At 65.0% G+C, this 84,215-nt stretch carries 69 protein-coding genes and 1 tRNA gene; 33 read left to right on the top strand and 37 right to left on the bottom strand.

Annotation, left to right across the window (positions count from 1 at the left end):
* The first annotated feature begins 5 nt into the window (after positions 1–5).
* The gene (locus IX761_RS16590) at positions 6–287 is read left to right on the top strand and encodes a hypothetical protein (protein WP_194790653.1); all 282 of its coding nucleotides are present in this window, start codon (positions 6–8) and stop codon (positions 285–287) included.
* 106 nt (positions 288–393) lie between these two features.
* Positions 394–1,371, top strand: coding sequence for a L,D-transpeptidase family protein (locus IX761_RS16585; RefSeq protein WP_194790648.1), 978 nt, complete (start codon positions 394–396; stop codon positions 1,369–1,371).
* Positions 1,372–1,498: 127 nt separating this feature from the next.
* On the opposite strand, the gene IX761_RS16580 is transcribed toward IX761_RS16585, so the two are convergent.
* Positions 1,499–1,750, bottom strand: coding sequence for an Lpp/OprI family alanine-zipper lipoprotein (locus IX761_RS16580; protein WP_003250288.1), 252 nt, complete (start codon positions 1,748–1,750; stop codon positions 1,499–1,501).
* 499 nt (positions 1,751–2,249) lie between these two features.
* Between IX761_RS16580 and IX761_RS16575 the strand changes: the two genes are divergently transcribed.
* A complete protein-coding gene (locus IX761_RS16575; protein ID WP_194790647.1) occupies positions 2,250–2,528 on the top strand; it encodes a GNAT family N-acetyltransferase in 279 nt (92 codons plus the stop codon).
* Between the two features lie 57 nt (positions 2,529–2,585).
* Here IX761_RS16575 and IX761_RS16570 read toward each other — a convergent pair whose 3' ends face one another.
* Together IX761_RS16570 and IX761_RS16565 are read right to left on the bottom strand one after the other, a co-directional pair.
* Positions 2,586–3,662, bottom strand: a complete 1,077-nt coding sequence (locus IX761_RS16570; RefSeq protein WP_194790646.1) for a 3-deoxy-7-phosphoheptulonate synthase — start codon at positions 3,660–3,662, stop codon at positions 2,586–2,588.
* Positions 3,663–3,823: 161 nt separating this feature from the next.
* Positions 3,824–4,255, bottom strand: coding sequence for a PilZ domain-containing protein (locus tag IX761_RS16565; RefSeq protein ID WP_194790645.1), 432 nt, complete (start codon positions 4,253–4,255; stop codon positions 3,824–3,826).
* 115 nt (positions 4,256–4,370) lie between these two features.
* Here IX761_RS16565 and IX761_RS16560 point away from each other — a divergent pair, with 115 nt between their 5' ends.
* The 3 genes from IX761_RS16560 to cysB all read left to right on the top strand — a co-directional run bounded on the left by IX761_RS16560 (position 4,371) and on the right by cysB (position 7,012).
* Entirely contained in the window at positions 4,371–5,318 is a 948-nt protein-coding gene (locus tag IX761_RS16560; protein WP_194790644.1) for a putative 2-dehydropantoate 2-reductase, read from the top strand.
* Positions 5,319–5,413: 95 nt separating this feature from the next.
* The gene (locus tag IX761_RS16555; RefSeq protein WP_194790643.1) at positions 5,414–5,917 is read left to right on the top strand and encodes a universal stress protein; all 504 of its coding nucleotides are present in this window, start codon (positions 5,414–5,416) and stop codon (positions 5,915–5,917) included.
* Between the two features lie 120 nt (positions 5,918–6,037).
* Positions 6,038–7,012, top strand: coding sequence for an HTH-type transcriptional regulator CysB (gene cysB / locus IX761_RS16550; RefSeq protein WP_011533140.1), 975 nt, complete (start codon positions 6,038–6,040; stop codon positions 7,010–7,012).
* Between the two features lie 38 nt (positions 7,013–7,050).
* Here cysB and IX761_RS16545 read toward each other — a convergent pair whose 3' ends face one another.
* From IX761_RS16545 to IX761_RS16525, 5 genes are all read right to left on the bottom strand, one after another.
* Positions 7,051–7,785: a phosphoadenylyl-sulfate reductase gene (locus tag IX761_RS16545; protein WP_194790642.1), complete on the bottom strand. Its 735-nt coding sequence runs from the start codon at positions 7,783–7,785 to the stop codon at positions 7,051–7,053.
* Between the two features lie 159 nt (positions 7,786–7,944).
* Complete coding sequence (gene pabB / locus IX761_RS16540) at positions 7,945–9,288, bottom strand: aminodeoxychorismate synthase component I (protein ID WP_194790641.1); 1,344 nt, start codon at positions 9,286–9,288, stop codon at positions 7,945–7,947.
* Between the two features lie 184 nt (positions 9,289–9,472).
* Positions 9,473–10,453: an alpha-L-glutamate ligase-like protein gene (locus tag IX761_RS16535; protein WP_194790640.1), complete on the bottom strand. Its 981-nt coding sequence runs from the start codon at positions 10,451–10,453 to the stop codon at positions 9,473–9,475.
* Positions 10,453–11,988 carry an inactive transglutaminase family protein gene (locus tag IX761_RS16530; protein ID WP_194790639.1) on the bottom strand — a complete coding sequence of 512 codons (1,536 nt, stop codon included), beginning with the start codon at positions 11,986–11,988 and terminating at the stop codon, positions 10,453–10,455. The genes IX761_RS16535 and IX761_RS16530 overlap by 1 nt, the downstream gene beginning before the upstream one ends.
* Positions 11,989–11,993: 5 nt before the next feature.
* Complete coding sequence (locus IX761_RS16525; RefSeq protein ID WP_194790638.1) at positions 11,994–12,530, bottom strand: ATP-dependent zinc protease; 537 nt, start codon at positions 12,528–12,530, stop codon at positions 11,994–11,996.
* Positions 12,531–12,817: 287 nt separating this feature from the next.
* On the opposite strand from IX761_RS16525, the gene IX761_RS16520 reads away from it, so the two are divergent.
* The 6 genes from IX761_RS16520 (at position 12,818) to prpD (ending at position 21,370) form a co-directional block, all read left to right on the top strand.
* Entirely contained in the window at positions 12,818–13,534 is a 717-nt protein-coding gene (locus IX761_RS16520) for a GntR family transcriptional regulator (protein WP_194790637.1), read from the top strand.
* Positions 13,531–14,421 carry a methylisocitrate lyase gene (prpB, locus tag IX761_RS16515; RefSeq protein WP_194790636.1) on the top strand — a complete coding sequence of 297 codons (891 nt, stop codon included), beginning with the start codon at positions 13,531–13,533 and terminating at the stop codon, positions 14,419–14,421. The genes IX761_RS16520 and prpB overlap by 4 nt, the downstream gene beginning before the upstream one ends.
* A 112-nt stretch (positions 14,422–14,533) precedes the next feature.
* The gene (prpC, locus tag IX761_RS16510; protein WP_194790635.1) at positions 14,534–15,661 is read left to right on the top strand and encodes a 2-methylcitrate synthase; all 1,128 of its coding nucleotides are present in this window, start codon (positions 14,534–14,536) and stop codon (positions 15,659–15,661) included.
* A gap of 145 nt (positions 15,662–15,806) precedes the next feature.
* Positions 15,807–18,395, top strand: a complete 2,589-nt coding sequence (gene acnD, locus IX761_RS16505) for a Fe/S-dependent 2-methylisocitrate dehydratase AcnD (RefSeq protein ID WP_194790634.1) — start codon at positions 15,807–15,809, stop codon at positions 18,393–18,395.
* A gap of 151 nt (positions 18,396–18,546) precedes the next feature.
* The gene (prpF, locus tag IX761_RS16500; protein WP_194790633.1) at positions 18,547–19,737 is read left to right on the top strand and encodes a 2-methylaconitate cis-trans isomerase PrpF; all 1,191 of its coding nucleotides are present in this window, start codon (positions 18,547–18,549) and stop codon (positions 19,735–19,737) included.
* Between the two features lie 148 nt (positions 19,738–19,885).
* Positions 19,886–21,370 carry a 2-methylcitrate dehydratase gene (gene prpD, locus IX761_RS16495; protein ID WP_194790632.1) on the top strand — a complete coding sequence of 495 codons (1,485 nt, stop codon included), beginning with the start codon at positions 19,886–19,888 and terminating at the stop codon, positions 21,368–21,370.
* A 985-nt stretch (positions 21,371–22,355) separates the two neighbouring features.
* Here the strand turns inward: prpD and acnB are convergent.
* A complete protein-coding gene (gene acnB / locus IX761_RS16490; RefSeq protein ID WP_194790652.1) occupies positions 22,356–24,965 on the bottom strand; it encodes a bifunctional aconitate hydratase 2/2-methylisocitrate dehydratase in 2,610 nt (869 codons plus the stop codon).
* Positions 24,966–25,371: 406 nt separating this feature from the next.
* Between acnB and IX761_RS16485 the strand changes: the two genes are divergently transcribed.
* Entirely contained in the window at positions 25,372–25,839 is a 468-nt protein-coding gene (locus IX761_RS16485; protein WP_194790631.1) for a DUF1289 domain-containing protein, read from the top strand.
* A gap of 77 nt (positions 25,840–25,916) precedes the next feature.
* Here the strand turns inward: IX761_RS16485 and queD are convergent, their stop codons facing one another.
* Complete coding sequence (gene queD / locus IX761_RS16480) at positions 25,917–26,273, bottom strand: 6-carboxytetrahydropterin synthase QueD (RefSeq protein WP_011533154.1); 357 nt, start codon at positions 26,271–26,273, stop codon at positions 25,917–25,919.
* Between the two features lie 53 nt (positions 26,274–26,326).
* Positions 26,327–27,406: a patatin-like phospholipase family protein gene (locus tag IX761_RS16475; protein ID WP_194790630.1), complete on the bottom strand. Its 1,080-nt coding sequence runs from the start codon at positions 27,404–27,406 to the stop codon at positions 26,327–26,329.
* Between the two features lie 172 nt (positions 27,407–27,578).
* Between IX761_RS16475 and IX761_RS16470 the strand changes: the two genes are divergently transcribed.
* The 5 genes from IX761_RS16470 (at position 27,579) to IX761_RS16450 (ending at position 31,694) form a co-directional block, all read left to right on the top strand.
* Positions 27,579–27,887 carry a PepSY domain-containing protein gene (locus tag IX761_RS16470; RefSeq protein ID WP_194790629.1) on the top strand — a complete coding sequence of 103 codons (309 nt, stop codon included), beginning with the start codon at positions 27,579–27,581 and terminating at the stop codon, positions 27,885–27,887.
* The gene (locus IX761_RS16465) at positions 27,887–28,201 is read left to right on the top strand and encodes a PepSY domain-containing protein (RefSeq protein WP_194790628.1); all 315 of its coding nucleotides are present in this window, start codon (positions 27,887–27,889) and stop codon (positions 28,199–28,201) included. The genes IX761_RS16470 and IX761_RS16465 overlap by 1 nt, the downstream gene beginning before the upstream one ends.
* Positions 28,202–28,870 (top strand): response regulator transcription factor, encoded by a 669-nt coding sequence (locus tag IX761_RS16460; protein WP_194790627.1) that lies wholly within the window; start codon positions 28,202–28,204, stop codon positions 28,868–28,870.
* Positions 28,867–30,186 (top strand): sensor histidine kinase, encoded by a 1,320-nt coding sequence (locus IX761_RS16455; RefSeq protein WP_194790626.1) that lies wholly within the window; start codon positions 28,867–28,869, stop codon positions 30,184–30,186. Before IX761_RS16460 ends, IX761_RS16455 begins: the two co-directional genes overlap by 4 nt.
* A gap of 350 nt (positions 30,187–30,536) precedes the next feature.
* Positions 30,537–31,694, top strand: a complete 1,158-nt coding sequence (locus IX761_RS16450) for an HPP family protein (RefSeq protein ID WP_194790625.1) — start codon at positions 30,537–30,539, stop codon at positions 31,692–31,694.
* On the opposite strand, the gene IX761_RS16445 is transcribed toward IX761_RS16450, so the two are convergent.
* Both IX761_RS16445 and IX761_RS16440 read right to left on the bottom strand, forming a co-directional pair.
* Entirely contained in the window at positions 31,668–32,534 is an 867-nt protein-coding gene (locus IX761_RS16445) for a LysR family transcriptional regulator (RefSeq protein ID WP_194790624.1), read from the bottom strand. The genes IX761_RS16450 and IX761_RS16445 overlap by 27 nt on opposite strands.
* A gap of 33 nt (positions 32,535–32,567) precedes the next feature.
* The gene (locus IX761_RS16440; protein ID WP_194790623.1) at positions 32,568–33,857 is read right to left on the bottom strand and encodes a leucine-rich repeat-containing protein kinase family protein; all 1,290 of its coding nucleotides are present in this window, start codon (positions 33,855–33,857) and stop codon (positions 32,568–32,570) included.
* Between the two features lie 153 nt (positions 33,858–34,010).
* Here IX761_RS16440 and IX761_RS16435 point away from each other — a divergent pair, with 153 nt between their 5' ends.
* Positions 34,011–35,900, top strand: coding sequence for a propionyl-CoA synthetase (locus tag IX761_RS16435; protein ID WP_194790622.1), 1,890 nt, complete (start codon positions 34,011–34,013; stop codon positions 35,898–35,900).
* Positions 35,901–36,151: 251 nt separating this feature from the next.
* On the opposite strand, the gene zapE is transcribed toward IX761_RS16435, so the two are convergent.
* Positions 36,152–37,213, bottom strand: coding sequence for a cell division protein ZapE (zapE, locus tag IX761_RS16430; RefSeq protein WP_194790621.1), 1,062 nt, complete (start codon positions 37,211–37,213; stop codon positions 36,152–36,154).
* Positions 37,214–37,354: 141 nt separating this feature from the next.
* On the opposite strand from zapE, the gene IX761_RS16425 reads away from it, so the two are divergent.
* A complete protein-coding gene (locus IX761_RS16425; protein WP_194790620.1) occupies positions 37,355–37,780 on the top strand; it encodes a DUF1810 domain-containing protein in 426 nt (141 codons plus the stop codon).
* Positions 37,781–37,786: 6 nt separating this feature from the next.
* Here the strand turns inward: IX761_RS16425 and IX761_RS16420 are convergent, their stop codons facing one another.
* The gene (locus tag IX761_RS16420) at positions 37,787–38,029 is read right to left on the bottom strand and encodes a hypothetical protein (RefSeq protein WP_194790619.1); all 243 of its coding nucleotides are present in this window, start codon (positions 38,027–38,029) and stop codon (positions 37,787–37,789) included.
* Between the two features lie 468 nt (positions 38,030–38,497).
* Here IX761_RS16420 and IX761_RS16415 point away from each other — a divergent pair.
* A tRNA-Gln gene (locus IX761_RS16415) sits at positions 38,498–38,572 on the top strand.
* Between the two features lie 49 nt (positions 38,573–38,621).
* Here the strand turns inward: IX761_RS16415 and IX761_RS16410 are convergent.
* The 3 genes from IX761_RS16410 to IX761_RS16400 are packed head-to-tail and all read right to left on the bottom strand — an operon-like array spanning position 38,622 to position 43,743.
* The gene (locus tag IX761_RS16410) at positions 38,622–41,015 is read right to left on the bottom strand and encodes a hybrid sensor histidine kinase/response regulator (protein ID WP_194790618.1); all 2,394 of its coding nucleotides are present in this window, start codon (positions 41,013–41,015) and stop codon (positions 38,622–38,624) included.
* Between the two features lie 10 nt (positions 41,016–41,025).
* The gene (locus IX761_RS16405) at positions 41,026–41,487 is read right to left on the bottom strand and encodes a response regulator (protein ID WP_194790617.1); all 462 of its coding nucleotides are present in this window, start codon (positions 41,485–41,487) and stop codon (positions 41,026–41,028) included.
* A 9-nt stretch (positions 41,488–41,496) separates the two neighbouring features.
* Entirely contained in the window at positions 41,497–43,743 is a 2,247-nt protein-coding gene (locus IX761_RS16400; RefSeq protein WP_194790616.1) for an ATP-binding protein, read from the bottom strand.
* A 286-nt stretch (positions 43,744–44,029) separates the two neighbouring features.
* Here IX761_RS16400 and IX761_RS16395 point away from each other — a divergent pair, with 286 nt between their 5' ends.
* From IX761_RS16395 to IX761_RS16365, 7 genes are all read left to right on the top strand, one after another.
* Positions 44,030–44,554, top strand: coding sequence for a spore coat U domain-containing protein (locus IX761_RS16395; protein WP_228533625.1), 525 nt, complete (start codon positions 44,030–44,032; stop codon positions 44,552–44,554).
* A gap of 28 nt (positions 44,555–44,582) precedes the next feature.
* Entirely contained in the window at positions 44,583–45,116 is a 534-nt protein-coding gene (locus IX761_RS16390; RefSeq protein WP_194790650.1) for a spore coat U domain-containing protein, read from the top strand.
* Between the two features lie 17 nt (positions 45,117–45,133).
* Positions 45,134–45,667 (top strand): spore coat U domain-containing protein, encoded by a 534-nt coding sequence (locus tag IX761_RS16385; protein WP_194790615.1) that lies wholly within the window; start codon positions 45,134–45,136, stop codon positions 45,665–45,667.
* Between the two features lie 3 nt (positions 45,668–45,670).
* Entirely contained in the window at positions 45,671–46,168 is a 498-nt protein-coding gene (locus IX761_RS16380; protein ID WP_194790614.1) for a spore coat U domain-containing protein, read from the top strand.
* 39 nt (positions 46,169–46,207) lie between these two features.
* Positions 46,208–46,984 carry a molecular chaperone gene (locus IX761_RS16375; RefSeq protein ID WP_194790613.1) on the top strand — a complete coding sequence of 259 codons (777 nt, stop codon included), beginning with the start codon at positions 46,208–46,210 and terminating at the stop codon, positions 46,982–46,984.
* 68 nt (positions 46,985–47,052) lie between these two features.
* On the top strand, positions 47,053–49,386 hold the full coding sequence (locus tag IX761_RS16370) for a fimbria/pilus outer membrane usher protein (RefSeq protein WP_323744578.1): 2,334 nt from the start codon (positions 47,053–47,055) through the stop codon (positions 49,384–49,386).
* Positions 49,383–50,348, top strand: coding sequence for a spore coat U domain-containing protein (locus IX761_RS16365; RefSeq protein WP_194790611.1), 966 nt, complete (start codon positions 49,383–49,385; stop codon positions 50,346–50,348). Before IX761_RS16370 ends, IX761_RS16365 begins: the two co-directional genes overlap by 4 nt.
* Before the next feature lie 105 nt (positions 50,349–50,453).
* Here IX761_RS16365 and IX761_RS16360 read toward each other — a convergent pair whose 3' ends face one another.
* The 4 genes from IX761_RS16360 to IX761_RS16345 all read right to left on the bottom strand — a co-directional run bounded on the left by IX761_RS16360 (position 50,454) and on the right by IX761_RS16345 (position 53,092).
* Positions 50,454–51,602 (bottom strand): M14-type cytosolic carboxypeptidase, encoded by a 1,149-nt coding sequence (locus tag IX761_RS16360; protein WP_194790610.1) that lies wholly within the window; start codon positions 51,600–51,602, stop codon positions 50,454–50,456.
* Between the two features lie 228 nt (positions 51,603–51,830).
* Positions 51,831–52,346: a DUF4880 domain-containing protein gene (locus IX761_RS16355; protein WP_194790609.1), complete on the bottom strand. Its 516-nt coding sequence runs from the start codon at positions 52,344–52,346 to the stop codon at positions 51,831–51,833.
* On the bottom strand, positions 52,321–52,767 hold the full coding sequence (locus tag IX761_RS16350) for a hypothetical protein (protein WP_194790608.1): 447 nt from the start codon (positions 52,765–52,767) through the stop codon (positions 52,321–52,323). Before IX761_RS16350 ends, IX761_RS16355 begins: the two co-directional genes overlap by 26 nt.
* A 10-nt stretch (positions 52,768–52,777) precedes the next feature.
* Complete coding sequence (locus IX761_RS16345; RefSeq protein ID WP_194790607.1) at positions 52,778–53,092, bottom strand: DUF6124 family protein; 315 nt, start codon at positions 53,090–53,092, stop codon at positions 52,778–52,780.
* An 89-nt stretch (positions 53,093–53,181) separates the two neighbouring features.
* On the opposite strand from IX761_RS16345, the gene IX761_RS16340 reads away from it, so the two are divergent.
* Positions 53,182–53,886, top strand: a complete 705-nt coding sequence (locus IX761_RS16340; RefSeq protein WP_194790649.1) for a S24 family peptidase — start codon at positions 53,182–53,184, stop codon at positions 53,884–53,886.
* 352 nt (positions 53,887–54,238) lie between these two features.
* Here the strand turns inward: IX761_RS16340 and IX761_RS16335 are convergent, their stop codons facing one another.
* From IX761_RS16335 to IX761_RS16320, 4 genes are read right to left on the bottom strand one after another with little or no spacing between them, the layout of a single operon-like run.
* Positions 54,239–56,194: an acetyl/propionyl/methylcrotonyl-CoA carboxylase subunit alpha gene (locus tag IX761_RS16335; RefSeq protein WP_194790606.1), complete on the bottom strand. Its 1,956-nt coding sequence runs from the start codon at positions 56,192–56,194 to the stop codon at positions 54,239–54,241.
* A complete protein-coding gene (locus IX761_RS16330; RefSeq protein ID WP_194790605.1) occupies positions 56,191–57,006 on the bottom strand; it encodes a gamma-carboxygeranoyl-CoA hydratase in 816 nt (271 codons plus the stop codon). The genes IX761_RS16335 and IX761_RS16330 overlap by 4 nt, the downstream gene beginning before the upstream one ends.
* Before the next feature lie 3 nt (positions 57,007–57,009).
* Positions 57,010–58,617, bottom strand: coding sequence for a carboxyl transferase domain-containing protein (locus tag IX761_RS16325; RefSeq protein ID WP_194790604.1), 1,608 nt, complete (start codon positions 58,615–58,617; stop codon positions 57,010–57,012).
* A 19-nt stretch (positions 58,618–58,636) separates the two neighbouring features.
* Positions 58,637–59,800, bottom strand: coding sequence for an isovaleryl-CoA dehydrogenase (locus IX761_RS16320; RefSeq protein ID WP_153786539.1), 1,164 nt, complete (start codon positions 59,798–59,800; stop codon positions 58,637–58,639).
* A 318-nt stretch (positions 59,801–60,118) separates the two neighbouring features.
* On the opposite strand from IX761_RS16320, the gene IX761_RS16315 reads away from it, so the two are divergent.
* Positions 60,119–61,789 (top strand): AMP-binding protein, encoded by a 1,671-nt coding sequence (locus IX761_RS16315; RefSeq protein WP_194790603.1) that lies wholly within the window; start codon positions 60,119–60,121, stop codon positions 61,787–61,789.
* A 55-nt stretch (positions 61,790–61,844) separates the two neighbouring features.
* Here IX761_RS16315 and IX761_RS16310 read toward each other — a convergent pair whose 3' ends face one another.
* The 3 genes from IX761_RS16310 to IX761_RS16300 all read right to left on the bottom strand — a co-directional run bounded on the left by IX761_RS16310 (position 61,845) and on the right by IX761_RS16300 (position 62,835).
* Positions 61,845–62,078: an acyl carrier protein gene (locus tag IX761_RS16310; protein ID WP_194790602.1), complete on the bottom strand. Its 234-nt coding sequence runs from the start codon at positions 62,076–62,078 to the stop codon at positions 61,845–61,847.
* A 103-nt stretch (positions 62,079–62,181) separates the two neighbouring features.
* On the bottom strand, positions 62,182–62,448 hold the full coding sequence (locus IX761_RS16305; RefSeq protein ID WP_228533623.1) for an acyl carrier protein: 267 nt from the start codon (positions 62,446–62,448) through the stop codon (positions 62,182–62,184).
* 219 nt (positions 62,449–62,667) lie between these two features.
* Entirely contained in the window at positions 62,668–62,835 is a 168-nt protein-coding gene (locus IX761_RS16300; RefSeq protein ID WP_194790600.1) for a hypothetical protein, read from the bottom strand.
* A gap of 140 nt (positions 62,836–62,975) precedes the next feature.
* On the opposite strand from IX761_RS16300, the gene IX761_RS16295 reads away from it, so the two are divergent.
* The 3 genes from IX761_RS16295 to glgB all read left to right on the top strand — a co-directional run bounded on the left by IX761_RS16295 (position 62,976) and on the right by glgB (position 70,878).
* A complete protein-coding gene (locus IX761_RS16295) occupies positions 62,976–64,994 on the top strand; it encodes an alpha-1,4-glucan--maltose-1-phosphate maltosyltransferase (protein ID WP_194790599.1) in 2,019 nt (672 codons plus the stop codon).
* Between the two features lie 172 nt (positions 64,995–65,166).
* A complete protein-coding gene (gene treS, locus IX761_RS16290) occupies positions 65,167–68,484 on the top strand; it encodes a maltose alpha-D-glucosyltransferase (protein WP_194790598.1) in 3,318 nt (1,105 codons plus the stop codon).
* 183 nt (positions 68,485–68,667) lie between these two features.
* A complete protein-coding gene (gene glgB / locus IX761_RS16285; RefSeq protein ID WP_194790597.1) occupies positions 68,668–70,878 on the top strand; it encodes a 1,4-alpha-glucan branching protein GlgB in 2,211 nt (736 codons plus the stop codon).
* A 99-nt stretch (positions 70,879–70,977) separates the two neighbouring features.
* On the opposite strand, the gene IX761_RS16280 is transcribed toward glgB, so the two are convergent.
* From IX761_RS16280 to glgA, 8 genes are all read right to left on the bottom strand, one after another.
* Positions 70,978–72,054, bottom strand: coding sequence for an autotransporter outer membrane beta-barrel domain-containing protein (locus IX761_RS16280; RefSeq protein WP_194790596.1), 1,077 nt, complete (start codon positions 72,052–72,054; stop codon positions 70,978–70,980).
* 329 nt (positions 72,055–72,383) lie between these two features.
* Positions 72,384–73,178, bottom strand: a complete 795-nt coding sequence (locus IX761_RS16275) for an endonuclease/exonuclease/phosphatase family protein (RefSeq protein WP_194790595.1) — start codon at positions 73,176–73,178, stop codon at positions 72,384–72,386.
* A 144-nt stretch (positions 73,179–73,322) separates the two neighbouring features.
* Positions 73,323–75,476, bottom strand: a complete 2,154-nt coding sequence (glgX, locus tag IX761_RS16270; protein WP_194790594.1) for a glycogen debranching protein GlgX — start codon at positions 75,474–75,476, stop codon at positions 73,323–73,325.
* A gap of 143 nt (positions 75,477–75,619) precedes the next feature.
* A complete protein-coding gene (locus IX761_RS16265; protein ID WP_194790593.1) occupies positions 75,620–75,862 on the bottom strand; it encodes a DUF2934 domain-containing protein in 243 nt (80 codons plus the stop codon).
* Positions 75,863–75,882: 20 nt separating this feature from the next.
* Entirely contained in the window at positions 75,883–78,657 is a 2,775-nt protein-coding gene (locus tag IX761_RS16260; protein WP_194790592.1) for a malto-oligosyltrehalose synthase, read from the bottom strand.
* Positions 78,654–80,723, bottom strand: a complete 2,070-nt coding sequence (gene malQ / locus IX761_RS16255; RefSeq protein ID WP_194790591.1) for a 4-alpha-glucanotransferase — start codon at positions 80,721–80,723, stop codon at positions 78,654–78,656. Before malQ ends, IX761_RS16260 begins: the two co-directional genes overlap by 4 nt.
* Positions 80,720–82,462: a malto-oligosyltrehalose trehalohydrolase gene (treZ, locus tag IX761_RS16250; protein WP_194790590.1), complete on the bottom strand. Its 1,743-nt coding sequence runs from the start codon at positions 82,460–82,462 to the stop codon at positions 80,720–80,722. The genes malQ and treZ overlap by 4 nt, the downstream gene beginning before the upstream one ends.
* Before the next feature lie 14 nt (positions 82,463–82,476).
* Complete coding sequence (glgA, locus tag IX761_RS16245) at positions 82,477–84,036, bottom strand: glycogen synthase GlgA (RefSeq protein WP_194790589.1); 1,560 nt, start codon at positions 84,034–84,036, stop codon at positions 82,477–82,479.
* Between the last annotated feature and the right edge of the window lie 179 nt (positions 84,037–84,215).

Here is an 84,215-nt window from a genome sequence, read left to right as displayed (position 1 = left end):
CCCCGATGCCCCGCCCCGCCTGGTCCCTGTATGCCTACCAACTGATCGAGCCCGATGAGCAGCTCGACCTGTTTGCCTGCCAGGAAATCCGCATCCACCTGGCAGCTCGCCAGCTCGAACTGGGTGTGCCGGTCGACCGCACGCTATGCGGTGGCCTGCTGCCGGCGCAACCGCGTTGGTCGGGGGTGGAGCGTTCGATCTATCGCGACGAGCGCCTCTGCGCTTTGTGCAAGGCTATCCTCGATGCCCAGCGGCGCGGCATGCGCCCGATATGGCCGGAACTCTGAACGCCTTTCATCATCTGAAACGCATGCATCCCGCCAACGCCTCCCGCTTGTTCGACTGCGGGTGTACAATCGACACCCTTGACTGACCTTTCGAAGGATTTACCGGATGTTGCCGCGCTTTCCTGCCGTCACCCGTAGCCTCTCCCTGGCCGCCGTCCTGGTGGCCGGTCCTGCTGTTGCGCTGGAACTGCCGTTGCCACCGCCCGGTGAAGATGTCATCGGCCAGGTTCAAGTGATCAAGGCCAAATACGAAGACACCTTCGCCGACATTGGTACCGCCAACGACCTGGGCTATCTCGAAATGATCGCCGCCAACCCGGGCGTTGACCCGTGGCTGCCGGGTGCGGGCACCGAGATCATCCTGCCCACGCGCTATGTGCTGCCGCCAGGGCCGCGCGAAGGTATCGTCATCAACCTCGCCGAGTACCGTCTGTACTACTTCCCGAAAGGGCAGAACGTGGTGCACACCTTCCCGCTGGGGATCGGCCGCGAAGGCTGGGGGTCACCGATCGCCAACACCAAGATCACCGCCAAGACTCCGAACCCGACCTGGACGCCGCCGGCCTCGATCCGCAAGGAGCACGCTGCCGATGGCGATATCCTGCCGGCGGTGGTGCCCGCAGGGCCGGACAACCCGCTGGGTCCGTTCAAGTTCACGCTTGGCGTGCCTGGCTACCTGATCCACGGTTCGAACAAGAAGTTCGGCATTGGCATGCGCACCAGCCACGGCTGCTTCCGCATGCTCAACAACAACGTGCTGGAGCTGTCGAAGATGGTGCCGGTCGGTACGCCGGTGCGCATCATCAACGAGCCTTACAAGTTCGGTATCAGTGGTGGCAAGGTCTATCTCGAGGCCCATACGCCGCTCGACGACCATGGCAACCCATCGGTGGTCGACAAGCACACGGCGGTCATCAATGCGTTGCTCAAGCGTGAAGACTTGGCCAACAACTTGCGCATGAACTGGGACATGGTGCGTGATGTGGTTGCTGCCGAAGATGGCATGCCGGTCGAGATTGCCGTACCCGTCAACGGCCTTGGCACGGCGCCGGTGGTTTCGAGCATTCCGCCCGAGCTGCAGTAAAGTCTCTGCTACTTGTCTGAAGGCCTGCCTTAGTGCAGGCCTTTTCGTATCTGCGGCTTGTTGCTCGACAGGCAATAAAAAAGCCGACCCACAAGTGGGTCGGCTCCATAACAATCCGTGAGGATTATTACTTGCGGCTGGCTTTGTCCAGCATACGCAGAGCGCGCTCGTTGGCTTCGTCAGCGGTCTGCTGAGCCTTCTGAGCAGCTGCCATAGCGTCGTCAGCTTTGCGGTAGGCTTCGTCTGCACGAGCCTGGGCGCGAGCTGCTGCGTCTTCGGTAGCAGTCAGGCGAGCTTCGGTTTCTTTGGATACGCTGCTGCAACCGGTAGCCAGAACTGCGGCCAGAGCCAGAGCAGAGAATTTCAGAACGTTGTTCATCGTGTTCCCCTTCAAGGACTTTCAATTAAATAGCCATCTCTCGGAAAAGAGAAACTGGCCGGCGTACATAGTACCCATTACTTGTAGTAAGTAAACTGATTGAGCGCAAGAACTGCAAAAAAAATGCGGCCAGCGGTGCGGGGTGACGGGGATTGTAGGTAAAGTGTGAAAATCCTGTGCGGCACACGCAAGCGATTGTAAGACCGGAACTTTTTCGTTGAACTAACGGTGACTTCAACTGTCTTCGAGCGTCTTAGCCCATGGAACATCCGGCTGCCAGCGTCAACGCGTGCGCAGATAAACGTCGCGTTTGCATTTTCATCCCGGGCGCTTGAGCATTCCCGCTTGCGGCGCCTACTATTTGTAGGTGCTCGGTGGCTCAGAACGATCAAGGTCGTGATAGGGTCCAAGGGGTTGGAAGTGGCGCAGAGGTCTCAGGGCCGGACAAACACACATCGGTAAGGTATGGGTCTGCCGACAAGACCTGCTAGGAGTAGAAATGAGCGAGATGCTGACCATCCACCATGACCAGGCCGGTCATCAGTTCGAGACCAATGTGGACGGTCACCGGGCCTACCTGACCTACATGGACCTGGGCAAGCAGACGCTGGATATCTACCGTACCTTCGTGCCCAATGCCCTGCGTGGGCGCGGCATCGCCGCCGCATTGACCGAAAAGGCCCTGGAGTACGCTGAGCAGATGGGCTACACCGTGATCCCATCGTGCTCCTATGTCGAACGCTACATGGAGCGCCAGCAGCGCCATTCCAAGGCCTGAACGGATAGCTGAAATGAAAACGCCGGGCTTAGCCCGGCGTTTTCATTTGCGCAAGCCTCAGCCGCGCTGGCGCTGTGGCAGCACGTCCTTGAGTTTGGCGTGCATGCTGCGCAGGGTCTTCTCGGTGGCCGCCCAGTCGATGCAGGCATCGGTCACGGAAACACCGTATTGCAGCTCGTCCAGGTTCTTCGGAATGGCCTGGCAGCCCCAGTTCAGGTGGCTTTCGACCATCAGGCCGATGATCGACTGGTTACCCTCGAGAATCTGGTTGGCCACGTTCTCCATGACCAGCGGCTGCAGGGCCGGGTCCTTGTTGGAGTTGGCATGGCTGCAATCGACCATGATGTTGGCCTTGATCTTGGCCTTGGCCAGGTCCTGCTCGCACAGGGCGACGCTGACCGAGTCGTAGTTGGGCTTGCCGTTGCCGCCGCGCAACACCACGTGGCCGTAAGCGTTGCCCTTGGTGGTGACGATCGACACGCCGCCTTCCTGGTTGATGCCGAGGAAACGGTGTGGCTTGGACACTGACTGCAGGGCGTTGATCGCCACGGTCAGGCCACCGTCGGTGCCGTTCTTGAAGCCGACCGCCGAGGACAGGCCCGAGGCCATCTCGCGGTGGGTTTGCGACTCGGTGGTGCGGGCGCCGATGGCCGACCAGCTGATCAGGTCCTGCAGGTACTGCGGAGAGATCGGGTCGAGCGCTTCGGTGGCGGTGGGCAGGCCCATCTCGGCAAGGTCGAGCAGCAACTGGCGGCCGATGTGCAGACCGTCCTGGATCTTGAACGAGTCATCGAGGTAAGGGTCGTTGATCAGGCCTTTCCAGCCCACGGTGGTGCGCGGCTTCTCGAAGTACACGCGCATGACCAGGTACAGGGTGTCGGACACTTCCGCAGCCAATACTTTCAGGCGCTCGGCGTATTCGTGGGCGGCCTTGATGTCATGGATGGAGCAGGGCCCGACCACCACGAACAGGCGATGGTCCTTGCCGTCGAGGATATTGCGCACCACTTCGCGGCCGGCAGTCACGGTCTGCAGGGCGGTGGCGCTGAGGGGGATTTCCTTCTTGAGCTGATCAGGGGTGATCAAGGTCTCGTTGGAGGCAACGTTCAAGTCATCGATCGGTAAATCAGCCATCGTGTTACTCGTCAGGTCACGGGTGCCGGCCGCCAGCAATCCCCGTGCGGCCCAGCAGCAGATTGTTCGCAACGGGGAGGCCGAACCTTAACGCGTTAGCGGGGGCGCGACAATGGGCTGGAGCCCGTCGATACAGGCTTTTTGCGGGGGTGGAGGGTATTTCAGGTGCTGATTGAGCGCAGGCTGGCTTCGGAAAAGGCGTCGGCATGCAGGCTTACCCATTGTTCGGCCAACTGCTGTACATCGTCGCCAGCCTCGTCGGTCTTGCCGTGTTGCTGGCAGTAGTGCTGAATCTGGCAGACCTGCTCACCCATGCGTGCGCCGAACAGGGCCTGACTGTCGGTGAAGGCCACGCCCACCCGATACCCCTGGTCGAGGCGCTGGCACCAGGCGATGTAGCCGGGGTAACGTGCATCGGCTCCCAGTGATGGGATCAGTACTTCCACTGCGGTACCACGGCGATAGGCGCGCGGCTGTATGCAGGCAATACCGCCAAGGCCCTGGGTGTGCAGGTGACGGCGAAACAGGCTGGAGGTTGGGCGAAAGGTGAGTTCGACCGGGATGTCGTCGGGGTGGGGCAGGTATCCGCACATGATCGACTCCGTGTCGATTATTTGACCTTCTACGGCCCAGTATAGTGAGGGATCGAAAACCGGCTGATTTGCGTGTAGAAAAACTGACGAACTACAACCAGGCAGGAGTGAGCGCATGCAGGCACGCAACATACGCATCGGCATCATCGGCAGCGGTGCCATTGGTGGTTTCTACGGGTTGATGCTGGCGCGTGCCGGTTTCGATGTGCATTTTCTGTTGCGCAGCGAATACAGCGTGGTCCGTGAGCATGGGCTCAAGCTCGACAGCGCCGTGCACGGACAAATGCATCAATCGGTCCAGGCCTATGCCAGTGCTGCCGACATGCCGCCCTGCGATTGGTTGCTGGTCGGCGCCAAAGCTACCAGCAACGCTGAGCTGGCGCCGTTGATCGTTCAGGCCGCGTCACCCGGTGCCAAGGTAGTGCTGCTGCAGAATGGCCTGGGTGTGGAAGAGCAGCTGCGCCCGGCATTGCGTCCGGACCTGCACCTGCTGGGCGGCCTGTGCTTCATCTGCGTCAATCGCCAGGGGCCGGGCGAGATCCGTCACCAGGCGTTGGGCGCGGTCAACCTCGGTTATCACAGCGGGCCGGCGCAGGACGCCGGAGCGGCGGTGGTGGCCGAAGGCGCCGGGCTGTTCCATGCGGCCGGTATCGACTCCCAGGCCATGACTGACCTCAATCAGGCGCGTTGGCAGAAGCTGGTGTGGAACGTGCCGTACAACGGCCTGTCGGTGCTGCTGAAGGCCAGCACCACGCCGTTGATGACCGACCCCGACAGCCGCGAGCTGATCCAGGCGCTGATGGCTGAAGTGGTGGAGGGCGCGCGCGCCTGCGGGCATGGGTTGCCGGAGGGTTATGCCGAGCACCTGTTTCGGGTTACCGAACAGATGCCGGACTACTGGCCGAGCATGTATCACGACCATGCACAGCAGCGGCCGCTCGAGCTGCAAGCCATATACGCCGAACCGCTGGCGCGCGCCCGGGCAGCCGGTTGCCGGCTGCCGCGCATGGAGGCATTGCATCAGGCGCTGTGCTTCATCGATCGGCGCAATCAGCAGCCCTGAATGCCACGCAGGCCGCACGCTGGACGGCAAGGCGGCGCCCCATGGCGCTGCTAAGCTGAACCTTGCTCTGCCGCAACGGCAGTCGAGGAGGCCGAATGATTCGTTCCATGCTGTACGCCACCGACCTCGGGGTGTACGCGCCTTTTGTCATGCAGCACGCCCTGGCCCTGGCGCGCACTTTCAATGCAGAGCTTTACGTGATCCACGCCGTCGAGCCCATGGGGCAGTTCGCCGAATCCCTGCTGCAGAGCTACCTCGATGAGCAGACCCTCGATGAGCTGCACAGCGAGGGGGTGAATACGGTGATGGCCAATATCGAACAGCGGGTCCTGGAGAACTTTCGTGACGAGCTGGGGGGCGATGCCGACCTGGCCTTGATCCGCGCCGTGCGGGTGCGCCAGGGTGACCCAGCCCAGGTGATACTCGAGCAGGCCCAGCGCCTGGCGGTCGACCTGTTGATCTTCGGTAGCCATAGTGCGGGCGCAGGGGTGGATGTACCCATCGGTCGCACAGCGGTGCGGCTGTTGCAGCTGTCGCCGGTGCCGGTCTACATGGTGCCGTTGGCCCAGCATCTGGGACGTAGGAAAACCGGAAGTTGAGGGTAGGGCGTTTCGCCGCGGCGTAACAAAATAGTTCTAGATTTATTTCCCAAGCCACTAATATAGTTATAACTCGTCGCTGCCAGCGCGCCGGTGGCCTACCGTCTTTGAGGGATATCTATGAAGCTTCAGCAACTGCGCTACATCTGGGAAGTGGCGCACCATGACCTCAACGTTTCCGCGACGGCGCAAAGCCTCTACACCTCCCAACCCGGGATCAGCAAGCAGATCCGCCTGCTCGAGGACGAGCTGGGCGTCGAGGTATTCGCCCGCAGCGGCAAGCACCTCACCCGCGTCACGCCAGCGGGCGAGCGCATCATCAACACCGCTGGCGAAATCCTGCGCAAGGTCGAGAGCATCAAGCAGATCGCCCAGGAGTTCTCCAACGAGAAGAAAGGCACCCTGTCCATCGCCACCACCCACACCCAGGCGCGCTATGCGCTGCCGCCGGTGATCAGCAACTTCATCAAGCAGTACCCGGAAGTCGCCCTGCACATGCATCAGGGCTCGCCGATGCAGATCGCCGAGATGGCCGCCGACGGCACCGTCGATTTCGCCATCGCCACTGAAGCGCTGGAACTGTTCGGCGACCTGATCATGATGCCGTGCTACAAGTGGAACCGTTGCGTGGTGGTCCCACAAGGGCACCCGCTGACCAAGCTGCCGAAACTGACCCTCGAGGCGGTGGCCGAATACCCGATCGTCACTTATGTGTTTGGCTTCACCGGCCGCTCCAAGCTGGACGAGGCGTTCAACCACCGTGGCCTGACGCCGAAGGTGGTGTTCACCGCTGCCGACGCCGACGTGATCAAGACCTATGTGCGCCTGGGCCTCGGCGTGGGCATCGTGGCCAAGATGGCGGTCGACCCCAAGCTCGACAGCGACCTGGTGTGCCTGGATGCCAGCGAACTGTTCGAAGCCAGCATCACCAAGATCGGCTTCCGCCGCGGCACTTTCCTGCGTGGCTTCATGTGCGACTTCATCGAGAAGTTCGCCCCGCACCTGACCCGCGAAGTGATGGCCAAGGCCATCCAGTGCCACAACAAGCAGGAGCTCGAAGAGCTGTTCGAGGGCGTCGAGCTGCCGGTGCACTGATCCGGATAGCATGGGGCCGCTTTGCGGCCCCTATGCGCTTATGCCTTGCTGATGAGGTTGCCGGCGTGCAGCCCGCACTCTTTCTGCGTCGACTCTTCCCACCACCAGCGCCCCTCGCGCTCGTGCTGGTTCGGCAATACCGGGCGGGTGCAGGGCTCGCAGCCGATGCTGATGAACCCACGCTCATGCAGGCTGTTGTACGGCAGCTCGAGCATGCGGATGTAGCCCCAGACTTCCTCGCTGGTCATCTGCGCCAGCGGGTTGAACTTGTACAGGGTGCGCTCAGGCGTGGAGAAGGCGCTGTCGATCTCCAGCGCCGCCACCTGGCTGCGGGTGCCTGGGCTCTGGTCGCGGCGCTGGCCGGTGGCCCAGGCACTGACAGTGGAGAGTTTGCGGCGCAGTGGCTCGATCTTGCGGATGCCGCAGCACTCGCCGTGCCCGTCCTTGTAGAAGCTGAACAGCCCTTTCTCTTTGACGAACGGATCGAGTTTGTCACGGTCCGGGCTGAGGATTTCGATCGGCAGGTTGTACTGTTCGCGCACCTGGTCGATGAAGCGGTAGGTTTCCGGGTGCAGGCGCCCGGTGTCGAGGCTGAACACCTTGACCTGCTTGTTCAGCTTCCAGGCCATGTCCACCAGCACCACGTCCTCGGCACCGCTGAAGGAGATCCACAAATCATCGCCGAAGTGTTCGAAGGCGAGCTTGAGGATCTCCTGCGGGGACTTGCTGGCATAGGTCGCGGCCAGGGCGGCGACGTCGAAGGGTTGGCTCATCAGGCGGTTTCCATCGGGTGATTGGCGCTGTGCGCTCGTAATGCGCAGATGGTAACAAAAAATGGCGGGGTAGACCTGTCGCGCCGCCATCGCGGGGCAAGCCCGCTCCCACGCATGCCTTGCATGAGCCTTGTGGGAGCGGGCTTGCTCCGCGATGGCTCAAAGGCCCTGCAGGGTCTCCATCAACACCCGCACCTTGGCGATCGATTCCTCGTACTCGGCTTGCCAATTCGAATCGGCCACCACCGCGCCACCGCCCCAGCAACTGACCTGGCCATCCTTGACCAGCAGGCTGCGAATGGCGATGGAGCTGTCCATCTCGCCGCGCACGTCGATGTACAGCAGCGAGCCGCAGTAAAGCGCCCGGCGCGCGGGTTCCAGTTCGTCGATGATCTGCATGGCGCGGATCTTCGGTGCGCCGGTGATCGAGCCGCCAGGGAAGCTGCCGCCGATCAGGTCCAGGGCATCCCGGTCTACGGCCAGGCGACCGGTGACGCTGCTGACCAGGTGGTGGACGTTGGGATAGCTCTCCAGGCTGAACAGCTCCGGCACCTTCACCGAGCCGATCTCGCACGTGCGGCCGATATCGTTGCGCAGCAAGTCGACGATCATCAGGTTTTCCGAGCGGTCCTTGGGGCTGGCCAGCAGCTCGGTGGCGTTGCGGGCGTCTTCCACGGGATCAGGGGAGCGCGGGCGGGTACCCTTGATCGGGCGCGTTTCCACCTCGCCCTGGCTGATGCGGATGAAGCGCTCCGGGGAGAAACTCAGCAGCGCTGTGCCGGCATCCAGTTGCTGGTAGCCGGAAAACGGCGTCGGGCAGGCCGCGCGCAGGGCCTGGTAGGCGCGCCAAGGGTCGCCCTGGCAGGGGGCGCGGAAGCGCTGGGTGAGGTTGATCTGGTAGCAGTCGCCGGCCTGGATGTAGCGCTGGACCTGGTCGAACGCTGCCTGGTACTGGTCTGGGGACAGGTCGCCAGCCATTGGTGCCAACAGCCGAAAGTCGCCCGGCGCAGCTTGCCCTGGGTTTTCGAACAGTTGGACCAGGCGTTGCCGCTCGGCTTCGCCCAGCACTGGGTGGAGCACCAGCTGGCTGGTGCGCAACTGATGGTCCGACACCAGTGCCCAGGCGTACAGGCCAAGGCGGGCGTCGGGTAGCCCGAGGTCATCCATGGCCAGCGAGGGCAGTTGCTCCAGGCGACGACCGAAGTCGTAGCTCAGGTAGCCGATCAGGCCGCCGGCAAACGGCAGTTCCACACCAGCAGGCAATTGCGCAGTGCCCAGTTCGGCCAACGCCTGGCGCAGGCGTTGCAGGTAGGTTTGGCCGTCTTCCGCGGGTTGCGCCTGCAACTGCGCCAGGGGCCAGGCGCTGAGCAGGTCGAAGCGGCCACGCTCGGCCACGGGGCGGGCACTGTCGAGCAGGATCGCGCCGGGCGCGCTGCGCAGGCGTGCGAAGTAGAAGGCGGGGTCGGGCTGGTAGGGCAGGGGGTGGAGCGTACAGGTCGGCATCAGAATGGACGGCGATGAAAAAGCGAGGAGGGCGATTGTAGACCTGTGTAGGAAATGCGCCTAGCGCTGGCGGCGACATTCACATGTTGTGACGAGTCGTTTGATTGCCTCGAGGGAGCGGGCTTGCCCCGCGATTGGGGCCTGGCCTGGCTACGCTATCGCGGGGCAAGCCCGCTCCCACGGGTTACTGCGGATGCACGTGCCCGAACAGGCCTTGTGCCACTTTTACCCGTTGATCGGCATCTTCGCTGCGGCCTTCTTTGGCCAACGCCTCCAGGTGCGCCTCGATGGCATGGGTGCGTTGGGTGAGGCCGCAGTCGTTGGCGATCTGGATGTTCAGGCCAGGGCGGGCATTGAGCTCGAGGATCAGTGGCCCCTTGTCCTGGTCCAGCACCATGTCCACGCCGATATAGCCCAGGCCGCACAGTTCGTAGCAGCTGGCGGCGAGTTTCATGAAGCCGTCCCAGTTGGGCAGCTGCACGCCGTCCACCGCGTTGGTGGTGTCCGGGTGCTTGCTGATGATCTTGTTCAACCAGGTGCCGCGCAGCGTGAGGCCGGTGGCCAGGTCAACGCCCACGCCGATGGCGCCCTGGTGCAGGTTGGCCTTGCCGCCGGACTGCCGGGTCGGCAGGCGCAGCATGGCCATCACCGGGTAGCCCATCAGCACGATGATGCGGATGTCCGGCACGCCTTCGTAGCTGATGCTCTTGAAGATCTGGTCCGGGGTGACCCGGTACTCGATCAGCGCGCGGTCACGGTGTCCGCCGAGCGAGTACAGCCCGGTGAGGATGCTGGAGATCTGGTGCTCGATCTCCTCGTGGCTGATGATCTTGCCCGACACGGTGCGGTAGCGGTCCTCGAAGCGGTCGGCGATGACCAGGATGCCGTCACCGCCTGCCCCTTGTGCAGGCTTGATGACGAAATCGTTGCGCTCGCCGATGATCTGGTCGAGCTTCTCGATCTGCTTCTCGGTCTCGATGATGCCGTACATCTCCGGCACATGGATGCCGGCCGCCAGCGCGCGTTCCTTGGTGATGATCTTGTCGTCGACGATCGGGTACAAGTGGCGTTTGTTGTACTTCAACACGTAGTCCGCGTTGCGCCGGTTGATACCCATGATGCCCCGGGCCTCCAGGGCTTTCCAGGTCTTGATCAGGCCAAACATCAGGCGTCAGCCTTCTTCAGGAATGCCTTGAAGCGCACCAGCTCGGTCAGGCGGTAGCCGCGGTAGCGACCCATCGCCAGCATGAAGCCCACCAGGACCAGCAGTACCGCCGGGAAGGTGAAGACGAAGTACACCGCTTCCGGCACGGTCATCAGCAGGTGCGCGATGGAGGCGGCGAACAGGGTGCCGATCGCCACTTTCATGGCATGGCCACCGCCACGCTCTTCCCAGGTGATCGACAGGCGTTCGATGGTCATGGTGAGGATGACCATCGGGAACAGCGCCACCGACAGCCCGCGCTCCAGGCCCAGCTTGTGGCTGAACAGGCTGATGGCGGCGATCAGCACCACCACGAAGGTCAATACCACCGACAGGCGCGGCAGCATCTGCAGCTTGAGGTGTTCCAGATACGAGCGCAGCGACAGGCCCAGCGCGGTGATTACCGTGAACAGCATGATGCCGAAGCCCAGTTGCGTCTCGCGGAAGGCCAGGGCGATCAGCACCGGGGTGAAGGTACCCAGGGTCTGGATGCCGATCAGGTTGCGCAGCACAAGAATGACCAGCACGCCGATCGGGATCATCACCATGATCATGAAGGTCTGTTGCGTTTGCAGCGGCAGGCCGTACAGCGAGTACTCGAGGAAGTCGGCGTCGGTGTTCTCGTCGGTCAGCTTGGCCAGGCGGATGGCGTTCATTTCGCTGTTGTTCATGCTGAAGGTGACGTTGGCCTTCTTGCCGCCATCGACGGTGATCAGGTTCTCATCGCCGGTCCACCACAGCAGGCGGTCGGCGGGCAGGCCCTGTTCGCCGGTGTCCGGGTTGAAGTACAGCCAGTCGTTGCCGTTGAAGCTGCGCAGCCACAGTTCAGGGGTCTGCGGGGTGTCGGCCACCAGGCGGATGGTGTGCACCTTCTCCAGTGGCACGTGGGCGATCGACAGCAGCAGGTCGATGACCTGGGCCTTCTTCAGCGACGAGGTGTCGCCGGCCAGCAGCAGCTTGACGTTGTCGTCGTTGAGGTTGTTGACCCGCTTGATGGTCTCGCCGACGAAGGTCTCGACATCGGCGGAGTGCTGGCGGATCGGCGCCATCAGCGCTTCGGCGGCCAGCTTCTCGGGGCCTTCGATGGCCATGCTGTCGCGGAAGGTCGGGCCCTTGATCTTGGTCTTTTCGTTGCTGTAGCGCTTGGTCAGCACCAGGCGGTAGTACAGGGTCTGGTTGCCATTGGCGCGGCGTGCCGACCAGGTGACCTTGCGGTTGCCGTCGGCGCGGTTGACGCTCACCCCATAGTTGTTGGAGATGAAGCTCTCGTTGAGGCTGACGTAGTCGCGGTTCAGCGGTGGCACGAACATCTGCACCTTGACCGGGTCCTTGGAACTGGCGACGAACTCGACCTTGGCGTCGATGTTCCACAGGTCGTCGGTTTCATCCTCGGTCACCGGGATGCCCAGGGCGAAGATCTGATAGGCCGTGATCGCCACGCCCAGCAGCACCAGGACGGTGATCAAGACTTTCAGGTGGAGGGTAAGAGAGCGCATCGGGGTTACTCTGCTTTGGTAGCTTCGGTGGCACAGGCAGGTTTGCCGGCCGCGTATTTAAGGCTTGGGTCGACCAGCGCACCGAAGTGCTTGAGGGCCTCGGAACCTATCAGCAGCGGGAACTGGAAGGCGCTGCGGTCGGTGAGGTTGACCTCGATGGTGCGTTGCGTCTGGCCCATGCAGATCGCGAGTTCGATGACCGGTCGGGCAGTGTAGGCCTTGCCGGATTCGGCGTCATAGTCCCCGGCGCGGCGCTTGATCTTGCTGACACGGGCCAGGGGGCGTTCGATGGGGTGTTGGTGGGCGGCGTCGATGGCCAGGTAGAAGCGTACCCAGCTTTCGCCGTCGCGCTTGAAGCGCTTGATGTCGCGGGCGCTGAGCGAGGCGGTCTTGGCGCCGGTGTCGAGCTTGGCCGCCACTTCCAGGTCCAGGCCGCCCAGGCGAGCGTACTCGTTCAGGCCATAGACGGTTCTTTCCGCGGCCGGCGCCAGGGCCGGTAGCAGAGTCAGGCAGAGCAGCAGTGATGCGGGTATGAGTCTCATAATCCTGGCGCGGTGCTGTGCGGGGTTCAGGGCAAGGCGACTGGCCAAGCGTCCTTCGATGATCTGTCGACAGCATGAACTGATGACAGGCAGACGATCCATGCTCGCTAACGGAGCGCGGCATTCTATCACGCCGATGTGTTGACGCCAGCGCGCCCGCGATCAGACCGCATGACGGCAAGGTAAGTTCGTTATTAGACGATTGTCGACAATATTCTTTTTGTCTTTGACTCCGCTCCTCTATTTGGCTAGTTTTGCCGACATTGAATTTGAAGGTGTCGACAATCATGCTGGGCACAGCTTCAGTCACTCCAATGCTGCAGGATGAGACCGAGACGCTCTCGGAAAACGTCTTCCGGCGCATCCAGGCGGCCATCGTCAAGGGCGAGATCGCCCCCGGCAGCAAGATCTCCGAGCCGGAGCTGGCGCGCACCTACGGTATCAGCCGCGGCCCGCTGCGCGAGGCGATCCACCGCCTCGAAGGCCAGCGCCTGCTGGTGCGCGTGCCCCATGTCGGCGCCCGGGTGGTGTCGCTGAGTCACGCCGAACTGATCGAGCTGTACGAAATCCGCGAATCGCTGGAGGGCATGGCCTGCCGCCTGGCCGCCGAACGCATGAGCCAGGCCGCCATCGACGAGCTGCGCCATGTGCTCGACACCCATGAGCGCGATGCCGCGTTCCAGGCCGGGCAGGGCTACTACCAGCAGGAAGGCGACTATGACTTCCACTACCGGATCATCCAGGGCAGCGGCAACCAGACTCTCTACAAGATGCTCTGCGGCGAGCTGTACCAGCTGGTGCGCATGTACCGCATCCAGTTCTCCACCACGCCCAACCGGCCGCGCCAGGCCTTCGCCGAGCACCACCGCATCCTCGATGCCATCGAAGCCCGCGACGGCGAGCTCGCAGAACTCCTGATGCGCCGCCACATCGGCGCGTCCAAACGCAATATCGAGCGTCACTACCAAGGCGCCGACAACAATAGCCCACGAGGTGAGTCATGACAGTGAAGAGCACGCCCGGCCAGCGTTTCCGTGACGCGGTTGCCGCCGAACATCCGCTGCAGGTGGTCGGGGCCATCAACGCCAACCACGCCCTGCTGGCCAAGCGCGCCGGTTTCAAGGCCATCTACCTGTCCGGTGGCGGTGTCGCCGCCGGTTCCCTGGGCCTGCCAGACCTGGGGATCAGCAACCTGGACGACGTGCTCACCGACGTGCGCCGCATCACCGACGTGTGCGACCTGCCGCTGCTGGTGGATGTCGACACCGGTTTTGGTGCCTCGGCGTTCAACGTGGCGCGCACCGTCAAGTCGATGAGCAAGTTCGGCGCCGCCGCCATCCACATCGAGGACCAGGTCGGTGCCAAGCGCTGCGGCCACCGCCCGAACAAGGAAATCGTCACGCAGCAGGAGATGGTCGACCGCATCAAGGCGGCGGTGGATGCCCGCACCGACGACAGCTTCGTGATCATGGCGCGCACCGACGCCCTGGCGGTGGAAGGCCTGAACGCCGCGTTGGACCGTGCCGCCGCCTGTATAGAAGCCGGCGCCGACATGATTTTCCCGGAAGCCATCACCGAGCTTTCGATGTACAAGACCTTCGCCGACCGGGTCAAAGCCCCGATCCTGGCCAACATCACCGAATTCGGCGCCACGCCGCTGTACACCACTGAAGAGCTGGCCTCGGTCGACGTGTCGCTGGTGCTGTACCCGCTGTCGGCGTTCCGCGCCATGAACAAGGCCGCCGAGAACGTCTACACCGCGCTGCGCCGCGACGGCACCCAGAAGAACGTGATCGACACCATGCAGACCCGCATGGAGCTCTACGATGCCATCGGTTACCACGCCTTCGAGCAAAGCCTCGATGCGCTGTTCGCGCAGAAGAAAGGATAGAAAGGCCTGGCGCTGTACCTGTAGGAGCGGGCTTGCCCCGCGAAGCGCCGGTACAGCCACCCATGAATAGCCAGAAAGACTTCGATAACAAATTCAAGAAAGGAGCAACACCATGGCCGAAGCAAAAGTACTCAGTGGCGCTGGCCTGCGTGGCCAGGTGGCCGGGCAGACCGCACTTTCCACCGTCGGCCAGGCCGGTGCCGGCCTGACCTACCGCGGCTATGACGTGCGCGACCTGGCCGCCGGTGCCGAGTTCGAGGAAGTCGCCTACCTGCTGCTGTACGGCGAGCTGCCGAGCAAGGCCGAGCTTGCCGACTACAAGCGCAAGCTCAAGGGCCTGCGCGACCTGCCGCAAGCGTTGAAGGAAGTGCTCGAGCGCATTCCGCGTGACGCCCACCCGATGGATGTGATGCGCACCGGCTGCTCGGTCCTCGGCACCCTGGAACCGGAACTGACCTTCGACGCCCAGCACGACAAGACCGACCGCCTGCTGGCGCTGTTCCCGGCGGTGATGTGCTACTGGTACCGCTTCACCCACCACGGTGTGCGCATCGACTGCAGCAGCGACGAAGACACCATTGGCGGCCACTTCCTGCACCTGCTGCACGGCAAGAAACCGAGCGAACTGCACGTCAAGGTGATGAACGTCTCGCTGATCCTGTACGCCGAGCACGAATTCAACGCCTCGACCTTCACCGCCCGCGTCTGTGCCTCGACCCTGTCCGACCTGTACTCGTGCATCACCGCCGCCATCGGCTCGCTGCGCGGCCCGCTGCACGGTGGCGCCAACGAGGCGGCGATGGAGCTGATCGAGCGCTTCCAGAGCCCGCAGGAAGCGACCGCCGAGCTGCTGCGCATGCTCGAGCGCAAAGACAAGATCATGGGCTTCGGCCACGCCATCTACAAAGAGTCCGACCCGCGCAACGAGGTGATCAAGGGCTGGTCGAAACAGCTGGCCGACGAGGTGGGCGACACCGTGCTGTACCCGGTTTCCGAAGCCATCGACAAGACCATGTGGGAGCAGAAGCGCCTGTTCCCCAACGCCGACTTCTACCATGCCTCGGCGTACCACTTCATGGGCATCCCGACCAAGCTGTTCACCCCGATCTTCGTCTGCTCGCGCCTGACCGGCTGGGCCGCGCACGTGTTCGAGCAGCGCGCCAACAACCGCATCATCCGCCCAAGCGCCGAATACACAGGCGTCGAGCAGCGCCAGTTCGTGCCAATCGAGCAGCGCTGAACAAGAAATAGAGAGGCAACCCGCCCCCTGTGGGAGCGGGCTTGCCCGCGAATGCGGTGTCGCGTTCACCGACGCTTTCGCGGGCGAGCCCGCTCCCACAGGGGCGGTGGATTCTTCCGATTACTGTGACCGAGCCTGATTCTCTATGAACACCGAATTCCGCAAGCCCCTGCCAGGCACCGCCCTGGACTACTTTGATGCCCGTGCCGCAGTCGAGGCGATCCAGCCCGGCGCCTACGCTGGCCTGCCGTACACCTCCCGCGTGCTGGCCGAAAACCTCGTTCGCCGCTGTGACCCCGCCACCCTCAACGCCTCGCTGGAACAGCTGATCGAGCGCAAGCGCGACCTCGACTTCCCCTGGTTCCCCGCCCGTGTGGTGTGCCATGACATCCTCGGCCAGACCGCCCTGGTGGACCTGGCCGGCCTGCGCGACGCCATCGCCGACAAAGGGGGCGACCCGGCCGCGGTCAACCCGGTGGTGCCGGTGCAGTTGATCGTCGACCACTCGCTGGCGGTGGAGTGTGGCGGCTTCGACCCGCAGGCGTTCGAGAAGAACCGCGCCATCGAAGACCGGCGCAACGAAGACCGCTTCCATTTCATCAACTGGACCAAGCAGGCGTTCAAGAACGTCGACGTGATCCAGCCGGGCAACGGCATCATGCACCAGATCAACCTGGAGAAGATGTCGCCGGTGATCCACAACGACCGCGGCGTGGCCTACCCGGACACCTGCGTCGGCACCGACAGCCACACCCCACACGTCGATGCCCTGGGCGTGATCGCTATCGGTGTCGGCGGTCTGGAAGCCGAGAACGTCATGCTCGGCCGCGCCTCGTGGATGCGCCTGCCGGAGATCGTCGGTGTCGAGCTGACCGGCCGCCTGGCGCCGAACATCACCGCCACCGACCTGGTGCTGGCGCTCACCGAGTTCCTGCGCAAGCAGAAGGTGGTCGGCGCCTACCTGGAGTTCCATGGTGCCGGTGCCAGCGCACTGACGCTGGGCGACCGCGCCACCATCTCCAACATGGCCCCGGAGTACGGCGCCACCGCGGCGATGTTCGCCATCGACCAGCAGACCATCGACTACCTCAAGCTCACCGGTCGTGATGACCAGCAGGTGCAGTTGGTCGAAACCTATGCCAAGGCCACCGGCCTGTGGGCCGACAGTCTGGCCAATGCCGAATACGAGCGCACCCTGAGCTTCGACCTGTCCAGTGTGGTGCGTAACATGGCTGGCCCATCCAACCCGCACGCCCGCGTGGCCACCAGTGACCTGGCAGCCAAGGGCATTGCCGGGCAGTGGGAAGAAGTGCCGGGGCAGATGCCGGACGGCGCAGTGATCATCGCCGCCATCACCAGCTGCACCAACACCAGCAACCCGCGCAACGTGATCGCCGCTGGCCTGTTGGCGCGTAACGCCAACAAGCTCGGCCTGGCCCGCAAACCGTGGGTCAAGTCGTCGCTGGCGCCGGGCTCCAAGACCGTGCAGCTCTACCTGAAAGAAGCTGGGCTCGAGCAGGAACTGGAGCAACTGGGCTTCGGCGTCGTCGCTTTCGCCTGCACCACCTGCAACGGCATGTCCGGTGCGTTGGACCCGGTGATTCAGCAAGAGATCATCGACCGTGACCTGTACGCCACCGCCGTGCTGTCGGGTAACCGTAACTTCGACGGGCGTATCCACCCCTACGCCAAGCAGGCCTTCCTCGCATCGCCGCCACTGGTGGTGGCCTACGCCATCGCTGGCACCATCCGCTTCGACATCGAGAAAGATGTGCTGGGGGTGGTGGATGGCAAGGAGATCCGCCTGAAGGATATCTGGCCCAGCGACGAGGAGATCGATGCGGTGGTGCGTGCTTCGGTCAAGCCGGAGCAGTTCCGCCAGGTGTACATCCCGATGTTCACCATCGAAGAAGACAAGGGGCCTAAGGTCGCGCCGCTGTATGCGTGGCGCGAGATGAGTACCTACATTCGCCGCCCGCCGTACTGGGAAGGTGCCCTGGCCGGTGAGCGCACCCTGCGTGGCATGCGCCCGCTGGCAGTGCTGCCGGACAACATCACCACCGACCACCTGTCGCCGTCCAACGCCATCATGCTCGACAGCGCCGCCGGTGAGTACCTGGCGAAGATGGGCCTGCCGGAAGAGGACTTCAACTCCTACGCCACCCACCGTGGCGATCACCTGACCGCCCAGCGCGCCACCTTCGCCAACCCCAAGCTGTTCAACGAGATGGTGCGCAAGGAAGACGGCAGCGTGAAGCAGGGTTCGCTGGCGCGTATCGAGCCGGAAGGCAAGGTGACCCGCATGTGGGAGGCCATCGAAACCTACATGCAGCGCAAGCAGCCGCTGATCATCGTTGCCGGTGCCGACTACGGCCAGGGTTCGTCCCGTGACTGGGCAGCCAAGGGCGTGCGCCTGGCGGGGGTCGAGGCGATCGTTGCCGAAGGCTTCGAGCGCATCCACCGCACCAACCTGGTGGGCATGGGCGTGCTGCCGCTGGAGTTCAAACCGGGCACCGACCGCAAGACCCTGGCACTGGATGGCAGCGAGACCTATGACGTGCTGGGTGCGCGCAAGCCGCGTGCGACCTTGACCCTGGTGGTCACGCGGCGCAATGGCGAGCGTGTCGAGGTGCCGGTGACCTGCCGCCTGGATACCGCCGAAGAGGTGTCGATCTACGAGGCGGGCGGGGTGCTGCAGCGCTTTGCCCAGGACTTCCTGGAAGGCACGGCCTGAGTGAAGCGGGGGCCGCCTTGCGGCCCTTTCGCGGCGCAAGGCCGCTCCTACAGGAAAGCGCGGTGCCCTGTAGGAGCGGCCTTGTATCGCGAAAGGGCTGCGCAGCAGCCCCAGGATTTCCGCCGGAACACAAAAATCAGGAAGCATGACAATGGCCCGCGTACCCCAAATCAAAATCCCCGCCACCTACATGCGCGGTGGCACCAGCAAAGGCGTGTTCTTCCGTCTACAAGACCTGCCCGAACAGGCGCAGGTCCCAGGCCCCGCCCGCGATGCCCTGCTGTTGCGGGTAATCGGCAGCCCCGACCCGTACGGCAAGCAGATCGACGGCATGGGCGGAGCCACCTCCAGCACCAGCAAGACGGTCATCCTGTCACCGAGCATCAAGCCCGAGCACGACGTCGACTACCTGTTCGGCCAGGTGTCGATCGATACGGCCTTCGTCGACTGGAGCGGCAACTGCGGCAACCTCTCTGCCGCAGTAGGCTCGTTCGCCATCGCCAGTGGCTTGGTCGATGCCGCGCGGGTGCCACGCAACGGCATTGCCACCGTGCGCATCTGGCAGGCCAATATCGGCAAGACCATCATCGCCCATGTACCGATCACCGACGGTGAAGTGCAGGAGACGGGCGACTTCGAACTCGATGGCGTGACCTTCCCGGCTGCCGAAGTGCAGCTGGAATTTCTCGATCCGGCCGCCGACGAAGACGGCGACGGCGGGGCGATGTTCCCTACCGGCAACCTGGTCGATGACCTGGAGGTGCCGGGTGTCGGCACCTTCAAGGCGACCCTGATCAACGCCGGCATCCCGACCATCTTTGTCAACGCTGCCGACATCGGCTATAGCGGCACCGAGTTGCAGGATGCGATCAACGGTGATGCTGCCGCGCTGGCGCGTTTCGAGACGATCCGTGCCCATGGCGCGGTGCGCATGGGGCTGATCGAGCATGTCGACCAGGCCGCCGGGCGTCAGCACACGCCGAAAGTGGCCTTCGTCGCGGCGCCGGTCTCCTACACTGCCTCCAGTGGCAAGGCGGTCAATGCCGAGGACGTCGACCTGCTGGTGCGTGCACTGTCCATGGGCAAGCTGCACCACGCGATGATGGGCACCGCCGCGGTGGCCATCGGCACGGCGGCGGCGATCCCTGGGACGCTGGTCAATCTGGCAGCCGGTGGTGGCGAGCGCAGTGCCGTACGTTTCGGTCATCCGTCCGGGACGTTGCGTGTCGGTGCCGAGGCCCGTCAGGTAGGCGGGCAATGGACCGTGACCAAGGCAATCATGAGCCGCAGTGCTCGGGTGCTGATGGAGGGCTGGGTGCGCGTGCCTGGCGATAGCTTCTAACGCACTGATGGCGCTCGGCTTTCGTTGAGTGGGGCCGCGTTGCGGCCCATCGCCGGCAAGCCGGCTCCCACAGAGACCGCATTCTCTTGTGGGAGCCGGCTTGCCGGCGATGGGCTGCAAAGCAGCCCCAGTTGCAAAGGAGCCGAAAATGAGCGCCAACGCTGATCTGAACACCCGCCCCGACTACGACCAGGTCCTGCAGACCCTCGCCGACTACGTGCTCGGCTACCGCGTCGACTCCCCCGAAGCCCTGGATACCGCCCGCCATTGCCTGATGGATACCCTCGGCTGTGGCCTGCTGGCGCTGCGTTTTCCCGAATGCACCAAGCTGCTCGGCCCACTGGTCGAGGGCACCGTCGTTCCCCACGGCGCCCGGGTGCCCGGTACCGCCTATCGCCTGGACCCGGTCAAGGCCGCCTGGGACATTGGTTGCATCGTGCGCTGGCTGGATTACAACGACACCTGGCTGGCTGCCGAGTGGGCGCATCCCTCTGACAATCTCGGCGGCATCCTTGCGGTCACCGATCACCTGTCGCAGAAGCGCGTGGCGGGTGGCGAGCCACCGCTGACCATGCGTGACGTGCTCGACGCCATGGTCATGGCGCACGAAATCCAAGGGGTGCTGGCGCTGGAAAATGCCTTCAATCGGGTCGGTCTGGACCACGTGCTGCTGGTCAAGGTTGCCTCGACGGCGGTGTGTGCCAAGTTGATGGGGGCCAATCGCGAGCAGCTGTTGTCGGCGCTTTCCCATGCCTTCGTCGATGGCCAGGCCCTGCGCACTTACCGCCATGCGCCGAATGCCGGTTCGCGCAAATCATGGGCGGCAGGGGACGCCTCCAGCCGGGGCGTGCGCCTGGCCGATATCGCACTGCGCGGTGAGATGGGCATCCCTGGTGTGCTCAGCGCTGCGCAGTGGGGGTTCTACGACGTGTCGTTCAGCCACAGCAACAAGGACCTGGCGCTCAAGCCCGAAGGCCAGCGCGAACTGCGCGTGCCGCAGGCCTTCGGCAGCTATGTGATGGAGAACATCCTGTTCAAGGTCAGTTTCCCCGCCGAGTTCCATGCCCAGACGGCCTGTGAGGCGGCGGTGATGCTGCATCGGCAGGTGCGCAATCGTCTGCATGAAATCGATCGCATCGTCATTGCCACCAACGAGTCGGCGATCCGCATCATCTCCAAGGAAGGCCCTTTGGCCAATGCTGCAGACCGCGATCACTGCCTGCAGTACATGACTGCGGTGCCGCTGATCTTCGGTGACCTGGTGGCTGAGCATTACGAGGATGCCTTCCATGCTGCGCACCCGAGCATCGACCGTTTGCGCGAGAAGATGGAGGTGGTCGAGGAGCCGCGCTTCAGCCGCGAATACCTGGAGGCCGACAAGCGCTCGATTGCCAATGCCGTGCAGGTGTTTTTCAAGGATGGGACGTATACCGAGCAGGTGGTGGTGGAGTATCCGATTGGGCATCGGCGGCGGAGGGGGGAGGGGTTGCCGCTGTTGGAGGCTAAGTTCAGGGCTAACCTGGCGACGCGGTTTGTGCGGCAGCGGTGTGATGCGATTCTTGCGGTTTGCTTGGATCAGGGGTGTCTGGAGGGGATGGCGGTGCACAGGTTTATGGATTTATTTGTGGTTTGATATTGGAAGTGTATAACTTGTTTTTCGTGGGTTGTTCTCATGCTGCGGTTAATTAGTTAATTAGTTAATTAATTAATTGGCTGATTGGTTTTAAGGTTGTGTGAATATCCATTTGCTTTGGTGACGCTTATTCACCTTTCCGCCCTTACGGCGGCTTACTTTTTTCTTGGAAAAAGTAAGCAAAACCGCTCGCTCCCATCATACGGCCCCTGCGCTGCGCTCCGGGGTTCCCTCACTCCGGTCTTGCTCCCGGGAGTACGCACCGAAGGGCCATCCATGGCCCATCGGTGCTCGACGGGCATCCATGCCCGTCGCCTCCCTCCGCAAGCCCTCCGATCGGCCTCCTGAAGTCGCGAAGTTAGGGGCGGCGCCTACATTGGCGCAGCTGTCGCTGGTTGTTTGTTGTGTTGGATATCAAATGCATTCGCCGGCAAGCCGGCTCCTACGGTGTACGAACTTTTAATTGCACACTCCGTCCGTAGGAGCCGGCTTGCCGGCGAACAGGCCATTACCAACAACACATCAATAACAATTGAACACTCGCTGCTCTTGCTCTTGCTCTTGCTCTTGCTCTTGCTCTTGCTTCTAAGCGCGCGATAGTCCAGTCACCGCCAAACGCGACTTCAGGAGGCCGATCGGAGGACTTGCGGAGCGGGGCGATGGGCATGGATGCCCATCGAGCACTGACCGGGCCATGGATGGCCCGTCAGTGCGTCCACGCGGGAGCAAGGCCGGAGTGAGGGAACCCCGAAGCGAAGCGTAGGGGCCGGATGATGGAGCAGGCGGTTTTGCCTACTTTTTCCAAGAAAAAAGTAGGCCGCCGTAAGGGCGGAAAGGTGACGAAAAGTCCCTATCGTGAATGGATATGCACCGAAATCTAAAAACCAGCGCACTAATCCCGAACCCGAACCCGAACCCGAACCCGGATCCAAAAAAAAGCCCCAGCATCACTGCCAGGGCTTCTCTTCACAATCTACAACTCAGCTTACGCCTGAACCACCGGAATCTTGGCGTTAGCCGCCGCTTCACGGAACTCGGCGATCTGGTCGAAGCTCAGGTAGCGGTAGACGTCGGCAGCCATGCTGTCGATATCCTTCGCGTACTGCATGTACTCCTCGACAGTCGGCAGCTTGCCGATGATCGAAGCAACTGCAGCCAGCTCGGCCGAGGCCAGGTACACGTTGGTGGCGTCGCCCAGACGGTTCGGGAAGTTACGGGTCGAGGTGGAAACCACGGTCGAACCGGTCTGCACACGTGCCTGGTTACCCATGCACAGCGAGCAGCCTGGCATCTCCATGCGCGCACCGGCCTTGCCGTAGATGCCGTAGTAGCCTTCTTCGGTCAGCTGGTGAGCGTCCATCTTGGTTGGCGGAGCCAGCCACAGACGGGTCGGGATACCGCCCTTGACCTTGTCCAGCAGCTTGCCGGCAGCGCGGAAGTGGCCGATGTTGGTCATGCACGAACCGATGAACACTTCGTCGATCTTCTCGCCCTGTACCGACGACAGCAGGCGAGCATCGTCCGGGTCGTTCGGCGCGCAGAGCACAGGCTCTTTCACGTCGGCCAGGTCGATCTCGATGATCTCGGCGTACTCGGCGTCAGAGTCGGCCGACAGCAGCTCAGGCTTGGCCAGCCAGGCTTCCATGGCCTGGGCGCGGCGCTCCAGGGTGCGGGCATCGCCGTAGCCTTCGCCGATCATCCAGCGCAGCAGGGTGATGTTGGACTGCAGGTACTCGGCGATAGCCTTTTCCGGCAGCTTGATGGTGCAGCCAGCAGCGGAACGCTCGGCCGAGGCGTCGGACAGTTCGAACGCTTGCTCGACGGTCAGGTCGTTCAGGCCTTCGATTTCCAGGATGCGGCCGGAGAAGGCGTTGATCTTGCCCTTCTTCTCGACGGTCAGCAGGCCCTTCTGGATGGCGTAGTAAGGGATGGCATGGACCAGGTCACGCAGGGTGATGCCAGGCTGCAGCTTGCCCTTGAAGCGCACCAGGATCGACTCTGGCATGTCCAGCGGCATGACGCCGGTGGCAGCGGCGAAGGCCACCAGGCCCGAGCCGGCCGGGAACGAGATGCCGATCGGGAAGCGGGTGTGCGAGTCGCCACCGGTACCCACGGTGTCAGGCATCAGCATGCGGTTCAGCCAGCTGTGGATGATGCCGTCGCCCGGGCGCAGCGACACGCCGCCACGGGTGCGGATGAAGTCTGGCAGGGTGTGGTGGGTGGTGACGTCGATCGGCTTCGGATACGCGGCGGTGTGGCAGAACGACTGCATCACCAGGTCGGCGGAGAAGCCCAGGCACGCCAGGTCTTTCAGCTCGTCGCGGGTCATCGGGCCAGTGGTGTCCTGGGAACCGACGGTGGTCATCTTCGGCTCGCAGTAGGCACCTGGGCGCACGCCCTGGCCTTCCGGCAGGCCGCAGGCACGGCCGACCATCTTCTGCGCCAGGGTGAAGCCCTTGGTCGAAGCGGCAGGCTGCTCGGGTTTCTTGAACAGGTCGGATGGACCCTGGCCCAGCTCGGCACGGGCTTTCTCGGTCAGGCCACGGCCGACGATCAGCGGGATACGGCCGCCAGCGCGGACTTCATCCAGCAGCACTTCGGTTTTCAGTTCGAAGCTGGTGACCAGCTCGTCGCTGCCGTTGCGGCGCACTTCACCCTTGAACGGGTAGACGTCGATGACGTCGCCCATGGCCAGGTTGGTGCAGTCGAATTCGATCGGCAGGGCGCCGGCGTCTTCCATGGTGTTGTAGAAGATCGGGGCGATCTTGGTGCCGAAGCAGAAACCGCCAGCGCGCTTGTTCGGCACGTACGGGATGTCGTCGCCGAAGAACCACAGCACCGAGTTGGTGGCGGATTTACGCGAAGAGCCGGTACCGACCACGTCACCGACGTAGGCAACAGGATGGCCTTTGGCCTTGACCGCTTCGATCTGGGCCAGCGGGCCGACCGAACCCGGCTGCGAAGGCTCGATGCCGTCGCGAGCCATTTTCAGCATGGCCAGGGCGTGCAGCGGGATGTCAGGGCGCGACCAGGCGTCTGGGGCAGGGGACAGGTCGTCGGTGTTGGTTTCGCCAGGCACCTTGAACACGGTCAGGGTGTACTTGTCGGCGATGGCCGGGCGGCTGGTGAACCACTCGCCGGCGGCCCAGGATTCCAGCACGGCCTTGGCGTGGGCGTTGCCAGCCTTGGCTTTTTCGGCCACGTCGTGGAAGGCGTCGAACATCAGCAGGGTGTGCTTGAGCTGTTCGGCCGCGACGGCGCCCAGTTCGGCGTCATCCAGCAGCGCGACCAGCGTCTCGATGTTGTAGCCGCCCTGCATGGTGCCCAGCAGCTCGGTGGCGTGCTTGCGGTCGATCAGCGGCGATTTCGCCTCGCCCTTGGCGATGGCGGAGAGGAAAGCGGCCTTGACGTAGGCGGCTTCGTCCACCCCTGGTGGTACGCGGTTGGTGATCAGGTCTACGAGGAAGGCTTCTTCGCCGGCCGGCGGGTTTTTCAGCAGCTCGACCAGGCCTGCGGTTTGTTCGGCGTTCAGCGGCTGGGGCACGATACCCAGAGCGGCACGCTCTTCGATGTGTTTGCGGTAGGCTTCAAGCACAGTTATTACCCTCATCAGTGGTCCCTAAAGGGAGTCCGGGACGCTCATCCAGCATTCAATGCACCCATGCGCAATGACGACTTTTTGAGTCGCGCTGCCAGGGTCGCAAAGAATCCTTACAGAAGCTGCTTTCAAAGTTTTACGCCTGTAGAACGGGAGGCTGATGAGGGCTGGCACGGGCATGCGAGGGGTGCATGGCCCGGGCCAACGCCGTTCTACCGGATCAACTGTGCTCGTGACGCTTTGAAAACAGCTTCCAACGGACATTGTTGCCTTGAAAAGGCGGAGTGATTCTACGGCAAAAAATCGGCGAAGGTAAGGCGGCGAAGATGACTTTAACGAGTGCTTGCGGTTAGACAAAGGGCTAACATGACCGGGTGTTCCACCGCCAAGCCGTTGTTTTCCAATGTCCAACCAATCCATCAAGACCCCTTGCGTCGGCCTCTGCTCCACGGTCTATGGCGACCTGGTGTGCCGTGGCTGCAAGCGTTTTCACCACGAAGTGATCCACTGGAACGGCTACGACGACGAGCAGAAGCGCGCCGTGTGGCTGCGCCTGGAGCAACTGCTGGTGCAGGTGATGATGGCCAAGCTGGAAGTGTTCGACAAAGACCTGCTGCGCCAGCAGCTGGAGCAGCGCTCGATCCGCTTTGTCGTGCAGCAGTCGGAGTATTGCTGGGCCTACCAGCTGATCGCCCGGGGCGCGCGGATGATCCGCGATGTCGAGGCCTACGGGATGGCGTTGCTGCCGGAGTTCCGCGATTGGGACCTGCCGCAGTTGCGCGATGCCATCGATCGCGAGTTCTTTTTGCTGTCCGAGGCGCATTACCAGCGCTACATCGCCCCGAGCTTCTTGCGTGATGCCATAGGTTAAATCATCGCGGGGCAAGCCCGCTCCCACGAAGACTTGTGGGAGCGGGCTTGCCCCGCGATGTGGATCAGACTGCCCGATCAGTCGCCGGTGTATTCGCACCCACTGGTGCAAGTCTCATGAATACGCACCTTCGACAGCTCCGGCAGCAGCGGCTTGACCTGTTCCCAGATCCACTTGGCGATCACTTCGCTGGTGGGGTTTTCCAGGCCGGGGATGTCGTTCAGGTAGTTGTGGTCCAATTGCTCGTAGATCGGCTTGAAGATCGCCTTGATCTCCGAGAAATCGCGGATCCAGCCGGTGTGCGGGTCGAGCGGGCCGGTCAGGTGCAGGGCGACCTTGAACGAATGGCCATGCAGGCGGCCGCACTTGTGCCCGGCGGGGACGTTGGGCAGGCGGTGGGCCGATTCGAATGTAAATTCCTTGAAGATTTCCACGCTGTCAGGACTCTGTGTGTATCGATAATGCGCGCAGTCTACCAGCATGGCCGCTACAAGGCTTGCAAGCGATCCTGCAACTGCCCGGTGGCAATCAGCTCCAGCAGCTCGTCGCCTAGTCGTCGGCTTTCGGCGATGGCCTTGTACCAGTAGCGCTTGCGCGCTGGCGCGTCACCCATGAAGCGCTTGAAGTCGTTGCGGTCGGGCAGCTTGCCGTAGGGCAGGGCGGCCAGGTACTGCGGCGAGGGGGTCATCAACAGCACATTCTTCAGACGCGTGGCGTCGCCCTTGCGCCACGGCAGGGCCTTGTCGAACCAGCCGGGCACCACCTTGTCGGTGAAGTGCGGGTACAGCACCAGGTCGTCGCCCTGGTAGGGCAGGTCCAGGTGATAGTCGAGCAGGCCGCCATCGCGGTAGCTGCCGGCACCGGCGCCGGGGATGTCGCGCACGGCTTCCATGACCATCGGGATCGAGCCCGAGGCGAGCAGGGCATGGCGCAGGTTGGCCAGGTCCAGAGGCAGGTATCGCGAAGGGAAGTCGGTCAGCGCGTCGAGCGGCGGGGCAGCGCGGCTATCGTGCAGGATCACCCGTTCGAAATGTCGCCCCAGGCGTGCCCGCCCTAGCAGGTTGCTGGCAACCACCGAGCCCAGCCCAAGCCCCAGGCGGGCGCGGTGGTCATGGGCGAGATGGCCGTGGCTCTTCACCACGAGAATGTTCAGGCGGTAGTGCGGGTTGCCGAGGATCTGCCCATCGCGACCCTGCAGCAGCTCGTCGAGCATGCGCTGGCTGCTCTGGCTGATCTCCCTGGGCGTCACCCCTTTTGCGAAGTCCTGTTCGGTGTACAGCTCGCCCAGGCGACGGATGCCGGCGACCGGGTCTTCGAGGCAGGCACTGGCGAATCGCCACGAGCCGATCGAGGCGCCGATCAGGGCGCGCTGGCGTGGTGCCGAGGGCAGCCATTCACCGAACAACGCCAGGTCCAGGCCCTGGATGCCCAAAGGCTTGGGGCCGCCAGCGGCGCCGGGCAGCACACCGACATCAGCCGCTTGCAGGCCGCGCTCGCGGATCTGCCGCAGGGCACGCTGGCCTGCCTTGAAGGTCAGGGCGGGGTATTTGATGTGGATGGCGGTCATCGGGGTTCTCTAGCCGGGGCAGGCCGGCAGTATAAGCCTTATCGCGGGGAGCGCTCGCTCCCTCGAAAGTCGACCTGCGCTATCATGCGGCCAGCCGTATTCAGGTTGGATTAAGGACCCCCGGTTAGTCTTGTTTGCGTAGACAACTTGCTCATCCCCAAGGAGAGACCCCATGAAAACCCTGACTGCCCTGTTCACCGCCGCCGCCCTCGCTTTCGGTGCCAACGCCGCCTTCGCCAAGGACGTACAACCCGATGAAGTGGTCAAGCTGGTGAACGCCAAGACTATCAAGTCGCTGGATGAACTCAAGGCCGCTGCCGTGGCCAAACACCCCGGTGCCACCGTCACCGACTCTGAACTCGAAGATGAATACGGCCGCTACATCTACAAGGTCGAGCTGCGCGATGCCCAGAACATCGAATGGGACGTCGACCTGGATGCCAAGACCGGTGAAGTGCTCAAGGACGTGCAAGATAAGTGATGAGCCCGTTACCACGAGTGGCGCGCTACCTGGCCTTGGCCCTGCTGGCCGCCTGCTCGCTGGCCAGCGCCCGCGACCTGGATCAGGACGAAGCCCTGGCCCTGCGTCAGCAGGGCTTCATCCTGCCGCTGGAGCAACTGCTCGATGCCGCCCTGGGGCGTTACCCCGGGGCGCGTCTGCTGGAGGCGGAGCTGGAAGAAAAGCACGGCCGCTATGAATACGAAGTCGAGCTGCTGACCCCGCAGGGCGTGGTGCGCGAGATCAAGCTCGACGCCCGCTCCGGCGAACTGCTCAAAGACGAGGAAGACGACTGAATGCGCCTGTTGCTGGTCGAAGACAATGTGCCCCTGGCTGACGAGCTCACTGCCATTCTGCAACGCCAGGGTTACGCCGTGGACTGGCTGGCCGATGGTCGCGATGCGGTGTACCAGGGCCAGAGCGAGCCCTATGACCTGATCATCCTCGACCTCGGCCTGCCCGGGTTGCCCGGGCTGGATGTGCTGGGCCAGTGGCGCGCGGCAGGGCTTGCCACGCCGGTGCTGATTCTTACCGCGCGTGGCTCCTGGGCCGAGCGTATCGAAGGGCTGAAGGCGGGTGCCGACGACTACTTGAGCAAACCGTTTCATCCGGAAGAGCTGCAACTGCGAATCCAGGCCCTGCTGCGCCGTGCCAAGGGTTTGGCCAATCAGCCGAAGCTGGAGGCCGCCGGCCTGCACCTGGACGAGTCGCGTCAGTGCGTCAGCCGTGAGGGTGTCGACGTGCAACTGACCGCTGCCGAGTTCCGCCTGTTGCGCTACTTCATGCTCCATCCTGGGCAGGTGCTCTCCAAAAGCCATCTGGCCGAACACTTGTACGACGGTGAGACCGAGCGCGATTCCAATGTCCTCGAAGTGCACGTCAACCACCTGCGGCGCAAGCTTGGGCGCAGCGTGATCGAGACCCGACGTGGCCAGGGTTACGTCTATGCCGGGAGCGCGGCGTGAAGTCGATCCAGGCACGCCTGAGCCTGGGCCTGGTGGCCGTGCTGGTGGTGGTGGGTGTGGGCCTGGCCCAGCTCACGCTGTGGCTGTTCGAGGCCGGCCTGCAGCGCTACCTGGAAACCGGCCTGCGCAAGGAAAGCGAGAACCTGCTGGTGGCGCTGGTGCGCGGACCTTCAGGTTTGCAGCTGGACGAGCGGCGATTATCGGCGGCGTACCAGCAGCCGTTTTCGGGTTACTACTTTCGCATCGACTTCGACCAGGGCACCTGGCGCTCGCGCTCGCTGTGGGACCTGGACATGCCCAAGCCGGCCCAGCCCGGCCTGGACGCTGGCCACGAACTAGGCCCGGAGGGCCAGCAGTTGTTGGCGTACCGCGGCGACTACCGGCGCCTGGGCCAGAACATCTCGATCAGCGTGGCGCAGGACTATTCGCCGGTGCGCGAGGGCTTCCGGCGCCTGCAACAGATCGGCCTGGGCATGGGCCTGGTGGCCTTGCTGCTGGTGCTGGTCCTGCAACGGATCACCGTGACCCGCTCACTGCGTCCTCTGGAGCGGGCACGCCAGCAGATCGCCCAGTTACAGCAAGGGCAACGCTCGCAACTGGATGCCGAAGTTCCCAGCGAGCTCAAGCCCTTGGTGGACCAGATCAACCACTTGCTGGCCCACACCGAGGACAGCCTGCGCCGTTCACGGACCGCCCTGGGCAACCTGGGCCATGCCCTGAAGACGCCGCTGGCGGTGTTGCTCAGCCTGGCTGCCAGCGAGCGCTTGCAAGCTGTGCCCGAAGTGCGCGCGCAACTGCGCGAGCAACTGGAGCAGATCCAACAGCGCCTGAGCCGTGAGCTCAACCGTGCGCGCCTGGCGGGGGATGCGTTGCCCGGCGCGCAGTTCGATTGCGACGCTGAGCTGCCGGGGCTGTTGTCGACCCTGGGGATGATCCATGGCGAAGGGTTGCTGCTCGAGCGCGATGTGCCGCCTGGCCTGCTGTTGCCGTGGGATCGCGAAGACCTGCTGGAGCTGCTTGGCAACCTGTTGGACAACGCCTGCAAATGGGCTGACAGCGAGGTACGCCTGGGCATTGCGCCAACCGGCGAGGGCTACCAGCTGTGGGTCGACGACGACGGCCCCGGCATTCCCGAATCGCAGCGTTTGCAGGTGCTCGAGCGCGGCTCGCGGCTGGACGAGCAGGTCGACGGGCATGGCCTGGGGCTGGGCATCGTGCGCGATATCGTTGACGCCTGGGATGGGCGTATCACCCTGCTGGAAAGCCCGTTGGGCGGTTTGCGGGTGAGCATCGAATTGCCGCGCAAGGGGCATTGAACAACGCCGTCTGTAGGAGCGGCCTCGCGCCGCGAAAGGGCCGCAAGGCGGCCCCAGCAATCTATGCGGTGAAGCCAAAGCCTGGGGCCGCTTCGCGCCCCTTTCGCGGCACAAGGCCGCTCCTACAGGCAAGCGAGCGCATCAACCCTGCAAAAAAATTGCAGTACAGCCGCAGTTTTTTGAATTGGCCGCACCAGGCCTGCGCCCGGCACAATCCCCCTCGCGAAACCATCTGGTTTCCATCTCTCCATGGACGGAGCCCCTTGCGCTATTGCCTTCGCAATACCGGGCCCAGAAGCATTTGCGCTGGGCTTTCTTTTAAATCAAAAAACACGATCCTGATTACTTCGATGCCTGCCTCTCGTTCCGATAGTCGTCTGCAACGCCTGCTCCCGCCCGCCCTCAACATCCCCCCCAGAGAATGGCTGCGTGCAGGCCTTGGTGCGCTGCTTGGCCTGTTCCTCGCCGGCTACCTGTGCAGCCTGGCCTATGGCCCGTCGATCGCCCTGCACCTGCTCGGCCCGCTGGCGGCCTCGGCGGTGCTGGTGTTCGCCGTACACTCCGGGCCCCTGGCCCAGCCCTGGCCGGTGCTGGGCAGCTATGCCCTGGCCGGGGCCGTGGGCCTGGCCATGCGCCATGGCTTCGGTGATGGCCTGTGGGTCGCCGCTGCTGCGTTGGGGATTGCCGTCCTGGTGATGTGCCTGCTGCGTTGCCTGCATCCGCCTGGGGGGGGCGTGGCCGTCAGCGCGGTGCTGGCCGACCCAGGGCTGGTGGCGATGGGCGACCATATGCTCGAGCCGGTGCTGCTCAACGCGCTGATCCTGGTCGCGGTCGCGGTGGTCTATAACCGCCTCACAGGTGTGCGCTACCCCAAGGGCGTGGCGCCGCGCAAAGACTTGCACCATACCCACGACCCGCTGCCCGGCGAGCGGGTGGGCATCAACGCCGAGGACCTGGACCAGGCCCTGGAAGACATCGGCGAATTCGTCGACGTGACCCGCGAGGAGCTTGCGCGGATCATCCTCGCCACCGAGCAGCATGCACTGCAACGCAGCCTGGGGGGGATTACCGCCGGCTCGGTGATGTCGCGCGACGTGCAGTCGGCAACGCCCCAGACCACGCTCGAACAAGCCTGGAAGATGCTCGAAAGCCATCACCTGAAAACCCTGCCAGTGCTGGAAGGCGGCCGCCTGGTGGGCATCGTCAGCCTCAGCGACCTGGTCGGCCCGGCCATGGCGCGCGGGCGTTTCAGCTGGCGCGGTGTGTTCCGGCGCACCACCGTGCGCCTGGAACAGGTGATGAGCCGTCGGGTCGTCAGTGTCGGCAGCGAACACCCGCTGGAGCGCCTGCTGCCCCTGCTCAGCGAGCAGGGCTTGCACTGCCTGCCGGTACTCGATGGCGACACGCTGGTGGGGGTGATCACCCAGACCGACCTGATCGCCGGCCTCAAGCGGCATCTGCTCACTGCTGCGGCGCGGGCTTCAGATAACCGGGTCCCAGCGCTGTGACCAGTCGCTTTCGCCGGCCGCCACCAGCCGGCGCAGCACCTCGAACGACTGCTGCAACGCCTCGCTGTCGCGCTTGCGGGCATACACCAGGAACGTCGGGTAGGTGAACTCAGGCGCCTCAGGCACCCGTTCGAATACCCCACTCTGCAGATAGGCCTGTACGACGCGGGTTCGGAAATAGCCACTGCCGCCCTGGTCGAGGATGAACTGCAGGGCCAGCGGCCCCAGGTTGAAGCTCAGCGCCGGGCGTGCCAGGTCGGGCAGCGCGGCGTCGTGCTGGCGACGGAAGGCTTCACCCCAGTCGATGTAGACATATGGCTCGGGCCGGTCCACCCGGCGCACGCGGATCAGCTTCTCCTCCATCAGTTGCTCCACTTGCAGGCCCGGGCCATAGGTCGGCTGGTACACCAGTGCGGCGTCGAGCAGGCCCATCTCCACCTTGCGCAGCAGCGACTCGCCATCGCTGACCTCGCTGCGCACCGCATGGCTGGGCAGCTCCCGGTACAGGGCGCTGACCCAGTCGAGCAGCATTGGGTTACCCAGGCTCACTTCACCGCCCACATGCAGCACTTGCTGGCAGCCTTGGGGTAGCGGCAGGTCGCGGCGTGCGGCTTCCCAGGTCTGCACCAGCTGGTTGGCGTAGGTCACGAAGGCTTCGCCGTCGCTGGTCAAGCTGGCGCCCGTGCGGCTACGCACGAACAGCTGGCAGCCCAGCTGCTGCTCCAGGCGCTGCACCCGCGCGGTGATCGCCGTCTGCGACACGAACAGGCGCTCGGCGGCGGCGACCAGGCTGCCGCAACGCACGATTTCCAGGAAGGTTCGGGCCTGATCGATGTCCATGCTGATGCTCGTTGACAAAGGGAGTGGAGGTGTTCAGCCTGGCAGGCGTTCGACCAGTTCATTGAAGCACGGGCGCGCTGCCACGTCGGGGTGCTGGCAGCGCCTGGCCAATTGGTGCAGCGGCGGGTCGCTCTCCTGGCACTGAGCCAGCAATTCTTCGACGAGGATGCCGAAAGCGCGCACTTCCAGTCGTTCGAGGGCCTGCGCGTGGGGGCTGGTATCGCGCGGGTGGAACGAGGCCGCGCCGAAGTCACCCAGCAGGCATTGGCCGTCGTCGGCGAACAGGATGTTGTGCCCGTACAGGTCGCCATGGCTCAGGCCGCGTGCATGCAGGTGCGCGCACACCGAGGCGATGCCGGCGGCCAGGCGGCGCACGACCGGCAGCGTCAGCCGGCGCCCCTCGGGGTGGCGGTCACGGGTGCAGCTGTCGAGGCTGGGTGGGCCGGCGAGGTTGCGCCAGGTCGGGTCGATCAACTGCATCACTAGCGCCGGCAGTTGTTGCGGGTGGTCGTCGACTCGACCGGCCAGGCCCACCAGCTGAGGGTGCTCACCGGCCGCGATGCAGGCGCGCATTTCCGCCAGGGGCGAGCCGTCACTGGTGATCGCGCCCTTGTACAGCTTGACCGCCACCGGGCGCTCCTGGCCCTGGCAGTGGGCGCGATGGATCAGCCCGGAAGCGCCGCGCCCCAGTTCTTCTGCGAGCTGCACTTCCTGCCAGCGAATGCTCGGGCAATGGCCATCCGCTTCGGGTGGGATGAAACCCTGCGCCAGCGGGTTGTCGGCATAGGCCAGCCAGGCCAGGCTGGGCAGGCGCAACAGCCAATCCGGCAGGGCGCTCAGGCGGTTGCTGGCAATGCGCAGCAGCTCGAGCTTTTCGCAACGGGCCAGGCCCTCGGGCAGGCAGGTGAGGCGGTTGCCGGCGAGCATCAGTTTTTGCAGGTGCAGGCAGTCACCCAAGGCATCGGGCAGCTGTTCCACGCGGTTGTCGGTGAGCACCAGCGAGCGCAGGCGCGGTGGCAGTGCCTGGGCATCGACCTGCGCGATGTGGTTGCTCTTGAACCCCACGGTTTCCAGCGCCTGGCAGCGGCCGATGGCGTGGGGCACCTGGGTAAAACGGTTGTTGGCGCAGAACAGTACTTTCAGCCGGGTCAGCCGATGCAGGTCGTCGGGCAGCTCGGACAGCGCGTTGTCACTGAGGTCGAGCACTTCCAGGCTGTCGGCCAGGTCGAAGATCTCGCGGGGGAATTGGCCCAGGCCCTGGTTCAGGTTCAGCCGGGTGATGCCGCGCAGGCGGCCGGCGCGCAGGTCGTCGAGGGTGTGCATGGAGGGCTCTGCTTTCAAGGGGCGGTCATTCTACGGGCTTACCCCGTGCAAATCTGCATATGGGTTGCGACTTAAGTCCGATGGCGCACGCACGGTCCCGGTCCATACTCGAAGCTCGCCCTTCAATAACAACAAGTACCGGGTTGTGAACCAATGACCTATCAGCACAGCTACGCCCATTCCATCGCCGACCCCGCGGCCTTCTGGCAGGCCCAGGCCGACCAACTGGCCTGGCAGCGCAAGCCCAGCCTCACCCTGCAACAGAACCCCGACGGCACTCACCGCTGGTTTGCCGACGGCCGCCTGAACAGCTGCCACCTGGCCCTCGATCACCAGATCGAACAGGGCAGGGGCGAGCAACTGGCGCTGATCTACGACTCCCCCGTGACCGGCGTGCAGCAGACCTTCACCTACCACCAGCTGCGCGACGAAGTGGCGCGTCTGGCCGGCCTGATGCGCGCACTGGGCGTGGGCAAGGGCGACGGGGTGATCATCTACATGCCGATGGTGCCGCAGGCGGCCATGGCCATGCTGGCCTGCGCACGTATCGGTGCGGTGCACTCGGTGGTGTTCGGCGGCTTTGCCGCCAACGAGCTGGCCCTGCGCATCGACGATGCCCGGCCGACGCTGCTGCTCACCGCCTCCTGTGGGTTGGAGTTCGACCGCGTCATCGCCTACAAGCCACTGGTCGACCGCGCCCTGGCGTTGTCTCGCCATCAACCCAGGCGGGTACTGGTGCTGCAACGCCCGCAGGCGCGTGCCGAGCTGCAGCCAGGGCGTGACCTGGACTGGCAGCAGGCGCTGGTGGGTGCCGAACCGGTGGCCCCGGTCGAACTGGATGCGGGCGATCCGCTGTACATCATGTACACCTCCGGCACCACCGGCAAACCCAAGGGCATCGTGCGCGAGAACGGCGGCAACGCGGTGGCGCTGTGCTACGCCATGCGTCACATCTATGGCATGCAGGCGGGCGATGTGTGGTGGGGCATTTCCGATGTGGGTTGGGTGGTTGGCCACTCGCTGATCGTCTACGGGCCACTGATGAGCGGCTGCACCACGGTGTTCTACGAGGGCAAGCCGATCCGCACGCCGGATGCTTCGGCGTACTGGCGGGTTGTGGAGCAATACCAGGTTAACGCGCTGTTCTGCGCGCCCACTGCCATGCGCGCGATCCGCAAGGAAGACCCCGAAGGCGAGCTGATCCGCCGCCACGACCTGGGATCGTTGCGCCAGCTGTTCCTGGCCGGCGAGAAGCTTGACTCCAGTACCCACGAATGGCTGGAGCGGGTGAGCGGCAAGCCGGTGCACGACCACTGGTGGCAGACCGAAACCGGCTGGCCGGTCACCGCGCCTTGTGTGGGGCTTGCGGGCAGCGCGGCGCGGCCGGGGTCGAGCAACCGCGCGGTGCCGGGCTATCACGTGCAGGTACTGGACGATGACGGCAAACCGCTGGGGCCGAACCAGCAGGGCGCCATCGTCATCGCCCTGCCGTTGCCGCCTGGCTGCAGCCAGACTCTCTGGGGTGATCACGAGCGCTATCTGCAAGCGTATCTGCAGAGCTATCCGGGCTACTACCACACCGGCGACGGCGGCTACCTGGATGACGACGGCTTCGTCTACATCATGGGCCGCACCGACGATGTGATTAACGTCTCCGGCCATCGGCTGTCCACCGGCGAGATGGAGGACCTGGTGGCGCGTCACCCGGCGGTGGCCGAGTGCGCGGTGATCGGTGTGCATGACGAGATCAAGGGCCAGGTGCCGCTGGCGCTGGTTGTGCTAAAGGACGGGCAGGGCATCGGCGAGTCGCAGTTGCAGGGCGAACTGGTGGCCAGTGTGCGCGAGCAGATCGGCGCGCTGGCCTGTTTCAACCGCGTGCGCCTGGTCAAGCGTTTGCCCAAGACCCGCTCGGGCAAGATCTTGCGCGCGGTGCTGCGCAAGATTGCCGATGGGCAGGACTATGTACCGCCATCGACGCTGGACGATCCGGCGGTGCTCGGGGAGATCGAAGGGGTGTTGGCGGATTTGCCCAGGGCGGGGTGATGCGCAGCCGTTATCGCCGGCAAGCCACCCACCTCAAGGCTTGCATTTCTCCTGTAGGAGCGGCCTTGTGTCGCGAATGGGCCGCGCAGCGGCCCCGGCGATCTTGGGCATACTCGAGATCCTGGGGGCGCTGCGCACCCCATTCCGACCGGTCCGGCGCCCCGGCAAGGCCGCTCCTACAGGCATCGCGCTGGCTCTCTAGATTTCGAGCGCAACAGCTGCTCCCATTTTGAGGCTTGCACGGCACCGCTTCAGCGTGGCCCCACCTGATGCAACTGCCCCAGCCGGCTGCGGGTACGCATCAGGTCGGCAATCGCGCCGCCCAGGCTTTCTTGCAGGGCCCGCTTGCCGATCACCGTCAGCTGACGGTCCTGGTCATACAGCACATCCACCAGGTTGACGAAGCGTTGCTGCGCCGCCAGCGAACATTCGGCCAGGTCGTCCAGCCCGTCGATGATCCACTGATCGTATTGCATGGCCAGCGCCAGGTAGTCGATGACCGCAGTGGGTTGTTCGCACAAACCCTCGAAACTGATCATCACCCGCCGCCCCTCAACGGCCAGAGCGCGCAGCGGCCGGTTGTTGATCTGCAGCGTGACTGGCTGCAACTGAGGTAACTGCAGGTGCTGCCGTTGCGCCAGATCGCCCGGCCAGACGTAATGCCCCTGGGTAAAACATTGGTGCTCGCGGTTGGCCGGCAGGCTGCGGAAGTCGGTGTCGCCGCCCACTTCCAGCACCTGCATGCGCCCGTTGATCAAGCGGATCACCGGCAGGAAGCGTTCGTGATACAGCGGGTTGGGCAGCAGCCCTTCGGGCGCGTAGTTGGAGGTCACCAGCAGGAAGATGCCGCGTTCGAACAGAGCGTTGAACAGCCGGGTGAGCAGCATGGCGTCACCGATGTCGTGCACGTGGAACTCGTCGAAGCATAGCACCCGCACCTCGCCCAGCAGTTCATCGAGGGTCGCGCCCAGTGCATCAGCCTGCGCCCGGTGGCGGTGCATGCCTTGGTACAGCCGGGCGAAGAAGTCGTGAAAGTGCAGGCGGCGTTTGTCGGTGATCGGCACGGCCTGGAAGAAGCCGTCCAGCAGCCAGCTCTTGCCGCGCCCCACCGAACCGTGCAGGTACAGGCTGCGCGGCTGGCCTTCGTCGAGCGCGGCCAATTGCGTGGCCATGGCCTCGATCACCCGGCCTTGTCCCTCGCTCAAGATGTAGCCGCGCTCGCCGGCCTTGCCCTGGAAGTACGCCAGCAGGGCGCTGGCGTGCGGCGCACGGTTGCGCAGGCGACGCAGCGGGGCAGGGATCCAGGTGGTCAAGGCAGTTTCCTCGTAGGCGCATATTGCGAGCGGAGGGATTCTGACCAACCCAGCCCATACAGGGCAAGCGTCGCGAAAGCCGAAAGCCAGGCGCATCGAGGGGTAGTCTGTTCAACAGGCCCACTCATGGAGCATGCCAGCATGTCCGATCCCTTCGATCTCGACCGTTTCGTCCAGGCCCAGGCGCCCGTCCATGATCGCGCGCTGCGGGAGCTGGACGCCGGGCACAAGAACAGCCATTGGATGTGGTTTGTGTTCCCTCAACTTGATGGCCTCGGTCATAGCGTCATGGCCGAGCGCTATGCACTTTCAGGTATTGCCGAGGCCCGTGCCTATCTCGAACACCCGCTACTGGGGCCCCGGCTGCTGGCCTGCGTCAATGCGCTTCTACGCCATGCTGACAAGAGCGCACGGCAGATCCTCGGCAGCCCGGACGATCTGAAGCTGCGCTCGTGCCTGACCCTTTTCAACCAGGTCGATCCGCACGAGCCGCTGTTCTTGCGGGCGCTCAAGCAGTTCTACGAAGGGCGGCCGGATGCCCGAACACTGGAGCTGTTGCGTCAGTGAGGCCACTCAGGCCTTGTGTTCGAGCTGGCGCTCGATCATGTACTTGACCGTCAGGCGGCGCTCCTTGAGATGGCGCAGGGCCTCATCCGAGAAATTGCCCGCCGAGATCGACTCGGCGGCCAGTACCTGGTTGTCGATGTCCATGTACTCGTCGAGCAGGCGGTCGAGCTGCTTGTCCTGCTGGCGCCGCTGCTGGACGATCTCGCGGGGGAAGTGCAGGTCCTGGTAGAGGTCATGGGAAACTGGCATGGGCGCCCTCCTTGTGATGCGCAGGTGGTTTATCTGATTGGAAGGGGGTGAGCGGAATCTGTTGGCGCGAGGCGGGGAAAAAGCGACGGGTGGTCATGTGCGATGAATGCCGGCCTCATCGCCGGCAAGCCCGAAGTTTGCACGTCACCTGTAGGAGCGGCCTTGTGCCGCGAAAGGGCTGCGAGCAGCCCCAAGATTTCAAGTACGCGTCAAGACTGCCGGGGGCCGCTTTGCGCCCCTTTCGCGGCTCAAGGCCGCTCCTACAGAACAGCTGTGCAACGCAGCTGCTCCACATCCATTTGTGTGGGTTTCGACTAACTTGCTGTTTTCCAGTGATTTTTTTTAAAAAAAGGCTTCACAACCGTGAAACTCGCTGGTAAAGTGCCGGCCATTCCCGCACAGCACCACACGGAGCTGGCAGTGAATGATCAGATCGACGGTGCAGCAGTCACTCGTCACATCCGATACAGGGGCGTCGCCAAGCGGTAAGGCAGCAGGTTTTGATCCTGCCATGCGTTGGTTCGAATCCAGCCGCCCCTGCCATTACTACCTTCCAGTTCGAAACACCCGCAATCGCCTTAAGGCGATTTTTTTATTTCCCCTTCTTTTTCTCCAGTAGCTCGGCCAGCGCCAGGGCCAGCACATGCTCGTGCGTGGGTTTCTGGATCACCAGGCTGTCCGGCAGCTCTAATTCTTGCAACTCTGCATAACCGGTAAGGAACACCACGGGCAGGTGCGGATAACGCTCGCGGGCGGCCAGCGCCAGCTGCGCGCCATTGAACTCAGGCATGGCGAAGTCGGTGAGCAGCAGATCAGTCGTGGCATCGAGCAACGCCAGGGCCTGCTGGCCGCTGTGCGCCTGGCTCACCTGATAGCCGAGGCTGCGCAGTAGGTCGCCGAGCACTTCGCGCACCAGCGGGTCGTCGTCCACCAGCAGGACGTGGCGGTTGCCGCCGCTGGCCATGAGCTGGTGCACCTTGTCCTGCTCCCGCCCGCGAGGGCGACTGCTGGCCCTGACCGCCGGCAGGTAGACGCTCACTCGAGTACCCCGCCCGGGCGCTGTCTGCAGGCCGACCCCGCCACCGGACTGCTTGGCGAAGCCGAACACCTGGGCCAGGCCCAACCCCGACCCCTTGCCAATGTCCTTGGTGGTGAAGAACGGCTCGAACACCTTGAGGGCGGTCTCTTCGCTCATGCCGCAGCCGGTGTCGCGTATGCTCAGTTCCACGTATTCGCCGGGCTCCGGGTCTTCCGGGCGATGGGGTGGGGCGTCGATGCGGGTGTTGCGGGTGGCCAGTGTCAGTTGGCCGCCACCGGGCATGGCGTCGCGGGCATTGATGGCCAGGTTGAGGATGATCATCTCGGTCTGGGTCGGGTCGGTGAGTGCCTGCCACAGGTTGCCGTCCAGTTCCAGGCGCACCGAGATGTTGCCGCCGAGGGTGCGCCGTAGCATTTCCTCCAGCCCCGCCAGGGTGCGATTGAGGTTCAGCGGCACCGGCTCCAGGCGCTGCTTGCGCGAGAACGCCAATAACTGCGCGGTCAGCTTGGCCCCGCGCTCGCCGGCCTCGCGGATGTTGCGCAGGCGCTTGTGGGCCTTGTCCGTACGGCCATTGTCCAGTTCGTGCTGCAAAAAGCTGGCACCGGTGAGGATGACCGTCAGCAGGTTGTTGAAGTCATGGGCGACGCCGGCCGTGAGCTGGCCGACCGCCTCCAGCCTTTGCATTTGCTGCAACGCCGCCTCGATGCGTTCGCGCTCTGCGATCTGCTCGCGCAGGCGTTCGTTGGCCTCGGCCAGGTCCAGCACCGCTTCGCGTTCGCTGGTGATGTCGCGGGCGACCACGTACAGCAGGGCATCGTCCGGCACCACCACCCACGACAGCCAGCGCTGCTGGCCACCGGCATGCAAGATACGGCCGACGAAGCGTGCGCTGCTGCGGCCCAGCGACAACGCGGCGATTTCGGCGAGAAAGGCCTCCTGGTCGGGTTCGGGCAGCAGTTGCAACAGCGAGACCTGCCCCAGGCGTTCGCGGGTGAAGCCCAGGCTGGCCTCCCACGCCGGGTTCAGCGCCACTGGCGTGATGTCCTTGTTCAGCACCGCCAGCAGGTCTTGTGACAGTTCCCACGCGCGATCGCGTTCGCGGGTGCGACGCTCCACGCGCTCACCGAGCATCTCGTTGAGCTGCTCCAGGGCCCGGGTGGCCTGGCGTTGCTGGTGAATGTCCTGCAGCACACCACTGAAACGCACGCACTGATCGTCGACGAACTGGGTCTGGCCACTGGACAGCAACCAGCGTGGTTCGCGCCCGCCGGGTTGGGCGATGCGAAACTCCACGCGGTAGTGGCCGTCGCTGTCCGGGCGCATGGCCTGTTCCACCGCCTCGCGCACCCGGGGCAGGTCGTCCGTGTAGATCCCGGCGTAGAACACCTCGAGGTTCATACGGGTGTCGGCCGGCAGGCCGAACAGCATCTTGCAGCGGTCATCCCAGAGCATTCGCCCGTCCTGCGGGCGGTAGTCCCAGGTGCCCATGCCGGCCGCGTCGATGGCGATGCGCGCGCGCGCCTCGACTTCGGCCAGGGCTTCCTCGGCACGGCGCCGGCGCTGGCGCTCCTGCACCTCGGTCAGGGCCCGGCCTACGGCTTTGGGGAGCAGTGGCAGGTTCTTCTTCAGCACGTAGTCGGTGGCACCCAGGCGGATCATCTCCACTGCGTGCTCTTCGCCATAGATGCCGGAGAGGAAGATGAACGGTATGTCCGGCGCCACGCGCTGCGCACAGGCCAGCACCTGGGCCCCGGACGAGCCAGGCAGCACGCAGTCGCAGAGGATCAGGTCGAACGACGCCTCGCGCAGGGCGTGCTCGGCGGCCACGTGGTCGAACACCAGCCGCGATTGCACCTGCAGGCCACTACGCTCCAGGCCCAGCAGGATCAGTTCGGCATCCATGCAGCTGTCTTCGACCATCAGCAGTTTCAGGGGCGCTTGCTGCATCGAAGAAACCTCAGTTGTTGCCACGGCGGTTCAGGCGCAGGGAGCCGGGCGGTGGCTCGTTGAGCACGGCCCAGAACACCCCCAGGTCGGAGATGGCAGCCACGAACTCCTTGAACTCCACGGGCTTGACCACGTAGGCATTGACCCCCAGCTCATAGGCGCGCGTCAGGTCTGGCCCCTCCCGCGACGAGGTGAGCATGACGATGGGGAGGCTGCGCAGCTCGGCGGTGGCGCGTACCGTTTTGAGCACCTCCAGGCCATCGACCTTGGGCAGCTTGAGGTCGAGCAGCATCACCGCCGGGTTGCCGCCATCGCGCTCGGCATAGGCGTTGCGTCGCAGCAGGTAGTCCAGGGCATCGGCGCCGTCGCGCAGCACGATCACTTCGTTGGCCAACTGGCTGCGCTCCAGGGCCAGCAAGGTCAGCTCCAGGTCACGCGGGTTGTCTTCGACCAGCAAGATGGGCTTGAGCATGGGCGCACCTCAAACAATCGTCGGTTGGTGAGGGAGGGTGAAGTGGAAGCTGGCGCCCTGGTCGAGCTGGCCCTTGGCCCAGACCCTGCCATCGTGGCGTTCAATGATGCGCCGCACGCTGGCCAGGCCGATGCCGGTGCCTTCGAACTCTTCCATCCGATGAAGGCGCTGGAACACGCCGAACAGCTTGTCGACGTAGGCCATGTCGAAGCCGACGCCGTTGTCGCGCACATAGACTTCGGTCTCGTGGTGGTGGCGTACGCTACCGATCTCGATGCGCGCGGGGTCGCGACCACGGCTGTACTTGAGGGCGTTGGCGAGCAGGTTGTGCAGGACCATGTTGATGAATGCAGGGTCGGCGATCACCTTGGGCAGCGCTGCGACCTGCCAGTCGATGTGGCGGCCGGCGTAGTCGGGGGCCATTTCGTTGCGGATGGTATCGATCAGGGTGTTGAGATCGACGTCCGCCAGGCGCAACGCCGAGCGACCCATCTGGGAGAAATTGAGCAGGTTGTCCACCAGCGTGCCGGCAAACTGCGCGGCGTCCTCGATATGGCCGAGAAAGCGCCTGCCGCGTTCGCTCAGGTGCGCGCCTTCACTCTCGCCCAGCAGTTCGCTGTAGCCGGCGATATGCCGCAGCGGCGCACGCAGGTCGTGGGACACGCTGTAGGAGAATGCTTCGAGTTCCTTGTTCGAACGCTTCAGCTCGCCGGCCAGTTGCGCCAGCTCCTCGGCCTTGCGCAGGACGATGCCTAGCACCGCACCGCGCAGTTCGAGCACGCTGTCGATGACCAGCGGGTCCCAGGCGGCGCTGTAGTCACGCACTTCCTCCTGCCAACGCTCGAAGCTGTGGCGAGGATTGAGAGCCCCCTGTGGGCCGACCTGTTTATCGGGCCGCCCGGCCCAGTTCACCGTATGCGCCTGCTCTGGGCGAAACCAGACCAGATAATGCGAGTGGAGCTGTGAAATGGCCACGGCCATCACCCCGGCGACATGCTCGGCCAGCTCCGGTAGCAGCTCGATGTCGCGGCGCACGTTGTCGCTGTGGAACACCCCTTCGTCGTCGCGTTGGCTCAGCCAGTGCACCAATGCGTTGACCTGGGCGGGCGGCGGTGTGCTGCCGATCAGGTCGCAACGCTCGGCGCTGATGATCGCCGCGCCCGAGGCGTCGGCGAACTGCAGCATCACCTCGGGCAGGCTGAGCAGGCCCTCGCTGACACTGTCGTGGTCGGCCATGGCGGCGAGCATGCGCACGATGCGCTGGCGCAGCGCCAGCAGGCGGTGGGTGGTGGCGTGCTTCTCGTGGGCCTCGATCTGCAACGACAGCACGTTTGCCAGCAGTTCGCAGGCGGTGCGGGTCTGGAAGTCCACGGCGCGGGGGTGCGCGTGGTGGCAGGAGACCAAGCCCCAGAGCTTGTCGTCGACCACGATCGACAGCGACATCGACGCCAGCGTGCCCATGTTGCGCATGTACTGCAGGTGCACCGGCGAGACGCTGCGCAGCGAGGCGAAGGTCATGTCCAGGGGCTTGCCAGTGCGCGGGTTGTTGGCCGGCAGCAGTGACGAGGGCTGATAGTCGGCGTCTTCGATCAGCCGGATGCGGTTGACCCGATACAGCTCGCGGGCCTGGCGCGGGATGTCCGAGGCCGGAAAGCACTGGCCCAGGTAGCGCGGGTAGCCGGGATCGGCATCCTCGGCGAGCACTGTGCCAACGCCCTGGGGGTCGAAGCGATAGGCCTTGACCCGGCCGAAGCCGGTGAAGCGCTTGATCTGCCGTACCGACTGCAGCAGCAGCTCATCGATGCTGGTGGCCTGGTGCAGGGTACTGACGAAGGCACGCACCAGTGGGTAGTAATCGTCCGGGCCGGTGCCGCGCGCGCGGCGTGGTTCGAATTCGAGGATCAGCACCTGGTCATGGCGGTGCGCGAGTACCCGCAGCGGGTCCTGGCAGGGCGCGCCGTGGCGCAGGCGCACATCACCAATATGGAAGGGGAAGATCTCGTCGGCGGGCAGGTTGCTCAACTGGCCGCGCAGGTCGAAGCCATCGGCGACCAGCTCGGCGAAGGGCTGGCCGAGCAGCTCGAGGGCGTTCAAGCCGAACCAATGGCTGGCGTTCTCGCTGGCCTGGAGGATGCACAGGTCGCTGTCGTCCAGCACCAGCAAGAAACCGTGCGGCTGGATGCTGCCCGGTACCTGGATGGGCTCCTGGGCGCACTGCTCGATGGCCTGTTCGAGCGAGGTGGGGGTATTGCTCATGGGCTTCTCCTGCAGGTTCCGTCCTCGCATGGGTATCCGCCTGGCACAGGATGGATGACATGCACGGTATCAGATGGCCGCTCGGTTTGTCGGCATATGGCTATTTGAAGCGTGGGAGGCGTGCAGGTTCTATTGCGATGAAGAGGAATTTCAGCTGATGCAGCGGGCCGTTACCCGCGTGCCTTTCATCCTTTTCATTAATGCCAAAGAGAGCGCTCTTACGGCTGTTCGGATCCAATCGCGCTGCTACGCTCAAGATCAACCTTTTCAGAAGGATGGGCAGCGCATGCAGCGCATCATGGCCTCGCTGCTGGGCCTGTGGTTGAGCGGCAGCGCCATCGCTGCGGATTTTCTCGTCGAGGTGCAGGTGCGGGTGCAACGCGGTTGCATGCTGGCAGGCCAACCGCGTGACGCCGGTGCCCAGGCGCTGGGGCTGATCGACCTGGGGGCCGCGGCACGCCTGGATGGGCCTGGCGCGCCGCTGAGCGGCGTGTTGGTCAGTGCGCGGGTGCCGCGGCTGGAATGCAACCCCGATACCCCGTATCAGGTGCGGGTCGATGGCGGCCAGCATGGCGGTGTCGGCGCCGTGCGCTACCTGGCCAGTGCAGACAACCGGGCGCGGCCGATCCCTTACCGCTTGTACCGCGACGCCGCTTGGCGCGAACCGCTGGAGGTGGACGTGGCGCAATCGGCGCGGGTCCCGAGCAGTGGTTCGGTGGCCCTGCCGCTGTACGCGCGGATCGACCGGCTGGCCTGGGTACCACGGGCCGGGCTGTACCACGACCTGCTCAAAGTCACGGTCACCTGGTGAGGAGACATCGACCATGCACAAGGACGCGCTGCAACGCACCTCCATCCTGTTGCTCACCCTCGGCCCATTGCTGTTGCCCACCGGTGCTGCCCACGGTACAAGCACCGGTTTCATCCAGGCCCGCCTGGTGATCAGCGCCGCCTGCCAGGTCGACAGTGACCAGCAACCGGCCAGCCTGGGCAACCCCGGCCTGATGGACTTCGGCGCCCGCGGCCCGACCTGGGACCGGCCACTGAGCAGCCGGGTGGACGAGGCGGGGGGCGAGGGCAGCTTGCAGATCAGTTGCTCGCCGCAGGTACGGGCCTTCAGCGTGCGCATCAATGGCGGATTGAACGGTAACGATGGTGTGCGCCGCCTGAGCAACGGCCGTGAACTGATCCCGTACCAGCTGGCCATCGACCCAGGCGGCAACAGCCGCTATGTGGTCGGCCAGGCCCGTACCTTCACCATCAACGGCACGCAACAGGTACCCGTGCCCATCTACGGCGTGGTGGTCGCGCAGCCGCGCGCACTGCCTGCCGGGCTGTATCGCGACACCCTCAGGGTGACACTGGACTGGTAACACGCAAGGAGACCCTCATGCCCAAGCATTTCACCCGTTGCATCCTCGCAGGCCTTGGCCTTGCCATGGCAACCCAGGCCCAGGCGGCCACTGTCACCGGCACCATCAGCTCGACCCTGACCCTGACCGCCGCCTGCCAAGTCAACGGCACGGGCGGCACCTCGGGGCTGAACTTCGGCAGCCTCAATTTCGGCACCCAGGATTCGCTGTTCACCACGGCCAACGGGCAAGTGCTTGGTGGTGGTGGCGGCGCCATGAGCATCCTCTGCTCTTCGGGCACGATACCGGTGATCAAGGTGAAGGGTGGGGCCCATGACGGCCAGTCGGCCGGCGGCACCCGTGCGCTGGCCGACGGTTCCGGCAACTTCGTGCCCTACGACTTCTACACCGACGCCGGGCACACCACCCTGCTGGCCATCGACGGCACCATCACCTTGCCGACCAGCACGGGCGTTGCGCAGACCGTCAACCTGTATGGCCAGGCGCGCGGCAAGGCCGGGCTGCCGGCTGGGGTTTACACCGACACGGTGGCGGTCGAGCTGAGCTTTTGAACCATGCCCGGCGCGCAAGGTTTGCTCGCGGCGGCCCTGTTACTGACGCAGGGCGCCCAGGCGGCCACCACCAGCACGTTCCAGGTGAGCGCGCAGATCGTTGCCGGTTGCCTGGTGGTCGGTGGCGTGACCGCCTATGGGGTGCTGGATTTCGGCACCAGCTCGGCGTTGTCCACGGCCACCTTGAGCACCTCGCTCGGTGGCACCACGGTGACCTTCCAGTGCACCCCCGGGGTGGCCATGAGCATGAGCCTGGACGGTGGCCAGAACAGCGCCAGCGGTACCCGCAACCTCAAGCGCAGTGGCGGCAGCCAGTTACTGGCCTACCAGCTGTACCGCGACGCAGCCTTAAGCCAGGGCCTGGGCATCGGCAGCAGCGTGGCGGTGAGCTACAGCGACCCGACGGCGATCAAGCTGCCGGTCTATGGCCGTACCACCTTGCCCGGCACCCTGCCGGCGGGGACCTACACCGATGTGGTGCAAGTGACGGTGAGCTGGTGAGGCCGGCGCCGTGAACGATTGATGCAAAAGGAGAGGGGCATGGCGGCAGGCGCGAAGTGGGCGCGAACGATGATTGGATGGCTGTTGCTGGCCAGCACACCGGCGATGGCGGCGACGTCGGTGTTGATCTGGCCGATCGACCCGGTGCTGGAGGCCGACCAGAAGGCCGGCGCGCTGTGGCTGGAGAACCGCGGCACGGCGCCGGCCAGCCTGCAGGTGCGGGTGTTCGCCTGGCGCCAGGGTGAGTACCAGGAGCAGTTCCAGGCCCAGCGCGAGATCATCGGCAGCCCGCCGGTGGCCAACATCGCCCCGGGGCAGAAGCAACTGATTCGCCTGACGCGTACCGGCAGCTCGCCGGTCGGCCAGGAGCAGGCCTACCGCATCATCATTGACGAAATCCCATCGCCCCTGCCGGCCGACACTGCCAGTGAAGGGCCGAAAGCGGCGATCCGCCTGCAGATGCGCTATTCGGTGCCGCTGTTCGTCTACGGCGAGGGGTTGTGGGGCAAGCCAGACCCCGAGGGCAAGCGCAGCAGCGAGGGCGTGGGCAAGCCACAGCTGAGCTGGCGCGCGGTGACCGTGCAGGGCAAGCCTTATGTGGAGCTGCGCAACACTGGCCCGGTACATGCGCGGCTGACCGATGTGGTGCTGCAGCACGGCGGCCGGGGCCAGCCAGTGGTCGAAGGGTTGCTGGGTTACGTACTGCCCGGCGCCAGCATGCGCTGGCCGGTATCGGTTGCGCCTGGCTCGGCCAGCGTGCTCAAAGGGAGGATCAACGGCCAGGAGGTGGCGCAAGCCATCCGCCAGGGGCAGTGAGGCAGGTTTGAACGAACGGCAGGGGCCAGGGAGGACCCGGTAATGGTTGGACACCGTGTGTGAGCGGGGTGCGGGTGGCAGCGCACCGGTTTTGGCTGGGCCTGGCGTTGCTGGTGCCCGGGCTGGGCGTGGCCGACGAGCTGCCGCCGCCACCTACCGAGAGCGCCACCATCGCCGATGCCACGCTGTACCTCGACCTGCTGGTGAACCAGGTGGGCAAGGCTGAGCTGGTGCCGGTGCAGCAGCGTGCCGGGCGCCTGTACCTGCAAAGCGACGTGTTGCGCGCGGCGGGTATCGCGCTGCCGGGCGAGCCCCAGGGCGAAGTGGCGCTGGACGAGATAGCCGGGCTGCATACCGACTACGACAGCCAGAACCAACGCCTGCTGCTGCAAGTGCCACCGGCCTGGCTGCCCGACCAGCAGGTGGGTGAACGTAGCCTGTACCCCGCCAGCGAGACCCGTACCAGTTTTGGTGCCTTGTTCAACTACGATGCCTACCTCAACGACACCGATGACGGCGGCACCTACCTGGCCGCCTGGAACGAACTGCGCCTGTTCGACGACTGGGGCACGTTCTCCACCACCGGGCAGTGGCGCCAGTCGTTCAACGGTGCGCAGAGCGACACCCGGCAGGGCTATTTGCGTTACGACACCACCTTCCGCTACACCGACGAGCAGCGTCTGCTGACCTATGAGGCTGGTGATTTGATCACCGGTGCCCTGCCGTGGACCACGTCGGTGCGGGTCGGTGGCCTGCAACTGTCGCGCGACTTCGGTGCCCGTCCGGACCTGGTCACCTACCCGCTGCCAGCCTTTGCCGGCGAGGCGGCGGTGCCGACTTCGCTGGATCTGTTCATCAATGGCTACAAGAGCAGCACCACCGAGTTGCAACCAGGCCCCTATACCCTGACCAACGTGCCATTCATCAACGGCGCCGGCGAAGCTGTGGTGGTAACCACTGATGCGTTGGGTAGGCAGGTGTCGACCACGCTGCCGTTCTATGTCACCAGCAACCTGTTGGCCCAGGGGTTGACGGACTTCTCGGTGGCCGCCGGCAGCCTGCGCCGCGACTATGCCGTGCGCGACTTCGCCTATGGGCCTGGGGTGGCATCGGCCAGCGTGCGCCATGGCCTGTCCGACTACTTCACCCTCGAATCCCATGCCGAAACCGCCGAATCGCTGATGCTCGGCGGCCTGGGCGGCAACCTGCGCCTGGGTAACTTCGGCGTGCTCAACGCCGCCGTGGCACAGAGCCGCTTCGACGGCGACAGTGGCCAGCAGGTGGCGCTGGGTTACCAGTACAACAGCCGACGCATCGGCTTCAATTACCAGCGCATCGAACGCCATGGCGACTATGCCGACCTGTCGTTGGTCGACAGCCCCTACACCCGGCTCAGCCAGCGTAGCCAGCAGGCCACCGTGAGCCTCAACCTGGACAGCTATGGCAGCCTGGGCGCCGGTTACTTCGATGTGCGCGCTGGCGATGGTTCGCGTACCCGCCTGGTCAACCTCAGCTGGAGCAAGCCGCTGTGGGGCAACAGCAGCCTGTATTTGTCGGCCAACCGTGATCTGGACGACAGCCAGTGGGCGGTGCAGGCGCAACTGGTGATCCCCTTCGACCTTCACGGTACCCTGGCCTTCAGCGCCGAGCGCAGCAAGGACGGCCAGGACCTGCAACGGGTCAACTACAGCCGCGCGGTGCCGGTGGGCGGGGGTGTGGGCTACAACCTCGGCTATGCCACGGGCGGGACTAGTGGCGACTACCGCCAGGCCGACCTGACCTGGCGCTTGCAGTCGGTGCAACTGCAAGCCGGGCTGTATGGCAGCAGCGAACAGATGACCCGCTGGGCCGATGCCAGCGGGTCGCTGGTGCTGATGGACGCCGGGTTGTTTGCTGCCAATCGCATCGACGATGCCTTCGTCGTGGTCAGCACCAGTGGCTATGCCGACGTGCCGGTGCGCTACGAGAACCAGCAGATTGGCCGCACCGATCGCAACGGCCATTTGCTGGTGCCCTACAGCAGCGGCTACTACCGCGGCAAATACGAGATCGACCCCATGGAGCTGCCGGCCGATGTGCTGGCGCCGCAGGTGGAGCAGCGGGTGGCGGTGCGTCGGGGCAGCGGCTACCTGCTGGAGTTCCCGATCAAACAGGTGCTGGCGGCAAGCCTGGCGCTGGTCGACGGCAACCAGCAGGCGCTCAAGCTGGGCAGCCGCGTCGTGCATCAGGAAAGTGGGGGTGAGGCGGTGGTGGGCTGGGATGGCCTGGTGTACCTGGAAGACCTGGCGCCGCAGAACCACCTGCGGGTGGACAAGGCTGACGGCGGCCAATGCCAGGTCGCATTCGCGCTGCCTGAAGGGCAGGGGACTATCCCGCTGATCGGCCCACTGGTGTGCCAATGAAGGTGCTGCGTTGTGCGCTGTTGCTGGGCGCCGGGTTGCCTGGCGCTGCCTGGGCGCTGTGCAGCTCGGTGGCCACGGCGCCCGCGGCGTTCGGGACGGTCAACTCGACGTTGGTGCGCACCACCGTGCAAAACGCCTCGACCACCAATGCCGGGCTGCAGTGCACGGGTTCGTTGTTGTCGCTGCTGGCCAACAACGATCACTTCTACGCCACCATCACGTCCGTCACCAGCGGGCTGGTCGGCCCCACCGGCGATGTGATCCCGTATACGTTGTACGCCAACAACACGACCAGCTACCCGATCAGCCGTGGGGTGCAGTTCGACTTCGCGAACAACGGCATCATCGATGCCCTGGGCCTGCTCAACGGCACTACACCCAAGAGCGTACCGATCTACCTCAAGACCGTGGTGGGCGCCAATGTCGCGGCGGGGTTGTACCAGGAGACGCTGAACATCGCCTGGAGCTGGAACTATTGCTCGGGAATCGGAGCCCTGGGTATCTGCCTTGGGCGGGATATCGGCAGTGGCAACCAAACGCTCAATGTCAGCCTCACGGTGAGCAACGACTGCCAGATCACCACGCCGGCCATCAGTTTCAGCAGTGCGCCGGTGGTGGGCGGGTTCGGTACGGTGAACCAGAGTGTGACCCTGTCGTGCACCAAGGGCAGCAGCTACACGGTGGGGTTGGATGACGGGCAGAACGTGTCGGGTGGGCGGCGGCGGATGAAGTCCGCGGCCAACAACTACCTGGCGTATGACATCTTCAAGAGCGCTGGTGTTACGCGTTGGGGCTCGGTGGGGGCGGCGCGACGGGCAAGCAGCGATGCCGATGTGAATCCAGGCAATGGCACCGGGACCGGCAGCCAGCTGTTCAACTACAACGCCAAGGTGTACACCGACCAGGCCACGCCGCCGGCGGGGAGTTATGTGGACAACGTGATCCTGGATGTGCAGTTCTGAGTGATCGGCGATCGCTGCGCAACCCATCGCTGGCAAGCCAGCTCCCACAAGGCCTTGCACACCTCTTGTGGGAGCTGGCTTGCCAGCGATTGGGGCGGTGAGGACTCAACGCAGATCGTCGACCATCTTCAGCAACGTCTCCAGCACCGCGCCAGCCAGCGCCTTGGACCGTTCCCCGGACCAGCCGGTACGTGGGTTCGGCGCATCGTCATGGTCCTTGAACGGCATCTCCAGGGTCAGCGACAGGCAGTCATGGGCCATGCCCACGGCATTGCAGGCCAGGGTGGTGTTGGCCTGGCCGGGTTCGTCGCGGGTGTAGCCGTACTGGGTCTGGAAGTCCGGCGTCAGGCTGCACAGCGTGCTGCGGAACTGCTCTTCCAGTTTGGCGATACGTGGCGTGTAGCCCGGGTTGCCCTCGCAGGCGGCGGTGAACACATGCGGGATCTCCTCATCGCCATGGGCGTCGATGAATGCATCCACGCCATGCAGTTTCATCTGCGTCTGGGCGAAGAACACCTCGGGGCTCAGCTCGACGCTGGCGTCCTGCCAGGCACGGTTGAGGTCCTTGCCCTTGAAGTTGGTGCGCAGGTGGCCGAGGAAGGCGCCGTCCGGGTTCATGTTGGGGATCAGGTACAGGTCGGCCTTGGCCAGCAACTGCTGGATCACCGGGCCATTGTGTTCAAGTGCGTCGATCACACCTTCCATGAACCATTCGGCCATGTGCTCGCCCGGGTGCTGCTGGGCGATGATCCACAGCTTGCGCTTGCCAGAGGCGCCGTTGCCTGCGCGCAGCAGCGGAATGTCGCGGCCCTGAACGCTGCGGCCGCTGGCCAGCAGTGCTACGCCGGGGATCTGTTTGGCGCGCTCGATCAGCTGGTTGTGGCGCGCGCGCGGGTAGGGCTCGAAGTAGGCGAACCAGGCCTGGTCGTGTTCGGCCTTCAGCTCGAAGCTCAGCGCCTTGCCGTCGAACTGGCTGGGCACGCGGAACCAGGTTTGCTGGTCGTAGGAGGCCACGGCGTTGTAGCCATCCCAGGCGTTCTTGTAGGAGGACTCATGGGCATTGTCCAGGCTGAAGCGATGGACCTGGCCGGGAGTGAGGCCGCTGGCCTTGAAGTGGAACCACTGGAAGTGGTCGCTGTGGGTGTCCTTGCGGATGTTCAGGTGGACCCGCGAAGGGTCGCTGGCGTCCTTGACCAGGATGTTGCCGGAGTCGAAGTCGCAGTCGATGTGCAGCGGGGAGAGCGTCACGGTCATTGCCAGCCTCCTGTTGGCGTTGTTGTGACCGTACTCTACACCTCATGGTGGTGGGGTTGTGTAGCAAATATCGGCGCTCAAGGGCTGACGCGATCCTTGTAGGAGCGGCCTTGTGTCGCGAAAGGGCTGCGCAGCAGCCCCCGACAATCCTCGGAAAATCAGAAATCTTGGGGCCGCTGCGCGCCCCTTTCGCGACACAAGGCCGCTCCTACAGGGATCGCGAAGCCTTCAGGCCCAGAGGCCCAGCGCTACCAGCGCGGCGACACCGAGCCCGATGGCAATCGAACACCCGCCCAGCGACAACGCCGCACGCCCTTGCCTGTACCAGCCGTCATGCCCCAACTGCCGTGCCGGTGCCAACAGGCTGCGCCAACGCGCTTCGGTCTGCTGGAAGGCGTGCAGATGTTCAGGGGCGGCATCCAGCCAGCGACGGAAGTCGATGCGCTCACTGGCAGTGACTTGGGGGCTTTGCAGGCGTACGTACCATTGCCCGGCAACGCTGGCCACGGCATCGCCTTGCGCGCGGGTGGTCTGCAGGGCCTGGTTCATGTGGCGCTCGATGCTGATCAGGGGCAGGCCCAGGCGTTCGGCGATGGCGGCAAAACCCAGCTGGTCGAGGCGATTGAGCAGAAAAACTTGCTGAACTCGACGCGGCAGGCGTTTGAGCGCATGCAACAGGCTGTCCTGTTCATGCTGTTCGGCGATACGGGGGTCATGCTCAAGGGGCAGTAACAGGCGGGTCATGAACAGCTCCTTGCTCATTGGGGGAGGGGTGGGGGCATCTTCCTTGACGCGAGATCAGCTTAGTCTTAACGAGATTGATTCTCAAGTGCTGATTCGGCAAAGATTTGTAATGAGCGTTCACGTCCTGACACAGTCTTGCTATCATCGCCGGCATCAAACGATCTTCATTAGCCTGAAGAGCCAAAAAAAAGACCCGGCAAAAAGCCGGGTCAAAAACCGTGATTAGCCTGATGAGGAGATAATCTGAGCGTCCGACCTGAGGACGTTGCAGGTTATCCAGCGGGTCTCGCGACCAGCTGAGTGCAATAATAATCGTTATCATTTGCCAGTCAAATGATTTTTCCGGTATCCGGTAAAAAAATCCTTCCGACGCGCTCCTCGTCCCCGGCAGACGGGGCTTTTGCCGTTCGTCAGCTATCACGTTCTCCCTTCTAGATTGCCCCTTGTTCCGTGCTTTGGCGCTGCTCCAGCAGGGCCCTGGCCATGTTGACCATATGCATCATGGCGAACACCACATCCCGCGTCGTACCTTGCAGATGAGCGCCGGTTTCCTGCGCCGTGGCGGCCGTGCAGCGCAGCAGGGCCATGGCGTGCTCGTGGGCTTGCTCGCGGGTGACGCCTTCGCGCAGGGTCCAGAGCGAGCGCTGTAGCTCCGCGGCGGTGGGGGTGGGGTTGAGATAGAAGTCGAGGGCGCGGCGGGCGGCCTCTTCGTCGAGATCTGTTTCCTTTTCTTTCGAGCTGCTCATCCTGAATACCTGCAAATGCCAATAGGTGAAAGGTGAGGTCAGATTCTAATACCTAAAGTATTTGGGTGTGGTTTGGTAAATACTACTTGATGTGTATTGAGCGCAAGGAGGCAGTCCGTATCGTGCCTGCGATGAATATGGACAAATGGATTACCCTCGTCCGGGACCGGATAGAGGAGCTCGATATCTCCCAGGAGCAGCTCGCCGAGCGTGTCGGGGTTTCCCAGGGCAGCATCGGCCACTGGCTCAACAAACGGCGCCAGCCCCGGGTCGACTCGATGAACCGGGTGTTCGTCGAGCTCGGCATGCCGCACTACCACGTCAGCATGCAGTTGCGCGTGCAAGGGCAGGTAGGTGAAACGCCGGGCCGCTATGGTGTGGAAGACGACGATGCGGACGGGCCGGCAAAATACTTTGTGTGCTTCCGCTACCCGGTGCGCGACTGGGGAGCGTTAGGGCAGGAAGAGGCTGCTGCGCCTGGTGCGTTCGAGCAGACCGACTATCTGGCGCAGGGCAAGGCGTTCTGGTTGACGGTGGAAAACGACACCATGAGCGCGGCCAGTGGCAAGAGTGTGCCTGAGCGAGTACGAATTCTGGTCGACGATGGCCTGGTAGCGGAACCGGGGCGTCTGGTCATTGCCCGGTTGCCGGGCAAAACGCCGATTTTCCGGCAACTGGCCGAAGAGGGCGGGCAGCTCTACCTCAAGGCGCTCAATGGCAGTTACCCGACGCTGCTGTGCGAGGAAGGCTGTGAGTTTCTTGGCGTCGTGGTACGGATGCATGGGGTGTTGTAGATCTTGGCAGGTACCGCGTTGAGGAGTAGAGGTGCAGGGCGATAGCCTTGCAGCGCTCTTGAGATCGAGCGCCGCCCGCGCGGCGCATCGCTGGCAAGCCAGCTCCCACATTTTTCGGGCCAGTTACTCCTGGTCCATCTCCACTGTCCGCCCTGTTTGTACGACGCGGTTTCAGCGTTGGCGCTGATGCCGCCCCACTAGACTTGAGGCATGCACCAAGGCGGACAGTGGAGACCTCACAGACATAATTGGCCCGAAACAGATGTGGGAGCTGGCTTGCCAGCGATGCGCCGCGCGGGCGGCGCTCGATTTCATAGGCGCTACAAACCTTTCGGCAAGTGCATCCCAGCCATCACGCCCCCTCCAACTCCACCAGCACCGCCCCCTCGCTGACCATATCCCCTTCCTGGCAGAACAGCGCCTTCACCGTCCCGCCATGGGGCGCGCGGATGCTGTGTTCCATCTTCATCGCCTCCAGCACCACCAGCGCGGTGCCGGCCTCCACGGCCTGGCCCGGCTCGACCAGCACGCGCACGATGCTGCCGTTCATGGGCGCGCCCAGGCCACCCTGGTGGCTGTGGCTGGCCTCGGCGGCGGCGATCGGGTCGTGCACACTGACAGCATGCAGCTCGCCTTGCCATTGCAGGTACAGGGTGGCGCCACGGCGCACGGCCAGGTGACGCCTGCGCAGGCCGTCCTGGTCGTGGCACAGCTGCTCACCCGCCAGTTGGTAGGTAGACGGCGCGCTGCGCTCCAGGGCGATGGCCTGTTCGTGACCCTCGCATTGCAAGTGCAGCGTGCTGCGCGCCGGCAGGCCCAGGCGCAGGCCATCCCGGGCAGCCCACGGCGAGGCGGGGTCGTCATGGCGCAACAAGGCGGGCTCGCTCTGTAGCCAGGCTTCGGCGGCAGCCTCCCAGAACGGCGCCGGCAAGGCTTCGACCGGGGGCAGCAACACGTCCTGATGACGCGGGATGAACCCGGTGTCCAGTTCGGCAGCGGCAAAGGCTGGGTGGGCGAGGATGCGGCGCAGGAAGGCGATGTTGGTCTTCACCCCGCCAATGGCGAACTCATCGAGCATCGCCAGCAGCCGCAGGCGCGCCTGCTCGCGGTCCTGGCCCCAGGCGATCAGCTTGCCCAGCATCGGGTCATAGAAGGGCGACACCACATCACCCTCGCTGACCCCACTGTCCACCCGTCGCCCTTCACCCGGTGCCGACTCACGGTACAGCGCCAGGGTGCCAGTGGCCGGCAGGAATTCGTTGGCCGGATCCTCCGCGTACAGCCGCACTTCGATGGCATGGCCGATCAGCGGCACCTGCTCCTGGGTGATCGGCAGCGCTTCGCCACAGGCGACGCGGATCTGCCAGGCCACCAGGTCGAGCCCGGTGATGGCTTCGGTGACCGGGTGCTCGACCTGCAGGCGGGTATTCATCTCCATGAAGAAAAACTCGCCGCGGGCGTCGAGCAGAAATTCCACGGTGCCGGCGCCGACATAGCCGATGGCCTGGGCTGCGCGCACCGCCGCCTGGCCCATGGCCTGGCGCAGTTCGGCAGAAAGACCCGGAGCTGGTGCTTCCTCCACGACTTTCTGATGGCGGCGCTGGATCGAGCAGTCGCGCTCATTGAGATAAAGGCAGTTGCCGTGCTGGTCGGCGAACACCTGGATTTCCACGTGGCGTGGCTTGAGTACGTATTTTTCCACCAGCATGCGCGCATCGCCGAACGACGATTGCGCTTCACGTTGCGCTGAGGCCAGGGCGTCGGCCAACTGGCTTTCGTCCTCGACCACTTTCATGCCCTTGCCGCCACCGCCAGCGCTGGCCTTGAGCAGCACCGGGTAACCGATGCGCTCGGCCGCGGCGCGGAAGGTGTCGAGGTCCTGGGCTTCGCCGTGGTAGCCCGGTACCAACGGTACGCCAGCGGACTCCATCAGTGCCTTGGCCGCCGACTTGCTGCCCATGGCGTCGATGGCGCTGGCCGGTGGCCCGAGGAAGATCAGCCCAGCCTGTTCGATGGCACGGGCGAAGCCTGCGTTTTCCGACAGAAAACCGTAGCCCGGGTGAATGGCTTGGGCGCCACTGTTCTTGGCGGCGGCGATCAGCTTGTCGATCACCAGGTAGCTGTCGGCGGCCTTGCTACCACCCAGGTCGACACGAATATCAGCCTCGCGGCTGTGGCGGGCGTCGCGGTCGGTGGCGCTGTGCACGGCGACCGTGGTCAGGCCCATGGCCTTGGCGGTGCGCATCACCCGGCAGGCGATCTCGCCGCGGTTGGCGACCAGCAGGGTGGTCAGGGTGGGACGGCTCATGGGCGCGGTTCCTTCTTCTGTTCGGTTTGCCAGGCGGGGCGGCGTTTTTCCAGGAAGGCGCGCAAGCCCTCCTGGCCTTCGGCGCTGACACGGATACGGGCGATGGTGTTCTCGCAATAGCGGCGCAGGGCAGGGCTGAGCTCGCCGTCGTCCACTTCGCGCAGCAGGTCCTTGGTGGCGCGCAGGGCCTGGGGGCTGTTCTGCAGCAGATTGTCCACCCAGGCCTCGGCCTGAGCGTCCAGCTCGCTGGCCGGGTACACCTCGGCCAGCAGGCCCAGTTCACGGGCGCGTACGCCGCTGAAACGTTCGGCGGTCAGGGCATAGCGGCGCGCGGCACGCTCGCCGATGGCCTTGACCACGAACGGGCTGATCACCGCCGGGGCCAGGCCAATGCGCACTTCCGACAGGCACAACTGGGCATCTTCGGCGCCGATGGCCATGTCGCAGCAACTGATCAGCCCCAGCGCACCACCGAAGGCCGCACCTTGCACCACGGCCAGGGTGGGTGCCTTGAGCCGGTGCAGGGCGTACATCAGCTCGCCCAGCTCGCGGGCGTCATCGAGGTTGGTGTTGAAGTCCAGCTGCGCCGATTGCTGCATCCAGGCCAGGTCGGCGCCGGCGCTGAAGTGCCGGCCACGGCCACGCAGCAGCACGAAGCGCAGGTTGCTGTCTTCGGCCAGGCGGTCCAGGGCGACGATCAGCTCGCGGATCATCTGCGCGTTGAAGGCGTTGTTCTTGTCTTCCCGGCTCAGCCACAGGGTGGTGAAGCCGCGAGGGTCGTGTTCCAGCTCGATAGTGGCGAAATCGGTCATGGGTCACATCCGGAAAATGCCGAAGCGGCTCTGTTCGATCGGGGCGTTGAGCGCGGCGGAGAGTGCCAGGCCCAGCACGTCGCGGGTCTGCGCCGGGTCGATGACGCCGTCGTCCCACAGCCGGGCGCTGGAATAGTAGGGGTGACCTTGGTGTTCGTACTGGTCGAGGATCGGCTGCTTGAGCTTTTTCTCGTCTTCCAGGCTGAACACCTCGCCACTGCGTTCGCTCTGTTCGCGCTTGACCTGGGCCAGCACGCCGGCCGCCTGTTCGGCACCCATCACGCCAATGCGCGCGTTTGGCCACATCCACAAAAAGCGCGGGTCGTAGGCGCGGCCACACGTGCCGTAGTTGCCGGCACCGAAGCTACCGCCGATGATCACCGTGAACTTCGGCACCTGGGCGCAGGCCACCGCGGTCACCAGCTTGGCGCCGTGCTTGGCGATGCCGCCTTCTTCATACTTTTTACCGACCATGAAGCCGGTGATGTTCTGCAGGAACAGCAGCGGAATGCCGCGTTGGCAGGCCAGTTCGATGAAGTGCGCGCCTTTTTGTGCAGCCTCGGCGAACAGGATGCCGTTGTTGGCCAGGATTGCCACCGGGTAGCCGTGCAGGTGGGCGAAGCCGCACACCAGGGTGGTGCCGAACAGTGCCTTGAATTCATCGAACACCGAGCCGTCGACAAGGCGCGCGATCACCTCGCGCACATCGAACGGCTGCTTGGCGTCGGCCGGGACCACGCCGTAAAGCTCTTCGGCGCCATACAGCGGGGCAATCGGTGCCTGGCACTGCAACTTGCCCAGCTTGTGCCAGTTGAGGTTGGCCACGCTGCGCCGGGCGATGGCCAGGGCGTGTTCGTCGTTATCGGCGTAATGGTCGGCTACGCCGCTGGTGCGGCAGTGCACGTCGGCGCCGCCCAGGTCTTCGGCGCTGACCACTTCACCCGTTGCTGCTTTTACCAGGGGAGGGCCGGCGAGGAAGATGGTCGCCTGCTGGCGCACCATGATCGCCTCGTCGGCCATGGCTGGCACATAAGCACCGCCAGCGGTACACGAGCCCATCACCACGGCGATCTGCGGGATGCCCAGGGCGCTCATGTTGGCCTGGTTGAAGAAGATCCGCCCGAAGTGCTCGCGGTCGGGGAACACCTCGTCCTGGCGCGGCAGGTTGGCGCCGCCGGAGTCCACCAGGTAGATGCACGGCAGGCGGTTCTGCAGGGCGATGGTCTGGGCGCGCAGGTGTTTTTTGACGGTCAGCGGGTAGTACGAGCCGCCTTTGACCGTGGCGTCGTTGGCCACGATCATGCACTCCACGCCTTCGACGCGGCCGATGCCGGCGATCACACCCGCGGCGGGCACGTCCTCGCCATACACCTCATGGGCCGCCAGCTGGCCGATTTCGAGGAACGGCGAGCCCGGGTCGAGCAGGCGGTCGATGCGCTCGCGGGGCAGCAGTTTGCCGCGCGAGGTGTGCCGTTGCTGGGCCTTGAGCCCGCCGCCCTGGCTGACCTGGGCGAGCAGGCCGCGCAGTTTCGTGACCTGCTCGAGCATGGCCGCGCTGTTGCCGGCGAACTCCGCCGAGCGCGGGTTGATCTGGGTGTGCAAGGTAGCCATGTGCGCCCGTTCCTTATGCTCAGCGGGTTTCGTTGAACAGTTCGCGGCCGATCAGCATCCGGCGGATTTCGCTGGTGCCGGCGCCGATCTCGTACAGCTTGGCGTCGCGCAGCAGGCGGCCGGCCGGGAATTCATTGATGTAGCCGTTGCCGCCGAGGATCTGGATCGCCTCCAGGGCCATCTGTGTGGCGCGCTCGGCGGTGTACAGGATCACCCCGGCGGCGTCCTTGCGGGTGGTCTCGGCGCGGTCGCAGGCCTGGGCCACTGCGTAGAGATAGGCGCGGCTGGCGTTGAGCTGGGTGTACATGTCGGCGATCTTGCCCTGGATCAGCTGGAACTCGCCGATGCTCTGGCCGAACTGCTTGCGGTCGTGGATGTAGGGGACGACCAGGTCCATGCAGCTTTGCATGATGCCGGTCGGGCCGCCCGAGAGCACCACGCGCTCGTAGTCCAGGCCGCTCATCAGCACCCGCACGCCGCCGTTGAGTTGGCCGAGGATGTTCTCTTCCGGCACTTCCACGTCATCGAAGAACAGCTCGCAGGTGTTGGAGCCGCGCATGCCCAGCTTGTCGAATTTGTTGCTGCGGCTGAAGCCTTTCCAGTCGCGTTCGACGATGAATGCGGTGATGCCGTGGGGGCCCTTGTCCAGGTCGGTCTTGGCGTAGATCACGTAGGTGTTGGCGTCGGGGCCGTTGGTGATCCAGGTCTTGCTGCCGTTGAGCACGTAGCGGTCGCCGCGCTTTTCGGCGCGCAGTTTCATCGACACCACGTCGGAGCCGGCGTTGGGCTCGCTCATGGCCAGGGCGCCGATGTGCTCGCCGCTGATCAGCTTGGGCAGGTACTTGAGTTTCTGCTCGTGGGTGCCGTTGCGGTTGATCTGGTTGACGCACAGGTTGGAGTGGGCGCCATAGGACAGGGCCACCGAGGCCGACCCGCGGCTGATTTCTTCCATCGCCACCACGTGGGCCAGGTAGCCCAGGCCGGCGCCGCCGTACTCTTCCGAGACGGTAATGCCCAGCAGGCCCATGTCGCCGAACTTGCGCCACATGTCGGCGGGGAACAGGTTGTCGTGGTCGATCTGCGCGGCGCGCGGGGCCAGCTCGGCGGCGACGAAGGTGCGCACCTGGTCGCGGAGCATGTCGATGGTTTCGCCCAGGGCGAAGTTCAGGGTCGGGTAATGCATGCGGGGCACCTTGTTGTTCTTGAAATTGGATACACCGTAGCCCATGGGTAGGTCACCGTCCCTGTGGGAGCGGGCTTGCCCGCGAAAGCGTCAGCAGGGTCACCGTCATTGCCTGGATGATCGCTTTCGCGGGCAAGCCCGCTCCCACAGGGTCCGATGTCGCCCGAAGGTTCGATGCTGTTTTCACCTTGACGTTAACGTAAACCTGCCTCCCGGCACTGTCAATCGAATCATCACCTTTACGTAAACGTAAATCTGCGCCAGAGTATTTGCCGCCTGCTTCAGTCATGCCCAGAACAACCACAAGAAGGGACCACCATGCCTCAACCAAGCTATACCCGCGGCCGCCAGGACCATCCTTTATTGACCCTGACCATCGGCCAGGCCTTCGACGCCACCGTGGCCCGGCATGCCGAGCGCGAGGCGCTTGTAGTACGGCATCAGGGCCTGCGCTACAGCTGGCGCGAACTGGCCGCACAGGTCGATTTGCATGCCCGGGCGCTGATGGCGCTGGGGGTGGCCGGCGGCGAGCGGGTCGGCATCTGGGCGCCCAACTGCGCCCAGTGGTGCATCCTGCAGTTGGCCACGGCCAAGGTCGGCGCGATCCTGGTCAATATCAACCCGGCCTATCGGGTGGGCGAGCTTGAGTATGTGTTGCGCCAGTCCGGCTGCCGCTGGCTGGTGTGTGCCGATGCGTTCAAGACCTCCGACTACCACGCCATGGTCCAGGAACTGGTGCCGGAGCTGTCGCAACATGTGCTTGGCCAGTTGAACAGCGAGCGCCTGCCCGACCTGCGCGGGGTGATCAGCCTGGCCGCCGAGCCACCGGAAGGCTTCCTGCCCTGGGCCGCCCTGGCCGGGAGGGCAGGGGAGACAGATCCAGCCGTCTTCGAGCTGCGCCAGAACAGCCTGCAATTCGACCAGCCGGTAAACATCCAGTACACCTCTGGCACCACCGGCGCGCCCAAGGGCGCGACCCTGAGCCACTACAACATCCTCAACAACGGCTACATGGTCGGCGAAAGCCTCGGGCTCACCGAGCACGACCGCATGGTGATCCCGGTGCCGCTGTACCACTGCTTCGGCATGGTCATGGCCAACCTGGGCTGCATCACCCACGGCAGCACCATGGTCTACCCCAACGACGCCTTCGACGCCGAGCTCACCCTGCGCGCCGTGAGTGAGGAGCGCGCCAGCATCCTCTACGGGGTGCCGACCATGTTCATCGCCATGCTCGACCACCCGGTGCGCCCGCAGCTGGACCTTTCGACCCTGCGCAGCGGCATCATGGCCGGCGCCACCTGCCCGATCGAGGTGATGCGCAAGGTCATCGAGCAGATGCACATGGCCCAGGTGCAGATCGCCTATGGCATGACCGAGACCAGCCCGGTGTCGCTGCAGACTGGCCCCGACGACGAGCTGGAGTTGCGCGTGACCACGGTCGGCCGCACTCAACCGCACCTGGAAACCAAGCTGGTGGACGCCGACGGTTGCATCGTCCCGCGCGGCGAGATCGGCGAGCTGTGCACCCGCGGCTACAGCGTGATGCTCGGCTACTGGGACAACCTGCAGGCCACCCATGACGCCATCGACCCGGCCCGCTGGATGCGCACCGGTGACCTGGCGGTGATGGACGAACAGGGCTATGTACGCATCGTCGGGCGCAACAAGGACATGATCATTCGCGGCGGCGAGAACATCTATCCGCGTGAGCTGGAGGAGTTCTTCCACACCCACCCGGCGGTGGCCGAGGCGCAGGTGGTGGGGATTCCGTGCAGCAAGTATGGCGAGGAGGTGGTGGCGTGGATTCGCCTGCACCCTGGGCACAGCGCCACGGCTGACGAATTGCAGCAGTGGTGCAAGGCGCGCTTGGCGCACTTCAAGGCGCCTCGGCATTACCGCTTTGTCGAGGATTTCCCGATGACGGTGACGGGGAAGGTGCAGAAGTTCAGGATGCGTGAAATTAGTGTGCAGGAACTGGCAGGTTGATGTTCACGTTACGTCCCAATCCATGCATCAAGTTGCATGGATTGGACATTGACCGTCACTTGCCGTTTGCGCCGAGCCAGTCGGTCATCTCACTTACTGTCAGGGAATGGAAGTCCGCACTCTCGCTGAATTGAACGCCGAACTTCTCTTCGATCGCCATCAGAAATTCAACCTGGTCAAACTCACTAAGCTCCAAACTATTCAAGGTGTCTTCGGGTTTGATTTTGGCGAGATCGATATTCAGTTGTTTAGCGAGCAATGCAGTTAAACGTTCGGCCACGGTTGCCATATCAATGCCCTCCGATGAGCAGGTTGTACTGTTGTTTTACGTCGGCAGGCCTGTTCACGCTACTGGCAAAAGTGATAGGTCGAACAAGCCTCTGTGGCAGAAATCAGGCTGGATGCGGCGGGTCACCATGCACTGACGACGCCCGATACACCAGTTCAACCAGCTCATCGAAGGTCACATAGGTTCGGATCTGCTGTTGAATGCAAACACCGAACGCCTCTTCGATCAGCGCTTGAAGTTCAAACATGTCAAAGCTGTCCGCCCCCAGTTCGTGCATGGTAACGTCAGGCCTGATCCTGTATGACCGCTGCTCGAGGAAGTCGGCGATGATCAAGAGCAGGTGAACGGAGATGTAGGGCCGGGAGCACATACCGAAGTCAGCCGTGAAAGGGTGGTTCCTCTGTACGCGCCTCGATGCTGTTTGCGCTACTGGTAGAAATGCCAGGTGCGGCAATCCCGATTCTGTGCCCTCACTTTGTAGGAGCCAGCCTTGCTGGCGAACAAAGGCTCAGCCTTGCCACGGTTCATGGACCGGTTCGCCAGCAAGGCTGGCTCCTACGGATACGCCGGACGAAACGCCCGGTGCCGTCTATCCTCTAACTCTCACCGGCGGCTCCTCATTCGGCGGGTCGCCCACCGTGGGCGGCACGGTCGGCTTGATTGGCAGCTCGTCCGGCTCTTCTTCGGGCACCGGCGGCGGCAGCGTCGGGTCATCGATGTTCGGGTCGGGTGTCTCCGGTGGAATGGGAATGTTCATGGGCCTGACCTCGCGTGGTGAATGAAGCGGTGTTGCAGGCTTGGACTCACGCCTTGCGCCATTCGCTCAGTTTTTTTGAACCCCCGCGCCCGATCACGGCTCTGAACCCTTACCGCCACAAGCCCAACGGAGTGAGTGCGATGTCAGGTAATGAGCCCTTCGAAAGCGTGCCCATGGCCAACGACCACCCGGACCAGGCCATCAGCCTGTCCCAGGCCCTGCTGGCGCCGCGCATCGTGATCGAGGATGTCACCCCGGTGCTCGACGGCGGCACCTTCGCCGCCAAGGCGGTGCGCGGGCACAAGGTCGAGGTGACTGGCAAGGTCTACAGCGACGGTCACGACCGCCTGGCCGTGATGCTCTACTGGCGCCAGGCTCATAGCCGCCGCTGGCATGCCGTGGCCATGCATTCGCCGGGCAACGACCTGTGGCTGGCCGCGTTCACTCCCACCGAGCTGGGCCTGCACCTGTTCAGCATCGAGGCCTGGATCGACCCCTTCGCCACCTACTGCCACGACCTGGAGAAGAAGTACGCCGCCGGGGTGGACGTCACGCTCGAGCTGGAGGAGGGCAGGCTGTTGCTGGGCAAGGGTATCGAGCGCAGCGACGGGCTGTTGCGCGAGCAGTTGCTTGAACTGCAGCAACGCTTGCCGGGCCTGGCGGTGGACGACCAGGTGGCGCAGCTGCTCGATCCCGATGTCGCCCGCTTGATGGCCGAGGCGGAGCACCGCAGCTACCTCACCCGCAGCAGCGAGCTCCCCGTGGACGTGGATCGTGAAGCCGCACAATTCGCCAGTTGGTACGAGCTGTTCCCGCGCTCGGTCACCGATGACCCCGAGCGCCACGGCACCTTCGACGATGTGCACCAGCGCCTGCCGATGATCCGCGACATGGGCTTCGACGTGCTGTACTTCCCGCCCATCCACCCCATCGGCATGCAGCACCGCAAGGGCCGCAACAACGCCTTGCAGGCCGAGCCCGGTGACCCGGGCAGCCCCTATGCCATCGGCAGCGCCGAGGGTGGCCACGACGCCATCCACCCGCAACTGGGCAGCCGCGAGGACTTCCGCCGGCTGGTGGCCGCCGCCGCCGAGCACGGCCTGGAGATCGCCCTGGACTTCGCCATCCAGTGCTCCCAGGACCACCCCTGGCTCACCGAGCACCCGGGCTGGTTCAGCTGGCGCCCCGACGGCACCATCCGCTACGCCGAAAATCCGCCCAAAAAGTACCAGGACATCGTCAACGTCGACTTCTATGCCCCCGAAGCAGTGCCAAGCCTGTGGCTGGCGCTGCGCGACGTGGTGGTCGGCTGGGTCGAGGAGGGGGTCAAGACCTTCCGCGTCGACAACCCGCACACCAAGCCATTGCCGTTCTGGCAATGGTTGATCGCCAATGTGCGCAGCCAGCACCCCGAAGTAATCTTCCTCGCCGAGGCCTTCACCCGCCCGGCGATGATGGCGCGCCTGGGCAAGGTGGGGTATGCGCAGAGCTACACCTACTTCACCTGGCGCAACAGCAAGCAGGAGCTGCGCGAATATTTCGAAGAACTCAACCAACCGCCCTGGAGCCAGTGCTACCGGCCCAATTTCTTCGTCAACACGCCGGACATCAACCCATTCTTCCTGCACACCTCGGGCCGTGCGGGCTTCCTGATCCGCGCCGCGCTGGCGACCATGGGCTCGGGGTTGTGGGGCATGTATTCGGGCTTCGAACTGTGCGAAGGCACGCCGCTGCCGGGCAAGGAGGAATACCTCGATTCGGAGAAATACGAAATCCGCCCGCGCGACTACACCGCCCCCGGCAATATCGTCGCCGAGATCGCCCAGCTCAACCGCATCCGCCGGCAGAACAGAGCCCTGCAGACTCACCTGGGGGTGCTGTTCCTGAATTGCTGGAACGACCAGATCCTGTACTTCGCCAAGCGCACCGCCGAGCGCGACAACTACATCCTCGTTGCCATCAGCCTCGACCCGCACAACGCCCAGGAGGCCAGCTTCGAGTTGCCGCTGTGGGAGCTGGGCCTGGACGACAACGCCGACACCCAGGGCGAAGACCTGATGACCGGCCACCGCTGGACCTGGCACGGCAAGACCCAGTGGATGCGCATCGAGCCCTGGCACCAGCCGTTCGGCATCTGGCGCATCGAAAAATCCCGCTAGCTACGCATTTCCTTGTAGGAGCGGCCTTGTGTCGCGAACGGGCTGCAAAGCATCCCCCTGCAATATCTGCAATGTCGCTGAAATCCCGGGGCCGCTTCGCGCCCCTTTCGCGACACGAGGCCGCTCCTACACAGACGGGGCGTGCCGAACCGAGAACTGAAAGGAGTCTCCAATGGCCAAGCGTTCCCGCCCGGCAGCCTTCATCGACGATCCCCTCTGGTACAAGGACGCGGTGATCTACCAACTGCACGTGAAATCGTTCTTCGATTCGAACAACGACGGCATCGGCGATTTCGCAGGCTTGATCAGCAAGCTCGACTACATCGCCGAGCTCGGCGTCAACACCCTCTGGCTGCTGCCGTTCTACCCCTCGCCCCGGCGCGACGACGGCTATGACATCGGTGAATACAAAGCCGTGCACCCGGACTACGGCAGCATGGCCGATGCCAAGCGCTTCATCGCCGAAGCGCACAAGCGTGGCCTGCGGGTGATCACCGAGCTGGTCATCAACCACACCTCCGACCAGCACCCCTGGTTCCAGCGCGCCCGCCACGCCAAGCGCGGCAGCAAGGCCCGGGACTTCTACGTGTGGTCGGACGATGACCAGAAATACGATGGCACCCGGATCATCTTCCTCGACACCGAGAAGTCCAACTGGACCTGGGACCCGGTCGCCGGCCAATACTTCTGGCACCGCTTCTACTCGCACCAGCCGGACCTGAACTTCGACAACCCCCAGGTGCTCAAGGCGGTGATCGGGGTGATGCGCTTCTGGCTCGACATCGGCGTCGACGGCCTGCGCCTGGATGCCATCCCCTACCTGATCGAGCGCGACGGCACCAACAACGAGAACCTCCCCGAGACCCACGTGGTGCTCAAGGCTATTCGCGCCGAGATCGACGCCAACTACCCCGACCGCATGCTGCTGGCCGAAGCCAACCAGTGGCCCGAGGACACCCGCCCGTACTTTGGCGAAGGCGAGGGCGACGAGTGCCACATGGCCTTCCACTTCCCGTTGATGCCGCGCATGTACATGGCCCTGGCCATGGAAGACCGCTTCCCCATCACCGACATCCTGCGCCAGACCCCGGAGATCCCCGCCAACTGCCAGTGGGCGATCTTCCTGCGCAACCACGATGAACTGACGTTGGAGATGGTCACCGACCGCGAGCGCGACTATTTGTGGAACTACTACGCCGAAGACCGCCGCGCGCGCATCAACCTCGGCATTCGCCGGCGCCTGGCGCCGCTGTTGCAACGTGACCGGCGGCGCATCGAACTGCTCACCAGCCTGCTGCTGTCGATGCCCGGCACCCCCACGCTGTACTACGGCGACGAACTGGGCATGGGTGACAACATCTACCTGGGCGACCGCGACGGCGTGCGCACCCCCATGCAGTGGTCGCCGGACCGCAACGGCGGCTTTTCCAAGGCCGACCCGCAGCGCCTGGTGCTGCCGCCGATCATGGACCCGCTGTACGGCTACCAGACCATCAACGTCGAGGCCCAGGCCCACGACCCGCACTCGCTGCTCAACTGGAACCGCCGCCTGCTGGCGGTGCGCAGCCAGCAGAAGGCCTTCGGCCGCGGCACGCTGAAGATGCTCACCCCGAGCAACCGGCGCATCCTCGCCTACATCCGCGAGTACACCGATCAAGCGGGCAACAGCGAAGTGGTGCTGTGCGTGGCCAACGTGTCGCGCGCCGCCCAGGCCGCTGAGCTGGAACTTTCCCAGTACGCCGAGCGGGTGCCGGTGGAGATGCTCGGCGGCAGTGCGTTCCCGCCCATCGGCCAGCTGCCGTTCCTGCTCACCCTGGCGCCCTACGGCTTCTACTGGTTCCTGCTGGCCGCCCACGACCGCATGCCCAGCTGGCATGTGCAACCCGCCGAAGGCCTGCCCGAGCTGACCACCCTGGTGCTGCGCAAGCGCATGGAAGAGCTGCTCGAGGCGCCGTCACGGAGCGCGCTGCAAGACACGATCCTGCCCCAGTACCTGCCCAAGCGCCGCTGGTTCGCCGGCAAAGAGGGGCCTATCGACCAGGTGCGCCTGCGCTACGGCGTACGCTTCGCCACCCCGGCGCTACCGGCGTTGCTGGGCGAGCTGGAGGTGCACAGCGACGGCGTGGTGACCCACTACCAACTGCCGTTCGGCTTGCTGCCCGAGGAGCAGATCAACGCCGCGTTGCCCCAGCAACTGGCCCTGTCGCGCGTACGGCGTGGTCGCCAGGTGGGGCTCATCACCGATGCCTTCGTCCTCGAACCTTTCATCCGCGCCGTGCTGCGTGGCTGCCAGGATGGCCTGCGCCTGCCTTGTGGCGAGGGCCTGGGCGAATTGCGCTTCCAAGGCACCGAACAACTGGCGGCGCTTGAGCTCGATGAGCAGAGCGAGGTGCGCTACCTGGGCGCCGAGCAGTCCAACAGCTCGGTGGTGGTCGGTGGCCGCCTGGTGCTCAAACTGATCCGCCGGGTCAACCCGGGCATCCACCCCGAGCTTGAGATGAGCGCCTACCTCACCGCCGCCGGCTTCGCCAACATCTCGCCCTTGCTGGCCTGGGTCAGCCGCATCGACGATAGCGGCCAGCCGCACCTGCTGATGATCGCCCAGGGTTACCTGAGCAACCAGGGTGATGCCTGGGACTGGACCCAGAACACCCTGGAGCGGGCGATCCGCGACGAGATGGAACCGACCAGCGGCGAACAGGAGGCGCACACCGACGCGCTGGCCGAGCTGACTGGCTTTGCCGCCTTGCTCGGCCAGCGCCTGGGCGAGATGCACCTGCTGCTGGCCGCGCCGACCGGCGATGAGGCGTTCAAGCCACGCACCAGCGATGCCCGCGACAGCGATCGCTGGAGCCAGCAGGTCAGTCGCCAGCTTGAGCATGCGCTGGACCTGCTGGCGCAGCACCGCGACCACCTCGACACTGACAGCCAGGCGCTGGTCGACGACCTTGAGCAACAACGCGAAGGCCTGCGCCAGCACATCGACAAGCTCGCCCGCCAGGCCCAGGGCGGCCTGCTGATGCGAGTGCACGGCGACCTGCACCTGGGCCAGGTGCTGGTGGTGCAGGGCGATGCCTACCTGATCGATTTCGAAGGTGAACCGGCGCGCCCGCTCGACGAGCGCCGGGCCAAACACAGCCCCTACAAGGATGTCAGCGGCGTGTTGCGTTCCTTCGACTATGCTGCTGCGATGATCCTGCGCAGCGCCTCGGCGGTAGACCTCACCGACGCGGCGCGCCAGGCCCGTCAGCGGGTTGCCCGGCAGTACCTGCACCAGTCGCGTCACGCCTTCGTCCAAGCCTATGGCCTGGCCACCGCCGCCATGCCCCACGCCTGGCAGCAGGCCGAGGGCGAGCGCGCCGCGCTGGAACTGTTCTGCCTGGAAAAAGCCGCCTACGAAATCAGCTACGAAGCCGAGAACCGGCCGAGCTGGCTGGCCGTGCCTTTGCATGGGCTGCATGGGTTGATCAGTACTTGGGGGGAGGGGTAAACCTGGCTTTTGGATTTCACGCGGCCTCTGTGGGAGCGGGCTTGTCGGAGTGCCGCACCACCGCGAAGCAGGCGCCGCGCTGCATGGCACCGGCTGCGCCGGTGTTCGCGGGCAAGCCCGCTCCCACAAGGGTCGCCGACAGGTGGCCACGTAATGCTTGAATACATGGAAAGGGGCAGTGAGATGAATGCAACCACGCGTGACCACGGCAGCCTTCGGCAACGGGACCTGGATGCCCTTGCCAGCGCCACGCACGCCGACCCGTTCGCCGTGCTCGGCCCGCACCCCGATGGTGCAGGTGGCCAGTTTATCCGGGCCTTCCTGCCCGGCGCCCTGAATGTGCGTGTGCTGGCGCGCGATGATGGACGCGTGCTCGCCGACATGGCGCAGCAACGCCTGCCGGGCCTGTTCACCGCGCACCTGAACGATGCGCAGCCGTACCTGCTGCAGATCGGCTGGGCCGGCGGCGAGCAGGTCAGCGAAGACCCCTACAGCTTCGGCCCGCAACTGGGCGACATGGACATGTACCTGTTCTCCGAGGGCAACCACCGCGACCTGTCCGGCCGATTCGGCGCACAACCCACCCAGGCCGAGGGCATCGATGGCGTGTGCTTCTCGGTGTGGGCACCGAACGCCAGGCGCGTTTCGGTGGTGGGTGACTTCAACAACTGGGATGGCCGCCGTCACCCCATGCGCCTGCGCCACAGCGCCGGGGTGTGGGAACTGTTCGTGCCACGCCTGGGCGTTGGCGAAACCTACAAGTTCGAAGTGCTGGGCCAGGACGGCGTGCTGCCGCTCAAGGCCGACCCGCTGGCCCGCGCCACCGAGCTGCCGCCGAGTACCGCCTCGAAGGTGGCCGGCGCCCTGGCCCACGGCTGGCAGGACCACGACTGGATGGCCCAGCGTGCCCAGCGCCATGCCTACAGCGCGCCGCTGTCGATCTACGAACTGCACGCCGGCTCCTGGCGCTGCGAAGTGGACGATGCCGGCGACGTCGCGCGCTTTTACAACTGGCGCGAACTGGCCGAGCGCCTGGTGCCCTACGTGCAGGAACTGGGCTTTACCCATATCGAGCTGATGCCGATCATGGAGCACCCGTTCGGCGGCTCCTGGGGCTACCAGCCGCTGTCGCTGTTCGCGCCCACCTCGCGCTACGGCAGCGCGGAAGATTTCGCCTTCTTCGTCGACGCCTGCCACCAGGGCGGCATCGGCGTGATCCTCGATTGGGTGCCGGCGCATTTCCCCACCGACGAGCACGGCCTGGCGCGTTTCGACGGCACCGCGCTGTACGAGTACGACAACCCCCTGGAAGGCTTCCACCAGGACTGGAACACGCTGATCTACAACCTCGGTCGCAACGAGGTACGCGGCTTCATGCTGGCTTCGGCGCTGCACTGGCTCAAGCACTTCCACATCGACGGGTTGCGTGTCGATGCGGTGGCCTCGATGCTCTACCGCGACTATTCGCGCAAGGCCGGCGAGTGGGTGCCCAACCGCCATGGCGGGCGCGAGAACCTCGAAGCCATCGATTTCATTCGCCACCTCAACGGTGTCGCCGCCCATGAGGCCCCGGGTGCATTGATCATCGCCGAGGAGTCCACCGCCTGGCCCGGGGTCAGCCAGCCGGTGCAGCAGGGCGGGCTGGGCTTTGCCTACAAATGGAACATGGGCTGGATGCACGACACCCTGCACTACATCCAGAACGACCCGATCCACCGCACCTACCACCACAACGAAATGAGCTTCGGCCTGATCTACGCCTACTCCGAGCACTTCATTTTGCCCATCTCCCACGACGAAGTGGTGCACGGCAAGCATTCGCTGATCGACAAGATGCCCGGTGACCGCTGGCAGAAGTTCGCCAACCTGCGCGCCTACCTGACGTTCATGTGGACCCACCCGGGCAAGAAGCTGCTGTTCATGGGCTGCGAGTTCGGCCAGTGGCGCGAGTGGAACCACGACCAACAACTGGACTGGTACCTGCTGCAATACTCCGAGCACCAGGGCGTGCAGAAGCTGGTGGCCGACCTCAATCGCCTGTACCGCACGCTACCCGCCCTGCACGAGCAGGACTGCCAGCCCCAGGGCTTCCAGTGGCTGATCGGTGACGACGCGCACAACAGCGTGTACGCCTGGTTGCGCTGGAGCAGCCAGGGCGAGCCGTTGCTGGTGGTGGCCAACTTCACCCCGGTGCCGCGCGAGGGCTACCGGATCGGCGTGCCGTTCGGCGAGCGCTGGGAGGAGTTGCTCAACAGCGATGCCGGCCTGTATGCCGGCTCGAACGTGGGCAACCTGGGAGCGGTGGCCAGCGACGAGATCGCCAGCCATGGGCAGCCGCTGTCGCTGGCGCTGAACCTGCCGCCGCTGGGGGTGTTGGTGATGAAGCCGGCTTGATGGGGCGTGCCATTTGGCCTCTTCGCGGGTAAACCCGCTCCCACAGGGCTTGCGCCAGATCTGTGGGAGCCGGCTTGCCGGCGATGAGGCCGAGCCTGCCTACCAACGCATCCGCACCCCCAAACTGCCAATCAACCCATTCAGGTCATTGCCATCCACATCGCTGCTGTAGTCGGCACTGACGAACAGCGCCACGCTGGGCGTGACCCGCGCCACCAGCCCCAATCCCAGCTCGACGGTGGTCGAGTAGCGCGAGCTGGAGATCTTGTCCACCTGCGCCAGTTGTACTGTGTCGCTGTTGGTGAAGTCGTACCACACGTTGGTCCGCACGTAGGGCTCGAAGGGCATGCCATTCACCTCGTAGCGCCCGGACAGCTTGGCACCGATCCGGCCGCTCCAGCTGGGCTGGCTGTCGAACGCCTGCAAGGTTTCCTCCTGCACTTGGCTACCGGGGAAGAACTGCTGGTTGATCAACTGCGCCTGGGGTTCGATCACCCAGCCGCCGCCCAGGCCGATGGGGTAGCCGCCCTCCAGCGAGAAGGTCATCGCATGGCCGCTGTCGTCCAGGCGCTGCCCGGCCTGGGAGCGGCCGTTGACGTCGATGCGCGTGCCCATCGCTACCGCGTCCAGGTGCCAGCCCTGCTCATGGGTCATGCTCCAGTACACCCCCAGGCTCTCGCCGCTGAGGTTCACCGCATTGCGCTGCTTGTCGCCCAGCAACGGGCGCATGCCGTTGAAGGTGCTCTGCAGGTTGTTGTGGCCGACAAAGATCCCCGCGCGGTGCACATTGCCATCGCTGGATTCACGCACGAACAGGTCCGGGCCGATCATCAACTGCTGGCTGGGTGCCTCGATCTGCTCCGGAGGTTGAGCGCCGGTGCGTGAGCTGCCAGGGAAAAACTGCGACCACTGGCTGGCGATCAGGTCGGGCGCCGCCGTGCCATGGCGGCTCTCCATGCGTTCGGAGAACGCGCCCAGCAGGCCCTGGCTCAGGCCGCTGGCGCTGACCGGGTCGAGGGATAGTCGTGGCATCTCGGGCTGTTGCAGGAAGCGCGCGAAGGGTTCGCCCTCCTGCGGTTCGAAGGCGAAGGTTTCCACTGGGGTTGCGAGCAGCAGCGACGTGGAAACCGCGCAGAAAATGGCATCGAAGCGCAAGGGGTTCGAGGTGCTTTTCATGGCGGATCTCCTGTTGTTGTGTGATGGGCAGCACATGGCACAGCCTTGGCCTGGCCTGATGTCACGAGCTGTACGACAAGAACAGGGGGCGACCCAAACCAGCGCGCCAGCCTGCTGGAGCGCGCACGAAGGCGCGAGCTAGAGGCCCGGCACGAATTTTTACGTCTGTTGGTTCTGTTCAGCTAAGGAGACGACGGCGCTTGCGTCAAGAAAGTGTGAGGCGCACGAGAAAGGCTCGTTGATATCCCCAATTCATTGAATGTCCGAGAATTTTGGTTGGGTATATCGAGAATGGTGATTTGCCCTTGGCGGGCTATGCCGAAACGTTGCTACAGGCGCACTTCCACCGCCAGCGGCAGATGATCGGAAAGGTGGGTCCAGGGCCTGTGGCCGAGGATCCTGGGGGCGTGGCTGTCGGCGTTGCGCAGGTAGATACGGTCCAGGCGCAGCAGCGGCAGGCGCGCCGGGTAGGTGCGTGCGAGCAGCCCGTGATGGCGTTCGAAGGCTTCGTGCAGGCCCTGTTGCAGCCCCAGGGTGCGGTTGCCGCGCAGTTGCCAGTCGTTGAAATCGCCAGCGATGATCACCGGCTCATCGGCGGGCAGGGCATCGAGCACTTGGCGCAGCAGCGCAAGCTGTTTCTGCCGGTGGCTTTCGAGCAATGACAGGTGCACGCAGATGGCGTGCAGCTGGCGCTGGCCAGGCACCGCCAGCACACAATGCAGCAGGCCACGGCGTTCGGGGCCGGTGATCGACACGTCGAGGTTGCGGTGCTCGATGATCGGGTACTTGGACAGCAGCGCGTTGCCGTGGTGGCCATCCGGGTAGACCGCATTGCGGCCATAGGCGAAGTCGCTCCACATGCTGTCGGCGAGGAATTCGTACTGCGAGGTCTGTGGCCAGCCTGGGTAACGGGTGGCATGCCGGTCATGGCTGCCTAGCACTTCCTGGAGGAACACGATATCGGCCTGGGTGCTGCGCACCGCCTCACGCAGTTCGGGCAGGATGAAGCGCCGGTTGAAGGCGGTGAAGCCCTTGTGGGTGTTGACCGTCAGCACCTTGACCCGGTGCACGGCCGGGGCCTGGCTGACGCTGGCGAAACCTGGACTGCTGGCTTCGTGGTTCACGATCACTCCTCTGTGGCAATGAGTCATCCGTGGGAGCGGGCTTGCCCCGCGATGCGTCAACCGGTGTTACAGGGACCACAGGCCCGGCACTATCGCGGGGCAAGCCCGCTCCCACAGCGTAGGACCAGATGACCATTGCCAGGTTCACTCTTCCTCGCGCTGCAACACCATCAACAGCAACGACCGCCCCTGCACCTCGAACACCGTGTCGAACGCCAGGTGCTGGGGCTTGCGCAACTGCGGCCGGTCGGTGTCCACCAGGCAGCTCCAGTACTCGCCCTCCGGCACCGCCGGCAGGGTGAACGGCACCACATCGTGGTAGGCGTTGACGATCAGCAGCAGGGTCGCCTCGGCGCCCGGCCGGGCGATGCCGCTGACCTGGGCACGGCCGTCCATCAGCATGCCCAGGCAGCGCCCGTGCGGGTCTTCCCACTGCTCGACGGTCATCTCGCTGCCGTCCGGGGCCAGCCAGGTGACGTCCTTGACGCCAATGGCCTCGTTGTAGTCGCCAACCAGGAAGCGCGAGCGGCGCAGGATCGGGTAGGCCAGGCGCAGCCGGGTCAGGCGCTTGACGAAGGCCAGCAGTTCCTGGCCGTCCTGGTCCAGGTCCCAGTTCACCCAGCCGATCTCGCTGTCCTGGCAGTAGGCGTTGTTGTTGCCATGCTGGGTGCGGCTGAACTCGTCACCCGCAACGATCATCGGCGTGCCCTGGGCCAGCAGCAGGGTGGCGAAGTAGTTGCGCATTTGGCGCATGCGCAGGGCGTTGATGGCTGGGTCGTCGGTAGGGCCTTCGACACCGCAGTTCCACGACAGGTTGTTGTTGGTGCCGTCCTGGTTGTTCTCGTCGTTGTCTTCGTTGTGCTTGTCGTTGTATGACACCAGGTCGCGCAGGGTGAAGCCGTCGTGGGCAGTGACGAAGTTGACCGAGGCGTAGGGCCGCCGGCCGCGGTTGTTGAACATGTCCCCCGACGCGGTCATGCGCGCGGCGAAGTCGGCGAGCATGCCCTCGTCACCCTTCCAGAAGCTGCGCACGGTATCGCGAAAGCGATCGTTCCACTCGGCCCAGCCGGGGGCGAAGTTGCCCACCTGGTAGCCACCCGGGCCGCAGTCCCAGGGTTCGGCGATCAGCTTGACCTGGCTGAGCATCGGGTCCTGGCGACAGGCCACGAGGAAGCCATGGCGCTCGCTGTAGCCGTCGTGATAGCGGCCGAGAATGGTCGCCAGGTCGAAGCGGAAACCATCCACATGCATCTCGCCGGCCCAGTAGCGCAGCGAGTCGGTGACCAGCTGCAGCACGCACGGGTGGCTCAGGTCCAGGGTGTTGCCGGTGCCGGAATCGTTGATGTAGAAGCGCTTGTCGTCGGGCATCAGGCGGTAGTACGAGGCATTGTCGATGCCGCGCATCGACAGGGTCGGGCCACGCTCGTTGCCCTCGGCGGTGTGGTTGTAGACCACGTCGAGGATCACTTCCAGCCCAGCGTCGTGCAGGTGCGCGACCATTTCCTTGAACTCGGCGATCTTGCCGCTGGCCAGGTACCTGGGGTGCGGGGCGAAGAAGGCGATGCTGTTGTAGCCCCAGTAGTTGTTCAGGCCCTTGTCCAGCAGGTGCTGGTCGTTGACGAAGGCGTGGATCGGCAGCAGCTCGATGCTGGAGACGCCGAGCGCCTTGATATGCCCGAGCAGCTCGTCGTTGGCCAGGCCGGCGAAGGTACCGCGCAGGTCTTCCGGCACCGCCGGGTGGCGCATGCTGATGCCGCGGGCGTGGGCCTCGTAGATGATCGTGCGTTCCCAGGGGATCAGCACGCGCTGGTCGCGGCCCCAGGTGAACGCCGGGTCGATGACCTTGCACTTGGGCACGAAGGGCGCGCTGTCGCGCTCGTCGAACGACAGGTCGCCATCGGGGTGGCCGATGGTGTAGCCGAACAACGCCTCGGACCATTTCAGCGTACCCACCAGCTGTTTGGCGTAGGGGTCGATCAGCAGCTTGTTGGGGTTGAAGCGGTGGCCGTTCTGCGGTTCGTAGGGGCCGTGCACACGGTAGCCGTAGACCAGCCCGGGATGAGCGTCGGGCAGGTAGCCGTGGTAGATCTCGTCGGTGTATTCGGGCAGCTCGATGCGCTCGAGCTCTTGCTCGCCGGTGGAATCGAACAGGCACAGCTCGACCTTGGTGGCGTTGGCCGAAAACAGGGCGAAGTTGACCCCCAGGCCGTCCCAGGTGGCGCCCAACGGGAAGGGCAGGCCCTCACGGATGCGCGTCGGGGCGACGGAGCGGGTTTTCTTCGGGGTGCGGGGGCTCATGGCGGTCCTCGTGGTGCGGGGGGAACGGGGGCCGCAGTGCGGCCCTGTCGCTGGCAAGCCAGCTCCCACAGGTACAGCGGCTGCAACGACCCTGTGGGAGCTGGCTTGCCAGCGATAGGGCCGGAACAGTCAATACCTGAAATTCAGCCAGCCGCTGGCTTCTTCACGGCTTTCGGCTTCTTCGCCGCCACTGGCTTTTCAGCGGTCGCCGCCGCCTTCGGCTTGGCCGCCGCCTTCTTGCGCGGCGCAGCCTTGGGCGCCAGGGCTTCGGCCTCGGCCAGCTTGCGCGCCATCTCCCAGTGCCGATCCTCCTGGCCGGCCGGCTTACCCTCCGACTCCCAGATCTGATAGGCGAATTCGCGAACACGTTTTTCTTCGACAGTCATCACGACGCTCCTGAATGCAGTTAGGCATGATCAATCAACACATTGACCGGGAACTCTGCCAGCACGGTGCTCAACCTCAGCTCCTTTGAAGGGCTGACCACACCGCCACCGAAAAGTCCCGAGCAGTTGGCAGGCGACAAGGCAAACGGCAGTAACAGCCGGGTATCGTCCCAGTTCTGTGCCGGGATCAGTGGGGTGGTGGCCGCGCCCAGCAGGGCGCTGGCCAGCCGCGGTGCAACGACGATGGCGCGCTCACCCTCGCCCAGGCGGGCGAAGGCCAGCACTTTGTCGGCATGGCGCCCTCGCACGGTGAGGGGCAGGTAGCTGCCACGGCGGAACAGCTCAGGGTGGCTGTTGCGACCATCCAGCAGTCGCGCGATCAACGCCTGCTTGACCCGGCCGTCGCGCCAGTGAGCCAGCAGCTCGGCCAGTGGCGTGCTGTCATCGAGGCTGGCGCGCCTGGCCGCGTAGTCCACCGGGCGGCGGTTGTCCGGGTCGACCAGGCTCAAGTCCCAGTACTCATTGCCCTGGTACAGGTCGGGCACGCCCGGCGTGGTCATGCGCAGCAGGCATTGCACCAGGCCGTTGAGCGCGCCGGGGCAGGCGAGCTGGTGCGCGGCGTCGTGCAGCGAGCGGCGTAGCTGCTGGTTCTCGCCGTCCAGTAGCAGCCCCCTCACGTAGTGGGCGCAGGCCTGTTCGTAGCCTTCGTTGGGCGCCGCCCAACTGCTGCGTAGCTTGGCTTCGCGCAGGGCCTTCTGCTGCCATTGCGTGATGCGCTCGGCATAGTGGCGCAGGGCGTTGTCATCGTGCAGGTCGAGCGCCAGCGGCCAGCTGCCGAGCAGGGTCTGCAACAGCAGCAGTTCATCGCCCGGGCTTGGCGCATCGCCCTCGGTCAACCCTTCGCGCAGCGGCGCCGCCAGTTCGCGCCAATGCTCGACGCGGCTGGCCAGCCATGGCCCGCGTTCACTGAGCACGGCCAGGCGCGCGCGGCAGTCCTCGCCGCGCTTGTGGTCGTGGGTGGCGGTGGCCAGCAGGTTGTCGGGAAAGTTGCGCAGGCGGCGCTGGGCCTCATGGTGGAACCAGGCGGTGTCGGTGCTGAAACGCTCGGCCTCGAACCCCACGTCGTTGCGCGACAGCAGCCGGCCGGAGCGGTAGAAGGCGGTGTCTTCCACCGCCTTGGCGGCGCTGGGCGCGGTCAGTTGCTGGAAGCGCACGCAGGCGTGGCGCAGGTGCTTGCGCGGCCGGCCAGGGGGCAGGCGCCGCCAGGGTTGGCCGCCCAGCCACTGTTCGAACTGGTCGAGCAGCGGCCAGTCGGCTTCGCTCAGTGACTGCCGTGCACCCGTGAGCGCTTGCTGGAAGAACTGCTCATCCTCGGCCGGGCGACCACCGGCGTTGATGTAGGTGCGGTACACCGGGTAATGCTCGACCAGCGCCTGTAGCGCCCGGCGGATCGCGCCGAGGGTCAGGTCACGGGTCATCAGGTCGTCGCGGGCCACCTGCAGCAGGGCCTGGGCCACCGACTCACAGTCGCCGGCCAGGCTGGCGTTGAGCACCAGGTGGCGGGCGCTACGTACTTCTTCGTCAAACGCGGGGCGTTCGCTGACGGTGCTCCACAGCTCGGTCAGCGGCCCCTCGCCGGCCGGGTCGTGTTGCAGCAACGACACCTGGTTCATGAACTCGTAGCCGGTGGTGCCGTCGGTAAGCCAGTCGCGGTGCAGGTGCTCGTCGGCACCGAGGATCTTCTCCACGTAGATCGGGAAGTGTTCCAGGGCGGCACCCAGCGGCCGGCGTGCCAGCAGCCCGTCGACCCGCCGGCGCAGGTTGCGGCAGTAGCGGCGCGGGTCGGCCAGGCCGTCGATATGGTCGATGCGCAGGCCATCCACCAGGCCGCGCTCGATCAGTTCGAACAGCTTGGCGTGGGTGGCCTCGAACACCACCGCGCGCTCCACCCGCAGGCCGCCAAGTTCGTTGATGTCGAAGAAGCGCCGCCAGTTGATGTCGTCGGCGGCGGTGCGCCAGCTGGCCAGGCGGTAGGTCTGGCGCTCCAGCAATTGATGCAGGCGCTTGAAGCCGGCGTCGGTACGGCTGTCAAAGGCGGCCAGGGCGCCCTCGATGTCGGCGCCTGCGGCGACCACGCGGGCCAGATCGTGGTGCAGCGGCGTGGCACCCGCCAAGGCGTCGGCGGCCTCGTGCAAGGCACTGAAGTGATGGGCCAGGGCTTGCAACCGCGGGTCTTCGGCCGAGCCAAGGATGCGCCCGTAGTCCAGCGGGCAGATCGGGAAACGGTGGTCGTAGTGGGCGACTTCGAACACCCCGTGTTCGGCGTCGAAGGTCAGCGGGATCTCGCCCTGCTGCAGGGCCACGCCATAGTCGCTGCCCAGGAACGGCAGCAGCAGCTGCCCGGCCAGCAGCGGGTCGCTGGAGTGCCACTGGATATCGAAGAATTCCGCGTACGGGCTGCGCCGGCCCCAGGCCAGCAGGCTCTGCCACCAGGGGTTGTCGGCGCCTCCCACGGCCATGTGATTGGACACGGTATCGAGGATCAGCCCCATGCCATGCTGGCGCAGCGCGGCCACCAGGCGCTCCAGCGCCGCCTCGCCGCCAAGCTCCGGGTTGACCCGGGTCGGGTCGACCACGTCGTAGCCGTGGCGCGAGCCCGCGCGGGCGGTGAGGATCGGCGAGGCATACACATGGCTGATGCCCAGCCGGGCGAAGTAGGGCACCAGCGGCACGGCGTCATCCAGGGTGAAGTCGCTGTGCAGTTGCAGGCGCAGGGTGGCGGTCAAGGGCTTCACCGGTCACGCTCCCAGGCTTGTTCGCGGGCCTGGGCCAGCAGCTCCAGGCGCCGTGCGGCGTCTTCATCGTCGAGCAGCTCGCGCACCGGGGCCTTGAAGCGTCGCCGCCAGTTGGGGTGGCCGGCGGTGGTGCCGGGCAGGTTGGGCTGCTCGTCGCAGCCCAGCAGGTCTTCCAGCGGCACCAGTACCAGCGGCGCGCGGGTGTGGCCAACGTAGCGGATCGCCGCGTCGATCAGCGCTGCGTCGTCGGCCAGCGCGCCGTAATTCTGCTCCAGGGTGCGGCGCAGGCCGTCGCGTTCCAGCGCGCGGGTGTGGCGCCAGTGCAGCTCGGTGGCGGCGTCGATCAGTTGCAGGCGGTGGCTCCAGTCGATATCACGGCCCAGCAGCCAGCCGGCCAGGGGCGCCAGGTCATGGGTGCCAGTGGTGGCCAGGGCGTTGTCCGGCCAGTCGAGGATCGGCGCGAAGTGGCCCGTGGGTTGTTGCTCGAAGGGCAGCACGCGCATGCCCAGTACCGCCTTGTCGGCCAGGCGCTCGCGCAGGCCTTCGGGCACGGTGCCCAGGTCTTCGCCGAGGATGATCGCCTGGTGGCGCGCCGACTCCAGCGCCAGCAGGCGCAGCAGGTCATCCAGCGGGTAGTGCAGGTACGCGCCCTCGCTGGGCTTGGCGCCCCGGGGGATCAGCCACAGCCGGCGCAAGCCCATCACATGGTCGATGCGCAGGCCCCCGGCATGGGCCAGGTTGGCCCGCAGCATCTCGATGAAGGCGCGGTAGCCGTTGCGCTTGAGGCCTTCGGGGGAGAAGGCGCAGATGCCCCAGTCTTGCCCTGCGCGGTTGAGAATGTCCGGCGGCGCGCCAACCTTCAGCTCGGCCAGCAGCTCGTCCTGGCGGCTCCAGGCCTGGCTGCCGGCACCGTCGGCGCCCACCGCCAGGTCGGCGATCAGCCCGATCGCCATGCCATTGCCGCGCGCCGCGTCCTGGGCGCGTTGCAGGCTGCGTTCGGTCAACCACTGGCAGAAGGCGTGGAACTCGACCTTGGCCGGGTAGGCGTTGGCGAATGCTTGCACTTCCGGGTGGTAGGGGTCGTGCCAGGCGGCGGGCCAGTTGCGCCAGTCGGCGCCCAGGCCGTGTTCCATGGCATGGGCTTGCAGCACTTCGAAGCGGCAGTGGTGTTCGAGTTTTTCACCGCCACTGAGGCGAAAACTGTCGAAGTCCTCGCGCAGCGGGTGTGCGCCTTGGCTGAAGTCGCGGTACAGCGCTTGCAGAAGGCGCTGACGGGCGTCGGCGGCCCGCGGCCAATCGACCAGTGGGCGTTGCTCGAGCTCTTCGAGGATTTGTGCAAGCCCTTCGGCCTCGATCGCCATGCGCACGGCGCGCTCGCCGAGGAGGGTGGCGGGGCTGGCGTAGAGGGTGTTGAGCAGCAGGCGGCTGGAGGGCGAGTAGGGGCTGTAGTGCTGCTGGTCGAGGGTCGACAGCGCATGGATCGGGCTGATCGCCAGGGCATCGGCGCCGCGTTCGGCGGCGCTGCGCGCCAGCTGTTCCAGGGCCAGGCAGTCGCCGTAGCCGCCATCGCCCGGGCGGCGCAGGCTGTACAGCTGCACCGCCAGGCCCCAGCAGCGGGGCGGTGGCTGATCGACGCAATCGTCCAATGCATGGCAACGAGGAGGTGCCACGGCCACGGTGAAGCGGCGGCCATCGATATCCAGCTGGTGGTAGCCGGTCGGCAGCTCGCCTGGCAGGCGGGCCTGGGTGTCCAGCACCAGCTGGTGCTGGCTGCCGTCTTCCAGGGCGCAGCGTGCCTGGCTGCCGGCACTGAACCAGCGTTGCAGGTCTAGCGGCTGGGCGACATCGACGGTCAGCAGCGGCGGCAGGTGCTCGCTGTCCTCGGCCTGCGCGACCGCACGCAGGCTGGTGGCAATGGCGGCATCATCGCCGGCGGGGTGACCGAGGCCGGCGAGCACCTGGCGCAGCACCTCGTCGCTGACCTGCTGCGGGCGATTGCTGGCGTCGATCCAGTCGCGGGCGATGCCGACACGGGCGGCCAGGCGGTGCAGGGGATGGTCGCTCATGGCGTCTCCTGTTCGGGGGGCAGCAGGCTGACCACGCAGCTGTGCGCGGCAAGCGTCGAGTCGGGGTGGGCGTTGTCGCTGCTGTCGTACAGACGCTGTTGCAGGGCAGGCAACTGCACCGGCTGCGGCTGGGCGTCGAGGTTGAGGTCGATGCGCAGTTGCTGGCCGTCGGCCAGGCGCCAGCGTGCGGTCAGGGCCTTGTCGCCGAGCACCTCGGCGCCCAGGGCGCGGGTGCCGGGCAGATGCGGGGTGACATGGCGCTGGCGCAGGGCGAGCAGCTGCTGGTACAGGCCATGCCAGCCAGCCAGTACGTCCTCGCGCCTGGGTTTGCAGGTTTCGAAGGTGGCCTGGGCGTTGGGGTCGGGGATCTGCTCGCGCTTGTGTGGGTCGGCGAATGCGTCGAAATGGGCGAACTCGCCGCGCCGGCCTTCACGCACCGCATCGGCCAGCTCATCGTGGAAGTCGGTAAAGAACAGGAACGGCTTGCGGCTGCCGTCGTCGTCGCCCATGAACAGCAGCGGGATCATCGGCGACAGCAGCAACAGGGCGGTGGCGGCCTTCAGCGCCGGCGGCGGGCAGAGGCGGGTGAGGCGCTCGCCCAGGGCGCGGTTGCCGACCTGGTCGTGGTTCTGCAGGAACAGCACGAAGGCGCTGGGCTCAAGGTGGCTGCTCGGCTCGCCACGTGGCGTGCCGTGGCGGTTGGCCTGGCCCTGGAACACGAATCCCTCGCTCAGGCAGCGCGCCAGCTGGTCGATGGGGCGATCCTTGTAGTCGGCGTAGTAGCCTTCGGTCTCGCCGGTCAGCAGCACGTGCAGGGCGTTGTGGCCGTCGTCGTTCCACTGGGCGTCGAAGCCCTGCTCCAGCAGTGCGGCCTGGTTGTGCTCGTTCTCCAGCACCAGCCAGACCTCGCGGCCTGGCTCGACGGCGGCACGTACCCGGCGCGCCAGTTCGACGAGAAAATCCGGCTGGTCGATGGCGTGCACCGCGTCCAGGCGCAAGCCATCGCAACGGTAGTCGCACAGCCACATCAAGGCGTTCTGGATGAAGTATTCGCGCACTTCACGCCGGCGGAAGTCGATGGCGGCGCCCCAGGGGGTCTGCCGGTCTTCACGGAAGAACGGGCTGGCGTACTGGTGCAGGTAGTTGCCGTCGGGGCCGAAGTGGTTGTAGACCACGTCCACCAGCACCATCAGGCCCTGGCCGTGCGCTTGGTCGACCAGCGCGCACAGCTCGTGCGGCTGGCCGTAGCTGTGCTGCGGGGCGAATGGCAGGGCACCGTCGTAGCCCCAGTTGCGCTCGCCGGGGAACTGCCCCAGGGGCATCAGCTCGATGGCGCTGATGCCCAGCTCGGCCAGGCGTGGCAATACCTTGGTCACGCCGCTGTAGCCGCCGAGCAGGCCCACGTGCAGCTCCTGGATCACCGCTTCATGCCAGGGCCGCCCGTGCCAGGGGTGCTGCCACGGGTAACCGGCCAGGTCCACCAGCTCGCTTGGCCCTTGCACGCCCTCGGGCTGGTAGCGCGAGGCCGGGTCGGCGACCTGGAGCTGCCCGTCGATACGCAGCCGGTAGCGGTCGCCCGCCTGGCCAGGGGCGACGCCTACGTACCAGCCATCACTGCCGCGCGGCAGCTCGACGGGCGGCTGCCGCTCGACTTCCACGCTCACGCTGCGCGCATCCGGCGCCCAGAGGGCGAAGCGCGCCGACGTGGCGTCCAGTACCTGTGCGCCATGCCTGTGCATCTTCGGCTCCCCGCTCAGTAGTGGGCCAGGTGGGCCTGCTTTACCAGGTCTTCGTACAGCCGCGCATAGGGCTCCACCGCCTGGCACCAGTTGAACGGCTGGGTCATCGACAGGCAGCGCATGGCGTTGAGCAGGTGCTTCTTGCCGTACACGTAGAACGCGCGGCTGAGTGCTTCGCGGTAGCTGTCCACGGTGGAGTCGTCGAACAGGAAGCCCGTGACGCCGTTCTCGATGGTGTCGGCCAGCCCGCCGGTATTGCGCGCCACCGGCAGCGAGCCAAAGCGCTGTGCATACATCTGGCTCAGGCCACAGGGCTCGTAGCGTGACGGCATCAGCAGGAAGTCGCTGCCTGCGAACATGCGCCGGGCGTCGGTTTCGTTGAAGCCGATGCGCACGCCGATTTGGCCCGGGTGGCGCAGCGCCAGTTCGCGCATGGCCTGTTCTTCCTCCGGCTCACCACGGCCGATGATGGCGATCTGGCCGCCTTGCTCGACGATGTAGTCGGCCACGCCCAGGGTGAGGTCCAGGCCCTTCTGGTAGACCAGCCGCGACACCACGGCGAACAGCGGGCCGCTGGAGGGTTCCAGCTCGAACAGCTCACGCACCTGTTGCGTGTTGCGCGCCTTGCCGTCCCAGTCGTTGATGCTGAAGTTGTGGTGCAGGTGCTGGTCGGTGGCCGAGTCCCAGCTTTCGTCGATGCCGTTGGGGATGCCACCCAGCAGCCCTTGCTGGGCCTTGCTGGCGAGGAAACCGTCCAGGCCGCAGCCGAACTCAGGGGTGGTGATCTCCCGGGCGTAGGTGGCGCTGACCGTGGTGATGTGGCTGGAGTAGGCCAACCCCGCCTTGAGGAACGACAGCTTGCCGTAGAACTCCATGCCTTCCTGCTGCATGGCATGCTCGGGGATCGCCAGCTCCGGGCTGCAACCGCGGCTATACACGCCCTGGTAGGCCAGGTTGTGGATGGTGAACAGGGTTGGAGTGCTCAAACCGCGCCAGTGCATGTACGCCGGGGCCAGGCCAGCCGGCCAGTCGTGGGCGTGCACCAGGTCGGGGCGCCAGTGGGCCATGCCTTCGCCGGCAGCGATCTCTGCGGCGGCCAGGCCAAGCCGGGCGAAGCGGATATGGTTGTCTGGCCAGTCGCGGCCATTGTTGGCGCCGTACGGGGTGCCGTCGCGCTGATACAGCTCGGGGCACAGCAGCACATAGATCACCAGGCCGTCGGCCAGGTCCATGCGCCCGATCTTGCACGGTGGCAGTGCGGCATGGCCGCCCAGCTCGCCGACGACATGGATGGGGTTGTCGCTCTCCACCACCTGGCGGTAGCCGGGGATCAGCACCCGCACATCGTGCAGGTGGGCCAGGGCCCGGGGCAGGGCGGACGACACGTCGCCCAGGCCGCCGGTCTTGACCAGGTCGGCGATTTCCGAGGTGACGAACAGGATCTTGCGCTTGTTGGGGTTGTGCTGGCGCTGGGCGCCGGGTGCCGTGACTGTCGGTGCGAGGCTGGGTGGCAGCGGCTCGCGGTTATCCGGGTTGAATGCATCTACGTGAGGTTCGACAGCGGCACTGATCATACTTCTCTCCGTCCCTTGTTTTTGCGGGTGCGGGGCACCCGTTGCGTTATGGCGTGCTGGTTCTCTCTGATATTCGGTGTTGCATCTTGGTAGTGCGGTCCTTGCCCCATTACTGTGCGCGCAGGCACGGCACGCTTGGCATTCCGGCNAAAAAGCGTGTGGACGGGTTGGGTTGGGTG

It is taken from the genome of Pseudomonas sp. UFMG81 (assembly GCF_015354575.1).
Classification (GTDB): Bacteria; Pseudomonadota; Gammaproteobacteria; order Pseudomonadales; family Pseudomonadaceae; genus Aquipseudomonas.
Note: the sequence above shows the minus strand (reverse complement) of the source record. Positions and strands in the feature narration are given on the sequence as shown.

Bases quoted from the DNA above. Each gene is read 5' to 3' on its own strand.
- IX761_RS16590 (WP_194790653.1), top strand. From the start codon at position 6: ATGCCCCGCCCCGCCTGGTCCCTGTATGCCTACCAACTGATCGAGCCC.
- IX761_RS16585 (WP_194790648.1), top strand. From the start codon at position 394: ATGTTGCCGCGCTTTCCTGCCGTCACCCGTAGCCTCTCCCTGGCCGCC.
- IX761_RS16580 (WP_003250288.1), bottom strand. From the start codon at position 1,750: ATGAACAACGTTCTGAAATTCTCTGCTCTGGCTCTGGCCGCAGTTCTG.
- IX761_RS16575 (WP_194790647.1), top strand. From the start codon at position 2,250: ATGAGCGAGATGCTGACCATCCACCATGACCAGGCCGGTCATCAGTTC.
- IX761_RS16570 (WP_194790646.1), bottom strand. From the start codon at position 3,662: ATGGCTGATTTACCGATCGATGACTTGAACGTTGCCTCCAACGAGACC.
- IX761_RS16565 (WP_194790645.1), bottom strand. From the start codon at position 4,255: ATGTGCGGATACCTGCCCCACCCCGACGACATCCCGGTCGAACTCACC.
- IX761_RS16560 (WP_194790644.1), top strand. From the start codon at position 4,371: ATGCAGGCACGCAACATACGCATCGGCATCATCGGCAGCGGTGCCATT.
- IX761_RS16555 (WP_194790643.1), top strand. From the start codon at position 5,414: ATGATTCGTTCCATGCTGTACGCCACCGACCTCGGGGTGTACGCGCCT.
- cysB (WP_011533140.1), top strand. From the start codon at position 6,038: ATGAAGCTTCAGCAACTGCGCTACATCTGGGAAGTGGCGCACCATGAC.
- IX761_RS16545 (WP_194790642.1), bottom strand. From the start codon at position 7,785: ATGAGCCAACCCTTCGACGTCGCCGCCCTGGCCGCGACCTATGCCAGC.
- pabB (WP_194790641.1), bottom strand. From the start codon at position 9,288: ATGCCGACCTGTACGCTCCACCCCCTGCCCTACCAGCCCGACCCCGCC.
- IX761_RS16535 (WP_194790640.1), bottom strand. From the start codon at position 10,453: ATGTTTGGCCTGATCAAGACCTGGAAAGCCCTGGAGGCCCGGGGCATC.
- IX761_RS16530 (WP_194790639.1), bottom strand. From the start codon at position 11,988: ATGCGCTCTCTTACCCTCCACCTGAAAGTCTTGATCACCGTCCTGGTG.
- IX761_RS16525 (WP_194790638.1), bottom strand. From the start codon at position 12,530: ATGAGACTCATACCCGCATCACTGCTGCTCTGCCTGACTCTGCTACCG.
- IX761_RS16520 (WP_194790637.1), top strand. From the start codon at position 12,818: ATGCTGGGCACAGCTTCAGTCACTCCAATGCTGCAGGATGAGACCGAG.
- prpB (WP_194790636.1), top strand. From the start codon at position 13,531: ATGACAGTGAAGAGCACGCCCGGCCAGCGTTTCCGTGACGCGGTTGCC.
- prpC (WP_194790635.1), top strand. From the start codon at position 14,534: ATGGCCGAAGCAAAAGTACTCAGTGGCGCTGGCCTGCGTGGCCAGGTG.
- acnD (WP_194790634.1), top strand. From the start codon at position 15,807: ATGAACACCGAATTCCGCAAGCCCCTGCCAGGCACCGCCCTGGACTAC.
- prpF (WP_194790633.1), top strand. From the start codon at position 18,547: ATGGCCCGCGTACCCCAAATCAAAATCCCCGCCACCTACATGCGCGGT.
- prpD (WP_194790632.1), top strand. From the start codon at position 19,886: ATGAGCGCCAACGCTGATCTGAACACCCGCCCCGACTACGACCAGGTC.
- IX761_RS16485 (WP_194790631.1), top strand. From the start codon at position 25,372: ATGTCCAACCAATCCATCAAGACCCCTTGCGTCGGCCTCTGCTCCACG.
- IX761_RS16475 (WP_194790630.1), bottom strand. From the start codon at position 27,406: ATGACCGCCATCCACATCAAATACCCCGCCCTGACCTTCAAGGCAGGC.
- IX761_RS16470 (WP_194790629.1), top strand. From the start codon at position 27,579: ATGAAAACCCTGACTGCCCTGTTCACCGCCGCCGCCCTCGCTTTCGGT.
- IX761_RS16465 (WP_194790628.1), top strand. From the start codon at position 27,887: ATGAGCCCGTTACCACGAGTGGCGCGCTACCTGGCCTTGGCCCTGCTG.
- IX761_RS16460 (WP_194790627.1), top strand. From the start codon at position 28,202: ATGCGCCTGTTGCTGGTCGAAGACAATGTGCCCCTGGCTGACGAGCTC.
- IX761_RS16450 (WP_194790625.1), top strand. From the start codon at position 30,537: ATGCCTGCCTCTCGTTCCGATAGTCGTCTGCAACGCCTGCTCCCGCCC.
- IX761_RS16445 (WP_194790624.1), bottom strand. From the start codon at position 32,534: ATGGACATCGATCAGGCCCGAACCTTCCTGGAAATCGTGCGTTGCGGC.
- IX761_RS16440 (WP_194790623.1), bottom strand. From the start codon at position 33,857: ATGCACACCCTCGACGACCTGCGCGCCGGCCGCCTGCGCGGCATCACC.
- IX761_RS16435 (WP_194790622.1), top strand. From the start codon at position 34,011: ATGACCTATCAGCACAGCTACGCCCATTCCATCGCCGACCCCGCGGCC.
- IX761_RS16425 (WP_194790620.1), top strand. From the start codon at position 37,355: ATGTCCGATCCCTTCGATCTCGACCGTTTCGTCCAGGCCCAGGCGCCC.
- IX761_RS16420 (WP_194790619.1), bottom strand. From the start codon at position 38,029: ATGCCAGTTTCCCATGACCTCTACCAGGACCTGCACTTCCCCCGCGAG.
- IX761_RS16410 (WP_194790618.1), bottom strand. From the start codon at position 41,015: ATGCAGCAAGCGCCCCTGAAACTGCTGATGGTCGAAGACAGCTGCATG.
- IX761_RS16405 (WP_194790617.1), bottom strand. From the start codon at position 41,487: ATGCTCAAGCCCATCTTGCTGGTCGAAGACAACCCGCGTGACCTGGAG.
- IX761_RS16400 (WP_194790616.1), bottom strand. From the start codon at position 43,743: ATGAGCAATACCCCCACCTCGCTCGAACAGGCCATCGAGCAGTGCGCC.
- IX761_RS16395 (WP_228533625.1), top strand. From the start codon at position 44,030: ATGCAGCGCATCATGGCCTCGCTGCTGGGCCTGTGGTTGAGCGGCAGC.
- IX761_RS16385 (WP_194790615.1), top strand. From the start codon at position 45,134: ATGCCCAAGCATTTCACCCGTTGCATCCTCGCAGGCCTTGGCCTTGCC.
- IX761_RS16380 (WP_194790614.1), top strand. From the start codon at position 45,671: ATGCCCGGCGCGCAAGGTTTGCTCGCGGCGGCCCTGTTACTGACGCAG.
- IX761_RS16375 (WP_194790613.1), top strand. From the start codon at position 46,208: ATGGCGGCAGGCGCGAAGTGGGCGCGAACGATGATTGGATGGCTGTTG.
- IX761_RS16365 (WP_194790611.1), top strand. From the start codon at position 49,383: ATGAAGGTGCTGCGTTGTGCGCTGTTGCTGGGCGCCGGGTTGCCTGGC.
- IX761_RS16360 (WP_194790610.1), bottom strand. From the start codon at position 51,602: ATGACCGTGACGCTCTCCCCGCTGCACATCGACTGCGACTTCGACTCC.
- IX761_RS16355 (WP_194790609.1), bottom strand. From the start codon at position 52,346: ATGACCCGCCTGTTACTGCCCCTTGAGCATGACCCCCGTATCGCCGAA.
- IX761_RS16345 (WP_194790607.1), bottom strand. From the start codon at position 53,092: ATGAGCAGCTCGAAAGAAAAGGAAACAGATCTCGACGAAGAGGCCGCC.
- IX761_RS16340 (WP_194790649.1), top strand. From the start codon at position 53,182: ATGTGTATTGAGCGCAAGGAGGCAGTCCGTATCGTGCCTGCGATGAAT.
- IX761_RS16335 (WP_194790606.1), bottom strand. From the start codon at position 56,194: ATGAGCCGTCCCACCCTGACCACCCTGCTGGTCGCCAACCGCGGCGAG.
- IX761_RS16330 (WP_194790605.1), bottom strand. From the start codon at position 57,006: ATGACCGATTTCGCCACTATCGAGCTGGAACACGACCCTCGCGGCTTC.
- IX761_RS16325 (WP_194790604.1), bottom strand. From the start codon at position 58,617: ATGGCTACCTTGCACACCCAGATCAACCCGCGCTCGGCGGAGTTCGCC.
- IX761_RS16320 (WP_153786539.1), bottom strand. From the start codon at position 59,800: ATGCATTACCCGACCCTGAACTTCGCCCTGGGCGAAACCATCGACATG.
- IX761_RS16315 (WP_194790603.1), top strand. From the start codon at position 60,119: ATGCCTCAACCAAGCTATACCCGCGGCCGCCAGGACCATCCTTTATTG.
- IX761_RS16310 (WP_194790602.1), bottom strand. From the start codon at position 62,078: ATGGCAACCGTGGCCGAACGTTTAACTGCATTGCTCGCTAAACAACTG.
- IX761_RS16305 (WP_228533623.1), bottom strand. From the start codon at position 62,448: ATGTGCTCCCGGCCCTACATCTCCGTTCACCTGCTCTTGATCATCGCC.
- IX761_RS16300 (WP_194790600.1), bottom strand. From the start codon at position 62,835: ATGAACATTCCCATTCCACCGGAGACACCCGACCCGAACATCGATGAC.
- IX761_RS16295 (WP_194790599.1), top strand. From the start codon at position 62,976: ATGTCAGGTAATGAGCCCTTCGAAAGCGTGCCCATGGCCAACGACCAC.
- treS (WP_194790598.1), top strand. From the start codon at position 65,167: ATGGCCAAGCGTTCCCGCCCGGCAGCCTTCATCGACGATCCCCTCTGG.
- glgB (WP_194790597.1), top strand. From the start codon at position 68,668: ATGAATGCAACCACGCGTGACCACGGCAGCCTTCGGCAACGGGACCTG.
- IX761_RS16280 (WP_194790596.1), bottom strand. From the start codon at position 72,054: ATGAAAAGCACCTCGAACCCCTTGCGCTTCGATGCCATTTTCTGCGCG.
- glgX (WP_194790594.1), bottom strand. From the start codon at position 75,476: ATGAGCCCCCGCACCCCGAAGAAAACCCGCTCCGTCGCCCCGACGCGC.
- IX761_RS16265 (WP_194790593.1), bottom strand. From the start codon at position 75,862: ATGACTGTCGAAGAAAAACGTGTTCGCGAATTCGCCTATCAGATCTGG.
- malQ (WP_194790591.1), bottom strand. From the start codon at position 80,723: ATGAGCGACCATCCCCTGCACCGCCTGGCCGCCCGTGTCGGCATCGCC.
- treZ (WP_194790590.1), bottom strand. From the start codon at position 82,462: ATGCACAGGCATGGCGCACAGGTACTGGACGCCACGTCGGCGCGCTTC.
- glgA (WP_194790589.1), bottom strand. From the start codon at position 84,036: ATGATCAGTGCCGCTGTCGAACCTCACGTAGATGCATTCAACCCGGAT.